Genomic DNA, 95,052 nt, shown 5'->3' with positions numbered 1-95,052 from the left:
CTCTACCAGCTGAGCTACGGAATCCTTTCTGTTTTTGAAAGTGATGCAAAGGTAGAATTTCTTTTGATATATGCCAAATTATAGCATGCAAATTTTGACGAAAAGGCCTTAACTGCTTAATAAATAAACGGATTATTTTTTTTATCGCGCTTTTTTTGCATGGATTATTCGGTCTGCTCCATTGATATCTTTTATGAGTTTGACCTGTTCAAATCCTTTTTTGACCATAAGTTCCTTCATTTCTGGACCGAGATATTGATTGATTTCAAAATATAGATCTCCATCTGGGGTTAAATGTTTCAAAGCAAAGGATGAAATAACATCATAAAAAATCAATGGAGCGCTTTCTTCAATGAATAATGCGAGCTCAGGTTCATAAGCCAATACGTTTTGATTCATGTGCTGCTTTTCTCCCGGGGTTATATAGGGCGGATTGGATACAATGATATTATAATGTTGGTCGGAGAAAATGTATTCCCATTCAAATATATCCGCATTGATAAATTGAACCTGAGTTTTTAAATTCTTAGCATTTTCTTGTGCTGTTTTTATCGCCTCTTTTGAGATGTCTATCGTTGTTACTAGGGCATTATTGAGATGCTTTGATAAGGTGATCGGGATGCAGCCAGAGCCAGTTCCGATATCTATAATTTTTAGGTTTTGAGAAGATTTGTGGTTTTTGATGATCAGATCGACAAGTTCTTCAGTTTCCTGGCGTGGAATGAGGACCGATTCATTGACCTGGAAAACTTCACCATAAAAATCTGCTTTATTGAGTATGTACTGTATAGGTCTGTGCTTTTTTAGATTCTGAAGGATGCTAAGTACTTCAGCCTTATCCGCCTCCTTGACGATATCTGTTTTTCTCAATTGATAATTGGTTCTATTTAACCCAAACTTTTCGGCAACAACCACTAAGAATATTGCTTTTATTTCATCCTCATCATATAACCCCTGAAGCTCATGTTGAAATAATAATTCGAAATCTTGAAGTATTTTCATGTGTCAAAGGTACGATTTTCATAGATTTGTATCCATGGATATGCACAAGCAATATATGCATCGTTGTTTGGAACTGGCCCAAATGGGCGCGGGTTCAGTGAGTCCCAATCCAATGGTTGGGGCTGTCATTGTTTTGGACGGTAAAATTATCGGTGAAGGATATACTTCTCCATATGGTGGACCACACGCTGAGGTCAATGCGGTACAGCAGGTTGTACAAAAGTATGGGGAAGAAGCAAAACGGCTTATCGAGGGAAGTATTTTTTATGTTAGCCTTGAACCTTGCGCGCATTATGGAAAGACACCGCCATGTGCCAATATGATTGCAGAGCTAAAACCCTTAAAAGTCTATATCGCTTGTTTGGACCCTTTCGCCAAGGTGAATGGCAAGGGAGTTGAGATACTGCGCGAAGCAGGTATTGAAGTTGAAATTGGTTTACTGGAAAAAGAGGCTGTATGGCTCAACCGTCGGTTTTTTACACGTATTGGTCAATTCCGCCCCTATGTTATTCTAAAATGGGCGCAGTCGAAGGACGGTTTTATGGGGATGCAAAATAAACAAATTTGGTTAAGCAATGCTGCTAGCCGACAGTTGGTTCACCGCTGGAGATCAGAGGAAGATGCTATTTTGGTCGGTACAAATACCGCAGTTGTAGATAATCCCAGTCTGACCGTAAGAGAATGGCAGGGTAACAACCCATTGCGTATTCTTTTAGATAGAGATCTTGCCATTCCACTAGATGCCAATATTCTAGATGATCAAGCTGATACAATCGTCTTCAATGCTAAAAAGACAGATTGGACAGCAAATGTTAAGTATATTGAGCTTGAAAATTACGGGTTGTATCTGCCGCAGAATATTCTTTATCAACTATATTTAATGGATGTTCAGTCAATCATCATTGAAGGAGGGCGTGCTACGCTGCACATGTTTATCGATGCGGATCTCTGGGATGAGGCGAGGGTGTTTGAAACCGAAACAAAGCTATTTAATGGAATTACGGCTCCACAATTTAGTGGACAATTGCTTGAAAGTAAATTGGTTTCCAATGATCTTTTAAAGATCTATAAGAAACAGTGATTATTAAATTGTATATTTAGGGAATTAAGCCATAGCCGGTTAATTTAATTCTTAAATTACAATTATGTTAGTTACAGAAAACTTAATGCAGTTTATCTGGAAACTTCGGCTATTCCGTGCAAATGGGTTGCATTCTACGGATGGTGAACCCTTGGCCGTTGTTCATGTGGGGCAATACAATACAGATTCAGGCCCCGATTTCCTCATGTCACATATTAGGTGTAAAGATAATGATTGGTTTGGTCATGTCGAGATGCATATCCAATCTTCGGATTGGGATCGACATTGTCATCAAGAAGATACCGTTTATAATAACGTTATCTTACATGTGGTTTGGAGAAACGATAAAGTTATTTACCGAAATGACGGTACATCAATACCGACATTGGTGCTTTCGGAATATGTCGAACAGCATCTGTTGGAACGGTATTCAACGATGATGAACGCAAAAAGTTCGATACCTTGTGAGTTTCAGCTTGGTTCAATTGATCTTTTTAAAAAATCCATGTGGCTGAGTACTTTAGCTGTTGAACGCCTAGAAATGAAGGTTCAACAAGTTTTGTTGATTTTAGATCAATTTAATACGGATTGGGAAAAAACGTTATGGGTATGGATTTGCAGATGTATAGGATTAAAAGTTAATGCCGATACATTTCAGGAGCTTGGGGAGAAATTACCTTGGAACATTTTACAAAAATATCGTTCAAACCTATTTAAAATAGAAGCTCTTTTCTTTGGGGTTAGTGGGTTGTTAATTCAGGAGTCAGGAAGCGAGTATATGAAGCAGTTAGCCGGTGAATTTGAGTATCAAAAGCATATACACGGTATAGAGGTTGTTTATGGGGTTTGGAAGAGGATGAGAATGAGACCATATAATTTTCCCGAACGGCGAATTGCTCAATTAGCTGTCTTGTTTAGCAAGAACGAGTTGGGCGTTGCCAAGATTTTGGCTGTCGATGATTTGGAAAGAGCTCGAAAATTATTTAAGATAGCGTCTCTAAGTGATTATTTTGACGGACATTTTTCCTTTGGTACAAAAACGAAGATAAAAGAAACACTTCGGTTGAGTAATGAAACTATTGACACGCTTGTTATTAATGTGATTATTGTTTTTCTTTTTTCATACGGTAAATATTTCAGTATTCAGACCTATATTGATAGGGCCCTAACTCTTTTGGAGCAGCTTCCCTCAGAAAAAAATATGGTTGTGAGACAGTTTGCCCAATATGATTGGCAAGTTCAAAGCGCATTGCAAAGTCAGGGGATTTTACAATTAAAGAGATTTTACTGTGATCGGAAACGCTGCCTTCATTGCAGAATCGGATGCGAAATTTTAAAAAGAAATTAATTTTTTAAGATCTCTGCGATCTCTTTATGGCCTTTTTCAAAGGCCAGGTCCATTGGAGCTAATCCTGAAATATTGATGATTCTGGTGTCGGCTCCATTTTCGAGTAAGGCAACAATAAAATCGATATTACCATATTGGGCAGCGAAATGAAGTGGGGTTTCGCCAGTCGCTTGAATGGCATTGACATTAGCATTGGCCTCGATTAGCAACTTACCGATCTCTTCATTGTTGTTTGCAGCGGCAATATGTAGCGCAGTGGTGAGTTGTTCATTTTTGGTTACGACATTCGGATTGACTTTTTTGGACAGTAAAAGACGTACAATATCTGTTTTGTTGAAATATGTTGCTAAAGTTAATGGCGTAAAGCCCTGTGACGACCATTCATTGACAACAGATGGTGCTTGCGAAATAATGGCCTCCAAGTATGAAGTTAACCCAGCCGCGCAAGCCTCATGGATAGTCATGGATTTGGTGTGTTGTAAAAGTATCCGTATGATCTGGGGTTTGTTGTAATAGCAAGCCAATAGTAGGGGAGAAATTCCATGATTCGTTGTTTCTTGTAAAAGTTCGGGATTCCCAATCAATAATAAGTCGATATCATGGCTTTTGCCTTCTTCAATATATTGTTCTAAAACGGAAAGGTTCATGTCTTAACAAATTGTCTAACGTTGTTACTAAAATAGACTTTATTGATGAGAATAAGCGTTTGATTTGCGAAAATATTTGTATTTAATTTTCCTTTGGATTGAACTGAAATTTGGAAGAAGTTTTTTTTGCGGGGTGAATTGGATCTTAAAATCTGGAAAAAAGGAATTTTTAGGGTATTTTATATACACAAATGTGTAGTAATGCGCATAATGTTTTTGTAAATTAAAAAGTAGATGTACTTTTGTTAAGCCCCTCCCAAGGGCATGTTTTTCATAGGTAGATGTAGGGTCGGGTGTTTCTCACTACGACCCTTTTTTTATAGCTTTGTTTTTATTATTTTAAAAGAGATGTCTAAGAGAAAAATTGTTGTTGCCATTACTGGAGCTAGCGGCTCAATCTATGCTAAAGTTTTACTTAAAAAACTATTGGTATTAAAAACACAGATCGCAGAGGTTGGGATTGTGATGTCGAATAATGCGAAGGATGTATGGCGTGCGGAGTTGGGCGATGAGAGTTATCAGGATGTGCCGTTCAAGTTTTATGACAAGGGTGATTTCTTTGCTCCTTTTGCATCAGGATCGGCTCGCTATGATACGATGATTGTCTGTCCGTGTTCAATGGGGACATTATCAAGGATAGCCCACGGTGTGTCTTCTGATTTGACAACCCGAGCGGCCGATGTCGTGTTAAAAGAGCGACGAAGATTGATTTTGGTTACCCGTGAGACACCACTAAGTATTATACATATCCAGAACATGAAATTGGTGACAGAGGCCGGAGGTATCATTTGTCCGGCATCACCTTCATTCTATAGCTTACCAAAGACTTTGGACGAAGTCGCAGAAACCGTGGTTGATCGGATTTTGAGTCTTGCTGGGTTTGAATTTAAACATTATCAGTGGGGAGAAAATGCCTAGTTATTCCTCGTTGAAATCTATTTTTAATGTTCTATAATAAATTTGTATTTTGTAACTTTGTTTCTCGAAATGAAGCAATCACGAGCATCACGCGAAAAAGTTATTTATAGCTATATGATTTATAGTGATAAAGCCACTGTCTGTCCATTCTTACTGCGCACGCTACCCGCTTCGATAAATAAGTTGTATCCTTTTAATTTCAATCACATTCATATATGAAAAGCTTATTGATTACTTCTGTTAAAGTAATTTTACCTGGTAACGAATTTCATCAGCAGCAAGTTGATGTATTTATCGAAAAGGGAAAGATTGCACAGATTGGAAAATCTGTCAAAGTAGCTGATAAAAACATAGAAACCTTAGATGGTGCCGGAAAAGTTTTAGCGCCAGGTTTTTTTGACCTACATGCCAATTTTGGAGAACCTGGATTAGAAACCAAAGAAGACATCGTTAGTGGAAGCGCAGCAGCAGCTGCTGGTGGATTTACTGGAGTAGCCGTAATGCCTAATACCGAACCGGCGATTCAAAGCCGTTCCGAGGTTGCACTTATTGTCAATACAGCGAAAGGAAATATTGTTGATGTACATCCAATTGGAGCGATCAGTAAAAAGAGAGAAGGGAAAGAACTGGCCGAGCTATTTGATATGAAGCAAACGGGTGCTGTCGCTTTTAGTGATGGAAACAGGAGTGTACAGCAGGCGGGATTAATGAGCAGAGCGTTGTTATACGCTAAGGGATTCGATGGATTGATTTTTTCACATGCTGAAGATGAGTCTATGGCAGGTGGAAACAAAATGAATGAAGGTGCGATGAGTACTTATTTGGGAATGAAAGGTATTCCTAACCTGGCCGAATCGTTAATGGTTTCTCGTGATCTGTATTTAGCGGAATATACTGGAGCTCCAATTCATTTTGCATCCATCAGCACTCCAGAAGCTGTCGATCTGATAAAAAAAGCGAAAGCAAAAGGTCTTCCAGTAACATGTGATGTTGCTGCACATCAATTGGTGCTTACTGACGATGATATTGTCGGTTTTGATAGTAATTATAAGGTAAGCCCCCCATTACGCACAAAGGCAGATCTGAAGGTATTACTTAAAGGCGTTAAGGACGGTACTATCGATGCTGTCGTTTCGCAACACACACCGCATGAAATAGAATTTAAGAATGTTGAATTCCATATTGCAAAAAATGGAATTATTGGACTGCAGACCGTATTACCACTCTTGGTTCGTGCTGGATTAAATGAAGAACAAATTGTCAATAGTCTTTCAGTTAGACCCCGGCAGATTCTAGGACTTAAAGTTCCTCTTATTGAGGAGGGAGCAATAGCCAATCTTGTCGTATTTGACCCTGTGAAGACTTGGAACTTCGATGAAACAACAAATAGATCTAAATCTAAAAATTCTCCATTATTTGGACAGACTTTAAAGGGTGCTGTCGAATTGATCATCAATAATAATCAAATCATAAAAAACGATTAAAACCATGGAAGCAAATATTAAAGCAGCCGTTGAGGCAGGTATATTAAATTATGGCAAGGTTGATGGGATCTCGACTGCCCCGGAATTTCTTGAAAAGATTATTGCCGTATTCAATACGGAAGCAAGTTATTTAGAGAAATTAGAACTGTTGGATCAATCTTTTAATGATTATCCACTTTTTGATGAGTTGCGTGAGGTTTATGTAGACCTTTTACTCATGAACTTTTTCTCCAATGATGTTTTAAAGCTTGAAGATGACTATTTGGATTCCGAGGAATGGGAGGCTATAGAAGATGAAACTATAGATAGGGGAACAGAATTGTTGAATATTTTTCTTTATTTAGGAGAATGCAAGGACGATGAGATTGAACCTGAATTGGATGATTTCTTAAAGGAATTTTTATTAGTTGATGAAGATGAATTTCAGGATGAGCATGAAATTTATGAAGATATCATTGCCAATCAAATTGTAGTAGATAGCCCGTATGCTGAAATTGCAAAAGTAGGAAAAGGATTAAATTCGAGAAGTGAAGTCTACGAACTTTTTTATCCTATCATGAGCTTCTTTAGTGAGTTGAAACCATCTGAAAAACAATTTGAAGAGTATGCAGAAGCGTCTTCCAATAAGGCATTTGATATTGCACTTTACCAAATAATTAGTACTTACTATAACAAATAATTTTTATGGCAGATTCAATCAACCAAAGTAATGTAGGATTTGATGCGGTAATTGACAAAAAGAAAAGTATTATTTACGGTGTTATCCTGGGAATAATTTCTTTCATTCTCGGATTAGTCGTCTTGTTTGTTGTCAAAGACTTAAATTCCTTTTGGGGGGTAATGTCGATGTCATTTATTGTTAATACTGGTCTTTTTGTTATTATTTCTGCGCTTTTCGCTTTCTCTCTTAGGAAAGCAAATGGCGGATACTGGAATTTTTCTATAGCATTAAAATCCATATTTATGATGCTTGCTATTTCCACTATTATTTCAACAATTGGGACACAGGCGTATGTTAATTTCATTAATCCAACTTTACAAGAAAAGGTGGTGACACATACAATTAATGTTACAATTGAGTATATGGAAAAGAACAATGTGCCGGATGAGGTTATCGATTCAAAAATCGCGGAACTTGAAAAGCAAGTTGATGCTATTGGAAAGATAACGCTAGGGCAGGTGCTCAAAGGGTTGGCTATCACGCTGATGTTTCAATTTGTTTTTGCATTACTATTATCAGCCTTGACAAAACGAGAAAAATTGGTGATCAAACAAGAGACCAATTAGTGTTTAATAAAATAAAATTGACCCTATAAGGTATTACTGAAAAAGTAATACCTTTGTTGGTATTATAATACTACATTTTTAGCATGATTAACATTCACATGGATATTTCTGTTGTTGTTCCTTTATTTAATGAAGAAGAATCCTTACCCGAATTGACAGCTTGGATCGACCGCGTTATGGCGGCCAATCATTTTTCCTATGAAATTATTTTAGTTGATGATGGGAGTAAAGATAATTCTTGGAAAGTTATCGAAGAGTTGAAGTTAAAGAACACGAATATTTCTGCGATAAAGTTCCGACGCAATTACGGAAAATCTGCGGCTTTAAATGTAGGCTTTGCTGCTGCACAGGGCGATGTGGTTATTACAATGGATGCAGATCTACAGGATAGTCCAGATGAGATTCCTGAACTGTATGATCGGATCGTGAATAAGGGAGCGGATTTAGTATCGGGTTGGAAGGAAAAACGCTATGACCCATTGACCAAAACAATCCCAACCAAATTATTCAATGGGGTGACAAGATCGATGTCTGGAATTTATAACCTGCATGATTTTAATTGTGGTCTTAAAGCTTATAAAAAAGATGTTGTCAAAAACATCGAAGTTTATGGCGAGATGCATCGTTATATCCCTGTTATTGCGAAATGGGCAGGATTTACCAATATACAGGAACAGGTAGTACAGCATTACCCACGTAAATATGGTACCACCAAATTTGGCCCGGGTCGTTTTGTGAAAGGTTTCTTGGATTTATTATCCATATTTTTTGTCGGGAAATTTTCGAAAAGACCGATGCACTTTTTTGGTGTTATGGGCGTGATTAGTTTTCTTGCAGGCCTATTTATCTCCATTTATTTAATTTGCCACAAATTGATGAGTATCGCCAGCGGCACACCATTTAGAGATATAACAGATCAACCTTTATTTTTCTTTGCGCTGACAGCGATTATTTTGGGAACTCAATTATTTCTGACTGGTTTTTTGGCTGAGTTAGTGTCTAGAAGCAGCTCCGATCGGAATGATTATCAAATTGAGAAAGTCATTTAATCAATTATGCGAATTGTGATTTTAGGGTCCGCTTATCCGTTAAGGGGCGGTGGGATAGCATCTTTTAATGAACGATTGGCATTTCACTTTCAGGAAGCAGGGCATGAAGTGGACATCTATTCTTTCAGCTTACAGTATCCTAATTTCCTTTTTCCCGGAAAGTCTCAATATTCGGATGAGCCAGCACCAACTGGCCTTCATATTAAGACCACGGTCAATTCTATTAATCCATTTAATTGGATTAAGGTAGGTAAAGAACTAAAAAAGGCAAATTATGATTTGCTTATTGTACGATTTTGGATGCCGTTTTTTGGACCTTGTTTGGGAACAATTCAACGACAAGTTCGAAAAAATAAACATACTAAGATTGTATGCATCGCTGATAATATCATTCCTCATGAACAACGGATAGGGGATAGCTTATTGATTCGTTATTTTTTAAAGTCTGTTGATGCTTGTCTCACCATGAGTAAAAGTGTGCTGGCAGATCTGAAAATGTTAAGCCCGAAAATGCCAGCGGTATATACGCCGCATCCACTCTATGATAACTATGGTGTACATCAGAGTAAAAAGGAAGCACGTCGATTACTTAAGATTGCCGAGGGGGATAAAGTCGTATTGTTTTTTGGTTTTATTCGTCAATACAAGGGTCTGGATATCCTCCTGGAGGCATTGGCTGATCCCAGAATACGTACCCTTGGGGTGAAATTGCTGCTCGCAGGCGAATTTTATGGTGACCCTGCTCCTTATTTGAACCTTATAAAAAAGTATAAACTGGAAGAGTTTATTTTTATGCATACTGATTTTATTTCTAATCAGGAGGTCGGAAGGTATTTTTCAGCGGCAGATTGTGTGGTCTTGCCCTATCGGAGTGCTACACAGAGTGGAATTACGCAGGTTGCTTATCATTTTGATTTACCGATGATTGTCAGTAACGTTGGGGGATTGCCTGAATTAGTTCAGCATGAGTATGTTGGTTATGTCGTGGAACCTGATGCCCGTCAAATCGCCGACGGTATTTTTTCATTTTACCACTACAATAAAGAAGAGCAATTTAGAACAAATATTATTGACGAGAAAAAGAAATATAGCTGGGATACTTTTGGCAATGAACTCCTTAAGTTGGTCGATTGATTGACATTCGTGATTTTATTTGTATATAAAATCAAATTTATCTAAGTTTGGGAGACTGAGGTAGAAATTTAAAAGGAGGAGAGATTTTGTTACCGTTTACACAAAGCAGTTTAACGAAAATAGAGGAGTTTTTCAAAGAGCAGGGGTATAAAGTGAGGTACGAGAAAGGTTCCTTTCGTACCGGTGCCTGTATGTTGCAGACGACAAAAGTGGTCGTAGTCAATAAGTTTTCGAATCTTGAAATAAAAATCCAGTCACTGTGGAATATATTACTGGATATTGATATTGATTCGGAGGTTATTTCTGAAAAATTTCTTCCACTATATGAAGATGTGTTGAAATCAAAAATTGTAGCTTGAGAATAACATTTTTAGGAACCGGAACATCACAAGGGGTGCCAGTAATAGCATGCCAATGTCAGGTCTGTCAATCTGAAGACAAACGTGATAAGAGATTACGTTCTTCTATTCTTATTGAATACAATCAGCATACATTGGTTGTCGATACCGGTCCTGATTTTAGATACCAGATGCTGCGCGAGAAAGTTATGCATTTGGACGCCGTATTAATGACGCACTCACATAAAGATCATATTGCGGGACTGGACGATGTTAGAGCGTTTAATTATCAGCAGCATAGTTCTATTTCAATTTATGCCACCGAAGCACTTCATGAAGCACTAAAGCGTGAATTTTATTATGCATTTACGGAAATTAAATACCCAGGAGCGCCTAGACTGGATTTGGAAGAGATAAAGGCTGGTGTGCCATTGTCTTTATTCGGAAAGGAAATTATGCCTATCGAGGTCCTGCATTATAAAATGCCTGTGTTGGGCTTTAGAATTGGAGATTTCGCCTATATTACTGATGCGAAGTTCATTTCTCACGAATCAAGAAAATTATTGGAAGGAGTAAAGATTCTTGTCGTAAATGCTTTACAGAAGGAATCTCATATTTCACATTTAACTTTGGAAGAGGCGATTGAATTTGCCGATGATATTCATGCCGACAAAACCTATTTTACACATATTGGGCATCGAATGGGATTGCATGAAGTTGTTTCAGGAGAATTGCCCGAAAATATGTTTCTAGCCTATGACAGATTACAGTTGGATATAACCTAATCTATTTAATATAAAACTATAGTCCTTTTTTCGTTGTTATACCTATAAAAAATAAATTAGGTATTAAATTATAAGGAAATGGGAAATTTACTGTACATCATCGCCGTTATTTTAGTTATCATTTGGGCGATAAGCTTTTTTGGAGGTTATGCGGCTGGAAATAATATCATCCACATTCTTTTGGTGATTGCAATTATCGTTGTATTACTACGTGTTATTCGTGGCAATGCTTAACCATTTAAATTAGTTTTAAATAAAGTTGGGCAATTTGTAAGTCTTGGGGATAGGTGATTTTTATATTCTTAGAATCACCTTCAACAATATAAATACTTTTGCCCGTTTTTTCGACCACTGAAGCATCATCTGTAAAAAGTGGATCTTCATCTTGTTGGTAGGATTTTAACAACAATGCTCCGAGGAAGACTTGTGGAGTTTGTATCAGCCAAATCTGATTTCTATCTGTGGCGGTATTTGTGGATATATTTCCTAAACGCACCGATTCAACACTCTTTTGTGCCAATACAATTGCTTGGTGTTCGTAAGCTCCCTGAAAAGCCTTTCTAATTAAATCGTCCGAAATAATCGGACGAGCTCCATCGTGTACGGCGATGTAATCTTTAGGACCAATGTCGAAGTTTTGTTTAATGTAGTCTATACCGTTCTTTACGCTTTCGAAACGAGTTTTTCCGCCAAATGCAATATGTATTGGTCTGTCAAACTGATACTTTACACATAACTGGTTCCAATAGCTTTCCATTGCTTCACTGATTACCAAGATAACTTCTGAAATGGTGTTGGATTGATAGAAGCGATCAATAGTATGCATCACGATCGGCAGCCCATCCAAGTTAAGAAACTGCTTTGGAAGATCGCTTTTCATCCTGTTTCCGATTCCTGCAGCAACGATTATGGCAAAATTCATGGTATTATTGAAGGGTTTTTATTTAAAAAAAACGTGGATAGTTATGAAGCCATCCACGTTTTCTGTTTTTGTTATATCAAATCATTAGATAATTAACATGGCATCACCATAGCTATAGAATCTGTATTTTTCTTTTACTGCAACTTCGTATGCATTCATGACGTTTTCGTAACCAGCGAAAGCAGCAATCATCACCAAAAGTGTAGATTCTGGCGTGTGGAAGTTTGTAATCATCGAGTTTGCAATACTGAAATCGTAAGGAGGGTAGATGAACTTACTGGTCCAGTCAGAAGCCGCTTTTAAGTGATGGTCTGCAGAAACAGAAGATTCTATTGCACGCATAGAAGTCGTTCCTACAGCACACACACGACGTTTGTTATCGATAGCTTTATTAACAACGCGCGCAGCCTCATCAGTGATGATAAACTGTTCGGAATCCATCTTATGTTTGGTTAAATCTTCGACTTCAACGGTACGGAAAGTTCCAAGCCCAACGTGAAGAGTAACTTCTGCAAAATCAACGCCTTTTAGTTCCAAGCGTTTCATTAACTCTCTGGAGAAGTGAAGTCCCGCTGTAGGTGCAGCGACAGCCCCTTCGTTTTTTGCATAGATTGTTTGATAACGGAATTTATCTTCCGGTGTAGCTTTACGCTTGATATATTTAGGAAGCGGAGTTTCACCTAAGATTTCGATATTACGGCGGAACTCTTCATCGGTACCGTCAAATAAAAATCTAATTGTACGACCACGAGAAGTTGTATTGTCAACCACTTCGGCAACCAATAAATCATCATCACCGAAATATAATTTGTTGCCTACACGGATTTTACGCGCAGGGTCTACCAATACATCCCAAAGACGAAGTTCATTGTTCAATTCACGCAACAAGAAAACTTCAATCGTCGCTCCAGTTTTTTCTTTATTACCGTAAAGGCGCGCTGGAAAAACTTTAGTATTGTTTAAGATCATGACATCCTTGTCATCGAAATAATCCAATACATCTTTGAAAATTTTGTGTTCAATTTTACCAGTATCTCTATGTAGGACCATCAAGCGTGATTCGTCACGATTTTCAGAAGGTTCAGAAGCAAGTAATGATTCTGGTAAGTTGAATTTAAATTGAGATAACTTCATCTTTAATAATAGTATATATTAATATCTGCCTTTCAGTGCATTACAGTGCACCAAATACCAGGCTGCCAAAAGCATACAAAGTTATAACTTTTTCGGGTATGGAAGAGCCATATTTCTAATTAATGTATATATTTTTGGGGATTTTGACATTAAATCAAAACTATATTGTATTTTAGAATACAATTATGCTATTTTTTAGATTGATATTGGAGAGTTGTCAGTTTGCTTTTTCGGCATTGAAAGACAATCGTACTCGCACCTTACTTTCGCTGCTGGGTGTGACCATCGGTATTTTTACGATTATTGGTGTATTTTCTGCAGTAGATACCCTACGGAATAATATAGAGGAATCAGTCAAGAAGATTGGCAGCAAAACACTGTATATCGAAAAATGGCCCTGGGATGGCGGCCCAAATTTCCCTTGGTGGAAATACTTGAATAGACCCGAACCCACATACAATAATTACCTGGATTTAAAAAGCCGGATGACGACAGCTGAGTATATGGCGTATATGATCAATATCGGCAATACGACTATTAAATATAAAAATAATTCGGCCCAAGGCTCATCGGTTAATGCTGCGACTTACGAAAATCTTTACATTCAAAATTTGAATATTATAGATGGTCGTTACTTTGCTGAAAGTGAGTCGAGGGGTGGAGCTCTTGTAACTGTGTTGGGCGCAAATATTGCAGAGGGGCTTTTTCCTAATGAGGAACCAGTTGGCAAATATATCAATATGTTAGGCCGAAAAATTCAGGTTATTGGTGTATTAAAGAAAGAAGGAAATGGTGTATTGATTAATACCTCTCCGGATGATACAGCCTTTATTCCGTTTGAGCTGGCTAGAAATTTGGTCAACTATGATAATTTCTCACCGAGTATAGCGATGGTTATTAAATCGAACTACACGCTTGGCGAGGCTGAGAGCGAAGCGAAAACACTTATGCGGTCGATTCGTCGTATATCACCACAACGGGAGGAGAATTTTTCTATTAACCAGACAACAATGATCACAGGTGCATTGGATCAGCTTTTTGGTATCATTAATCTGGCGGGTTTTTCAATTGGTATTTTTTCAATTTTAGTCGGCGGTTTTGGCATTGCCAATATTATGTTTGTAAGTGTCAAAGAACGTACACATATCATCGGAATTCAGAAAGCGCTAGGAGCTAAAAATTTCTTTATTCTTTCACAATTTTTAGTAGAGTCTATTGTACTTTGTTTGTTGGGTGGAGGGATTGGTCTCGTTGTCGTCTATTTTTTGGCTTTTGTGGTACAAGCTGCGACTGGCGTTGCTATTGTGGTCAGTTTGAAAATGGTAATGCTTACTGTTTCACTTTCTACTTTTATTGGGTTAATATCGGGCATTGTTCCAGCTTTAATGGCTTCTCGATTGGATCCGGTAGAAGCGATTCGGAGTAAATAAAAAGGTATGTTTAAAAGGGCTCAATTTTCGATATTACATGGATTTTGGCTTTTAATCTTTGCTTACAGCTGCCTGTTGATGGCTGAAATTACTTTTCGCTATCGCGGCTTCTCTCTCGATGCTAATTTCTTGATGATTAAGCAGACCGAAATAGAATCACTTTGGTGGTATCGCTACGTGTTTTATATCCATGTTTGCACGGCTATCTTTGCCTTGCCTGCCGGCTTTACGCAGTTTAATACTTATCTATTGAATAAATATCCGCGAGTCCATCGAAGTATCGGGTATTTATATGTATTCGCCATTTTGGTTTTTGCCGCTCCTTCAGGTTTGCTTATTGGATCCGTGGCGAATGGCGGGTTAACCGCTATTATTGCCTTTGAATTATTGGGGCTTGGATGGTGCTATTTTACATGGCGGGCAGTTCGTTTGGCGAGTCAGCGAAAATTTGATAAACACCGTGATTTTATGATCCGTAGTTTTGCATTAACCTGCTCGGCATTGACCCTACGTTTTTGGAAGGTTGCTTTAGTATACTTCTTTCAGCCCAATCCCATGGATGTTTATCAAATTATTGCATGGCTGGGATGGATACCTAATTTGTTGCTGGCGGAATTTATTATTTATCAAAAAAATCATAAATTATGAAGAAAAACCTTTGTTTACTGTTATTGCTTGGAGCAGTCCTTGGTTGTAAGGATGGGAAAAGTAAAAAGAATGAAACTGCCGAAATAAAAGATACTGTTGCCGTCGAGCGTGAGGCCCATCAGGAACTTTACGGTAATTGGGTTGGCGACTTTGTTGTTGATGAAAGTACACTTGGAGAAGATGAGGGTTTGCCAACAACGGATTACGCTCCCAAGATAAATCTGACGATAAAGAAAATTACCGATAAAGGAGGTGTTTATGGACAGAATGTTGTAAAGGGGAATCTGCGCTCTTTTGTGGGGAAGTTGGAAGAAAACGGTGCTGATATTCGCTTATTATTGGATGAACCTGGAGACAGAAAATCCGACGGGCGTTTTGAAATTAAGCTTAATCATGACACGCTAATTGGTAACTGGTCTGCGTATGACCAGGGTGTAAAGATCAAAAAGCGAAACTTTAAATTGTTGAAAAAACAATTTGCCTATAATCCAAATCTGATGCTTAAAAATCAGGATGGAGAGGAGGGGACGTTGGTTGACTGGATTAATGAAAAAAGAAAAGAGGAAACTGACGTGGATGGTGACTCAACGTATACATACATTATACAATATTATAGATCTGCATCTCCCGCAGTCTTTACTGTAAATGCGTCTAAGCAAAAGTTGACAGAGAAAGATCTGAAAAACCTCAAGAAATTAGATTTGGAAATTATTCGGAATACCATTTTTGCCCGACATGGCTATGCGTTTACTAAACCCAGCATTCGCCAATTTTTTGAGCCTGTAGATTGGTATGTACCTATTTCAAAAGATGTGAGTGCAGACTTAAGTCAACTGGAAAAAGATAATATAGCCTTGCTGACTAGGTTTGAAAAATATGCAACAGATAATTATGACACCTTTGGAAGATAATCCAGTTGGCATTACGAGACAATATTTATGCGATCAATCACACAAAAAAGGCTTTACAATGTAAAGCCTTTTTTGTGTGATTGATCGTGATGTTTTATCCATTCTTCCGAATGGAAATCGCATTTTTATGCGCCTGTAGTCCTTCAAGTTCAGCGAGTATTTCAACCACTGATCCGATTTGTTGAAGCCCGGTTTCGTTTATATGTTGAAAGGTAACTTTTTTAACAAAAGAATCTACCGATACGCCTGAATAGGAGCGTGCATAACCTGATGTCGGTAGTGTGTGATTTGTACCTGAGGCATAATCTCCTGCGCTTTCAGGTGTTAAGTGCCCTAAAAAAACAGAACCAGCATTGCTGATATAGCGTGTTAAGGATTCCCATTGGTCCGTCTCCAAAATAAGGTGTTCTGGTGCATAATCGTTTGAAAACTGTATGGCCTCCTGAAGCGTCTCAACAGTTACTGCATAGGAATTTTCAATCGCTTTTGAAGCGAGTTCCTTGCGTGGCAAAACCGCTAACTGGGCTACAAGGGCTGTGTTGACTGCATCAACTAGCGCATTGGATGTTGCAACCAGGACTGCTTGACTGTCGGCTCCATGTTCAGCCTGTGCCAAAAGATCTGCTGCCACAAATGCTGGGCTTGCCGATTCATCCGCGACGACCAGCACTTCGGATGGTCCTGCAGGCATATCAATACTGACATTTGCTAGCCCCTGTATGATGGATTTTGCTTTTGTGACAAATTGATTGCCCGGGCCAAAGATCTTATCCACTTTTGGTATGGTCTCCGTTCCAAAACCCATCGCTGCAACAGCCTGAGCACCTCCAACTAAGTATATTCTGTTTATCTTAAGTAATTTTAAACAAAAAGCGACAAAGCCATTGATTTTTCCATTGGATTGAGGTGGAGAACAAACGACGATCTCTTTGCATCCAGCTATCCTTGCCGGGACACCAAGCATTAAAAGCGTGCTTGGTAAAACTGCTGACCCGCCAGGGATGTAAAGTCCAACTTTTTCAATCGGACGGACTTCTCGCCAGCATTTTACACCGGGCATTGTTTCAACCGTACGCTCTCTTTTTAGCTGTGTACTATGGAATTTATGGATATTTTGAAAAGCGATTTCAAGTGCTCTCTGTTGATCACGGCCTATGGTAGACGCCAAAGCGTCGATATCTTCCTCGTCTAAATATAATCTGTCAAGTTCAACTTTATCAAATTTGGCGGCATATTCGCGCAGAACCACATCACCTTGTTGACGTACTTGTTGAATAATCTCCTGAACAACATCCTGAATTGCATTGTTGGGGTCCATATTTCGGGCAACTAATTGTTGTATTTCCTCTTTCCCTAGGGTCTTGTAATCATATTTTTTTAACATAGTCGTACCTCGCGTGTCAAGTTTAAAGGATGATTTTTTCAATTGGCATTACAACGATACCTTGGGCACCTTCAGCTTTTAACTTATTGATCTTATCCCAAAAGTCATCTTCCGTGATAACAGTGTGTACAGCAACCCAACCTTCTTCTGCCAGTGGAACAACCGTAGGACTCTTAACACCGTGTAATAAAGAAGTAATAGCCGGCAAATTTTTCTTTTCGACATTCAATACCACATATTTAGTTTCTTTTGCTAAAAGAACAGATTCGATACGTTGCACTAATTCCGCCAAAACTTCATTGCCTTCCAATCCCTTTCTTCCGACCAATATGGCTTCTGAATTTTTAACATCAGCAAAAGGCTTCAAACCATTACTTTTTAGTGTTCCACCGGTCGATACGATATCACAGATCGCATCACTAAGACCCAAACCGGGAGAAATTTCAACTGAGCCAGATATCAAACGGATATCTGCATTGATCTTATACTCGTCTAGAAAATTCTTTAGGATATTTGGATAAGAGGTTGCGATTGCTTTGCCGTTAAGGTCTTTAACGTCTTGGATGGTGCTATCTTTGGGAATAGCCAGTTTCAACGTACATTTTCCAAAACCAAGCCTCTTGATGTATTCTACTTTGGATTCGGTCTCATCAATGATGTTTTCACCGACGATGCCCAGGTCGGCTATACCTTGTTCCACATATCCCGGAATATCATCATCTCTCAGAAATAATATTTCGAGTGGGAAATTCCCAACCGTGGTGATTAAAGAACTTTTGTAGTTCTCGAAGTCTAAACCACAATTTTTCAGTAATTGAACAGATTTTTCGTTTAACCTACCCGATTTTTGGATAGCAATTTTAAGATTTTTCAACGCTTTATAAATGTTAGCAGTAAATTATTAATAATAAGAAATCAAACAAGAGGGAAGGTATTCTACGTAAGAACACATTAAATTAACATATCGCCACAATGGCGATGATGAAAATGAAAATGATGTACGCAAGTATAGACCATGTTTGTATTAATAACTGCAAGCAAATGTATAGTAAATTAATGGGAAATGCAAGACTATCATTTTAAAATTCTTATCCTAATGGACTTGTTGTTGAAATGAATTCAATTTTCTTGAAAAAATTGTAAAAACTAGGTCATTGATTGGGGAATACACTATAATTTAGACAAAAGACAATGCTGATTTCCTATCCTATAGTAAGCTGTTTGAATTACTCCAATAGTGAGCTGTGAAATTTTGTCCAATCGAAATGTTTCTTGATAGGGTGACAACTCTCATAAATTTCCTTATTTTTAAGGATTGGGGAGTGACTTATTAAGTTAATAGCGGATAAAAGTGACAATAGTGGGGGGAGAAGTTGTTGTTTAATAAATTGGAGTAGTGTGTTTAGTGGTACCTAATTCAAGGGAATGGTAAATTAGATCAATTATTTGTTAGATGAAAAGATTAGCTTTTATTTTTATTTGTTGGGTTAACTGTCTTTATGGCCCTGTTCTAGGACAAGAAAGTCCAGCGTCTACGTTAGATATCCGGATATTGGAGTCCATAGCTGAGACTCGGACAGCGCCACAAACACAAACATTTAAAGTGCTTTCTGATATCAATAACTATGTTCAGATAGCCGTTCCTGTTGGTTTACTGGTGGCAGGTGCGGTCAACGATGATAAGGCAATGCGTCAGAATGCCCTGTATGTCGCCAGTAGTACGGCTGTAACAGCGCTAGTGAATGTTGGTTTAAAACATATCTTTAAGCGAAGTAGGCCATTTAAAAAATATCCTAATTTCATATCGGTTCGTACAGCCGGTGGGTATTCCTTTCCCTCTGGTCATACGTCATCTGCTTTTGCTACGGCTTCTGCTTTGTCTCGAGCCTACTCGAAGTGGTACGTCGTTGCGCCATCCCTTTTATGGGCGAGTAGCGTGGGATATTCAAGGATGTATTTGGGCGTACATTTTCCCTCCGATGTATTAGCAGGAGCTGTACTAGGAACGGGAGCGGCCTTTGCTTTGGATGGATTAAAGAAATAATATAGCAATAGAAAAAAAATGATACAAGAGGTTATTAAAATATTGGTTGTTGGATGTGGAAATATGGGCGCATCTCATGCGAAGGCATATCACGATTTAGATGGCTTTCAAATTGTGGGGCTAGTAGCTCGTGGGGAGAGCAAAAGTAAACTGAATGAACAATTGGGCGGCAACTATAAATTGTTTGAATCTTATGAGGATGCACTTCAGGAAACGAAACCGGATGCCGTTTGTATAGCGACCTATCCGGATACACACAAAGCGTATGCTATAAAAGCCTTTCAGGCTGGTGCTCATGTTTTTATTGAAAAGCCTTTAGCTGAAGATGTGATTTCCGCGCAGGAGGTCGTCGATGCAGCGGTGAAATATGATAAAAAATTGGTTGTTGGATATATTTTGAGATATCATCCCTCATGGGTCAAATTTATTGAAATAGCTAAAACGATGGGAAAACCACTTGTTATGCGTATGAATCTGAATCAACAGAGCCATGGGTATATGTGGGATGTGCATAAAAATCTAATGGCTAGTTTAAGTCCCATTGTTGACTGTGGAGTTCATTATATTGATGTCATGTGTCAAATGGTGGGTGCGAAACCATTGTATGTATCTGCAATCGGCGCGCGGTTAACCGATGAGATTCCTGCTTGGAACTACAACTACGGACAATTGCAGCTGCATTTTGAAGATGGATCCGTAGGATGGTATGAAGCCGGATGGGGACCAATGGTTAGTCAGAATGCTTTTTTTGTAAAGGATGTTTTTGGACCTAAAGGTGCAGTTTCCATTGTCGCAAATAAAGCAAGCAATGAAGGTAAATCGGATTCGGTAGCATCCCATACACAAACAGAAAGCCTTCGTGTACATTACGCCGATTTAGATGCGGCAAATGAATTTACGAAGGTTGATGAGTGGGTCAACTTATCTGATGAGCCCGATCATCAGGAATTATGTAACCGGGAGCAGTTATTCTTTCAGCAGGCGATTGTAGATAATTTGGATCTTTCTGATTCGATGGAAGATGCTGTTAATAGTCTACGGATTGCTTTGGCATGTGACGAAGCGGTGAAAACAAAACAGATGATAAAATTGTAGTTCATTTTGCTTAGCGATCACGTTTTTACATTTTATGGAAATATGAAGAGAAAAAAGTAAATAAATAAAAAAATAGCGTAAAAGATAGGCTTTTTGGTCTGTCTTTTGTTATTTAGCTACATATTTATCATTCTTATGAATAATTTACTCAACGTTGCACTATTATTTGGATTATCAATTTCGACAACCTATGCACAAGATAAGCAATGGCAGATGGAGTTGGTGTTTAAAGGTGAAGTTTCCCCTGAAAAATTTGAAAATGAAGTTCCGGAATTTGCAAAAGAGTTTTATGAGCCATTTTTGAAAGGAAAAATGGCTTATCGGAATGTGGAGATTTTGGCTGATGCCGATTATTCTTCCACTGTCGTGAATCAAAAAGCACATGCTATTTTAAATCGAAAATTAGCAAAAACATATTCGTATTCGGTTGGAGATGATGTTGTTACTGCCGAAGCATACAGTCCATCCTATAAGATTGTCAGTACGAAGTTAGGGGAGTCGGAAGGGCCTTATGTGCAGCTGCAAGATATGGGCGAGATCGAATCGATAGCGGGAATTACCTGTAAGAAAGCAAAGTTATTTATAAAAAACCATGCCGATTCCGCGGTAGCAACGGTATGGTATTCGGAAGCAGTGCCCACTTATTATCTGACAGCATTTTCATTTATCAATGATTTGCCTGGAGGTGTGCTCAAATTGTCTTTGGGTGAAAACAATGACCTTGGTTTTGAAACAACAAAAGTCACCAATGTATCTTCTGCGGCAGATTTCGAGCTTCCCAAAAATGCAAAGGTGATTGATATCTCGGGGGGAGGTAATACGAGTGAGGGGGAAGATGTGAGTTTATTTGAAGATACTTTCCCATTGGATAAGTCACTTAAATGGACCATGGTCAAGGATAAAGATACCAATGATGAATATTATGGTATAAAAAACATGGCGGGAGAAGATGTGCTGCCTTGCTCTCTTTTCTCTTTAGCGTATTTTAATGAGCAGACTGCTATTGTTTCAGATAAGGATAATTATTTTTGGTTGTTGGATAAGAAGGGGGGGAAGGTAAATAAGGAAGGGTTTGACTGGCTTACGCCAGCAAATCAAAAACTTGCTATTTTTCAGAAGGATGGTAATTTTGGATTGGTTACACAGGAAGGGAAAGTTCTGCTTGACAAGAAGGAAAATATCAGTAAATTTTTAGACAATTATTTGATGTTCTCTGAAAATGGTAAAGTTGGATTGTTGGATGAAAATGGAAAGATTTTATTAAAGGCGAACTTATTATTTTTAGATGCTGATAATGCTGGAAATGTGCTGGTCCGGGAGAAGGAGGGTGAAGAAACGAAAACGTTAGACCTGGAAGCTTTTTTAAAGACCTATGTGAAGTGATTTAAATGACATGCATTAATATAGATTGATAAAAAAAGGCTTTCGATACTGTCGAAAGCCTTTTTTGTGTCTATTTAATCGTGCATTTCACTATTAAGGAATGTTTAAAAACTTATGTGTTTGTAGTGAAATATCCCATTTAGGGTTTTCTTTTACGTAATCAATAATAGAAGGCGTCATTTCTTTAGATTTCGACCATTCAGGTTGAAGGTATAATCTGCAGTTTGGCCCTACAAGTTGTGCATATTCTTCTCCCCAAGCGAAATCGCTTTTATTGAAAACGATAACTTTAAGTTCACCAGCAGCTTCTAAAACATCTTTGCGTGGTGCTTTGAATTTTTTTGGAGATAAACATATCCAGTCCCATTCACCACTCAGAGGATATGCACCAGAGGTTTCAATAAACGTTTTAATCCCTGCCTCATGAAGCCCTTTTGTTAGGTAATCCAAATTATAAATAAGCGGTTCGCCACCCGTAATGACAACAGTTTTTGCCGGATATTTCTTTGCATTTTCGATAATCGAATCTGCGGCTGTAAGGGGGTGGATAGATGCATCCCAGCTTTCCTTTACATCGCACCAATGGCAGCCAACATCGCAACCACCCAATCGTATGAAATAAGCAGCAGTCCCGGTATGGTAGCCTTCTCCCTGAATCGTGTAAAATTCTTCCATTAGGGGTAATAGTGTTCCGTCTTCTGGTACTTGATTTGACATAGTTAAAATTTCAGTCTGCAAAGGTAGCAAATATTAATGAGATGCTCAATTTGTCCTGTTGCTTTTAAGTAGCTGCCCTGTCATTTTTTTATATATAGTAGCTGGTATAATCTGCTTTTATCCCTTTGTTTTTAGGTTCATGTTTAAACAAAGCACATAGTTTACTGCTACCATGCTATCAGCCTATACTATGTTTTCTATTAAAAGTGAAACAACACTCTTTTTGTAGGGGTATAACAGGGGGTTAATAGGGATTTACGCCTGCTAACCCCCTGTTATACCCCTGTTAACCCCCTGCAATTACCCTGTTAATATATAACCTGATTTTCATTAATTGTTGGGATGTACCTCGGTACCATAGAGCGATATTGTTGGTCAATAAGATCAGATTATCAATCCGTTTTAAACTGCAACGATGAGGATGTAAAGTGTGTAAAGCCAATGAAGTCGGCGTATTTGAACAGTGGAGAGGTGGGGAGCCTGTAAATGCCCTGAATAATGCGTTGAATAGCGCAAAAAACCTGTTATTTTATCAGAATTTTTACTAAATTTGTGTCACAATTTATTTATTGAAAACGTAAGTGTAATAACATAATTGTACATGTTGTTTTATGTTTTCTATTTTTTAACAATTTAAAGATCATAGTTGTAAATGATTAAAATTACACTACCGGATGGTTCCGTAAGAGAGTATCAAAAAGGAATCACTGCTGCAGAGATTGCGTTATCCATCTCAGAGGGGCTTGCAAGAAACGTTCTTGCTGCCGAAGTAAATGGCGAAGTGTGGGATTCTGCCCGTGCTATTGAAAATGATGCTACTGTTAAGTTATTAACCTGGAATGATACCAAAGGTAAATCCACTTTTTGGCATTCTTCAGCCCACTTACTGGCTGAGGCTTTGGAGGCATTGTATCCAGGGATTAAATTTGGTATTGGTCCCGCGATTGAAACCGGATTTTACTACGATGTTGATTTTGGTGATCGTGAATTCTCGTCTGATGACTTTAAAGCCATCGAAGACAAGATGCTGGAGCTGGCTAAACGGAAAGAAACATTTGAACGTAAAGCTGTTTCGAAATCGGATGCATTGGCTTACTTTACTGAAAAAGGAGATGAGTATAAGCTAGATTTAATCAAAGACTTGGAAGATGGAAAGATTACTTTCTACACGCAAGGGGAATTTACAGATTTATGTCGTGGCCCTCATATTCCAAATACTGGGTTTATTAAAGCGATTAAATTGACTAATGTTGCCGGTGCTTACTGGAGGGGTGATGAGTCTCGCAAACAGTTGACACGTATTTATGGTGTTACGTTCCCTAAGGCATCGGAGCTTACAGAGTATTTGAAATTTATAGAAGAGGCGAAAAAACGCGATCACCGTAAACTTGGGAAAGAGTTGGAACTTTTTGCTTTTTCTGAAAAAGTTGGTGCAGGTTTGCCACTTTGGTTGCCTAAAGGAGCTGCATTACGTCAAAAGCTGATAGACTTTTTGCAGAAAGCACAGTTAAACTCTGGGTATGAGCCTGTTGTTACGCCGCATATCGGGCATAAGCAGTTATATGTGACTTCTGGACACTATGAGAAATATGGCGCGGATTCATTTCAACCAATAAAGACTCCGATCGAAGGAGAAGAGTTTTTGTTAAAACCAATGAACTGTCCGCATCATTGTGAAATTTATAAAGTAAAACCACGCTCGTATAAGGACTTACCGGTTCGCTTTGCTGAGTTTGGTACTGTATATCGTTACGAGCAATCTGGTGAGCTTCACGGTTTGACAAGGGTTCGTGGGTTTACGCAAGATGATGCACATTTGTTTTGCCGTCCTGATCAGGTTAAAGATGAATTCAAAAAGGTAATAGACTTGGTTCTTTATGTATTTGGAGCGTTAGGCTTTAATGATTATACAGCACAAGTGTCATTACGTGATCCTGAAAACCGTACAAAATATATTGGTACTGACGAAAATTGGGCTTTGGCTGAGTCTGCGATTATTGAGGCTGCTGAAGAGAAAGGTTTACCGACAGTCGTGGAATATGGAGAGGCGGCTTTCTATGGTCCTAAGTTAGACTTTATGGTGAAGGATGCTTTAGGACGGAAGTGGCAATTGGGTACAATACAGGTCGATTATAATTTACCTGAGCGTTTTGAATTGGAATATACTGGAAGTGATAATATGAAACATCGTCCAGTAATGATTCACCGTGCACCTTTTGGATCTTTGGAGCGTTTTGTAGCTGTACTGATCGAACATTGTGCGGGACAATTCCCGTTATGGCTTGCACCTGAGCAATTTATCGTCTTGCCAGTGTCAGAAAAATACGAAGAATATGCGCAAAATGTTTTGAATTCGCTAAATAATTCCGATATTCGCGGACTGATAGACTTACGTGACGAGAAAGTGGGCAGAAAAATCAGAGACGCCGAAGTGAAAAAGCTTCCTTATATGTTGATTGTAGGGGAAAAAGAGGTGGAAAATGGCACAGTTTCTGTACGTAAACATGGCTCAGTGGAATTGGGAACAATGACTGCTGAGGCATTTAGAGATATATTAATTAAGGAAATAACCGTTTAATTTTTAAACATTTGGCATTAAAAAGACCCGGTGGTCCAAGACCACCAATGAGAAAGAAAGAACCAGATCACCGCATTAATGAGTTAATCAAGGTACCGGAGGTGCGCTTGGTAGGAGATAATGTGGAACAAGGAGTTTACCCTACGCGCAAAGCGTTAGAGTTGGCTGATGAGTTGGAACTTGATTTAGTGGAGATTTCGCCAAATGCTGTACCGCCGGTTTGTAAGATTATCGACTACAGTAAGTTTGTTTACGAACAGAAGAAGAAACAAAAGGAAATCAAAGCTAATGCAAAACAGACTGTTATTAAAGAAATCCGTTTCGGACCTAACTCTGGTGAGCATGATTTTGAGTTCAAATTGAAACATGCTATTAAGTTTCTAGAAAGTGGAGAGAAAGTTCGTGCTTATGTACACTTCAAAGGTCGTGCTATTGTACACAAGGATCAAGGTGAGATCTTGTTGTTACGCTTTGCTCAGGCTTTAGAGGATTACGGTAAGGTAGAGCTTTTACCGAAATTAGAAGGTAAACGCATGTTTTTAACAGTAGCTCCAAAGGCTCCTAAAAAATAATAAGAATTCTAACAGATTGATATAAAATTTATAAGTATTATGCCAAAAGTTAAAACCAATTCCAGCGCAAAGAAACGTTTCAAATTGACTGGAACAGGTAAAATTGCAAGAAAAAACGCTTTCAAAAGCCACATCTTGACAAAAAAGAGCACAAAACGTAAACGTAACTTAACACAAACAAGTTATGTATCTGATGGCGATATGGGCAACGTAAAACGTATGCTTGCTATCGGTAAATAAGTTTTATTCGATTTTATTAATAATAATTTTTTAACCGGGTACAAGGTTGTAAGTTCATTGAAATACATGACACCTTCTACCAAACTAATTTTAAAAATATGCCACGTTCGGTTAACGCAGTAGCTTCTAGAAGAAGACGCAAAAAAATCCTAGGCCTTGCAAAAGGTTACTTTGGATCACGTAGCAAAGTTTATACTATTGCTAAAAATACAGTAGAAAAAGGTTTACAATACGCTTACCGCGATCGTAAAACCAAAAAACGCGAGTTTAGAGCTTTATGGATTCAACGTATCAACGCTGGAGCTCGTCAACACGGAATTTCTTATTCCCAATTGATCGGTAAATTAAACGCTAAGAATATTGGTTTGAACCGTAAGGTTTTAGCTGACTTAGCTTTAAATAACCCAGAAGCTTTCAAAGCAGTTGTAGACGCAGTAAAATAGAGTTTTTAATCCGCTGTCAATTTGTTAGAGATATTAAAGGAGCCTGTTAGGCTCCTTTTTTTGTTGTAACGGATGCTGTATCTTTTTAGGGACGTTATGTTCCAAGTAAAACCAATACATGCTGTATTTCATTTTATTTCTTATTCCACAATTATACTTTTGAGGCATTGACGTAGTATATTACAGCTCATATCCCTTTTAAATCTGAAATTAGGTTTGATTTTTGTTGAACTGTAGAAAATAGAGCATTATGAAACTAAGAACAATTACATTTGGATTTTCGCTTCTTTTGATCGGAAGCTTGGTTATAGCGGCCAAAGAGCCATTTTCCAAGGCTCTAACGAACGATGTGGTTAATCAACAGGGAAAAGTTATCTCGATTGAAGGGGTAAACAATAACCGTACAATAGAGGCCAAAGGAGGAGAGATCGTACAAATAGAAGGAGCTGACAATAAAGTTGTGATTCGTGGCAATGTGAGCAAATTGATTATTGAGGGGAAGGGGAATACAGTAACAGGCAATGACATCGCAACGGTAACGATAGAGGGAGCAGACAATATGGTCAATATTGGTTCAGTAGAGACCGTTCAGATTGAGGGAGTCAAAAACCATGTCCATTATAAGTCTACGAAGAACAAATCTGGTCAGGTAAAAGTGTCTACTGAAGGCGCGGATAATATGGTGATGAAGATGAAATAATGTAAATCATATTTTCATAAAAAATGGTTTCGTATATTATTTACGAAACCATTTTTACGCGAGGTGGCAACTATGGTTTATCTGGATGATCCTCGGGATGACTGCTATTGGCTCTATCACCCTGGGATTGAAATTCCGCCTCAGCTTCGTTTTCTCTTTGTTTTGTAATTGAATAAGGCTTTAGAAAATCTTGATCAAAAGGATGAACTGTCGCAGCCTTCTGAATAATCTCATCGTTCTGATACGTCCGAATACAGGTGCCTTTTACACGTTCCGATTTATAGACGTAAGTTCCCCAAATACAGAAGAAAAAAATTGATTTTATAGTATCTTTATAATGTGTGAACAAGTCTTCTGTTTTATCAAAATAACTTTTGAACATAAGATGGGATACAATTCCATCAATAGTACAGAATACGGCCATAAATAGTGCAACCATAAAGAAGGTCTGAGCGAAAATATCGCGTTTCTTGACCAGCAAGATGCAGCTATAAATCAAACCCGCTAGTACCAATATATTACCGATTATTTCTAATAATAGTAAAGTTCTGTATAAAAAGGGGGAAACACCTTCCAGCTGATCTGCCGCCTGCCAAGTATTTAAATTAAAGAAGGACTGCTGGAAGAAAAATATACCGGATAGGGTCACTATATTTATAAATAGTACAATAAGCAGCACGATCATCCATCCGCCGATCTGATCGTGATAGATCTCGTCATAGGGTTTGATGATAAAAGCTCTGGTTTTATTATACTTTTTAACAATATACCAGATGATGGCTGGCACCAGAAGAACGAATAGGATTAATGAAAACCAATTAATTTCATTGACTGAAGAAGGGGTTCCTAAGCGAGGTACCCCATCTGTTACATATCCGTCATTGTCAAGATAAAAGCCATTATAAAAGATATCATCACGATCTGCAAAATCTGTATAATACTGTTTCAGGTCTTTTTGTTCGACAAAGGGTTCGTGGAAACTTAACGTGTATGCGAGCTTAATACTATCTTGATTTACTTCCAGTGTTTTACCGAAGACATACGCAGTCCTGTCAAAATAACTATTGTCCCTGTAATTACCAAATTCCTTTTTGCCTTTGTTGACAATATACATTTCGTAGGTTAGATCTGTTGGAAAAGAAAGGCTTAGGGGAGCAATACGATCCTCCATAATCTCTGGAAGCTTTTCATTGATATTTGTTCCCAACAAAGGAATATATTTTTTTGTAGATCCGCTTTCCTTCTTTCCAATGTTCTTTATTTTATACTTTTCGATGACCTCCACAATATTGTTCTCCATATCATCTTTGTATTGTATATGACCAGTTTTATTGATCTTGGGGTAGATCTTTGTATAATACTCTAAGTATTGCTTCTGTATGTCATTTTTGGCGTTACTTTGAAAATAACTGCGCATATCGTCCGCCTCATTTCCAACATAAGTTGTGTGGACATCCAGGGTAGCCTCAAATTTGCCTTCCAGTGTCAAGGTTTCCTTGACTTTAATATTGCCGGTAACATGCTGCGGTACGTCTGTAAGCTTTCCACTACCCATGGTGGAGAGTACTTTCCCATAAGCTGGGAAATACCTGTTTTTGATATCTCCACCCTGCTGAGTTATGGTGGGGTCAATATATTGGGAACGTCCACCAATATTAACTTCAATAACCATATGGTTGAAAGCATAGGGCGAGGGGAGCTCTTCCTGCAGGCCTCTATTCTTATAGGTATTGGCTAATACGAGTCCTACATCAATATTCTTGTTTTTGAGCATTGTAGCCAGCAGCATTGATTTATCCTTGCAATCGCCGTAGCGCTGGGAAAATACTTTTTCTGGAACATTTGCCCGGTGCGAATATTCTCCCATCTCAATACCCATATAACGTATCTCATTTTGTACAAAGTCGCAGGCTTTTTTCAGGTATGTATAGGGCTGTCCATTGGACTCTTTCCAAAGTTGGTTGACGAAGGTTTGCAGTGTACTTGTCGTTGCTATTTGCGGGATGGGATTAATTTTACGGTTCCATTGATCAACTTCCTGCCAGGTATTAAATTCCGTGCATTGGATATATTTTAAAGGGTTGTACCATGACGGGCTATAATCTTCGTATTGAACCGTTTTGTCCGCCGTCAGCTCCCAGAAGAAATTTGTTGTATTTCCTGTTGACTGTTGCTGCACCTCAGGAGCGCCATTGAAACTCTTAAACTGAAGTTTGCGACCATTGGGTACAATATAGTTGAGATGGACCAGACCTGTAGGTTCATATCCCTGTAAGTAGTAGCTGTCGAAAAATTTCTGTTCAAATACTGGGTTTACACCTATTATTGAATAAGCAAATACAATCTTGTCGTCTTTACGTAAATCCTCCAAAACATAATGGGCCATTTGACTTCCGTTGTAGATAGATCTCGAAAGCTCTGTTTCGGAGGCAAGGAGCTTAAATTTTGCTTGCGGTAGTAGATTAATATCCTTGCCGTTGCGAATAACCTTTAGCTCATGTAGTTGAAGTTTTTGAAAATGCGGGTCAAAGGTTACCTGAATTTGCCCCAGATTTTCGATTCCAGTCTGATCAAATAGAACTTTTATGTCCTTATAATATTTTGTTTGGGTAGCCAAGTTTATTTGATGTTCGATTAGCTCATAGTAATATCCATCACTAATATCATCCAAGTTTGGCTTTATGGCCTTTTTTGTAGTGGGCCGGAGCCAAGTTGGCGATGCCGTCTTTTGGATAGTTGTTTGGCTAAAAGACCAGGAAAATGCAGCTAGTACGAGTACAAAGGCAAATAGAAGATGGCTAAATCTTTTCATTAATTCATAATTTAGCCTAAGATAAGTAAAAATTGGAAGCAACGGTAGGCGAATTTAAGGAGTATTGGAAATTCGGCTTTAGTTGAGTCTAGGTTATCTAGCAACTAAAAGGGTTGTCCGTATATACGAACAACCCTTTTAGTTGCTAATCCGGTAATTTTATAATTTACTTTCTCTTTTTTTCTTTTTCTTAACGACTTTAGGCATTTGAGCTTGCTTTGCTTCATATTGTCTCTCAATATATTGTATAATTTCTGAGGCAATATCTTTTTTTGTCGCTTTCTCGATGCCTTCCAAACCAGGAGATGAGTTTACTTCCAGTACTAAAGGGCCTCTGTCAGAAGGAATCATATCTACACCACAAACCGTAAGTCCTAGCTGTGCCGCAGCCGCAATTGCTGTTTCTCTTTCAGCTTTACTTAACCGGATAATCTGAGCGGTGCCACCCCGATGGATATTTGATCTAAACTCACCCTCTTTCGCCGTGCGTTTCATCGCTCCAACAACTTTGCCGTCAACCACGAATGCACGAATATCAGAGCCTTTAGACTCTTTGATGAACTCTTGGATCAGGATGTTATTGCCCAGGCCGTAGAACGCTTCTATAACAGAAGAGGCCGCTTTTTTGGTTTCGGCAAGTACAACACCGATACCTTGGGTTCCCTCGAGTAGTTTAATGACTAAAGGAGCTCCACCTACCATACTGATGAGATCGTCCACATCGGAGGCTGTGCGTGCAAATCCTGTAATCGGGAGTCCGATACCTGCCCCGGATAAAATCTGTAGGCATCTCAATTTGTCTCGGGAACGCGTAATGGCTTGACTGGGATTCGCGGAAATGACATCCATCACCTCAAATTGTCTAACGATAGCAGATCCATAGAATGTTACCGATGCTCCTATCCGGGGAATAATGGCATCAATATCACTGAGATCCTGTCCTTTATAATGAATACTGGGTTTACCTTGTTGAATGCCTACATAACATTTGCTGTGATCGATGACAACACATTCGTGTCCTCTTTGTTGTGCGGCTTCTACGAGACGACGAGTTGAGTATAAACTCTTTACTGTCGATAATACGGCAATTTTCACGATTTGTATATTGAATATATTTTGTGCTAAGATAACAAAATAGCTTGGCTAATTGTTTTATTTTACCAGGGTCTTCGTCGACAGATTTTCTTTGGAAACATCGACCAAAAATCTTTTGTTTAAGAAATTTTTACCCAACAGCATAGGATAGGTCATTTGTGATCTATTTCTAAAGGAGATCTTAATGCTAAATACCTGGTTATATAATGTTGCTGTTGTGCGGATATAGTAACGCTTTTCTTCTTGGCCAAAAGAACTTTTCACTAGTTTTGTCCTATAGAGTTTTAACTTCAGTGTTTTTGTTTCTTTTGTCCCAAAATTTGTTATAAGTTCACAGATAATCCAATCCTGACCATCTTCCTTAACGATCTCGTACGAATTGCAATGTAGTACCGATGAAGCAGCACCGGTATCGACTTTTGCTTCTATACCATATATTCCCAATTCAGGTAAATCAAGGGTCTCTTTCCAGCCCACAAGAAGTTTCTCTTTCATTTATACCAAATTGAAAAAATAGCCCTGTCGCCTGTATAAGCAGGGGACAGGGATGAAAATCTTTTATTCGTAGATAAATTCTCCGTAAGGAGAGGTTATAGTAACTTTTTTAGCAGTAGATTCTTCCACGCGACCTATGATTTGAGCCGGAATGCCAAACGACTCTGAAATAGCAATGATATCCGATGCAATTGATTCCGGTACATATAATTCCATACGATGTCCCATATTAAATACTTTGTACATTTCTTTCCAGTCTGTATTGGATTCTTTCTGTATTAATTCAAAAAGAGGTGGGATCGGGAAAAGATTATCTTTGATGACATGCACATTATCAACGAAGTGTAAAACCTTTGTTTGCGCTCCACCTGAGCAATGCACCATTCCGTCGATTTGTGAACGATACTTGTCCAGTATTTGTTTGATAACAGGCGCATAAGTACGCGTCGCCGAAAGAACAAGCTTACCCGCAGTTATTTTTTCTCCTGTTTCAACTTCGATTTCATTGGTGAGGTCCTGGCTTCCAGCGAAAACTAGTTCGTAAGGAACAGCTGGATCATACGCTTCAGGATATTTTTCAGCTACTTTTTTGTTAAATACATCATGACGTGCAGAAGTTAGTCCATTGGAACCCATTCCGCCATTGTACGTCTGTTCATAGGTTGCTTTTCCATTCGATGCCAATCCAACAATTACATTGCCACCTTTGATGCGATGATTTGAAATGACGTCTTCACGTTTCATACGACAGGTCACCGTACTATCAACAATGATGGTGCGAACAAGGTCGCCAACGTCGGCCGTTTCACCTCCTGTAGAATAGATGCCAATTCCCAAATCCCGAAGTTCAGATAGAATCTCTTCTGTGCCATTGATGATTTCTGCGATCACCTCTCCAGGAATAAGATTTTTATTTCTGCCAATCGTTGAGGATAAAAGAATGTTATCGATGGCTCCCACGCAAAGCAAGTCGTCAATATTCATGATAATTGCATCTTGTGCAATACCTTTCCAAACTGAAATATCACCGGTTTCCTTCCAGTATACGTAAGCCAATGAAGATTTGGTACCAGCACCATCCGCATGCATAATATTACACCAGTCTGGATCTCCACCCAAAATATCTGGAATTATTTTGCAAAATGCTTTGGGAAATAAACCCTTATCTATATTTTTTATCGCATTGTGCACATCCTCTTTCCCTGCGGATACGCCTCGTTGATTGTATTTTAAATCTGACATCTTAGGGCAAAAATAAGCAATAGGACTGAATTAACGAACCTAATTCGTGTAATTTAATCACTTATTATTATGCGCCAATGTTGAATTAGATTTTCGAGATTACTTTTCGCGTTTGCTGGACTTGTGCTGGGTAAGCATCTGTACTTAATGTCTTCTCTTTTATTGAAATGCTTTAAATACAAGCTGTACGCTTTTTGTCCGTTGAAAATAATTTGTGTGATTGCAGGATAGGTTTGCAGCAACTCGTCAATTGGATTCGGAACTTCATTTTGTATGGCTAAATCCATGCTGCCGGGGCGAGAGGCTTCTGCACAAACATCCCAAAGACCGATGTTGTTTTCGAGTAAAAATTCCACATTCTCCTTATAGCCTGTTTTTTCTGGTACATTGAATAAATATTTGATTACTTTCCAGAATCGATTTTGTGGGTGTGCATAATATTCATTTTCTGCTAAAGACTTATCTCCAGGCAAAGAGCCAAGGATGAGGGTTTCTGTCGCAGAGTTTACTAAAGGAAGAAAGGACTTTTTGCGCATGATCAAAAATAATCATTTTAAATTTTCATTTGAAATATGAAAAATATTATAGTATATTTATGATATTAAAATGATATCAAATATATATTAACGAATTATGGAAAAACTAATTAAACCAATGTCAGGCTATTTAGCTTTATTAATAGCTGTTGTCTCGTTTGTGGCAGCTATATTTTCATTTGCAAGCGTAGAAGAAAGTTCGCTGTATGTTGTATTGGGGGTTGTATTGATGATTGCTACTTTTTTCATTTTAAAGGGATTGATGATTATTAATCCAAACCATTCCCGTGTGTTGAATTTCTTCGGAAAATATGTAGGTACCGTTAAGGAAAATGGTTTGTTTTTTGTCAATCCGTTGTATTCGACGATTAAAATAAGTCTTCGTTCGGATAATCTGCAAGGACAGACGCTGAAAGTAAATGACAAGATGGGAAACCCAATTGAGATTGGGGCAGTGATCGTGTGGCAAGTGGGTGACACGTATAAAGCTGCTTATGATGTCAGTAATTATACATCTTATGTACGCACGCAGAGTGAAGCAGCAGTAAGACATTTGGCTGGAAGCTTTCCGTATGATAACTTGGAAGATGAAGGTGCTGAAATAACCTTACGGGAGGGAGGAGATACCGTAAACCATATTCTTGAGCAGGAGTTGTCGGATCGTTTGGCGCCAGCTGGCGTTATTATTAAGGAAGCAAGAATCAGCCATTTGGCCTACGCGTCAGAAATCGCTGGTGCGATGCTTCAAAGACAACAGGCGGCAGCAATTGTGGCCGCAAGGGCAAAGATCGTAGATGGTGCAGTTGGGATGGTGGAAATGGCCTTGCATAAATTGTCTGAGAAAGATATTGTAGAGTTGGATAACGAGAAAAAAGCAGCAATGGTCAGCAATTTAATGGTTGTACTCTGTGGAGAGAAAGCAGCGACACCAATTGTAAATACAGGTACTTTGTACCAATAAACGAAATGAAATGGCGGATAAGAAAAACTTTATGCTACGCTTAGACGACCAAATGTACAAAGCATTGGAAAAATGGGCTGCAGATGAGTTTAGAAGTGTTAATGGGCAGATAGAATATCTTTTACATAAGGCACTGCAAGAAAATAAAAGATTGGGTGCAGAAAAAAAGCCTGCTGATAAGAAATAGCCTATAGTAAGGAACGAAAACTGTACCTTTGGCCTCACAATTAATAAAGCCAAAGGTACTTTTTATTTAATGTTTTAACGATAGAAGATGAAGATTAATCCAGCGTACAAGTTATTGGTCGTAAGTACAAGCACGATCCATGGGAGTGAGTTTTTAGCTTATATTAAGCACGATTTTGTCGAATTTATTCAGTCAGACGAATTGCTGTTTGTCCCTTTTGCGAGACCTTCAGGAATTTCCTTTGATGCTTATACCGCTAAGGTACAAGATGCCCTGAAAGATGAGGGCGTGACGGTTAGGGGGCTACATGAGTTTGACAATATGAAGAAGGCTATTCAGGATGCTAAAGCTATTTTTATTGGTGGAGGAAATACATTTTTACTCTTAAAAACGCTGTATGATCTGGATTTGGTTCCGCAACTGCGCGTACAAGTAGCAAAGGGGATTCCATATGTGGGCACATCCGCGGGGTCCAATTTGACCGGATTAACAATTGGAACCACGAATGATATGCCTATTGTTTATCCGCCTAGTTTTAACGCACTTGGTTTCTTACCTTTTAATATCAATCCACATTATTTGGATCCAGATCCAAATTCTACACATAAAGGAGAGACGAGGGAAACGCGAATTCAGGAATTTCATCAATTGAACAGCCAACCTGTTATAGGCTTGCGTGAAGGTAGCTGGCTACACGTAAATGACGGGACCATTGTACTGCAAGGTGGTTTAAAAGCACGGTTGTTTAAGGCGGGGCTTGAACCTGTAGAGCTAGCACCTGGATTAATTAATTTTTAAGCTATTGTAAAGTTAATGGGCAAGGAACGTCAAATGGACCGTTCAGCGCAGTGGTAGACGATTTTATGAAAAGCTGGCCCTAATTCCCATTGGAAAAAATAGTTTTTCAGATTGTTGAAAATAATACAAAATAAGCTACTTTTGCGCTAAATCCATTAAAATTTTCTTCCAATGGAACAAAATTCAGCATTACACCCGGCCGATATCGCGGAAGAAATATCGCGTTTAAGTAAAGGGGAGCAACATCAAGAGTTTATGGACTATCCTTTGGAGGATAGATTGGAGATCTTTTCTTTTTTTGAAATGGATGTTCAATATACGTTGATCAAATCCATGACGGAGCATGAGCTGTCCGAATTGCTGAATAATTTGAAGCCGGATACCCGGAATGAATTATTGTCGGAATTGCCGGATGATCTGATTAAATATCTGATCAATCTATTGAATGAGCGCGAGAAGCAAATGGCTTTGGAGCTGATCGGATATAAAGAGGATAGTATAGCCCGACTTATGACACCAATGTATGTGCAAGTTCGTCCTTATTATACTGTTGATGATGTCTTTCGGCATATTAAAGTTTTTGGAAGGAAAGCTGAAACGCTCAATTTTATTTATGTAGTTGATGAGAAAAACGTATTGATCGATGACTTGAAAATTGGTCAATTACTACTATCGGATTCTTCTACTAAGATTTCCGACTTAATTGACTACAATTTTGCCGCGATTAAAGCCTCTACACCCATGGAAGAGGCCTTCGAGATTTTTCAAAAATATGACCGCAGTGCTTTGCCTATCGTTACAGAAGCAGGGGTGTTGGTTGGAATTGTGACATTTGATGATGTGTTGGACCGAATTGAAGATCGCGATACAGAAGATATCCAGCGATTTGGAGGGATGGAAGAATTGGATCTGGCTTATACCAAAACCCCCTTGTTGCAATTGATTCAAAAAAGAGCTGGCTGGTTAATCATTTTGTTTTTTAGCGAAATGCTTACAGCCTCAGCAATGGGCTTTTTTGAGGGGGAATTGGAAAAAGCGGTTGTGCTTGCTTTGTTTGTTCCTTTAATTATATCCAGTGGAGGTAATTCGGGGTCGCAGGCGGCATCTTTAATTATTCGTGCCATGGCGCTCGGAGAGTTAAAGCTTAAAGATTGGTGGTATGTGATGAAGCGCGAAGTTTCTTCCGGTTTAATTTTAGGTGGGATATTAGGTTCGATCGGATTTCTACGGATATTGGCCTGGCATTTTCTTGGTCTATATGACTATGGTCCTTATTGGATTTCAATTGGCTTTACGGTTGCGGTTTCCTTATTGTTTATTGTTTTATGGGGAACTTTGTCGGGATCGTTTATTCCATTTATCCTACGTCGGTTCGGTTTGGATCCAGCGACAGCATCAGCGCCGTTTGTTGCAACGTTGGTGGATGTCTCCGGATTGATTATCTATTTTACTGTTGCAGCATTCTTTCTGCACGGAAAACTACTGTAGTTCAGATGTCATCTATCCATTCTTGTAATCTGCACTCTTCTTTTTAGCATGTTTTTTTGTCCGATCTTGTGTTTATTTGAAGTAGTCCATAATGGAACACAAGGAGATAGACAAAGAAGCTGAAAGCGTATTGCTTGTTTATAAATTGAGTCTGCGGTATAATTTTTCCTTTAAACCGCCTTTTTGTGCAATATAAATTCCTTTTTTTCCGGAAAATAAAAAAGCGACTATACACGCTATCGCTATAAATAAGATAGGTTGAATCCCAAATAATTCATAACCCATTACAATACAGGCGAGCGGGGTGTTTGTAGCGCCTGAAAATACGGCTACAAAGCCCATGGCAGCCAGCAGGCTGATGGGAAGCGGAATAACGGTGCTTAATGCACTCCCCAAGGTTGCCCCAATAAAAAATAGCGGGGTGACTTCTCCGCCTTTAAATCCGGCAGAAAGGGTAAAAGTCGTTAAAAGCAATTTAATGATAAAGTCATAATAATTCGACTGATCGACAAATGCATTCTGAATCATTGGTATGCCAAGTCCAATATAGCTGTTGCTGTGAAATAACGTAATGATAAGTACCAAAATAATACCGCCAATCGCCGGTCTAAGCAGAGGATATTTAATTCGTTTGAATTGAAGGCTAAAGAAATCGCTGGCAAATGTAAAAAGCCATGCTGTAACGCCAAATAGAATGCCTGCGGCAAGGCTAAATCCAATATTGGTTAAGGACAGCATTGGAATAACATCATGAAGTGGATAATGGGTGTGTGGAATATTCCATAATTGACAGCTGAAGTTTGCAAAAAAGGCGGTAAATAAACAGGGCAGGATACCGAAATATCTTTTTTTGCCAATCAATAGTACTTCCAGGCCGAATATCGTTCCGGCGAGCGGGGTGCCAAACACAGCGGCGAATCCTGCAGTGATGCCGATCGAAATTAAGATGCGACGTTCAGTTTTATCGAAGTCAAACCAGCGATTAAGCTGATCGGAAACTGCTCCACCGATCTGTACAGCAGTTCCTTCACGGCCTGCCGAACCCCCAAACAGATGTGTAAGTAAAGTTCCGAATAAGACAAGCGGCGCCATGATAAGCGGAATGCGGCGTTGGGGACGAAGGTATTCTTCAATCAGCAGGTTATTTCCTTTGCTTGATGGATCGCCCCAATACTTATAGGACAACGCTATGGCAAATCCCGCTAGGGGAAGTCCATAAATTATCCAAGGATGAGCCTCCCGGTACTGCGTTACCCAATTGAGGGAAAAGAGAAAAAACGCACAAATAGATCCGACAATGAAACCTATCGCACTACAGGAGATAAGCCATTTAAGAAAAAAATGAAGATTGCTTTGATTTGAATGTGTTATAGCCATAAGTCTACACTTTATATAAAATTGTTGTTTTATACTAAAATAGTAGACGTCATCAGCTTATCAGGGCGGTTCAGGGCAGACATCATTGCCATATTTATTTCAAATCTACAAAAAACGAACGATAACAGCAACCCAGCCTGCGATCATAAGCAATCCGCCGAGCGGGGTAATTGGGCCAAGAAACTTTAGATTCTTTTTCCAGTATTCAGCAAACGATAGAAAATATATACTTACAGAGAATAAAATAGTTCCTAGTGTGATCAGATAAAATGCCACTCGTTCAGACTGAAGCTCAAACCGAAAATTGAATCCTAGAATCAATAGGGTTAGTGCAGCATACATTTGATATCGCACGCCGACCTCAAAGGATTCCAGTTTTTCAGCGGATAGGATTTTTTTGAACGCATGGGCTCCAAATGCACCTAGGATAATAGCGAAGCCGCCAAATAGAGCGGCCGTGATGATGACAACGTTTTGCATGCCTGAATTTACTAAATTGTGGGTTTAATCATATCAATATGAAGGATTCCGTAATCAGGGTAGGGCTCGGAGATTTGTTTAAACCCTAATTTTTCATAAAAGGATTTTAAATGAAATTGTGCGCCTGTTTGTATCTCGCCTTCACCAAATTCTTTATAGAGAGATTCGATGGAATGAATCATTAATTGTTGACTCAAACCGGTTCCGCGAGCTTGCTCAGCGACAATGACCCGACCGATGGAAGCCTGCGGATAGGAGAGACCAGGCGGAACTAATCTCGTGTATGCAATGATATCATCATTGTGTTCCGCCCAAAGATGGAGACAAGCAAAGTCCTTATCGTCCAATTCAGGATATAAGCATTCTTGTTCCAAAACAAAAACTTCCATTCGAAGCTTTAAGATACGATACAGTTCTTTATTGTTGAGTTCATCAAACTTCTTGAGGTTCCACTGAAAATCCATCATTAAAATAAAAAAAAGAGTCAAATTAAATCGATATATCAGGGAAGACATACCCGATTTAATTTGACTCGAGTGATTTGAAAACTTTTATGCGAGAAGACTTTTAACGACTTCAGAGATTGTTTTGCCATCAGCTTGTCCTGCAAGCTTTTGATTTGTTGCACCCATTACTTTACCCATATCTTTAATGGAAGAAGCTCCTGTTTCTACGATAATTGCTTTGACAATGGTTTCAACTTCTTCTTTGCTTAACTGTTTGGGTAGGTAAGCCTCGATTACTTTTTCTTCCTCAACTTCAATTTCATACAGATCTTCACGGTTTTGAGTCTTATAAATTTCAGCAGATTCGCGACGTTGTTTGACAAGTTTTTGTAAAACTTTAATCTCCGCCTCCTGGCTAAGATCTTCTGCATGACCTTTTTCTGTTTTCGCTAAGAGGATAGCTGCTTTAATCGCACGTAAACCACGTAATTTTGCCGTGTCTTTTGCGATCATTGCTGCCTTAATGTCTTGATTTATTTGTATTTCTAATGACATGATATTTGAATTATTTTCGATTGACAAGTGTGCCTGTGGCCTGCGCTGTAGGCATGATTAAGAGATCGTTGATATTAACATGTGCTGGTCTGGTAATGACGAAAAGGATCGTTTCCGCAATATCTTTCCCTGTTAGAGGTTGTACACCATTGTAAACATTTTTAGCTCTTTCTCGATCTCCATGAAAACGAACTTCCGAAAACTCTGTCTCTACCATTCCGGGATCGATGGAGGTTACCTTAATGCCTTGCGTTAGCAAATCAATACGCATCGCTTTAGTCAATGCGTCGACAGCATGTTTGGTGGCACAGTACACATTTCCATTCGGATACACCTCTTTCCCTGCAATAGATCCTAAATTAACAATATGAGCGCCGTTGTCGGTATCCATAAGGGGTATCACAGCTTTACTTACATACAATAAGCCTTTGATATTGGTATCAATCATTCTGTCCCAATCGCCGATATCACCATCTTGAATAGGATCTAATCCCTGGCTCAACCCAGCATTGTTGATGAGAATATTTATTTTTTTCCATTCGGGGGGCAAACCTCCAATTTGGTTTGCAACTTGCTTAGCATCTCGGACATCGAGCTCAAATATATGGATCTGAATAGTCGGGTAGGCCGCAAGTAGTGTATCTCTTAATGTTTCTAAACGGTTTAACCTGCGCGCGCAAAGTAAAAGATTATACCCCTCTTTCGCTAAAACTTCGGCACAAGCCTGACCGATGCCGGAACTTGCTCCTGTAATAAAAACTGTTTTAGTCATATATTGTAACTAGTTGGTATTTAAAATTTAATCAGATTTTCCCTAAAAAAAAGCGCCTCGGTCACCCTATTTTGTAGCAATATAGATGGTACAGATGCCAAACGTCTGTGGTCTAACAATAGTTTCATTAAAACCAGCTTTTTTGTTTATGGCCACGAACTTTTGGCCGTCCGGAAATTGAGCAACGGATTCCGGTAAATATTCATATGCACTGGAATCTTTTGAAAAGAATTTTCCAATGGTTGGTGTGATAAACTTGAAATAAAAATTATACAATTGTTTAATGGGGAACTTTTTCGGATTAGAAAATTCTAAAATAACAGCTTTCCCACCAGGCTTTAATACGCGGTATATATCCGATAAGCCCTTTTCCAGATTTTCAAAATTGCGGACACCAAATGCTACAGTAACTGCGTCGAAGGTGTTATCTTCGAATTGAAGCCGCTCAGAATCTCCTAACTGAACTTCAAATTGATTCGCTAATCCCTTGCTTGCAATCTTTTTCTTGGCGACTTCAAGCATGCCTTGGGAGATATCGACACCAATAATCTTTTTTGGATTCAAGATTTTAATTGATTCCAGTGCAAAATCACCAGTTCCTGTCGCTACATCCAACATCAGTTGCGGTTTTATGGACTTTAAGGAATTGATGGCTTTTTTACGCCATATAATGTCAATACCCAAAGACATGAAATGGTTCAAAAAATCATAGGAATGCGAGATATTGTCAAACATATCTGCTACCTGTTTCTTCTTCCCATCGTTGGTGTCTTTGTAGGGCTTTAGTGTTGAGGAATCGTGCGTCATTTTACAAAGATACAATATATGAATATTTTTCGGTGCTAAAAAAGGGATTTGTTTTCATATCAAAGTCAGTTTATTTTGATGGTAGTGGAGGATATTGATTTGTTTTTGACCATTTTGCTTATTCACAATAGTTTAAGTTATTAACATTTTTTAAAGTATTGATTTTGAGTGGTAAATTTTTATTTTCAACATCTTTTCAACAGTAGGTGTTGAAAACTAATCCTGTAAATCTGTGTCCATCAAAGCTTTTTGGGGGTTCGGATCTGATCGTCGAATTTCCCTGTTTGTAAATCCTCATGGTGGTGAATTTTATTTTTTATACATTTGTTATCCTATCTAAAATTTATAAGGATAGCAAAGCTATATTTCTGATATAATATCATGATGAACGACAGTAATTTTGAAGCGAATAACACGGATAATAACAAACGGGGTAATTATGGCGAACGTCGTACCAAATTAAATAATTTGGTGAGCGGTTTGGGTAAACTTCCGCCGCAGGCAGTGGACCTTGAAGAAGCTGTCCTGGGTGCTTTGATGCTGGAGAAAAATGCACTGAGTGAAATTATTGATATTCTAAAACCAGAATCGTTTTACAAAGAATCGCATCAAAAGATCTTTGAAGCAATTTTTGGCCTTTTTCAAAAGACTTCTCCAATTGATATATTGACAGTTACCTCGGAACTTCGACGGATGGGGGCTCTTGAAATGGTCGGCGGTGCCTACTATATTACGCAATTGACAGACCGCGTGGTTTCTGCAGCTAATATTGAGTATCATGCCCGTATTATTTCTCAAAAATATATTCAGCGTGAGCTTATTAAGGTTTCTACCGAAATTATCAATAGTTCATATGATGAAACATCAGATATCTTCGATCTTTTGGATCATGCCGAAAAAAGCTTGTTTGATATCGCGCAAAATAACTTGCGAAGAGATTCAAGAAAGATGGATGATATTATGCGTGAGGCGATTTCTAATCTTGAAATGCTCCGGGATCGCACAGATGGTCTAACAGGTGTGCCTTCGGGTTTAACAGCCTTGGATCGTATGACTTCAGGTTGGCAGCCTTCTGATCTTGTTATTATTGCAGCACGTCCAGCGATGGGAAAAACTGCATTTGTACTTTCTGTCGCGCGTAATGCCGCTGTGGAACACGGTAAAGCAGTCGCCGTATTCTCGCTGGAGATGTCATCTGTTCAGCTCGTCAATCGTCTAATCGCTGGTGAAACCGAAATTGAGCAAGAGAAATTGAAAAAAGGAAATCTTGCTGATCATGAATGGCAACAATTACATTCGAGAATTGGTCGATTAACTGATGCGCCTATTATTATTGATGATACGCCGGCGTTGAACGTGTTCGAATTTAGAGCAAAATGTAGGCGTCTAAAAGCACAATACGATATCCAAATGGTGATCGTCGATTACTTGCAGTTAATGCACGGTAAAGCAGACGGTAAAGGCGGGGGTAACCGGGAACAAGAGATTGGTAGTATTTCGCGCGCGTTGAAGTCTGTAGCTAAGGAATTAAATATCCCCGTGCTTGCATTGTCGCAATTGAGCCGTGCAGTAGAGTCAAGACCGGGCAATAGTAAGCGTCCTATGTTGTCCGATTTACGGGAGTCTGGTTCTATTGAACAGGATGCTGATATGGTTCTTTTCTTATATCGACCTGAATATTATGGTTTGACAGAAGATGAAGAGGGACGTCCTACTGCCGGTGTCGGTGAAGTTATTATTGCAAAACACCGTAATGGTGAGACCGGAATTGTTCCACTTCGCTTTGTGGGTAAATTTGTGAAGTTTGTGGATTTAGAAGATGAGTTTTCGGGTATGGGTGGTGGAGATGGATTCGGTGATGCGCCGGCTACATTTTCTGCTTCGGCCTTGAATCCGTCGCCAAACTTTGCAGATGATTTTAGTGCTGGAGGTTTTAGTGGAGGTATTACTATGCCCTCCCGAATGAACGATATGCCTGATGATGCGCCATTTTAGTGGTTAATTTTACATAAGTATTCCTAAATAACAGAAAAAAACCGAATGATTTAAATTCGGTTTTTTCGTTTACCGCGTCCGGCTTGTTTTCGCTAGTAAAACAAGGTTATTATCCATTTTCAACGTGATGTATTAAGGGTGTACGCAAAAATAAATGTTTTAAAACTAAATGAACAAATGGGGTTAATGTTTTTTTGTCGTTTTGATTGTTTTTATTTTAAATAAAATCGGAACTTTGTGCGCCTTTGGGTTTATTAGAATGGTAGCTTTTAGACTTAGTATAACAGGTCTTAGACAAAAGTTGGTGAACAGTTTTTCGACAATGACAGGAAGCTAATGGATATTCATTATTTTGGATCGAGCAAGTTAGCTTTTATTTGGCTATTGATGGCAAAAACAAATAATATATTTCGATGAAAATAACATTACTTTGTATAGGTAAGACGGATGACAAATACCTAATTGAAGGTATTGAAAAGTACATTAAGCGATTAAAGTTTTATGTGAACTTCAGTATTGTCGTTATTCCCGATATCAAGAATGTCAAGAATCTTTCTGCTGAACAGCAAAAAGATAAAGAGGCTTTGCTGATTTTGAAACAGCTACAACCACAAGATCTAGTAGTTCTGCTAGACGAACATGGAAAAGAATTTCGCTCCTTGGAGTTTTCAGCTTATTTGGAAAAAATGATGGTACAAAGTGTTCAGCATTTGGTATTTATTATAGGAGGCCCCTATGGGTTTGACCAAAAGATTTACGATCGGGCAAAATCAAAAATCGCTTTATCGAAGATGACGTTTTCGCACCAAATGATTCGTTTGTTTTTTACAGAGCAGCTTTATCGTGCTTTTTCCATCATGAAGGGGGAGCCTTATCATCACGAATAATATGGAAAAAAGTCCGTAACTTCATCATGAATAAAAACAAGCTTATGAATTTGCCCAACAAACGAGATTATCACTATAAAAGTGACGAAGGAGAGAAAAATAGCCAATTGAATAAATACATTATGATTGCTTGTATTATTGTCGTGATCTTATTGGCCTATTTTTTCGCATAGCTTAATGTCCTTCCATACGGATTTAGTAAAAGAAATAAATCTCTTACTTAATATCCGTATGGAGGATATCAGCAGATGATTTTAATAAATTTCAATTGAATTGTTTAAGCAAGAACGCTTAATTTTTGGGAGAAGATTGGCAGGTTTTGCGCGTTCTTTTTGGGGCGGTGTTGTTTACGAATCCCCAGTTGGTCATATAGAATGACAAGGGATTAATTTCTAATAATTTTTTCATTTTTTCTTTTTTTACCATATAATAATTTATTGATTCGCTAATAGATGATCAATAATCGAGCCAAACTATGGTATTTGTCATGTTCGAAAAGAAATATAGAAAATAAGATCAATAAAAGTAGTTGAAAGTGTGTTTTTGAGGGCCAAGTCAAAATAAAACGCAGCCCATTTGAGAGGGGCTGCGTCGAATCAAGGAATTTATTTTTTATCAATTTTATATAATTTTCCGATATCTGTGATAGCGTACAGCGCGCCATCTTTTCCCTGCGTGATATCTCTAAATCGTTGTCCTTCACTACCTAATAGACGCTCTTCTCCAACCACCTTGTTATCCTTCAGTATAATTCTGGCAATGTGCATGCTGCTCAAACCGCAAATAAAGAGATTATTCTTCCATTCTGGAATATTCTGTCCGGTATAGAATGTAATTCCACTAGGAGAGAGGACCGGATCCCAATAATAGACAGGTTGTTCCAGACCGTCTTTTTGTTGTATACCCGCACCAACTTTATCGCCTTTATACTCTATACCATACGTAATCGTTGGCCATCCATAATTCTTGCCAGCTTCAATTCTGTTCAGCTCGTCGCCGCCCCGCGGACCAAATTCGGTTTCCCAAAGATCGCCAGTTTCCGGGTGTAAGGCGAGGCCCTGAGGATTGCGATGTCCATAACTGTAAATTTCCGGACGGACATTTGACTTGCCTATAAATGGATTTCCTGGAGCAGGCTGTCCATCAGTAGTGATCCGTAAGATCTTGCCTAATGCAGCATTTAGATCTTGCGCTAATGGTCTTGTAACCAAATCAGATCTTTCACCCGTACTTAAAATAATGTTTCCTTCTTTATCAAAGATAATACGGCCACCATAATGCAGATTCCCTTTATGAGCCGGAGTAGCTTGATAGATCACCTTAGCACCTTCTATCGATTTCTCGTCTGCAGACAGTTTTCCTTTTGCAACAGCCGTTAACGTCCCAGCAGCGGTATTATCAGAGAAAACCCAATAAATCATACGGTTTGATTCGAATTTTGGATCAAGTCGTAATCCCAAAAGTCCACCTTGCCCACTGCTATTGACTTGAGGTAAACCTTTTATTGGGTCACTTAATTTACCGTCCGCCGTTGCAATGCGAAAATTCCCCTCTTTTTCTGAGATTAATAATCGGCCATCAGGCAGCGCGGTTATGCCCCACGGAGATTTTAATCCCTCAGCAATTACTTTACCTTCGAACGGCGTGCTTATTTTTGTACCCCGAATTCTCGTTTGTCCAGCAAATGCTGGTTTATAACTTGTGTTTGCCTTCTGTGTTTCTACCGGTGGGTAACTTGTTGTATCAGTTGCAGCATTTGAACTGCTATCCGAACTCGAATTTGAATTCGCATGGTTGGAATTACATGCGGTTAATCCTAGAGATACTGTTAAGAGGCTTATTGTCAGTTTGGTTTTCATTATCTGTGACTTGTTTTTTGGTCTGATTATCTGCTTGAAGATATTAAAAATTAATGAAATATTATTTTACAGAATGTAATAATATAAATATATAACTCTATTAATAAGAAAGGGAGGATGCTAGCCAGCCAATAGATTTTAAATATTAAAAGAGTTATTTTTCCGCCAGGCAGTGTTTTACGATTCGGTGGAGTTCAGTTTCCTTGTTTACATAATAATCACTTATATCTAGAATCGTGTTTGTGTTTAAATTGTAGATACACACCGGTACATAGTTAGGCTGGGCAGATGTCTCGAAAGTTTTAAAATAATCTGCACTTTCCTGAATACTTGAAAATTCTTTGGATTCACAATGTTGTGTATCCTGATTGTAAGCAATGGTTATAAAGTTCTTTTTCATTGTACTAGCCTTTTTATCAACATAACGAAGACCAGGGAGTAAAAGTTTTAAAAATCATTGCCTTTTATTTGTTAAACACTGATGTGGCTTGCGGCTATTGGCTTTCCAAAAAATATTTTTGCTTTACTTTCAAAGTCTCTTGGATCATCTGTCGTATAGAAGGCCAATTGTCCATTTTGGGAACAAATAGTTTCAATCTCCTGATGACGATGGAGATAGTCCCTTAAGCTATTTGCAACAATTGGACCCTGAGAAATGATATTGATATTGCTTGGTGTATATTTTTTGATTACGGGCAGCAATAAGGGATAGTGGGTGCAGGCAAGCACAATAGCGTCGATCTGATCGGACTGTTGTAAAAGTTCCCGTATATTTTTTTCTACAAAGTAATGAGCGCCTTCTGTATTGATTTCGTTATTTTCTACTAAAGGGACCCAAAAAGGACAGTCATGTTGAAAAACTTCTATTTCTGGATTAAATTTATGTATTTCTATTTTATAGGATTCAGATTTTACCGTTCCCGTAGTAGCTAAAATCCCGATCTTATTAGTTTTCGTAAAATTGTGTACAATTTCGGTAGTGGGTCTGATGACGCCGAGGACTCTCTTTCCCGGCGGTAGATCATGTTGTTGTATGGTTCTTAATGCTTTTGCTGAAGCTGTATTACATGCCAGAATAACAAGGTTACAGCCTAGATCAAAAAGTTTAAAAACACATTGTTTGGTATAGTTATAAACGGTTTCAAAAGAACGTGTACCATAAGGGACCCGAGCATTGTCCCCTAAATAGATATAATCGTACTGAGGTAAAAGATGTTGAATTTCCTTAAATACGGAGAGTCCTCCGTAACCGGAATCAAAAATGCCAATCGGACCTGGTTTTAATAAATTATCCATAACACAGTGTTATAAGTTCTTCCACTTATAACATTGTGTTACAAGTTTCAGCTTTATTGAAGCAAAGATGGTTTCTCTTTGTATATTTTCCAAATTAATTCGCCAAATAATGTATTTGTCCAAGCAAACCAATGTCTTGTGAATTTTTTAGGATCGTTTTTATGAAAAGACTCATGCATAAATCCAGTTCCGCCATGCGTATTGACCAGCGTTTTGATGCAATTGCGAATCTCATCATCATTTGTCGAAGTTTGTGCTCGCATAATAATGGACATCGGCCAGATCATATCTCTTCCTATGTGAGGTCCGCCAATGCCTTCCGCTGCTGTTCCCTTAAAAAAGAATGGATTTTTATCAGACAAAACAAAGTTACGTGTACGTTGATAAACTTCGTTATTTAGATCGACAGCCCCTAAATAAGGTAGAGCCAATAAACTCGGAATATTTGCATCATCCATCATAAGATGGCTCGAAAAACCGTCTACTTCAAAGGCATATATCCGGCCTATTGTCGGATGGTCGATGATACCATATGTATTGACTGCTGTTTCGACCTCATTCGCAAGAGCTTCCATTTTGACAGCTAGTTCATGTTCATTTTTAACCTTTTTCAAAATTTCGGCAGATTGTCTAAGGCTAACGATCGCAAATAAATTGGATGGAATAAGAAAGGAGAAAATGGTAGAATCGTCTGACGGTCGAAAACTGGAGCAGATCAAACCAACTGGATTTACAGGATATCCGTAGCCATCTACTTGTAATGTATCGGAGCCTCTGGAGGTTGTACGTTCAAATTTGTACGGGCCTAGACTATCTTTACGCTGTTGCTCAACAAAAGTCTGATATATTTTATGTTGCGCTTCTAACCATTCTTCATTAAACGGGCTATTGTCATTCGTTTCTTTCCAATAATGATAAGCTAATCGAATTGGATAACACAATGAATCGATTTCCCATTTTCGTTCATGGATTCCAGGTTTCATATTTGTGTGATCACTGAACCATTCGCCTTTTTTGGTCGGATCGTTATAAAATGCATTGGCATAGGGATCAATGTTGATGCATTTACTCTGCTTTTGGATTAAGCCAACAATAAGATCCTGTAGTTTTTTGTCCTTTTTCATAAAAGGAAGGTATGGCCATACCTGTGCACTGCTGTCACGCAACCACATGGCATCAATATCCCCTGTAATTACATAGGTATAATTTCTTCCGTTTTGAACATAGGGAAATACGGTAGTATCTAAGGTATTAGGAAAGCAGTTGTTAAATAACCAAGCCAGTTCCTTATTTTTAACATTTTTCTGAAATTCTACAATTGCATCTTCGATGACCTTGCTCGAGAAAAGTCTTTTCTCTTTACTTGTTCGTACAGTGGGAAAAGAATGTTCTTGAGCAAATGAAAATTTGCTTGTAAGTGCACCCGCGGTTAACAGGCTTGCGTTTTGGATAAATGTTCTACGTTTCATGCTTGCTAGGACTGATTTTTATGTTATAAGGTTATTTACTAAAATGCAAGATATAAATATTTTTGAATAAAAGGAATAGCAAATACGATTTAGCATTATAAAATTGACTGAACATAGGAATAAAGTCATTTTTATTCGGTTAATTTGCGTTTAGGAATGCATTTTGCTAGAAAAAATAATCTTTGAAATAATTTTATGAGGCTTAATATAACAAAAAATAATAATTTACTCCGAATTGTGCTGGCAAGCATGGGGGTAGGTATTTCCTTCGGCGGTTTTGCCCAGATCAAGAGTCAGCCTTATTCGTATCATTTTTATCAAAAAATGAACGATGCGGTTTATTCTACTGAGACGAGAATGCACACTGCTGCTAAACCATTCGTCATCAAAGACTCTTTATTGTTAGCCAAGTTTGATTCAATCCAATCCAATAAGCCTGTTTCTTCGTCCAATTGGTTTATGCGTAAGATTTTTAATGAACATCTGGTGCAGGTTGAGAAAGATGATTATACATTCTATGCTGATTTTTTACCGGATCTTTATATTGGAAAGGATATGTTAGGCGACAAGCGTCGGACATGGATGAATAGCAGAGGATTTCAGGTGGGATTGAACGTGGGTAATAAATTTACATTCAATACTTCCGCATTTGAAAGTCAGGCGGTATTTCCCAAATATTTGGATGACTATATCGTAGCCAATAAAGTTGTGCCGGGGCAGGCGAACTCAAAATTTAAGTCCAACAATAAAATGGATTGGATGTATGCGACAGCAAGTATGACCTATGACGCGCATAAGTATATTCAGGCAACTTTGGCTTACGACAAAAACTTCATTGGGGATGGATATAGATCCATGCTTCTCTCTGATTTTTCATCGAATTATGCGCATCTGAAATTAACAGGGACGATAGGGAATGTTCAATATACTTCGATTTGGGCCTATATGAATGATCCGACGCATCCTAGACAGGATTTAACAGGTACATATCCGATGGAGGGTGAACCGAACAAGCGTTTGGGCGATGGTAAAAAATGGGGGGCTTTCCAATATCTGGACTGGAATGTGACCAATAAATTATCAATTGGCTTTTTCCAATCTGTTGTTTGGGCTGCGCAAGACGATGCAGGTAAAAGAGGTTTTGATTTCAGTTATATTAGTCCTATTATCTTTATCCGACCTGTTGAAAATAATAATCGTACTTCGCCAGACAAAATGTTTTTGGGGTTAACTTCCAAATATAAACTACCCTATAATTTGACGGCATATGGTCAGTTCTTATTGGGGGAGTTTACCGCCAAAGAGTTTTTTGCTGGGAATGGATATGCGCATAACAAATGGGGAGCACAACTTGGTGTTAGGGGATATGATATGTTTGGTGTGAAAAACCTGAACTTTTTAGCCGAGTATAATACAGCCAGACCATATACTTACGCACACTTTAAGTCGTATTCAAACTATAGTAACAATGCCGAGCCATTGGCTCATCCGAAAGGGGCAAACTTTAGAGAGCTTGTTGGCCTTGTGAATTATGCATGGGATAGATGGGACTTTTCGTTACAGGGTATGTTTACCCAAAATGGACTTGATCTGCCTGATGGAAGTAATATGGGCGGTAACATCTTCCAATCCTATAATACAATACCAAATCTATATGGAAATCATATTGCCCAAGGAATAAAGAATAATATCTATTATGCGGATGCTAAGGCTGCCTATGTGCTTAATCCCAAGTATAACCTCCGTTTAGAACTTGGTTATACCCAACGTTACGCAAAAGCACAATATGAAACACCTGTAGTCAATAAATCCGGCGTAGTGTCATTTGGACTTCGTTCAAGTTTCCGGGCAATTTATAACGATTTATAGAAATTTTTATAAACCGATCTATAATTAAAATAAACTATATTGTTTTGGCGATAAATGCTGTAAAACCAATATAGTTTATTTTTAAATATAGTTTTAGCACAAATTGACAATTAGGGAAGACAACTTGGATACAATTAGAATAAATATCCGATCGTGGACGATCCCTTCTTATGATGTGTTAGGGCTTAAAAACGATTTGCTTAAACAGAAAATGGCATGGGTTCGCTTAGTTAGCCAATGGACCAGCACAAAACTAATGTTATTCCAATGAAAAAAATCCTCGTACTGAATGGCCCAAATTTAAATTTGTTGGGTGTAAGGGAGAAATCAATTTATGGTAGCCAGGATTTCCTGAGCTATTTTGAAGAACTAAAACAACAATTTGAAACAGTGGAATTAGCCTATTTTCAAAGCAATTCTGAAGGAGGATTAATCGATAAGATACACGAAGTCGGTTTTGAATTTGATGGAATTGTGTTGAATGCCGGAGCGTATACTCACACTTCAGTTGCGATTGGGGATGCAATCGCAGCAATCACAACACCTGTTATTGAAGTTCACATAAGCAATGTCCATCAAAGAGAGGAATTTCGTCATCATTCGTTCCTCGCAAAGAATTGTAGAGGGGTGATATGTGGTTTTGGTCTGGATAGCTACAGATTGGGTATAGAGGCGTTTATTAAATAATATCTTCTTTTGCAAGGAAGAGAAAAAATAGCTATAAAACAAAAAAGCGGGAATTCCCGCTTTTTTGTTTTATAGCTAACAGACTTGTTCTAACCAATAAGACTTCTGATTTCGACTTCGTCTGCTTTGATCTGAGCTTTCATTTCTTCAAGTGAGTCAAATCGTTCATCGTGTCGGATAAAATGAAGGAACTTTACGCGGAGTGTCTTGCCATAAATATCCTGATCGAAATCGAATAGGCTGATTTCAATAGCCCGATTCATGCCATCGACAGTGGGCCTGGTTCCTATATAGCCCATGCCTTTCGCAATGGATACTGGACTTTCCTCTTTATACTCTCCCGTAGTGATGTTTTGGATATGATTATAGATGTATACCTCAACAGCATAAATACCATAGGCTGGTATTAGTTTATGAGGTTCGTGAACCTGAAGGTTGGCTGTTGGAAATCCGATGGTACGACCAATTTGGTCGCCTCTAATCACCGTTCCCGTTAATTCAAAAGGATAACCTAAATAGAGATTAGCCGTTCTTATATCGCCTTTTATAAGCGCTTCACGTACGCGCGTGGAGGACACTGCAATATCATTGATGTCTTGCTCCGGAATTTCGTCAACGCTGTAGTCAAATATAGATGCAAACTGCTCCAAATCGCCCATCGAACCCTTTCGATCTTTGCCAAAATGGTGATCATAGCCTATCACAATCTTTTTTGTGCCCAATTTGCCAACAAGAACATTGCTAATATATTCTTCCGGAGTCTGATTGGAAAAATCACGGGAAAAAGGAATGATAATTAAGTGGTCAATTCCCACTTTGCTTAATTGACTGACCTTTTCTTCAATATCGTTGATCAGGCGTAAACTATCATCGTCTGGATTGATAATCAATCGTGGATGTGGAAAAAAAGTAAGCAAAATTGTCTCACCATTAATTTTATGAGCTGCTTCCTTTAGGTGAGCCAATATTTTTTGATGGCCAATATGAACTCCATCGAAAGTACCGATGGTTACAACTGCATTTTCAACTGGTGAGAAATCATCTAAACTTCTGTAGATTTTCATTTATAGGAGTTTTTGCAAAAATAAGATAAAGAATCAATAAAATGGGACGGTAAAGTTATTTAATGATTTCTTTATGACGTTTTATTTCAGCGATAAGTTGTTCAAGGTTCCAAGCATTTTCTACGCGATAATCTCCACTTTTGGTGCGTCGCAAGGAACTCAGATGTGATCCACTCTGTAAGAATTTTCCAAAATCGTAGGCCAACGATCTGATGTAAGTTCCTTTTGAACAGGATATACGAAAATATACGTTGGGGAGCTCGATTCTTTCAATGATAAAGCTATTGATACGTACCTGGCGGGACTTTATTTCAACCTCCTCGCCACGACGGGCCTTTTCATAGACACGTTCGCCATTAATTTTTATGGCTGAATGGGCGGGGGGAAATTGCTGAATATCGCCTTCAAAGGATTTTGCTGCTTCGAAGATCATGTCCTCCGTGATGTGATCGATTGAAAAGGTTTGGTCAATTTCTGTTTCCAGATCGTAAGAAGGCGTCGTCGCTCCTAAGGTGATCGAACCCGTGTATTCTTTGTCCTCAGCTTGGTAGCTGTCTATTTTTTTTGTTAGTTTTCCAGTGCATACAATGAGTAGCCCCGTTGCCAGTGGATCTAAAGTCCCTGCGTGACCGACTTTTAATTTTAATGGCTTGATTGAGTTTCTAACTTTACCAACCACGTCAAAACTTGTCCATGTTAAAGGTTTATCGATCAACAACATTTCTCCTTCAGCAAAGTTGAACTTTGCTGAGTTTTCACTAACCTCTATATTTTCCATCCAAAGATTTTAGATAATTTGTAAACTATGACCCGAAAGTAGGAGGGCAAGAATAATTACACCAACGATGATTCGGTACCAACCAAATGCTTTAAAACCATATTTGGTTAAAAAGCCGATAAAAGACTTAATGGCGACGATTGCAACAACGAAACCAATTAGATTTCCGATAATAAGCAAATTAAGTTCTTCTCCCGTGAAGGTGTTACCTTCTTTAAAGAACTTTAAAAGCTTTACGGCAGAAGCGCCAAACATCATAGGCAAAGCAAGGAAAAAGGAGAATTCCGCAGCAGCTTTACGTGTTAGTTTCTCGGCCATACCACCAATAATTGTGCTTGCAGATCTTGAGGTACCCGGAATTAATGCAAGACATTGGTATACCCCGATCATAAAAGCTTGTTTGTAGGAAACCTTGTCCGAATCTTCAACAGTTGGTTTGTTGAACCACTTGTCAACAAAAAGTAAAACGAGACCGCCGACGACCAACATCACGGCGACCATTAATGGACTCTCCAGTAATGCATCAATATAATCGTTGAATAACAAGCCCAAAACAGAGGCGGGGATAGCTGCAATGATCAATTTGTAGTAAAATGATAGTGTTTTAAAGAAACGCTTGTAGTATAACACCAATACGGATAATATCGTTCCTAACTGGATGACAATTGTAAATAATTTGACAAAGGCCGATGGTTGAATACCCATTAGGGCAGTAGCAATGATCATATGACCTGTCGAAGACACAGGCAAAAACTCCGTTAATCCTTCAATGATAGCAAGGATGATAGCTTCAATAATAGACATCTGTTTGAGGTAAGATTATGCTTTAATTTGATTTGTTTTTGGGACGATATAGGATTGCCGCGAATCCGATCGCAAATCCAAGAACAACAACAATAGGGGCCAAGGTGATCTTGGTAAAACTATAAATGTCAGTTTCACCAGACATCAATGTAAAGCCAATGACTACAATAGCTAAGCTCGCTATAAACAGTTGGTAATTTACTTTGGAGAATACAAATGAACCTTTATTGACTGATTCAGTAGATTTCTTTATTTGAGCCATTTTTATCTGTATAAATCGTTAGATTGTGCCTTTAAATATTTTGTTACTGCGAAATAGGTGCTAAGTCCCGAAATGAGAATTCCAATCAGGATTACGCCTAAAAAGATCACTGCAAATTCAAACCAGTTGCGTAAAAAAACCAGTTCCGGTATTTGCTGTTGTGCAAATTTCAGCGTTAGAATGAGCAGTAAAATCGCGATCAAAGATCCCAATAAACCATGAATGATGCCATATGTTATAAATGGTTTACGAATAAAGTTTTTAGTCGCCCCAATCAATTGCATACTTTTAATTAAGAAACGCTGCGAATAGATCGCAAGACGTATCGTATTATTGATTAAAGCTACGGCGATAATCAGTAAGATAACCGCAAAAGCAAGAACAATCATTCCGATGATGCGTACGTTTTTGTTGACCATGTCAATTAATGACTCTTGGTATACAACTTCTTTAATTTTATTGTTTTTGGAAATCTTTTCAATAAAAGTTTTAATGCTATCTGTATTGGCATAATTCTCTTTCATGTAAACATCTAAAGAAGGCAATAGTGGGTTATGCCCCAGATATTGTACGAAATCTTCACCAAGATCTTCTTTCAAGTTTTTTGCAGCCAATTCTTTACTGATATATTCGGTGCGAAGTACGTAAGGATCTTTTTCAAGGTCTTTTTGTAGTGAAAGGACATCACCTTCACTTGTGCCATCATTTACGATGACATTTAAGACGATATTTTCCTTAACGTATTTCGAAAGATTTTTAGCGTGCACCAAGAGTAACCCTAACATACCTGTTACCAGCAACACGAGAGCGATACTGATAACCGTAGATACATATACAGATTTTGTTTTTCTTTTTTGTGTGCTTAATTCGTATTCTGACATAATAAGCAAAAATTTATTTGCGAAAGTAACTATTTGAGTGGAAGATTTCGAATTAATCTTGTAATTACTTTGATAAAATCTATTCGAACGCTGTTTTCTTCCTATGTTTAATTAACTTTTCAATACTATAATTTATTGTTCAAACTACAAAACTTTTATCACATTTCAGTATTAAAATCGTAATTTCGCAAGTCATAAAAATTCCTTACGAATAAAAATGGAGTATAATCACAAATCATTAGAGAAAAAGTGGCAAAAATTTTGGGCGGATCATCAAACGTATAAAACGTCCGATACGCATCAAAAGCCAAAATACTATGTATTGGATATGTTTCCTTATCCTTCCGGAGCGGGGCTGCACGTTGGTCACCCGCTGGGATATATTGCTTCGGACATCTTTTCAAGATATAAACGTTTGAAAGGTTTCAATGTATTGCATCCGATGGGATATGATTCTTTTGGACTTCCTGCAGAGCAATATGCCATTCAAACTGGTCAGCATCCTGCTGTTACGACTGAGGTAAATATCAATCGTTATCGTGAGCAAATGGATAACATTGGGTTCTCTTATGACTGGAGTAGAGAAGTACGTACTTCTGATCCGTCATACTACAAATGGACACAGTGGATTTTTATGAGATTGTTTGATTCTTGGTATAATAAAGAGTCAGATAAAGCTGAACCGATCGAAACATTAATCGCTAGGTTTGTTGCAAGTGGCTCTGCTGGCATTTTAGCAGTTTCCGATGAAGATGTCTTGGAATTCAGCGCTGATGAATGGAAATCTTTTGACGAAGAAAAACAACAACGGGAATTGTTGAAATATCGGATTGCTTATTTGCGTGAAAGTACAGTAAACTGGTGTGCCGCTTTAGGTACAGTGTTAGCGAACGACGAGGTAATCAACGGTGTCTCTGAACGTGGCGGTTATCCTGTGGAGCAAAAGAAGATGATGCAGTGGTCTATGCGTATTACGGCCTATGCGGATCGTTTGTTGAAAGGTTTAGATACAATTGATTGGCCAGAGCCTTTGGTTGAAATGCAACGGAACTGGATCGGGAAATCTGTAGGTGCCTCCGTGAAATTTCCCGTGCCACAATTAAATACAAACATAGAGGTATTCACTACACGTGTAGATACCCTATTTGGCGTTTCGTTTATCGTATTGGCTCCAGAGCATGAATTGGTGGCTGCATTGACTACACCTGAGCAGCAAGCTGAAGTGGATGCCTATATCGAGAAAACGGCGAAAAAATCTGAATTGGATCGTATGGCCGATACGAAAACAGTTTCTGGTGCTTTTACAGGTTCTTATGCTCAACATCCTGTTTCAGGACAAGATGTACAAATTTGGATTGCAGATTATGTACTTGCCGGTTATGGTACAGGTGCTGTAATGGCTGTTCCGAGTGGCGATCAACGTGACTATGTGTTTGCTAAACATTTTGCTCTTCCTATTATTCCTATTTCGGATACCCAACATATTGAAGAAGAAGCTGATCCTAATAAAGACGGGAAATATATCAATTCCGATTTTATCAATGGTATGACTTACCAAGAGGCGGTCCCTGCGTTGATTGCCAAATTGGAAGAATTAAAATTAGGTAAAGCAAAAATAAACTTCCGTATGCGTGACGCTATTTTTGGTCGTCAGCGTTATTGGGGAGAACCCGTTCCTGTCTACTTTAAAAATGGATTACCTTATTTAATTAAAGAAGAAGAATTACCGCTCTTATTGCCCGAAGTTGATAAATATTTACCGACAGAATCAGGAGAACCTCCTTTAGGAAGGGCAAAAGATTGGAAATATGAAGATCAATATGAGTATGAATTGAGTACGATGCCAGGATGGGCGGGCTCTTCATGGTATTGGTTTAGATATATGGATCCAAAAAATGAAGGTAATTTTGCGTCTAAAGAAGCAGTGGATTATTGGAAAGCCGTAGATTTATACATCGGTGGCTCTGAGCATGCTACTGGACACTTGTTATATTCGCGTTTTTGGAACAAGTTTTTGAAAGATTTGGGCTATCAAAATGAGGAAGAGCCATTCCGCAAATTGATTAATCAGGGCATGATTCAAGGGCGCTCTAATTTTGTGTATCGTGTGTTGGATGAAGAGGGTAGAGGTACAAATCAATTTGTATCCTATGGGTTGAGAAACGAATATAAAACAATTCCATTACATGTCGATGTAAATATAGTCTATAATGATCAGTTGGATTTGGAAAAATTCAAAGCTTTCAGACCTGACTTTGCCAATGCCGAATTTGTGTTGGAAAATGGTAAGTATATCTGCGGCAGCGAAGTGGAGAAAATGTCAAAATCCAAATTCAATGTGGTCAATCCGGACGATATTATCGAATCCTATGGAGCAGATACATTACGACTATATGAAATGTTTTTGGGGCCTTTGGAGCAAGCTAAGCCTTGGAATACAAATGGGATTGAAGGAGTTTATAAGTTTTTACGTAAAGTATGGCGACTGTTCCACGACGCTGAGGGTAGTTTCACTGTTTCCGATGAAGATCCATCCAAAGCAGAGTTTAAAGCCTTACATAAAATTATCAAAAAGGTGGAAGACGATATTGAGCGTTTTTCATTCAATACTTCAGTTTCAGCCTTTATGATCTGTGTCAATGAATTGACCGAGTTGAAATGCAATAAAAGACAAATATTGGAACAGCTTGTCATTATTCTTCAGCCTTATGCACCACATATTACGGAAGAGTTGTGGGCGCTGTTGGGTAATGAAGCTGGTACACTATCTTACGCTTCATATCCTGTATTTAAACCAGAATATTTAGTTGAATCGGAATTTGCTTATCCGGTGTCTTTCAATGGTAAGATGAAATTTAATCTGTCATTGGCACTTGATTTAGATCAAAAAGCAGTAGAAGATACGATTAAAGCCCATGCTGATGTACAACGGCATTTAGATGGGAAGGCGATCAAAAAGATTATTTTTGTCAAAGGAAAAATAATCAATATCGTCATTTAATCCACTCAATACAGTATAAAAAGCCGTTTTATCGATAGGATAAAACGGCTTTTTTATGCCAATACATCTTGAAAAGCTATTGTTTTATCGAAGATAGCTTTCGCATAGGGACAATTTGGGATAATTTTGGCGTCATTCTTTCGGGCGTAGTCAACAGCCTCCAGTACCAATTTTTTTCCCACACTCATTCCCTGATACTCGTCGTAGACTTCTGTATGATCAATGGAGAACTCATGATCGTTTTGCCAGGTATACTCTAAAATTCCGGCTTCATTATTTTCAACTTCTGCAATAAAATTGCCTCTTTCGTCCCTTTCGATGTTTCTTATTTCCATAGTTTTTTTTAAAAGTAACGTCTAAATGATCTTTTTGTTTTATGGAATTTCTCAATTTTAGGATTGCAATCGAGTTTATCTATTTGCGAAAGGATGCGACAGTATAGGCTCTTATTCACAATTGAAGGTTAAACTCACCGCTAGTCAAACTATCGTTTGCTCTAGGGGCGTTCACAAAAAAAATACGCATAAAACTATTACCTATAGATCGAGCTTAAAATCAATAACGATGAACTCACGCTAAGTTGATATCAGCATGAATACAAACGCTTAATAGACATTTTCTGAAGAATTTTTCTTATCTTTGCAAATATCTCCTTAGTATACCTCGCATTTTTATCTTTTCAATGAAGCTCTAAAGGTCCGTAACCTCTTCGGGAACATTTTATTTTAATCCATATTGAATGAGCAAAAGCCAAATTACATTTAACAAAAAAGAACGAGAAAAAAAGAAGCTACTTAAAAAGCAACAAAAAAATGAGAAAAAAGAATTCAACAAAACAAACAATGACAAGGGAAAGTCATTAGAAGAATTGTTTGCCTATGTTGATGAATACGGAAATATCTCAGACAAACCGCCGGTAAAATTGAAAGAAGGTGAAACTCCGACATATAACGCTTCTCCTCAAGAAGACTATTCTTTTGGAAAGGTTGTTCATTATAATACAGAGTCCAATTACGGTTTTATTAGGGACAACGAAACGCAGCAATCAATATATTTCAATGATCGTCTCGTCGGTCAGAAATTAAACCTCAACCAAAAGGTGAAGTTTAAATTCAAAAGTGCAAAACAAGGTGCGCAAGTAACCGAGGTTTTGATTGAATATTAGCACGAAAGAAAACACTTGGCATGTCAGGTGTTGATCATAAGCCCTTTGTTTGATATCATCGTGGTTGGCGTCAAACAAAGGTTTTTTTATGCTGTAACTCGACTGGCCTTGGTTTTACCTATCGATATGATATCGCTATTAAGATAATCATCTGGTTCTCCTTTCATATATTTTATTAGTTTCAAAGCATTGTGTTTTTCGGACGCCTTGCCTGCATCTGTATTGAGGTAAGAAGCTGTTCCTTGTTTACCGGGGGGATGGAAGATTTCTGCTGATGTAGAGAGGTTGATGAATATAAAAATAGAATAAACCGCCAGCAAAATAGGCTAAAACATCAATAATGTCTCCGGTATTATAGCTTGTGTACTTGGGCATGATCCATTCAAAAAGGATAGACGCAAGCAAAGAGATCGTCCAGATTTGATAGAGAGGATAGCCATGCGCCTTATTATTATTGAATATGAAGCTTCCGATTGTGGATGAAAAATGAATAATAATCGGAACAAATACAAAGTCTGTTAACCAATTATTCAAGAATGGAATTGGGAAATTATTTGCCCTGGTGAATCTGATGAAAACCCAACAACACCAATAAAAAATAAATAAACAATCAAAAAGCTCCTTGCTTAGTGAGCAAAGGAAACGGCGATTAACATTGCAATTGCGCCACATACCATTAAGGTTAGAAACATAAAAAATGCTGTTTGTTTGCCGAATTTTTTCCAAGTGCTATCGCTCGGGCGGGCAGGAATCAAAGTATGTTTGATGTCTATATACTGTTTTTTTAGCCAATTGTTTGCTGGTTTTTCCATCTATGTTGTCTTAACGTTATACTTTATGATACAAATTTAGAACAATTGTTCTAAATTTGTATCATGAATACGAAAGAAAAAATTATTAACGAAGCGATAAGGGTATATAACCGCGAAGGTGTACGTACAGTAACGACGCGTCAAATCGCGCAAGAAATGGGTATAAGCGCTGGTAATCTCCATTATCATTTTAAACATACGGAAGATATTATTTTTCACGTTTTTCAGTTACTTCAAGCCGAATACGATAAAATGATTTTGCTTCCTGCTGATCCGACACTACCTTTTCTGCAACTACTGAACTGTTTCGTGGATGTTTCTTATGCGCTAATTGATAAGTATAGATTTATTTTTGAGAATTTTGTTGAAATCTGTAGCTGGATTCCTGAAATCGCCGAATCTTATCGAGGTTTGGTTGCGCGGCGTGAGGAACAATTGATGTCTTTATTTATGTGTTATGCAGATGCTGGTATGTTCCGTCGAGATATTCCATTGTCGAATTTAAAAAGCTTTGTGCGTCAGCTTTTCATCGTTTCGGATTTTTGGAGTTCAAGCTATGCTGTTTTGGGTAGACCGCAAGGAATAGATCCTTTAGACGATTATAGGCAAACTATTTATACCGCATTTTATCCATACCTTCTTTAAAAGGTCGGATCGAACCTAATGGATTTCATTTTGTGATTCCTTTTTCAAGGTGAAAATTGTAACCTCGGGTCTGGCGTTGAATCTGATAGGAATACTGTGTCCCAGTCCTCGATTGATATATAATATTCTGTTTCCGCTTATTTTTTTTATTCCTTGATCATATTTCTTGTTTCGTACAGGTATGATCGGGGAGCCCCAAAATGGAATTCGTACCTGACCCGCGTGTGTATGTCCTGCCAGAATCCAGCCAGTGTAACCATTCCAGACATTGAGGTCTGCGGCATCTGGATTATGGCATAAGACCAAACTGGCTTGCGATTGGTTATACTCCTTCATAGCTTTGATAGGGTTAAAATTCGTTCCCCAAAGGTCATCTATGCCGAATATTCTTAACCCATGGATTGTTATACTTTCATTTCTCAATACGCTTATGTTATATCCTTTGAGTAGGCTCACGATTGAATCTGCTGCAGCACTGTCCCTAAAATTCGTTCCATAATCATGATTTCCTAGGATCGCCAATGTCTGAAGTTTGCCTTTTGGTGCAACTTGCATGACTTTATCAAGCTCAGCTAAGGGTATTTTATGATTAACGAGCCGTACAAAATCGCCGGTGTAGACAATGATATCCGGTTTTAATGCTGCGATTTCTCGGAAGGTTCTTTTTATAAAATCTTTATCCACATAGTTTCCGATGTGGATGTCAGAAATCTGGACCAATGATTTTCCGTTCAATACCTCGGGTAAATGTTTTATAGATAGATAGATCTGTTCATATTTTACCCAATGCGGCTCGATTTTCCAGCTATAAAAACCGATCAATGTACCCATAATAAGTAAGTATAGGGTGATATGCTTTAATTTTCGCTTGTTTTTCATCGCGCTAAATTAGCTTTCCATGTTGATTTATTGATTTGCATATTGAGGCTTTTCCAGGTTTCATCTCCAATTGTTACTGTTGAAATAATATTTTCGTTGATCCGGAAGCCTACGGTTTCATAGCACCGAATTGCATTGTAGTTCCAGTCATAAACGTTTAGATCAGCTATATCATAGTTTCCTTCGGTGAAAAGTAGTTTTAGCAGTGCATTTACGGTGCTTTTGCCATAGCCTTTATTTCGTTCGGAGTTTTTTGCAATTAAAATGCGGCAGAGTCTTGGGATGTCTCGTTCGAAGTTTAATTCACAGTGACCAATAGTTTCTGTGGTTGTTGTATCTGTTATTTTAAAAGCGCGGCGCTTCGGGTCTTGTATATATTGTTCAAGTTGCTGATCGCTAAGTGGAAACGAAAAATAAGGTCCTGCAAATTGCAATAGTTCCTCTGCTGATCCAATCCAGGATTTAAAAAGGGGGAAATCTGATCTTTCGAATGGAAGGAGTGTTATCATGCTTATTGTCTATGTTGCTGTTTGGATAGAATACACTCAATTTATAAAATTCTAATGCTGAATCCTAAAGAAGTTACCGAATTTTACGAAATTCGTGTGAAAATTTTTAAGAGTATATTATGCCGCAGCTTATTTTAGATACAGTTATAGAGGCTCCTTTGCCTGTTGTTTTTGACCTGGCGCGTAGTATTGATTTGCATATGTATTCGACAAAGAAAACAAGGGAGAAAGCGATTGATGGAGTGACGACGGGTTTGATCGAAGCAGGACAAAGGGTTCGGTGGCACGCAAGACATCTCGGCATTACGCAAACATTGACCGTGCAGATAACGGCGATGGAAAAGCCTCATTTTTTTGAAGATCAAATGACCCAGGGGGTATTTCATTACATGGATCACAAGCACATTTTCAAGCAACTTGAAAATGGAAAAGTAGTCATGCGTGATATATTTAATTTCAAGGCGCCGCTCGGAGTTTTGGGGAGATTTGCAGAATGGCTTTTTTTAACGCGCTATATGCGATGCTTTCTCGAGGAGCGCAATCAAGTGATCAAAGAAGTTGCGGAATCAGGAAAATATGGCTCGTATATTAACAAAAGTAGCTTTGTTGGAAAAAGAATAAAGGATTGATCGGCTCAGCTTAGGCGTCCTTAACAACCGTATGAATGTTCTTCGCTAGAAGGTTATAGATTTGTTCGTATCGTGTGTTTAGTGAGAAGGTCATCGATTCGCTGTTGGCTGGATTAAAATCCGATATTGACTGTGAGGTAGCATTGCGTCTTTGTGCTTTTTTCGACATTATCCGTAAAACCTTTTTATTAATGATTTCTTGCTAAAATAACCAAATCCGGTTTTTTCTTCCAAAGCTCTTCCTGTAAAAACTCAAAAGCTCCTTTTTGATTCATGGTAACCTGATGAATTTTGTTGAATTCATTGTAGAAATAGATACGATAGCTGTTAGGTCCCCGGTAATTTCTGATAATTTTTGTTTCAATACGATGGATTTGATGAATAGCGATCCGTTTATCTCCGATCAACGGAAAGAATAAAATCTCATTTTCACAAAAAAGATAAGGAGCGGCAACGGCAAAAAAGTGCATGAGTCGTCTATTGTACTCCTGGTAGACTGCTATATCATGATCGTTTAGTCGCTGTAGCGCATTGATGAATTTTTGATTTTTAATGTAAGCCATCCAGCACAATATACCGAACGCAAAACCTAAATAAATAAAAAGAACAGATAGGGTAGGGAATGATTTATAGAAAAACGAGAGCTTATCTTCACTGGCTGACCATTTCGAAAAAAAGGCAAATAAGAAAAAACCGTAACAAAAAGCAAACATAACCAAGAAAATTCCAATAATGACATTACGGGCTTTCTTCATCTTTATCCGTTCTGCTTTTAAGAATGATCTCACTAAGGTGTCTTTATTCATGGTCTTTTTGAAAAATTTAAAGATAATAAAAGCGTTTGTTATGTTCTTTCCGAATTTGATTTTAACGGTCTAGGGTAGTTTTTTTATGATGTATAGCTTTATATAATCCATTTTACTTATTTATTTTAAAGGTTTTTATTCTCATTTTTTTTATGAATTTGCCACCCTTCAACTCCTGAAGTTTTTTACTGGGTCCATAAAGTTCTAGCGCAGATAAGATGTTGTTTGAGTCATTTTAAGCCCCACTGTGCTCTTCTTTTTTTGTAGAGGTGAATGTGGTGCTTTGCAGAAGGTTGTTATCTTAAATCGATTAAGAGGGGGGTAGAATTGGATAGCATGACTCAGAATGGTGATATAGAGTGTCCCGTTGATTGCAAGTCAAGTACTCCTCATGGGTACTTCGACAGCTGTGTTTTTAAGGTTTACCCATAGTTAGGCGGGAAAGCTGTTATTATCCGTTTTAAGCGATTTTGTAAAGATTATATACATTTGGATGGTTATAGATAGATATTGTCTTATATCGCATAATAGGCTTGTTAAATCGCATGTTTGCTTGTGTTTAAGAGATGGGGCGCAAGTGGAGCTTGCGCTGGTCAATTGAACCTGCTCTGGCGCCCATTTGTTTCGAGGCCTTTTTTGTCTGCGGTTATCATTGACATATGTCTTGTCGCACATGTTATTTTCAGCCTGCGTAAATCAAGCGCGAAGATACAACGATATTTACCCGTTTAACTTTTGTGTAAACCGGGGCTGTATGGTTCTTCACATTGTGGCTGTACTTGAGTAAGAAAAAGGTGTGGATAAAATTTTATCCACGCCTTTTTTTATTTAAAATAGCCCGTTATGGTGTTGTTTAATGCTATTTTTTTTGTTTATATAAATTACATAATTTATTGTTAATTAGAGTTTAAATTGTTATTATTTTTAATAGTATGATTCTTCCAGTAAAAATACGAAAAGATGGTGTTGTAGTCAGAGAATAATCCTCATTTTTTAAATTTAACCCAAAGGAAAGCTATGCAAAGAGGGCAATTATTGCCCAGTGATCGGTTAGATAGATGCCTGATTGCTGCGCTCAATAGGACTGTTTAATTAGGAAATGAGCATTATTTACAACAGGTTATATCGAGGCGGTCGAGCCTCTGCCAGATCGGTTTTCCTATAAGCGTAGTTTCACCCTAAAAGGTCGAATTTAGGGCGATTTTAGGTCTTCTGTGGAAACGAATGCTAAGATGTCTAAAATTCTTTTTTTTACACTTTTATTTTTTTTATAAACCTATTTTTCAGGTGTTTATTGTGTGTTATATGGATTTAATATTTATATATTGAAAAATGGAATTTATGCGCACTTCTTTACTTTTTGTAAAGGGGCACAGCTGGAAAATAGTAGGAAGAAGCGGAAGATTTGGCCTATTAATCTGAGGAATTTGTCCTGGTTTTATCGGGTTCGATATGGCTTTTCGTTAATAGGATTTTTCCCTTGATAAGATCATCATTGAATTGGCCGACTGTTGTTTTTTGAAGCATTTCTGAAAGGTTATTGCGTATGCTTTTGAACTCATGATGCAAAGGACAGGGATATTGTTCGGAGCAGAATTCAAGCCCCATGCCGCAGCCGACAAACAGACTTTCACCGTCGATCGCTTTAACGACCTCGGATAGTGGTGTGGACATATCTCCGCTGTCGAGGTAAAACCCCCCGCCAGGTCCCTTCATGGATCGAATGATACCTGCTCGGCTTAGATTCTGTAGTATCTTGCCTAGAAAAGCCTCTGGAGAATGGATACTCTCTGCTATTTCTTTTATGCTCACGCGTTTATTTTCTTGGGAGCTTTGTGCAATAAAAAAAACTGCCCTTAGTCCATATTCACATGTTTTAGAAAAAATACCCATAATCTCTTTTTTGCTTTTTGCAAATGTACAAAATCAAAAATAGCCATCCGCAACGATTAAAAATTAGGGATGACTATTTCATGAAATAGGGCAGTGCAATTAATTTAGTTGCAAAGATGCCGGACCAAATTCTTCAAAATGAATGTTCTCAGCGTTGATGCCCTGATGGGTTAAATATTGGAAGTGCTTTTTGATAAATCCTGCAGGGCCACACAGGTAATAGTTTGCCTCCTGTGGAAGATAAGAAGCATCTATTTTAGCGAGATCAACCCAACCCTCAAGAGCGTCAGTGTCCATACCCTGCGCTTCGTCATAGAAAGAAAAGCTAGTCATGTTTTGATGTTGGCTCTCCAATGTTTTTACTCTTTCTTTAAACGCATGTAGATCAGGGTTGCGGCAACCATGGATCCAAGTGATCGGTTTGTCTTCTTTCTTGTCCGCTAGATGCTCTAACATGGCCATCAATGGGGTCTGACCAACGCCGCCACTGATAAATACATGTGGTTTGTCACTTTCGACCAATTGAAAGGAGCCTGTTGGTGCTGTGAGTTCCAGTTGTTTTCCAACCTCAACGTATTGATGTATATAATTACTCACCATACCCTCAGGTTTTCCTTCCGCGGCTTCTCTTTTTACCGAAATCCGGAGGTACTTGCCGTTACTCGCATCGGAAAGACTATATTGTCTGGGTTGATACAGGTGTAATTCGGGAAGAAATATACGTACACTTACATACTGGCCTGCCTCGTGTTTTGGAAGTCTTCCTTGATCTGTTGGCTTGAGATAAATAGACTGGATCTCATCGGTCTCGGCTACCACTTTTATAATGGTGAATGGCTTCCAGCCCGTCCATCCGCCGTCGCTCTGGATCATCTGATTATACATATCCTTTTCGACTCCGACCATCAGATCTGCTAGCTGAAAATAGGCAACTTCCCAGGCTTCAATCAGTTCTTCTGTGGCAGCAGCCCCCAATACTTCCTGAATGGACGCCAATAAATGCTTCCCAACAATCTGATAATGCTCCGGACGAATATTGAGGCTACTGTGTTTTTGTCCGATATGTTTCACTGCCGAAAGAAGGACTGCTGGATTCTCAATATGCTCCGCATAGGCTAATACTGCTGTAGCCAAAGCCGTTTGTTGTCGCGCATTTTGTTGGTTTCCCATATTGAAGACATGTTTAAGCTCCGGATTGTGGTCAAACATACGTTTATAAAAATAACTGGTCAGCGCTACACCATGTTCGTTTAAAACCGGTACAGTACCTTTTATTAACTCTTTTTGTGCTTCAGTAATCATAATAAAATATTTAAATACCTTTTTATCTTTTATTTGATCAGAATAAAAAATGAAAAAATCCACTCGCTGTGAGGAATCTTATAACCTTGATAGGGTTCATTTGCAAATGACTATCGTTTACAAAAATAGAGAATTATAATAAAAGACAAAAATATCTTTTATTATTTTTTACTGCTTGTACGGACAATCATCCGGTCGATTTTAACGACAGTCTTGTTCACAGTGGACTACTCCCAGGTTTTAAGGTTTTTAGGATAAAATGTCCATTCAGGGGTTTTTATAATATCTTGGTCAATATCGTACCAAGGACTAAGCTTGCTGTTGTTCCAATTGTTTAAAATTTGTATTTCTTGGGCTGGCATGTAGCTTTGTGCGAGTAGTACAATTGTTTTTCCAGTGCTGTCCTTGGCCAGATCAACTACAATGATTGCATGGCCAATAGGAGATCCTTTTTGGATAAAAGTATCTCCAATCTTAACTTCTTGAGTCGTTTTTACACGGGGCAGCTCATCATGTAGTGAAGCCGTATTTGCATAGGCAAAAATATATTCCAAATATTTCCAATAGGTTGGGTAGGCGTAATCTCCTTTTGCGTAGTTTGTAAATGTACGGGGTTTACCGTCTGAAAGGAAGTTGAATTTGATATCCTTGTACCGCTTTTGTTGGTATAAGTAATCTGCCCTGAGCCGCATGACAGCATCCGCGCATTGGTGTAAATCGCGCTTTCCGATGTCCAGCTTTACAACACTGTTGTAGATGTTATTTCTAGGTTTAATTTTTCCATTGTAATAATGTACCTCCCTGTCGATGGGGTACAATGGAAGATTTTCAAGGAAATTTCCAAATTCTTCAGTCCGGTAGTTTGCTCTTTTAAAGCCTTCCGGCAATAAAATGCGTGATTTGACCGTCATCCCAGTGGGGTTAATAAACTGGCTTCCGTCCGTTCGCGCTAGATCCGCAGCGACCGAGTCGAGCACTTGGGCTTTTGGTGCAGCCACATTCGGTTGTCCACAGCCAATGAAAACCTGACACGAGAGGAGTGGAATGAGTACATATATGGATCTCATATAAAATTTTCTGAGCTAGTGTATTGCGTTTATCGAATATACTTAAATCTAGATATAATTCGAAACATAAATCATTTGAGAAAATTAAGAAATTTTTAAGCTACTCATCCGCTTTTTGGATCATTTTCTGATGTAGCTTAGCCGAAGTTAAAAAGAATACGATTATGTCAGGAAAACAGATTTTTCAGACGTCAAGCAAAAAGCGCTGGTACGCTTTTTCATGGATGAGCAGCGCATTGGTGATAGGTTTGATCATTGGTGTGATATCTGTGGTTTATACATTGGGAAAGATTCAGATTCCTCCTTTTCCAACAATTAATACCAACACAGCATTGACCGAAAAGTCCACCGCCAGATTAAAAAAATCCAAACAATTCAAGGAGTTTACCATTGTAAAATCCGAATTGGAGAAGATTAAACGTGACCGTGAGCTGAAGCATTTGAAACATATTGGTACCAAAGACAGGATCAATATGGGCTTTTATGTCAGTTCTTGGTCTAATGAAGTTCGTGAACAGTCTTTATCTGATTTACGCCGAAATATAGGTCATTTGGATATGGTCGCCATGGAGTCCTTTTTTACGGTACCTAATCAAGATACCGTGGTCGATAAAGCAGATACTGCTGCGCTTAAGGTGATCCATCAATATAAGCGTAAAGCAATTGCGCAGATTTCCAATTTCAGTGGTAACGATTTTGATGGGCAGACTGTAAAGGCTATTTTGCTTAATCCGGATAAACAACAACGTTTTATAGACGACATCCTTCTTAAAGTGAAGCGTAATGGTTTTGCAGGCATAAATATCGACTTTGAGAATTTACAGTTGGATGACCACCAGCCATTAAACGATTTTATGGCGCATATCTATACCGTATTTCATACGGAGGGCCTGCTTGTCACGCAAGATATCTCGCCTGAAAATGATGATTACGATCCCATTTCCTTACAAAAATACAACGATTATATTATTTTGATGGCTTATGATCAGCATTCCATTGAAAGTAATGCTGGGGCCATTTCACATCAGGCATGGGTTGAAAAGAACCTGGATGAACTTTGCAATAAGATCGATGCAGACAAAGTGATTTTGGCTTTGGCATGTTATGGATATGACTGGCCGAAAGATCGGGTGGGCAAAACGTTGACGTATGATAACGCCGTTATCTTGGCGCATAATTATAATGCTAAGATTACTTTTGATCCCCAATCTTCCAATCTCAACTTCAGCTATACAGATGGTGCGGGGATGCGCCATGATGTCTATTTCACCGATGCCGCAACTTATTTCAATCTCATCCGCAAAGCCGATGACTGGGGCCTTGCAGGCATTGCTCTTTGGCGTTTGGGAAGTGAAGACGCTCGTTTATGGTCGTTTATTTCCAGATCATTGAATCAAGAAAATTTGAAAAAAGAGCCTTTTGACTTTCGGAAAATAAGTCAGATCAATGTGGGAGGGATTCAATATATTGGCGATGGGGAAATTTTGGATTTGGTCAATAGCCCGGCTCCTGGGGAAGTTAAATTTACTTACGATCCATCGACGCTAATGATTCAGGACCAAGTGTATGTAAAAACACCGAGTAATTACGTTATTAAGCGCTTTGGAGAAAGAGACAAGACGGTGGTGCTCACATTCGATGATGGGCCTGATCCGACATATACGCCACAAGTATTGGACATCTTAAAAAAAGAACGTGTTCCGGGAGCTTTCTTTCTTGTGGGTGTGATGGCTGAGAAAAATATGGATCTGGTCCGTCGCGAATACCAGGAGGGACATGAAATCGGTAACCATACTTTTTTTCACCCCGATATGTCCACAATAGGGCCAAATCGTGTTAAGTTCGAGTTGAACGCCACCCGAAAGATCATTGAATGTATAACCGGTCATAGTACAATTCTTTTCAGAGCTCCTTTTAATGCGGATGCCGAACCACAGACGGTGGCCGAAATTCTGCCCGTGGCTCAGAGCCGTAAAGAGAACTATATCAATATTGGCGAATACATCGATCCCAACGATTGGTTACCTGGCCGTACAGCAGATGAAGTCTATAATGAAGTCATCAAACAACGCGATAACGGGAATATTATCCTATTACATGATGCTGGAGGAAATCGAGAAGCGACCATAGCCGCCTTGCCACGTATTATTCATTATTTTAAATCGCATGGATATAAATTTGCAACGATTAGTGATTTAATGGGCAAAAAACGAGATGAATTGATGCCACCTGTTGAAAATGCTTCCGATTCGGGATTTAGTGGATCTTCCAACCGCTTGTTCTTAGGAACATTGTTTTATGGTAACATCTTCTTGAATCTGGTTTTTTCCATTGCCATTGTATTGGCAATTTTTAGAACAGCAATGATTGCTTATTTGGCAATCCGGCAAAAACAAAAAAGTAAAAAAGAGCAATCTCAATTGGTTGTGGATCCTCGGGAGAAGGTAAGTGTGATCATTCCTGCCTATAATGAGGAAATAACCGTATTGGCAACGATAAAAAGCCTGTTGAATTTGGATTATCCCAATTATGAGTTGATTTTTGTTGATGATGGATCGAAAGATAAAACTTTTGAGATGGTCAGTAAGGTGTATGGCGATCATCCTAAAGTCAGGTTATTTACAAAACCAAATGGAGGGAAAGCATCTGCGCTTAACTATGGTATCGAGCAATCCGATGCTCAGTTTGTGCTCTGTATCGATGCCGATACTCAACTGAAGACAGATGCGTTAAAGCAGTTGATGAAATATTTTAACAAATCTCAAGTCGCTGCTGTCGCAGGAAGTGTTAAAGTAGGAAATGTCCATAATATATTGACACATTGGCAATCGATCGAGTATATTACTTCACAGAATATGGATAGGAGAGCTTTCGATTTGCTCAACATGATATCGGTCGTACCAGGGGCAATTGGCGCCTTTCGTAGATCTGTTATTTTGGAAGTGGGTGGATTTACAACGGATACATTAGCGGAAGATTGTGATCTAACCATGCGTATATTAAGAGCGGGTTATACCGTGCGAAATTCATCTGAAGCAATCGCTTATACGGAAGCACCAGATACGGTAAAAATGCTCTTCAAGCAGCGTTTCCGTTGGAGCTTTGGTGTGTTGCAGAGTTTTTGGAAAAATAAACAGACCCTGTTGAATCCCAAATATGGCTATTTTGGTATGGTCGGAATGCCTAATATTCTGATTTTTCAGATTATACTTCCTTTATTTGCGCCCTTGGCCGATATTTTTATGTTATTCTCTCTGGTGAGCGGTCTTTTCTCCCTAAGCGAGGTAAATGGTATCAGCTGGACAGGAATTGCAGGATTATTTTCACTGCATAACGGTTTTGGTCAAGTGATGTTTTATTACTTCCTTTTTGTATTCGTGGATATGTTCTTTGCAGGCATTGCCTTTAAAATGGAAGGCGAGAAGCTTAGCAATTTAATTTATTTGTTTCCGCAGCGTTTTTTCTGGCGTCAACTGATGTACTTCGTTTTATTCAAGTCTGTCAGAAAAGCGATTAAAGGTGAATTAAATACTTGGGGTACCTTGAAACGGACAGGCGGGGTGAAAGAGGTAACAACAAGTGCATAGAAATTGTGACTTACACGAGTTAGGCGGTAGCATCCTTCTTGGTATCCTACTTTAGGATTGCTATCGCCTACCAAAAAGTATACTGAGATTTTTAATTGAGCTTGAGAATAGGTACTTTCAATAAAAATAGCAACGACATGAAGATACTTTCCGCTCAGCAGATAAACGGGATTGATAGTGAAACCTTAAAGGATCAGAAAATTAGTAGTCTTGACCTGATGGAACGAGCTGCAACAGTTGTTTTTGAGGAAATTAAAAAGCTTCATTCACGATTGGAGCAAAGTACCTTTTATATTTTTTGTGGTAAGGGAAACAACGGCGGCGATGGTTTGGTGCTGGCGCGTCTGTTGGATCAACAACAGGCCCAAGTCAAGGTTTATTTAGTGGATGTTAAGGATTACTCCGTAGATAATCTTACCAATCAAAAGCGTTTACCCAATCATATGATTCAAAAAATTGCAGCGGAAGACCAGATTGATATTCCTTCCCATGCAATCGTACTGGATTGCTTGTTTGGATATGGATTAAAGCGAGCACTGACAGCTGACTGGAATGGTATAATTTCCAGTATAAATGGATGTGGTGCAACAATCTATTCGATCGATATGCCTTCTGGGCTGCTGGCTGATGAAAAGACAGCTACAGATGTTCCCATTGTAAAGGCAGATATGGTATATACCTTTCAGTTTCCCAAGATAGCCTTGCTAATACCCGAAAACCAATGGTATGTAAAAGACTTCAAGGTATTGGATATCGGTCTTAACCAACGTGCAATTGAATTGGCAGAAACCAATCTGTTTTATGTCGACGAGTCGTTCGTTAGGTCCTTTTATCGACAACGAAGGAGATTTGATCATAAGGGAACATTTGGTCATACCCTGATTATTGGCGGAAGTAAAGGTAAAATGGGGGCTGTTCAGCTTGCGCTAAAAGCGGCTCTTCGAGCGGGTTGCGGTTTAGCTTCAGCTTATGTACCTAGCTGCGGTAATACCATTTTACAGACTGCCGTGCCCGAAGCGATGGTGATGACTGATCTCCAACAAGATTTCATTAGTCAATTCCCCTTATTAACAGGTTATCAGTCAGTGGGTATCGGAATCGGGATGGGAACAGCATCCCATACAATTGATGCGCTAAAGGTATTTATAACTCAGGTTAATGATACCCCTTTGGTATTAGATGCCGATGCTTTAAATATTCTTGCCCGCGAACCAGATCTTTGGGCCTCTGTTCCAGCGCACAGTATATTAACACCCCATCCCAAAGAACTTAGCCGGATATTGGGTGCTTGGCAAGATGATTTCGAAAAGATTGAGAAAGTGAAAGCTTTTGCGCGTAAACATCAGTTTTACCTGTTAATAAAAGGGGCAAATAGTGCAATGGTTATGCCTGATGGGCTCGTTTACTTCAATAGTACAGGCAACGTGGGCATGGCAACAGGAGGCAGTGGCGATATACTGACAGGGATTATTACCTCCTTGCTTGGACAGGGCTATTCTTCTAAAGAAGCTTTAATTATGGGGGTATATATCCATGGGCGCGCGGCAGATCTTGCAGTTAAGACGATTGGTGCCTATTCCTTATTACCTTCGGATACCATTAATCATCTTTCCGACGCATTTATCTCATTAGAAAAAGGATTATGATAGATTGGTACATTGAACAAGTTTTTGCCGCCCGGACCTGGAAACTTCGAAAAGAGGTTTTCGCTCTGGAAGGTAAGTTGGCCGAGGTGATGTTGGAGGGCGATTTTGAAGCGACGCATTTTGCCGCCTACGACGGAAACGAAGTAGTAGGCGTGCTGAGCCTGATTAGTTCAGGTGATACTTATACAATCCATTTCCTCGCTGTTGCTCCACATGTAAGACTGAAAGGTGTAGGCACAGCATTATTGAAACATGCGCGACTATTTATCGATACGTTCAGTGGTAAAATGCTCCAAGCCGAAGCGCCCTCTGCACAGCAGCATTTTTGGGAAAGTAATGGTTTTGTTCCTATAAAACAAAAGGAGGAGCTCATGATCACGTATTCATTACCGCTAACCAATGATCTCATGCCCGAGAATGAGCCATGAGGTAGGTTATGGTTGCACACCGGTGCTGCTCCTTGTGATCCTTACGGATTTTCAGCATAGGTGATCCGATCCGCTTCGGTAATGTTACGTATAACCCGGCACGGATTACCTGCAGCTACGACGTCCGCTGGAATATCTTTTGTGACGACTGATCCAGAACCAATGACCGAATTCCTTCCGATTCGCACGCCGGGATTGACGACAACCTGTCCACCGATCCATACATTATCTTCGATTACGATAGGCAACGCAAACTCCCAACCTTGATTTCTTGCTTCAAAATGGAGGGGATGGCCGGCTGTGAAGAGGCTTACATTTGGACCAAATAATACATTATCACCTATGGTAACTGGTGCGCCGTCTAATATTGTACAATTATAATTGCTGTAAAAGTTCTCACCAATAGCAATATTGTAACCATAATCGCAACGAAAAGGAGGTTCGAGAAAGAATCGAGTTCCCGTCGATTTAAAAAGTTTTTGAATAATCTGCTTTCTGAATTTCAGGTGTTTAGGCTCCGAATCGTTAAACCGTTTAAGTTCTTCTTTTGCGTATTGTCTTTCCTTAAATAATTGCCCCTCCGAATCGATATAGGGAAGGCCGGCAATCATTTTTTCCTTTGCTGATTTCATTCAATGCCCATTTTTCCGCAACAAACTTAGATAAATTGATTTTTAAATGCAATAGCAATCTACGCCTTGTGAATCTGGGTTATTGAGTTTTCTTTTTTTGCATAATCAATGGCCCTTGTTTTCAACTAAGCATAACCAATGGATACCCTGTTTCCATCAAATGGGCTGCGTTGCAGCGCCAAGTTTTGTAACAGGAGCTTATCTACACAAGGTGGTTTAGCACCTTCTTCCGATTTAATTCATTGCAGTTGTGACAAACAATTTTCCTTCGAAAAGCATTTAGATAATGGACACACGTATGCTACTGCCTTCGTCGTAGCTGTATTCAAAATTATTATTTCAATGAAGATCGCTTATATAAGTACTTACTTGCCCAAAGAATGTGGCATCGCCACTTTTACATCGGATTTGTTGCATGCTGTTGCGCTGCATAACCAGGAATTAACACAGCACGTTTTTGCTGTCGCTGATCGGGACTATGATTATCCCAGTGAAGTTGTCTTTAAAATAGACCAGTATGATCAATTGTCCTATATTGAAGCAGCCAACTATATTAATGAACATGGCTATGACTGTGTGATATTGGAGCACGAATATGGCATCTTCGGTGGTAATAGTGGGATATATATCTTATCGTTGATTAACGCATTGCATATTCCATTGTTAGTTAATTTTCATACCATTCTTGAGAAACCGAATGTCGATGAAAAGGCTATTCTCATTGAAATTGTAAAAAGGGCTTCGATTGTAATCGTCATGAGTAATTATGCGGTTACTTTACTCAAATCCATTTATAGGGTCAATACCACGAAAGTTAGACTGATACACCATGGTGTGCCCGAGTTTACCTTGGAACATGAGCTTGCAAAGCTTAAAAAAGGTCTTTCTGGCAAGAAAGTGTTATTGACATTTGGTTTCCTGGGGCGCAACAAGGGCATCGAAATGGTGATTGAATCCCTACCTGAAGTCGTTAAAGATGAACCAGATCTCTTGTACCTCGTCGTTGGCAAAACACACCCTAATGTGTTGGCGCATTCGGGAGAGGAGTATCGGGAGTATCTAGGCAGTCTCGTGGAAGCTTATCAGTTGCAGGAGCACGTCCAATTTGTTAATTCCTTTGTGAGCCAGGCCGATCTGGTGGAGTATTTATGTGCCTGTGATGTTTACGTTACCCCTTATGTTAATGAGGCGCAGATTACCAGTGGAACGTTGTCTTACGCCATTGGCGCCGGAGCTGCGGTGGTGTCTACGCCTTACTGGCACGCCAAGGAACTGCTGGCTGATGGAAGGGGGGTATTGGTCGAATTTAAAAATTCAGCCAAGATGGCTGAAGCGCTTAAAAACTTGTTTTCAAATTTGGATTATCGTACCACCTTGCGGGACAATGCCAGTGCATTTGGAAAGGAGCTCACCTGGAAAAATATTGGCCTCCGGTATACACGGATTTTAAATAAAATCATACCTACCTACGACGGCCTTAAAGAAAACGCAGGATTTAGTAAAGATGAGATGCCTAAATTCAGCTGGAAGCATATTGATAGGTTGACCAATCAGGTGGGTATCTTACAGCACGCAACTTATTCTTTGCCCAATTATAAAGAAGGTTACTGTCTCGACGATAATGCGAGGGCACTTTTACTTGCTTTATTAGCCCAGGATGATTTTGCTGATAAGAAATTAGACCGCCGTATTTCTACCTACCTGAGTTATATTTATTATCATCAGCGCGAAGACGGTCTTTTTCATAATTTTATGGATTTCCAGCATAATTTCTTGGATGAAGTCGGTTCGGAGGATTCCTTTGGACGAACGATATGGGCCTTGGGGGTGCTTCTTCGTAAAACTAAATTAACCAGTTATTATCAATTGGGACACGAGTTATTTTTTAGAGCTGTGCCGAATTTCGGTCAGTTGCGCTCCAATCGGGCGATAGCGTATACTGTGCTGGGAATTGCCGAATATTTACATCATCAATCCAATGACGAGGTCATGATAGAGCTGATGCGGACGCTTATCGGCAAACTTATGCGGGAATACGAAGCGAGTTCAGATGAACACTGGCAATGGTTTGAATCCGTATTGGCGTATGATAATGCAATATTACCTTATGCGTTTTTGACAGCATATCCTTTTTTAAATGATGAGACAATAAAACAATTGGGGCTAACGACATTAAAGTTTCTCGAAAGCATTACGATCCAAAATGGTGCGCTTTCGTTGGTTGGAAACCAGGAATGGGCCAAGCAGGGCAAGCATGTCAGCAAGTTTGGTCAGCAGCCGCTCGATGTTACAGCCATGGTATTTATGTATCGCGAAGCTTTTCGACTGACGAATAAAAAGGTTTATTTTACCCGAATGATAGCCTCATTCCGCTGGTTCTTGGGCGAGAATGATCTTAGACTCGGACTCTACGATGAGGAAACCAAAGGTTGCTGTGATGGACTGGAGGCTTATGGCATCAATAGAAACCAAGGGGCTGAAAGCACCCTCTGTTTCTATTTGGCCTATATTGTGGTTTCTCGTGCCTTTAATGATAGCGATCAGGATTCAAGATAGCCAGCAATAAGTCTTCAAGCTTGATGGTGGCATAAGTCGACTCATAATCAGACATTGCATACGGTAAAATGAGGTGTTCATTGTGGACCAGAGCACCGCAGGAATAAATGACGTTTGGTACATAGCCTTCCCGTTCTTCATCGTTTGGGGTCATCAATGGGCTATGTAGTCGTCCAATTTCAACATGGGGGTTGTCCAGGTCCAGAAGGGAGGCCCCCAAAACATACTCGCGCATCGGGCCCACGGCATGGGTCAGGATCAGCCAGCCATATTGAGTTTCAATCGGTGAGCCACAATTGCCGATCTGGACAAATTCGTAGGGATATTCAGGTTCTTGAATGCGGATTGCCGTTTCCTGCCATATGTTGATATTGTTGGAGTAAGCAATATAATTGTTTTCACCGTCAATGCGACAGAGCATGGCGTAGCGCCCATTTATTTTTCTTGGAAATAGTGCCGCACCTTTATTGGCAATTTCACCATAGATGGGTTTCACCTTAAAATGATAAAAATCTTTTGTGGTGAGCAGTTTAGGAAGGATACTAAATCCGTCGTAGGCTGTGTAGGTAGCATAATAGATGCTCTCATTCTTCTCAGTTTTGAACTGGACAAAACGGGCGTCTTCTATCCCTCTTTTTTCTGTGTCGGCGAGCGGAAATATCACGCGTTCCGAAATGGAAGTGTCCAATGAAAAAGTCATTTCATAATGCGAGGAAGCGAGCCAGAGCGCCTGTTGTAAAAATGTCACATTTTCAAGATTTTCTTCACTCTCCCGCCGCACTTCATCGATGTACCGCTTAAGTTCCTCATATGTAAATGTCTCCGTTAGCTTCTCTTCCAGTTTGGATTTGACTTCTGTGGGTTCCGCATGTAGCTCATTCATCTTCTTTAAGAAGGACTCCTTGTGATACCGGTGGTTTTTAACTTGCATGGGTTTATCCAATAGATTACCGATATAGTCGATATGGATATTATTGTCGACATCCAAGGTGCCCGAGCGAAAAACGATCGAAGAGACATGACCTTCTCCGGTGGCCCTGAAGCTTAAAATAACCCGTTTTTCACCTTTGAATAATTCGGTCTGATCCGGATGTTCGATAATGGAGGGATTAAATAACGCTGCCGATTCAATGGAATATTCCATGGTAAAGTAAGAGCCGATCAGCAACTTGTCGATATGACTTAGCTTCTCCTTTGAAAATGGAATCTTCTCCAAAAGGTGGCTTACCCTGTCAAAATTCCGTTCAAAGATATGGGCAATGCTGCGATGTCTTTTCGTATAGCTTCGTAAAACCTGTCCAAAGACTTCTTTCCGTTCCGACTCGTTAAGGGATAAAATGCGCCTGATAATTTTTATTGTACGGTCATCGCCAAGGAAAAAAAAACGTGCGAGAACTCTTTTCTTATCCGGTTTAAAGTAAATATCCTTTCGTTCAACTTGTACTGGTTTATGCATAATTTTATGTTCATGTTTACACATTTATTAGAACGATCAGCGATTGTCTTTTGTTTTATTCCCCGGCAATAATCAACGGATATCTGATAAAAATCGAGTAACTTTGGCCAAGGAAAAATTATAGATATGATTGATAATAGTTTAGATCAGTTAGAACCAAAAGCAATTTGGAAAAATTTCGCAGCATTGAATGCGGTCCCCAGAGCTTCAAAAAAAGAAGAGCGCGTGATTGCCTTTATGGTAGACTTTGGTAAATCCTTGGGTTTAGAAACAAGCGTTGATGAGATTGGTAACGTGCTCATTAAAAAATCCGCTACTCCGGGAATGGAGGATCGCAAAACGATTGTTTTGCAGTCGCATTTAGATATGGTGCACCAAAAAAATAACGATACTGTTTTTGACTTCGATAATGAAGGTATAAAGATGTACGTTGATGGCGATTGGGTAAAAGCAGAAGGTACCACTTTAGGGGCAGATAATGGTCTTGGCGTTGCGACAATCATGTCGATTCTGGAATCATCCAGTATTGTACACCCTGCTATTGAAGCTTTGTTTACCATTGATGAAGAAACAGGTATGACAGGAGCTTTAGGTTTAAAAGGCGGTGTACTTTCGGGCGAAATCTTGCTCAATTTGGATACAGAGAATGATACTGAAATTGATATTGGCTGTGCCGGCGGGATTGATGTGACGGCAACGCAGTCCTATAGCGCAGAACCGTGTCCTTTTGATACGTTATCTTTTGAAATTACCGTAAAAGGACTACATGGCGGGCACTCTGGAATGGATATTCATAAAGGTTTTGCCAATGCCAATAAGGTAATGAATCGCCTGCTCTATAGAGGCTATGAACATTTTGGATTGCGTATTGCGTCGTTATTGGGTGGAAGCCTCCGCAACGCCATCCCGAGAGAAAGCGTTGCCAAAGTGGTGGTGGTTAAGGATAAAGCAACTGACTTTGTTCAGCAGCTAACACAATTGGCTCAGGATATTAAATCGGAATTTACAACGACAGAACCAGCTATGGAAATTGTGGTGAAGCAAACTGATGCTGCTTATGCTACAGTCGTTCCCGTAAACGTGCAGGAAAACTTGATCAACAGCGTTTATGCGGCCTTAAATGGTGTATATCGTGTGAGTGCCGATTTTGAAGACTTGGTAGAAACCTCCAATAATATTGCCAAAGTAGAAGTAGGCGGGGAAAAGGTTTCCATCAAATGTCTAACCAGATCTTCTGTTGAAACTTCTAAATTTGATTTAGCCCAATCGTTACAGGCAGCATTTGAACTGGGCGGTTTTAAGGTAGATTTTTCGGGCAATTATCCCGGATGGGCTCCTAATCCGAATTCTGAAATTTTAGAAGTCCTCAAATCCATTTATACGAGACAACATGGCGAAGCTCCGGAAGTCGTGGCGTGCCATGCCGGATTGGAATGCGGTATCTTGGGGACAAACTATCCGGCAATGGATATGATTTCTTTTGGACCAACAATCTTAGGTGCACACTCGCCTGCAGAGCGTGTCTCCATTTCTTCGGTGCAGAAATTTTGGAGTTTTGTGCTTGATATTCTCAAAGAAATCCCCAAAAAATAAGTCGCAACAGCAGACGGTTGCATTATTTCTGAACGACAGGCCATGAAATCAAAGTCATCGGCGAGTAAACAAAAACGGGTATGGCTTGAGCTATACCCGTTTTTGTTTGTATCATTTTTTCATTTTTCTTGCAAAAAATGAAAAATATCCTTACTTTCAGGATGAAAAAATGATTTAATAGACCAAATTTTATACAAGCTCTCAAATTGAGGGAAAACCTAATCGTGATATAATGACCGTAATCCTCATTGTAATCAGCATTTGTTTGCTTATCCTTTGCATAACTTATTTTAAGATCAATGCCTTTCTCGCATTTTTGGTTGTTTCCTTGCTAAGTGGACTTTGTTTGGGAATTCCACCGGCACAGTTGGTAGGCACCGTTGAAAAAGGTGTTGCCGGCGTTATGGGGAGCCTAACGTTGATCATTGTTTTGGGCGCAATGTTGGGGAAAATTGTAGCTGAAAGTGGGGCCGCTGAGATTATTGCTGAGCAAATGGTCCGCTTAATGGGAGAGCGATACCTTCAGTGGGGGCTTATGTTGACGGGTTTTATCGTTGGGATACCGCTATTTTATGGAATCGGATTTGTCTTATTAGTCCCCTTGATATTTTCGATTTCCTACCGGTATAAGTTGCCGGCAGTATATATTGGATTGCCGATGTTGGCAGCCCTGTCTGTAACGCATGGCTTTATTCCGCCGCATCCTTCTCCCGTTGCTCTCGTTGCCCTGTTTCATGCCGATATGGGATTGACACTTATTTATGGTCTTTTGATTGCTATACCTGCTATTATTTTAGGTGGCCCTATTTTTGGAAGATGCCTGAAAAACATACGGGCGAGTCAAGAATCAATTTTTCGGGAGCAAGATCGCTCGGAATCAGCGCAGTATCTGCGCCCGACAGTTGGGGTAAGTTTGGCTGTAGCCCTGCTACCGGTATTGCTCATTGTACTATTTACACTGCTTCCTTATTGCTACCATACAAGTAATATAGCGCTGCAGCAGGGCGTGAAGTTTGTCGGCAACCCCACTGTTGTTATGGTTATCTCGCTCAGTGCAGCAACCTATTTCTTAGGATTGAAATTGGGCCGATCGATGGCCAATGTGATGACAATTTATGAGTCTGCTGTGAAAGATATTGCCATGATTCTGTTGATTATTGCTGGTTCGGGAATCTTTAAACAAGTGATGGAAGACAGTGGAGTCAGTCTCCTTTTGGCCAACACCTTACAGCAGCTCTCCATTTCACCTTTACTGTTGGCTTGGTTAATTACAGCTGTTATCAGAGGTTGTGTCGGCTCGGCCACAGTCGCCGCGTTGACAGCCGCTGGCGTGCTGCTCCCTATTGTTACAGGGGGAGAAGCGGATCCCAATCTCATGGTACTGGCGATAGGGGCCGGAAGTCTGATGTTCTCCCATGTCAATGATGCCGGATTTTGGCTGTTTAAAGAGTACTTTGGCCTTAGCGTAAAGGATACGTTATTCTCCTGGTCGATCATGGAGGCTATTGTTTCCATTGTTGGGCTGCTTGCTGTTTTACTATTGCAATTAATTTTATATTAGCTATTATTTTAAACTTTAAAATCGTTAAAGATGTACAACGCAGATGAACAATTCGAAAAATTAGGTTTGACATTACCGCCAGCGCCGGCACCAAAAGGTGTTTATAAACCATACGTCATTGATGGTAAGTACCTGTATCTTTCCGGTCATGGTCCTGTACAAGATGATGCCACATTGATTATAGGTCGAATTGGAAGTGATATCAGCCCCGAAGAAGGTAAACTTGCCGCGCGTCAGGTCGGTTTGACCATGCTGTCGACCATTAAAACCAACTTGGGTTCCTTGAACAAAATCAAACGTGTAATCAAAGTATTGGGTATGGTCAACTGTACCTCGGATTTTCTTTATCACCCCGGTGTGATTAACGGTTGTAGTGAACTATTTGCTGCAGTTTGGGGAGAAGAGAATGGTATTGGAACACGTAGCGCAGTAGGATTCGGTTCTTTGCCCGATAATATTCCAGTGGAAATCGAAGCATTATTTGAGTTATATTAAACCGAATAGTATGGAAACTTGGTGTCACATACAAAATGTCGATCAAGTCGATTCGCCGGCCTTGCTGGTCTACCCTGATCGCATTGTCAAGAACATAGACCGCGCTTTACACATTGTGCATGGGCGGGCGGACCGATTGCGGCCGCATATCAAAACGAACAAGTGCCGTGAAGTATGCCAGCTGATGATGGATAGGGGGATTACAAAGTTTAAGTGTGCAACCATTGCAGAAGCAGAACTATTGGGGGTTATCGGTGCAAAAGATGTTTTGCTGGCGTACCAGCCCGTAGGGCCAAAGATAGATCGTTTCTTGAATCTGGTGAGCGCCTTTCCCCAAACACATTTTGCCTGTCTTGTGGATCATGTCGATGCAGCAGAGGAGATTTCAGCGCGGAGTCTGTCGAAAGGTTTGCGAAGCGCTGTTTATTTGGATGTTAATATTGGAATGGGACGTACAGGGATAGCTTTAGACGGGATTGAGCGTCTCGTTATGGATATCAATCTCCTGAATGGTATTCAGTTGGTCGGTGTGCATGGCTACGATGGTCATATTCATGATAAGGATTATCAGCTTCGCGAAAAACAATGCCAACATGCATACGGTATACTTGAAACGGCCTACCTGATGGCGCAGACATCCACCTCCAAACCATTGACTAAAGTGATTGGCGGTTCACCTAGTTTCCCTTTTCATGCCGAACGCAGCGATGTAGAATGCAGCCCAGGAACCTTTGTGTTTTGGGATTTTGGCTATGCCGAAAATTATGCAGAACAAGATTTTATGCTTGCCGCGGTACTTCTAACGCGTGTCGTTTCTATTGTTGATCACAAACACCTGTGCTTGGACCTAGGGTATAAATCCGTTGCATGTGAATCGCCGCAGCCTCGCGTCAAGTTTTTCGATCCACGTATAGGTGAAATAAAAATGCAGAGTGAAGAACATCTGGTTGTTGAGGTGACAGATAGTGCGCAGTTCCACTTAGGGGATGCGGTGTATGCTGTACCACGCCATATCTGCCCTACCGTAGCCTGTTATGGCGAACTTCAAGTAGTCCATGAACGGCATGCAGATCAAACGTGGACTGTTTATGCACGAAATAAAAAGATAAATTATTGATATGTACGAATTTGAAATGCCATTTTTGGTCGATGCACATTTGGATTTGAGTATGAATGCCATGGAATGGAATCGGGATCTTCGATTGCCAATTACGGAACTCAACCGCAGGGAAAAGGGGATGGATGACAAGCCCGATCGGGCTAAGGCAACAGTCACTTTTGACGAATTGCGTCGTGGTCATATTGGTTTGGTTGTTGCCACACAAATCGCTCGATTCGTAAAACCCGAAAGCTCTTTACCAGGCTGGTACTCCCCGGAACAGGCTTGGGCGCAGACGCAGGGGCAGCTTGCGTGGTATAAGGCAATGGAAGCCGATGGGCAAATGAAAATGATTTGTACAAAGGCTGATCTGGATCAACATATAGCACTTTGGTCGAATGGCAGCGATCATGTAGATAAGCCAATCGGATATCTGCTGAGTCTGGAAGGTGCCGATTCAATTGTAGATATCAGTTATCTTGAAACAGCTTATAATTATGGTTTGAGAGCTGTCGGACCAGCGCATTACGGACCGGGGCGATATGCCAACGGAACCGACTCATCGGGCAAGCTTAATGAACAGGGCGTCCTATTGTTGCGGGAAATGGAGCGATTGGGGATGATATTGGACGCAACACACCTCAATGATGATGCGTTTTGGGACGCTGTTGGACGTTATAACGGTGCCATTTGGGCAAGCCATAATAATTGTCGCAAGTTTGTCGACCATAATAGGCAGTTCAGTGACGAAATGATCAAGACTCTTGTTGCGAAAAAAGCAGTGATCGGTGTAGCGCTCGATGCTTGGATGATGGTACCGAATTGGGTCCGCGGTGTATCCGACCCTAAAACAAGCAATTGCTCCATGGAAATCATGGCCAACAATATTGATCATATTTGTCAATTGGCAGGAAATGTTGATCATGTCGGCGTAGGGAGCGATTTAGATGGAGCATTTGGCCGAGAGCAGTGTCCTTATGATCTGGAAACTATTGCTGATATCCAAAAAGTATTTGGTATCCTGTCAAAAAGAGGGTATGATAAGACCGATCTTGAAAAGATTGCTAGCAAGAACTGGCTTAATTTTATGCGAAATGCATTGCCCGAATCAAAACAAACACCTCCAACACAACTGAATAGATGAAACCAGTATTACGCGTGCAATTGTCCCTGATGATGTTTTTAGAGTATTTTATCAAAGGGGCCTGGTTTGTCACTTTGGGAACATACTTGATTAAATCGCTCAATGCCTCAGGAATGGAGGTAGCGAATATTTTTGCCACACAATCCCTTGGTGCTGTATTTGCTCCTTTTTTTGTGGGTTTTGTCGCCGACAGATACTTTAATGCCGAGCGGGTGCTTTCAGCTTTGCATCTCATTGGAGCTGGACTACTTTACGGGATGTCTCAAGCACCTGATGCAACACATTTTTATCCCTATGTGTTTGTTTACTTTATGGCATACATGGCTTCGTTATCCTTGTCCAGTGGAATAGCATTCCGGCATATAGAAGATGCGAAGAAGTATTTTCCGGGGATACGTGTTTGGGGAACGATCGGTTGGATCTGTTCGGGACTTGTCATCAGTTATTTGTTCCGTTGGGATGCGCCCGAATCGATACAGGCAGGTGCTCTGCACAACACCTTTATTATGGGGGCGGTCTGCTCGTTGTTACTGGCATTCTTTAGCCTGGCCCTCCCAAAAACTCCGCCGCAGGTGAAACTCAGGGATGAAAAATTTGATTTTGGCAAGGCGATCGGTTTGGATGCACTGAAGCTTTTAAAACAGCGGAGTTTTCTGATTTTTTTTGTGACAGCAATTGTCATCTGTATACCTATTTCGTTCTATTATCAAAATGCCAATCCATTTTTGGTCAACTCCGGAATACCGAATCCCACAGCAAAAATGGCATTGGGGCAATTTTCCGAAGCCATCTGCCTGTTGTTGATTCCATTTTTCTTTAGACGCCTGGGGTATAAAAAGATGATTTTATTGGGGATTGCAGCCTGGGCACTCCGTTATTTGTTTTTTGCATACGGCGACGGACAGGAACGTTCATTCTTATTGCTATTCGGAATATTATTACATGGCATCTGCTATGATTTTATGTTTGTAGTCGGCCAGATTTATACCGATAGAATTGCCGGCGAAAAATACAAAGCTTCTGCACAGGGGCTTATTACCATTGCGATGTATGGTGTAGGGATGTTAATCGGATTTTGGGTTGCCGGTGCAGTTTCAGATTATCTAAAAACAGCTTATGCTGCTCAATTTTGGGAATATCTTTGGTTTATTCCTGCAGGTATTTCTGGTTTTTGTCTTGTGTTATTTGCCGTATTTTTTAAAGAGGAGAAAGCGCTGCCGGATGTGAAAGCTCGTTAAAGATGCCTTTGGTCAATTAAAAACAGGGATTTCAGAAAAAATTAAAACATGGAGCATCTTTGATGGGGAGGTGCTCCATGTTATTTATAGGCCTATTATATCATATTAAACCATTCCTGGTATTTTTCACCGATGAAAGGGAGTGGCTTTTGCTCTCCGGCAAATGCAGACATTAATCCCAATATAAGAGCAATAAGTAGGAGCAATCCAACAATACTAAGGACAATTCCGCCAATACCTGGAACAAAACGTAACAGCCCCAAGGCCATTCCTGTCACGGAGATACCTATACTTTGTCGGATATGGAACTGCGCTAAAGCAGTCTTTTCCTTGTTGTTCATAATGATGGCTGCAACAAGGCCGATGATGGTTAAGTAAGAAATAATAGCAATTGTTTTTCCGTCGTTTGACGTAGCCTTTTGAATAGGGGTTCTCTCCATGATCCTTTAATGTAAAATGTTTGACTTAAATATTTAAGACAAATTTAGGAGAGATATCCCTTGGATCCTTTAGCTGAATTCAGGGATATTTTATTTATCCTTCCACACTTTCCAGTAATTGCTTTTCATGGAGTTCAAAATATTCACCTCTTTTATCCATCAATTCAGCATGTGTACCCTGTTCTACAATTTCTCCTTGATCCATCACCAATATATGATCTGCATTCTTGATCGTCGAGATGCGATGGGCAATAAAAATACAGGTCTTGCCTTTCATGATGCGGCTTAGTGAACGGAGAATGGTTTCTTCCGTTTTTGTATCCACGGCTGAAAGACAGTCATCAAAAATCAATACTTTGGGTTCCTTAATTAAAGCGCGCGCGATGGATACCCGTTGCTTTTGCCCCCCGGAGAGGGTAATCCCACGTTCTCCAACAGCGGTTTCAAATCCATCTTCAAAAGCGATAATATTGTCGTATACAGCGGCATCTTTGGCAGCCTGTTCCACTTGTTCCTGTGTAAAGTGGTCTAAACCAAAGCCTATATTATTGGCAATGGTATCCGAAAATAGGAAAACATCTTGTGGGACAAATCCGACCTGTTGGCGTAAGCTTTTGAAATCAAGGTTTTTAATTTCAAGACCATCATAATGAATACTTCCTTTGTCGATATCATACATCCGAAGGAGTAAGTTGGCCAGCGTAGATTTTCCGGATCCTGTTTTTCCGATAATAGCAAGTGTTTTGCCGATAGGAATTTGGAACGATATATTTTTTATCGCCTGAATGCCGGTTTCCGGATAAGTAAACGAGATCCCATTAACCTTGATTTCGCCCTCCAGTTCCTTGGCAGCTGTGCCGTTAACGATGGGAGATTCGGTTTGAAGGAATTCGTTAATCCGTTTTTGTGACGCGGCAGCACGTTGCACCAATGACGTGACCCAAGCCAAAGACATGGCAGGGAAAGTCAACTGGTTGACATAGATGATAAACTCGGCGATATTTCCGGCAGTCACTGTTCCTTTGGCAACTTCGATTCCACCAATATAAATGGTAATGACTGTACTAAGTCCAATAAGTAATAGAATAAGCGGGAAGAAAACAGCCTGTACTTTGACGAGATCAAGAGCCGTGTTCCGATAAATGGTACTTTCCTTCTCAAATTCCTGCATTTTATTTTGTTCTCTGGTGTAGGTTTTGATGACGCGGATGCCAGCAAAAGTCTCCTGGACAAAGGAAGAAAGTTTCGCCAGTTGTCGCTGTATTTTTAAGCTACGCTTATTAATGATCTTATTGACAAATAAAATAATAACCGATAGCACAGGGATTGGTGCCAATGCATAAGTCGCCAGTCTTCCGTTGACGCTATACATCGCATAGATGACCATGATCGATAAGACTACGGTATTGATCGCATACATGATGGCAGGTCCTAGGTAGTTACGTACCTGATTGACGTCTTCGGTCGCGCGGCTCATGAGATCTCCGGTATTGTTTTTCCGAAAGAAACCAAAGTTTAGATCCTGGTAATGATTATAGATCTCATTTTTGAGGTCGTATTCAATATAACGCGAGGTTAAAATGATCGTCTGACGCATAAAGAATAAAAATATGCCCCGCAGCAGTGAAAGTAGGAGCACGACGAAACCAAAAAACAGGAGGCTGGTGCCAAATACCTGATAGATGAGTTCCTGTCTGTCGAAACCATCAAATAGACGGTATAGATAGATGTTTTCCTGAACCAAATCAAATGCTTCGCGAATTACCTTTGCAGGCAATACCCCAAAATAGTTGGATATGATAACGAAAATAACCCCTGGAATCAGTTTCCAGCGGTATTTATAAAAGTACTTATTTAAGTAGGCGAGATCCTTCATATTACGAATACAAAAGTAGGACTAATTCATCAAAATGCTTTACGATTTAAGCGAATTTACTGTCATTCGGAAATCAAATGTTAAGTCTTGGATAAAAAAAGTTGTTATGCACAACGAATAATTTTCCTACTTTTGCATCAAGTACCTTAAAAAATTAAAACAAATTAGAGTAGTACATTTTATGTCAACATCTCAAAATTCTATTTTTGAATTGATGAGCCAGTCTGGCCATCAAAACTTATTTTTCTGTAATGATGAATTAGTGGGCTTGAAAGCTATCGTTGCGATCCATGATACAACCTTGGGGCCTGCGATAGGAGGAGTTCGTATGTTACCATACGAAAGTACAGAAGAAGCTATTGAGGATGCTTTACGTTTATCCAAGGCCATTACGTACAAATCTGCCATCACTGGATTGAATTTAGGCGGGGGAAGTGCTGTTATTATTGGTAATAGCCGTTTGGACAAATCTGAGGTTTTATTGCGCCGTTTGGGCCAGTTTATTGAAGGATTGAATGGTAATTTCATTGCTTCACTAGACGTAGGTACGACACAACGTGATTTAGAACATATTTATACCGAGACTGACCACGTTGCTGGTCTACCAAAGGCTATTCATGGTAGCGGTGTCGGTGATCCTTCCATTTTTGCTGCACAAGGTGTTTATTTTGGTATAAAAGCCTGTTTAAAGGAATTATACGGATCGGAAAATGTTGCTGGTAAAAAAGTTATTGTACATGGAGTAGGTGGTGTTGGTGAACGTTTGATCGCGATGTTACGTGAAGAGAATGCACGTGTATATGTCAGCGATATTACGGAAGAAAAAATGCTGAAAGTGGCGGCTAAGTACAAAGCTGAGCCAATACCTTACAATGAAGTATTCGATCACGAATTTGATGTATATTCTCCCTGTGCGTTAGGTGGTACGGTAAATCCGGAATCCGCACAGAAAATGCAATGCAAAATTATTGCTGGTTCTGCCAATAATCAATTGAAAGATGAACTTGTTACAAGTTCTATTCTGCATGAAAGAGGTATATTATACGCGCCTGACTATTTGATCAACGCTGGTGCATTAATCGGCTGTTATTCAGAAATTCAAAATTACGGCGTAGATCACACTGAATTTGTGATCAAAAATATTTATAATGCGACTAGAGACGTCTTGAAAAAATCAAAAGAAGAGAATATTTCTACTTTTGAAGCGGCTAATCGCATCGCGGAGAAGCGTATCCAAGATATTAAAAAAATCAAGCGGTAGTCTTCATCCCAAAATCGTTCTTACTTATTATTTTATAAAAAAATCGTTCTTTAAATTACTATGTTAAACAGGAGACACCTGAGGGTAAAAGTAGTGCAAACGCTTTATGCGTACAGTCTTTCAGAAGATAAAGACATCAAAACATTTGAAAAAGCACTATTAAAAAATGTGGATGAAGTCTATGAGATGTATATGTGGACACTGAATCTATTAGATGAAGTATCTGATTATGTTTTAATAGATGCAGAGGGTAGAGCTAATAAGTTTTTACCAACTGAAAAAGACTTGTCTTTAACGACCAAGTTAAGTACTAACACTTTTATTGAGTCATTGAGACAAAATCCACAATATGGAGAAGGTGTCAAAAAGTATAAAATTTCTTGGAGTTTCGATCCGGAGATCGTGCGTACGGTATTTTTGCAATTAAAGGATTCCGAGGCTTATTTGGAGTACTTGCAACAAGAGGATCGTTCGATCGGTACGGAAAAGGATATCATCAAGCATATCTTTAAAAAGATTATCTTGAAATCACCGGTTATTGAGCAGGTTTTTGAGGAGAAATTCATCAACTGGCCTGTCGATAAAGAAGTATTGCAAGCGTTGATTGCGAAGACTTTTAAGAATTTTAGTTCTGAAGATCCACGTAAAAATAAACTGGCAGAGATTACGCAAAACTGGAATGATGATAGCGACTATGTCATTGCATTGCTAGGTAAAACTATTCGCAATACAAATGAATATCAAAAGCTTATCTCGGAGAAAACGAAGAATTGGGAGTCAGACCGTATTGCGCTAATGGATACTTTATTGATGCGTATGGCCATATGTGAGTTGGTTAATTTTCCATCTATTCCTGTGAAAGTGACAATAAATGAGTATATTGAAATTTCTAAGGTATTCAGTACATTGAAAAGTAATACATTTATCAATGGTATCTTGGATAAAATATTAAACGATCTGAATCAACAAGGAAGAATCCAGAAGGCAGGTCGTGGTTTAAGAGATTAAAACCAAACGCATAAATAATTTATACGAATGAAGAACTTTGGCAAATATTCGGTTTTAGCTTTGTCGGCAGTACTTTTATTTTCTTGTGGAAATGCACAAAAAGGAAAAGATGAAGGAAGTAAGACAGCGACTGAAACAGCAGCTGCGGATAGCCTTTCTAAGGCGGCAGCACAATTAGGAAAAGTAGAATTTGAAGAGTCTGCATTTGACTTCGGTCAGGTAAAGGAAGGTGCACAGGTAAAGCATACCTTTGTGCTGAAAAATTCGGGTGATGCACCTGTTATTATCTCGAAAGTGACTGCTTCATGTGGTTGTACACAACCTGAGTTTTCGAAAAGCCCTATTTTGCCAGGTGGAAAATCTGAGATCCATGTAACTTTCAATAGTGAGGGACAAGTTGGTAAACAGCAGAAGATCATTACGATTCAATCGAATGCTTCCAATGGCTTAACAACAGTGCAGCTAAAGGGCGAAGTATTAGCAAAATAACACATTATTAAACGATATAATAGAAGATGAACACAGTATTATTACAAGCAGCGGGTGGCAACATGATGAGTTTTTTACCAATGGTTTTGATTATCGTGGTATTTTATTTCTTCATGATCAGACCGCAGATGAAGAAGCAAAAAGATCACAAAAAATATATTGAAGAACTTGGTGTAAATTCAAAGGTGGTAACTACAGCTGGTATTCACGGACGCATTGTAGAAGTATCAGACACGACTTTCTTAGTTGATGTAGGTTCAGGTGTAAAAATCCGTTTTGACAAATCAGCCATTGCTTTAGATGCTTCTAAAGCTGCTAACAACACGGAGAAGAGTGCTTCTTAAGCTTTTTTGGGAAGGAAATGAAAGCCAGTTTTCCACGAAAACTGGCTTTTTTTATGTACCGGTCAAATCTTTATCTTACCTAAGTGCATACTGTCTGTATTACCTCCGCCATAGCTCTCTACAAAAAAGATATACACTTCATAGGTCACTTGCTTTTTATGTTTCGGTATATCAATATTTTGTCTACCAGCTATTAAGCTATTTTTCGCCTCATTCGTCAAAAATGGATATTCAGCCCCATTATACGTTGCATTATACAGGAATAAGAACGAATCATAAGTTCCCATGTCAAATTTCTTCTCCAGATAGGGGTCGTATTCCCAGGTAACCAGAAACACCTGATTTTCTTGATCGAAATCCATCGTGTAGGAAGTGATGGGATTGGGACTTCCTTTGGCAATCATAAATTTTTGCCAGTCCACCACAAAACCGTTCTCTTCCTGAATAAGCGCATGGTTCAAATTATAAGACATTGCGACATCATAGGCCCGTTTCGGATAACTGTATGCCTTGTAGCCTATATTGATGATCGGGTTTAACATGCTTATATGCGACCTCATAGTTTTGAAGCGTGTTCTACTCAGCAGCTGTTCAGGTGTGGGCTCTCGTTTTTTAACGCGAGGGAGAGAGCGTACATAATTTCCTGTTTTAGTCGACACAAATACAACAGAGCCTGCTTTCCCGGAAACAGTCCCATTAACGCCATTTTTGATGATTGCCATAATGTATTGATTATCTTATAGATAATTAAGATAAGCATTAAAAAGGAAATATGCTAATACCAGGCAATCCCTAAACACAATTTTTAGTCTATGTTTAGACAGTAATCAGTCATTGTTTATTCAGTCTGCACTGAACAATCACTGAACGATCACTGAACAATCACTGAACAATCACTGTAAAAAGGGATAAGTTGGTTACCAACTGATATTCTTTTGTTGCAGCTAAAAAATTAAATGAGACAATAGGGAAGGGACTACACTCTGTAACAAAAAAGTGTGTCGCAAGAAGTATTTATTAGACGCTCTTTTCCTGCTGACACCAAGCTGTCAATCGAGCTTCTAATTTTGTGAAAAAGAATGCTATGGAAAATCTTAAACCGTTTGACGGGCTACATTGTGAAACTACCGCAACAGGTACTTTATTGAAGCATATTGGCATTGAACTTTCTGAACCGATGCTTTTTGGATTAGGGGAGGGACTTAGTTTTATCTATTGGAAAATGAAAACCATGGACTTTCCATTTTTGGGCGGACGAATAAAAACGGATCTCCTGACGCAGCATATCTGCAAAAATCTCGGTCTCGAACTCAATGTTCATGAAACCTCTTCAAAAGTAAAAGCCTGGCAGGCTGTACGACAGCTCTTGGATGAGGGGCAACCTGTGGGATTAAAACTCGATGCCTATTACCTGGAATATTTTACTAAGCCATTTCATTTTGCGGGACATTATGTCGCTATATATGGCTATGACGATGAGCATGCCTATTTGGTGGATACGAGGCAGCAAGGCGGTAGTGTGAAGACGTCGCTTGCGAGTTTAGCTTTAGCGCGGGCAGAGAAAGGGCCTATGTCGTCCAAAAATTTGTATTATACCATAGCAGGTAATATGGAGAACGTTGACCTGAAAGAAGTGCTGATTGCCGCAATGGTCAATAATGCAAAGCAATATCTTGCACCAACTATCAGCAATATTTCATATAAAGGAATGTTGAAGACCAGTGAAGAAGTGATGAATTGGTTCAAGACAAGTCAAGCTATTGAAAGCGAGTTTAAGATGGCTGCAAGTCTAATGGAAAAAGCGGGCACTGGGGGTGCTTTGTTTCGAAATCTGTATCGCGACTTTATCAAGGAAAGTTACGATCTCCTCGGAATAGAACAACTCGCGGTGGTTCATCATGAGTTTGTACAGATTGCATTATTGTGGACATCCCTGTCGGAATTGTTTAATCAGATTGCTGAGACGGCCAGTTTCGATGCTGTCCAACAGGCATCAGCAATTTTCAAAACCCTTGCCACAAAAGAGAAAAATGCAATGGAAATATTGGCGTCTTTGTGATGAAATGCAGATAAGAACGCTAATTTTTGCGCAAATTGATTAAGTTTGTGTCATGGCGAATGCAGTTCGAATAAATAAGACCCAACGGCGTAAGATTAATGTCTTCGTGCGTTGTGTTGGAATTTCGTTGTTAGCTTGGTTATTGTTTTCGATTTCCAATCAATATACTGTGTCCGTTAAGGCAGCAATTGAATATGTCAATCTTCCCGAGAAACGCGCATTTCACCCGCAGCAATCCGATACGGTAAAGGTGAAATTGGAGATGACGGGATGGCAATTCCTATTTTCCAAAGCTGCTTTGGAAACCCCAAAGGTGCAGGTTGACCTAAGCTCTTTAAAAACCAAAGATTGGATTGTTTTTTCCAATCAATTGGGCTTTATCAACCGGCAGTTTCCACATGAACAACGGGTAGTCTCGGTGAGCCCAGATACCTTGTTTTTTGATTTTTCCAAACAGACGCAGCGTAAAGTGCCCGTCAAACCTTTGTCCAATATTGGCTTTAAGCGTGGGTATGGTTTTATTGCTGATACCAAGATTACCCCGGCTTATGTGACGATTACAGGGCCCTATGAGGATGTATCGGCGATTGAGTATTGGGAGACCGATACCGTTCGCGGGAAGGAAGTGGAGACCGATGTTCGAACAGTGGCAAACCTGGCACGTAACCAAAAAGCGAATATCAATGTTTATCCGACTTCGGTCGAGGTTCTGATGCCTGTAGGGGAGTTAACCGAGAAAGTGATTGAATTACCCGTGAAGGTTGAAAATGGCCAGCGCTATAGTTCTGTTAGGCTTAATCCAAGCAAAGTGGTCGTCACCGTACTGATGTCCGTTAAGGATTATAATAACTATACATCGCGAGATTTTGAAGCTGTGGTAGATCTGGCTGACTGGGAGAAAAACGGGGTGCAATATTTGCCTGTTTTGCTGACCAAAGTACCTGACTTTTGTAAGGTAATCAGCGTTGTACCTCAAAACGTGGACTTTTTTGTACGTAAATAACACTATTTTCATGAAGATTGGAATAACAGGCGGAATTGGATCCGGTAAAACATTTATCTGTCAGCTTTTTAAAGCCATGGCTGTACCTGTTTATAATGCAGATGATGAGGCGAAGGAATTGATGAATACCGATTTACGGATCAAAGAACGCTTGATTGCGGAGTTCGGTAAAGAGACCTATAAGGATGGGAAATTAGATCGGGCTTTTTTGGCCGAACAGATATTCAGCGACAAGGCGAAGCTCGAACTTGTAAATGGCATTGTACACCCCATCGTTATCCAGGCGGCCAAAGACTGGGCCGAACAACAAAAATCCCGTTATTCACTCAAGGAGGCTGCTTTGCTTTTTGAAAGTGGCTCTTACAAGGATCTTGATTATACCATCCTGGTTACTGCGCCTTTACACATACGTGTTAAACGTGTTATGGAGCGTGATGGCGTCACTGAAGAACAGGTCATGGAGCGAATAAATAAGCAACTAACTGATGAAGAAAAATTAAAACTGGCAGACTTCGTCATCATTAATGATGGAACCACTCCGCTATTGCCGCAAGTGTGGACTTTACATCAAAAATTTCTAAAATAAAACTATGTCGATCATATTAGCTGACTTCTTGGTCAGAAAACCAGAAGGTTATTATTGCCGTTATGGTGATTTTTTTATTGATGCGAGCAATCCCGTCATGCACAATGTCGTATCTCATGCCCATGGCGATCATGCCAGTTCGGGACACGATTATGTGTATACAACGCAGGCAACTTCATTGTTTATGACTTATCGCTATAAACAAAACCGCAAAGATTCATATCAGGTTAAATTGTTCAATAGTCCGTTTAAAATGGGTGCGGTCGAAATCACATTTTTACCAGCAGGTCACATATTGGGTTCGGCACAAATTCTGATGGAATACAGGGGAGTGCGCTACCTATACACGGGCGATTACAAATTGCAAGCTGATGAGACTTGCGAGCCGATCGAAGTGCAGCAAGCCGATGTCCTTATTACAGAAAGCACATTTGCAAATCCGGATATTATACACCCAGATCCTGCGGAGGAGATAAAAAAACTCGACGGACATGCCAGCAATATCTTATTAGGTACTTATGTGTTGGGCAAGGCGCAGCGCATTACTGATTTGATCAACAGATACTGTCCGGAGCGAAAAGTGCTTGTGCATAGTGGAATATTGCCCTACCATCGCCTTTACGACCAACACGGGCTGAAGAAATTAGACTATGAGCCCTACAACAGA

General features: G+C 39.3%; 94 protein-coding genes and 1 riboswitch (1 of these 95 cut by a window edge). Of the genes, 53 read left to right on the top strand and 41 right to left on the bottom strand.

Going from position 1 to position 95,052, the window contains the following annotated elements:
- Window positions 1-141 precede the first annotated feature (141 nt).
- Window positions 142-1,002, bottom strand: coding sequence for a peptide chain release factor N(5)-glutamine methyltransferase (gene prmC / locus BGP15_RS03295; protein ID WP_070567713.1), 861 nt, complete (start codon window positions 1,000-1,002; stop codon window positions 142-144).
- Window positions 1,003-1,036: 34 nt separating this feature from the next.
- Here prmC and ribD point away from each other — a divergent pair, with 34 nt between their 5' ends.
- Together ribD and BGP15_RS03285 are read left to right on the top strand one after the other, a co-directional pair.
- Complete coding sequence (gene ribD / locus BGP15_RS03290; RefSeq protein WP_115050699.1) at window positions 1,037-2,083, top strand: bifunctional diaminohydroxyphosphoribosylaminopyrimidine deaminase/5-amino-6-(5-phosphoribosylamino)uracil reductase RibD; 1,047 nt, start codon at window positions 1,037-1,039, stop codon at window positions 2,081-2,083.
- Between the two features lie 64 nt (window positions 2,084-2,147).
- Window positions 2,148-3,431 (top strand): DUF2851 family protein, encoded by a 1,284-nt coding sequence (locus BGP15_RS03285; RefSeq protein ID WP_201638989.1) that lies wholly within the window; start codon window positions 2,148-2,150, stop codon window positions 3,429-3,431.
- On the opposite strand, the gene BGP15_RS03280 is transcribed toward BGP15_RS03285, so the two are convergent.
- Window positions 3,428-4,078: an ankyrin repeat domain-containing protein gene (locus BGP15_RS03280; protein WP_286768662.1), complete on the bottom strand. Its 651-nt coding sequence runs from the start codon at window positions 4,076-4,078 to the stop codon at window positions 3,428-3,430. The two genes, BGP15_RS03285 and BGP15_RS03280, sit on opposite strands and share 4 nt — an antisense overlap.
- A 348-nt stretch (window positions 4,079-4,426) precedes the next feature.
- On the opposite strand from BGP15_RS03280, the gene BGP15_RS03275 reads away from it, so the two are divergent.
- The 9 genes from BGP15_RS03275 to BGP15_RS03235 all read left to right on the top strand — a co-directional run bounded on the left by BGP15_RS03275 (window position 4,427) and on the right by BGP15_RS03235 (window position 11,307).
- Window positions 4,427-4,996: a UbiX family flavin prenyltransferase gene (locus BGP15_RS03275; RefSeq protein ID WP_070567704.1), complete on the top strand. Its 570-nt coding sequence runs from the start codon at window positions 4,427-4,429 to the stop codon at window positions 4,994-4,996.
- Window positions 4,997-5,211: 215 nt separating this feature from the next.
- The gene (locus tag BGP15_RS03270; RefSeq protein WP_286768661.1) at window positions 5,212-6,480 is read left to right on the top strand and encodes a dihydroorotase; all 1,269 of its coding nucleotides are present in this window, start codon (window positions 5,212-5,214) and stop codon (window positions 6,478-6,480) included.
- Window positions 6,481-6,484: 4 nt separating this feature from the next.
- The gene (locus tag BGP15_RS03265) at window positions 6,485-7,159 is read left to right on the top strand and encodes a hypothetical protein (RefSeq protein WP_286768660.1); all 675 of its coding nucleotides are present in this window, start codon (window positions 6,485-6,487) and stop codon (window positions 7,157-7,159) included.
- 5 nt (window positions 7,160-7,164) lie between these two features.
- Entirely contained in the window at window positions 7,165-7,767 is a 603-nt protein-coding gene (locus tag BGP15_RS03260) for a DUF4199 domain-containing protein (RefSeq protein ID WP_112376141.1), read from the top strand.
- A 98-nt stretch (window positions 7,768-7,865) separates the two neighbouring features.
- Window positions 7,866-8,816, top strand: coding sequence for a glycosyltransferase family 2 protein (locus BGP15_RS03255; RefSeq protein WP_286768664.1), 951 nt, complete (start codon window positions 7,866-7,868; stop codon window positions 8,814-8,816).
- A gap of 6 nt (window positions 8,817-8,822) precedes the next feature.
- Window positions 8,823-9,950: a glycosyltransferase gene (locus BGP15_RS03250; protein ID WP_286768659.1), complete on the top strand. Its 1,128-nt coding sequence runs from the start codon at window positions 8,823-8,825 to the stop codon at window positions 9,948-9,950.
- Between the two features lie 86 nt (window positions 9,951-10,036).
- Window positions 10,037-10,309 (top strand): hypothetical protein, encoded by a 273-nt coding sequence (locus BGP15_RS03245; RefSeq protein WP_070567695.1) that lies wholly within the window; start codon window positions 10,037-10,039, stop codon window positions 10,307-10,309.
- Window positions 10,306-11,073: an MBL fold metallo-hydrolase gene (locus BGP15_RS03240; protein WP_286768658.1), complete on the top strand. Its 768-nt coding sequence runs from the start codon at window positions 10,306-10,308 to the stop codon at window positions 11,071-11,073. Before BGP15_RS03245 ends, BGP15_RS03240 begins: the two co-directional genes overlap by 4 nt.
- A gap of 78 nt (window positions 11,074-11,151) precedes the next feature.
- Window positions 11,152-11,307, top strand: coding sequence for a lmo0937 family membrane protein (locus tag BGP15_RS03235; protein ID WP_104382583.1), 156 nt, complete (start codon window positions 11,152-11,154; stop codon window positions 11,305-11,307).
- A 4-nt stretch (window positions 11,308-11,311) separates the two neighbouring features.
- Here BGP15_RS03235 and BGP15_RS03230 read toward each other — a convergent pair whose 3' ends face one another.
- On the bottom strand, window positions 11,312-11,995 hold the full coding sequence (locus tag BGP15_RS03230) for a 2-C-methyl-D-erythritol 4-phosphate cytidylyltransferase (protein ID WP_115050707.1): 684 nt from the start codon (window positions 11,993-11,995) through the stop codon (window positions 11,312-11,314).
- 84 nt (window positions 11,996-12,079) lie between these two features.
- Window positions 12,080-13,129, bottom strand: coding sequence for a tRNA preQ1(34) S-adenosylmethionine ribosyltransferase-isomerase QueA (gene queA / locus BGP15_RS03225; protein WP_070567689.1), 1,050 nt, complete (start codon window positions 13,127-13,129; stop codon window positions 12,080-12,082).
- Between the two features lie 185 nt (window positions 13,130-13,314).
- Here queA and BGP15_RS03220 point away from each other — a divergent pair, with 185 nt between their 5' ends.
- The 3 genes from BGP15_RS03220 to BGP15_RS03210 all read left to right on the top strand — a co-directional run bounded on the left by BGP15_RS03220 (window position 13,315) and on the right by BGP15_RS03210 (window position 16,118).
- Window positions 13,315-14,559 (top strand): ABC transporter permease, encoded by a 1,245-nt coding sequence (locus BGP15_RS03220; protein ID WP_175442026.1) that lies wholly within the window; start codon window positions 13,315-13,317, stop codon window positions 14,557-14,559.
- A 78-nt stretch (window positions 14,560-14,637) separates the two neighbouring features.
- Window positions 14,638-15,207: a DUF2306 domain-containing protein gene (locus BGP15_RS03215; RefSeq protein WP_286768657.1), complete on the top strand. Its 570-nt coding sequence runs from the start codon at window positions 14,638-14,640 to the stop codon at window positions 15,205-15,207.
- Window positions 15,204-16,118 carry a YARHG domain-containing protein gene (locus BGP15_RS03210; protein WP_286768656.1) on the top strand — a complete coding sequence of 305 codons (915 nt, stop codon included), beginning with the start codon at window positions 15,204-15,206 and terminating at the stop codon, window positions 16,116-16,118. The genes BGP15_RS03215 and BGP15_RS03210 overlap by 4 nt, the downstream gene beginning before the upstream one ends.
- Window positions 16,119-16,212: 94 nt before the next feature.
- On the opposite strand, the gene hisD is transcribed toward BGP15_RS03210, so the two are convergent.
- Both hisD and hisG read right to left on the bottom strand, forming a co-directional pair.
- Complete coding sequence (gene hisD / locus BGP15_RS03205; protein WP_286768655.1) at window positions 16,213-17,502, bottom strand: histidinol dehydrogenase; 1,290 nt, start codon at window positions 17,500-17,502, stop codon at window positions 16,213-16,215.
- A gap of 22 nt (window positions 17,503-17,524) precedes the next feature.
- Window positions 17,525-18,376, bottom strand: coding sequence for an ATP phosphoribosyltransferase (hisG, locus tag BGP15_RS03200; protein WP_070567679.1), 852 nt, complete (start codon window positions 18,374-18,376; stop codon window positions 17,525-17,527).
- 579 nt (window positions 18,377-18,955) lie between these two features.
- On the opposite strand from hisG, the gene BGP15_RS03195 reads away from it, so the two are divergent.
- The 3 genes from BGP15_RS03195 (at window position 18,956) to BGP15_RS03185 (ending at window position 22,024) form a co-directional block, all read left to right on the top strand.
- On the top strand, window positions 18,956-19,546 hold the full coding sequence (locus tag BGP15_RS03195; RefSeq protein WP_070567677.1) for a phosphatase PAP2 family protein: 591 nt from the start codon (window positions 18,956-18,958) through the stop codon (window positions 19,544-19,546).
- Window positions 19,547-19,564: 18 nt separating this feature from the next.
- Window positions 19,565-20,641 carry a Gfo/Idh/MocA family protein gene (locus tag BGP15_RS03190; protein ID WP_286768654.1) on the top strand — a complete coding sequence of 359 codons (1,077 nt, stop codon included), beginning with the start codon at window positions 19,565-19,567 and terminating at the stop codon, window positions 20,639-20,641.
- A 135-nt stretch (window positions 20,642-20,776) separates the two neighbouring features.
- A complete protein-coding gene (locus tag BGP15_RS03185; RefSeq protein WP_286768653.1) occupies window positions 20,777-22,024 on the top strand; it encodes a hypothetical protein in 1,248 nt (415 codons plus the stop codon).
- 93 nt (window positions 22,025-22,117) lie between these two features.
- Here the strand turns inward: BGP15_RS03185 and BGP15_RS03180 are convergent, their stop codons facing one another.
- Window positions 22,118-22,741: a 7-carboxy-7-deazaguanine synthase QueE gene (locus tag BGP15_RS03180; protein ID WP_046674459.1), complete on the bottom strand. Its 624-nt coding sequence runs from the start codon at window positions 22,739-22,741 to the stop codon at window positions 22,118-22,120.
- A gap of 652 nt (window positions 22,742-23,393) precedes the next feature.
- Here BGP15_RS03180 and thrS point away from each other — a divergent pair.
- The 5 genes from thrS to BGP15_RS03155 all read left to right on the top strand — a co-directional run bounded on the left by thrS (window position 23,394) and on the right by BGP15_RS03155 (window position 27,274).
- Window positions 23,394-25,319, top strand: a complete 1,926-nt coding sequence (gene thrS / locus BGP15_RS03175; protein WP_070565657.1) for a threonine--tRNA ligase — start codon at window positions 23,394-23,396, stop codon at window positions 25,317-25,319.
- Between the two features lie 11 nt (window positions 25,320-25,330).
- On the top strand, window positions 25,331-25,891 hold the full coding sequence (infC, locus tag BGP15_RS03170) for a translation initiation factor IF-3 (protein ID WP_083295912.1): 561 nt from the start codon (window positions 25,331-25,333) through the stop codon (window positions 25,889-25,891).
- A 39-nt stretch (window positions 25,892-25,930) separates the two neighbouring features.
- Window positions 25,931-26,131: a 50S ribosomal protein L35 gene (gene rpmI / locus BGP15_RS03165; protein ID WP_002993964.1), complete on the top strand. Its 201-nt coding sequence runs from the start codon at window positions 25,931-25,933 to the stop codon at window positions 26,129-26,131.
- A gap of 98 nt (window positions 26,132-26,229) precedes the next feature.
- Window positions 26,230-26,574 carry a 50S ribosomal protein L20 gene (gene rplT, locus BGP15_RS03160; protein WP_046674462.1) on the top strand — a complete coding sequence of 115 codons (345 nt, stop codon included), beginning with the start codon at window positions 26,230-26,232 and terminating at the stop codon, window positions 26,572-26,574.
- A 250-nt stretch (window positions 26,575-26,824) separates the two neighbouring features.
- Window positions 26,825-27,274, top strand: a complete 450-nt coding sequence (locus tag BGP15_RS03155) for a DUF3060 domain-containing protein (RefSeq protein WP_115050717.1) — start codon at window positions 26,825-26,827, stop codon at window positions 27,272-27,274.
- A gap of 70 nt (window positions 27,275-27,344) precedes the next feature.
- Here BGP15_RS03155 and BGP15_RS03150 read toward each other — a convergent pair whose 3' ends face one another.
- The 5 genes from BGP15_RS03150 to BGP15_RS03130 all read right to left on the bottom strand — a co-directional run bounded on the left by BGP15_RS03150 (window position 27,345) and on the right by BGP15_RS03130 (window position 33,454).
- Entirely contained in the window at window positions 27,345-30,086 is a 2,742-nt protein-coding gene (locus BGP15_RS03150; RefSeq protein ID WP_286768652.1) for a DUF3857 domain-containing protein, read from the bottom strand.
- A 159-nt stretch (window positions 30,087-30,245) separates the two neighbouring features.
- Complete coding sequence (gene rimK, locus BGP15_RS03145; protein ID WP_070565651.1) at window positions 30,246-31,181, bottom strand: 30S ribosomal protein S6--L-glutamate ligase; 936 nt, start codon at window positions 31,179-31,181, stop codon at window positions 30,246-30,248.
- Between the two features lie 57 nt (window positions 31,182-31,238).
- Entirely contained in the window at window positions 31,239-31,676 is a 438-nt protein-coding gene (locus BGP15_RS03140; RefSeq protein WP_070565649.1) for an ATP-dependent zinc protease family protein, read from the bottom strand.
- Between the two features lie 63 nt (window positions 31,677-31,739).
- Window positions 31,740-32,918 (bottom strand): AIR synthase related protein, encoded by a 1,179-nt coding sequence (locus BGP15_RS03135; RefSeq protein WP_115050721.1) that lies wholly within the window; start codon window positions 32,916-32,918, stop codon window positions 31,740-31,742.
- A 53-nt stretch (window positions 32,919-32,971) separates the two neighbouring features.
- Window positions 32,972-33,454 carry a DNA-deoxyinosine glycosylase gene (locus tag BGP15_RS03130; RefSeq protein WP_286768663.1) on the bottom strand — a complete coding sequence of 161 codons (483 nt, stop codon included), beginning with the start codon at window positions 33,452-33,454 and terminating at the stop codon, window positions 32,972-32,974.
- Window positions 33,455-33,551: 97 nt separating this feature from the next.
- Between BGP15_RS03130 and BGP15_RS03125 the strand changes: the two genes are divergently transcribed.
- The 4 genes from BGP15_RS03125 to mgtE all read left to right on the top strand — a co-directional run bounded on the left by BGP15_RS03125 (window position 33,552) and on the right by mgtE (window position 36,888).
- On the top strand, window positions 33,552-34,415 hold the full coding sequence (locus BGP15_RS03125) for an SPFH domain-containing protein (protein WP_046674469.1): 864 nt from the start codon (window positions 33,552-33,554) through the stop codon (window positions 34,413-34,415).
- Between the two features lie 10 nt (window positions 34,416-34,425).
- On the top strand, window positions 34,426-34,602 hold the full coding sequence (locus BGP15_RS03120) for a type II toxin-antitoxin system antitoxin (protein WP_070565641.1): 177 nt from the start codon (window positions 34,426-34,428) through the stop codon (window positions 34,600-34,602).
- Window positions 34,603-34,689: 87 nt separating this feature from the next.
- A complete protein-coding gene (gene pepE, locus BGP15_RS03115) occupies window positions 34,690-35,400 on the top strand; it encodes a dipeptidase PepE (RefSeq protein WP_070565639.1) in 711 nt (236 codons plus the stop codon).
- 171 nt (window positions 35,401-35,571) lie between these two features.
- On the top strand, window positions 35,572-36,888 hold the full coding sequence (gene mgtE / locus BGP15_RS03110) for a magnesium transporter (RefSeq protein ID WP_070565637.1): 1,317 nt from the start codon (window positions 35,572-35,574) through the stop codon (window positions 36,886-36,888).
- 138 nt (window positions 36,889-37,026) lie between these two features.
- On the opposite strand, the gene BGP15_RS03105 is transcribed toward mgtE, so the two are convergent.
- From BGP15_RS03105 to ubiE, 6 genes are all read right to left on the bottom strand, one after another.
- Window positions 37,027-38,265, bottom strand: coding sequence for a voltage-gated chloride channel family protein (locus BGP15_RS03105; RefSeq protein WP_115050723.1), 1,239 nt, complete (start codon window positions 38,263-38,265; stop codon window positions 37,027-37,029).
- 36 nt (window positions 38,266-38,301) lie between these two features.
- Window positions 38,302-38,364, bottom strand: a riboswitch (Fluoride riboswitch).
- 6 nt (window positions 38,365-38,370) lie between these two features.
- A complete protein-coding gene (locus tag BGP15_RS03100) occupies window positions 38,371-38,745 on the bottom strand; it encodes a DUF423 domain-containing protein (RefSeq protein WP_115050725.1) in 375 nt (124 codons plus the stop codon).
- An 11-nt stretch (window positions 38,746-38,756) separates the two neighbouring features.
- Window positions 38,757-39,260 (bottom strand): GNAT family N-acetyltransferase, encoded by a 504-nt coding sequence (locus BGP15_RS03095; protein WP_286768651.1) that lies wholly within the window; start codon window positions 39,258-39,260, stop codon window positions 38,757-38,759.
- Window positions 39,261-39,296: 36 nt separating this feature from the next.
- On the bottom strand, window positions 39,297-39,746 hold the full coding sequence (locus BGP15_RS03090) for a GatB/YqeY domain-containing protein (RefSeq protein ID WP_070565629.1): 450 nt from the start codon (window positions 39,744-39,746) through the stop codon (window positions 39,297-39,299).
- Between the two features lie 10 nt (window positions 39,747-39,756).
- Window positions 39,757-40,518 carry an SDR family oxidoreductase gene (locus BGP15_RS03085; protein ID WP_070565627.1) on the bottom strand — a complete coding sequence of 254 codons (762 nt, stop codon included), beginning with the start codon at window positions 40,516-40,518 and terminating at the stop codon, window positions 39,757-39,759.
- 66 nt (window positions 40,519-40,584) lie between these two features.
- The gene (gene ubiE / locus BGP15_RS03080; protein ID WP_112376154.1) at window positions 40,585-41,325 is read right to left on the bottom strand and encodes a bifunctional demethylmenaquinone methyltransferase/2-methoxy-6-polyprenyl-1,4-benzoquinol methylase UbiE; all 741 of its coding nucleotides are present in this window, start codon (window positions 41,323-41,325) and stop codon (window positions 40,585-40,587) included.
- A gap of 384 nt (window positions 41,326-41,709) precedes the next feature.
- On the opposite strand from ubiE, the gene dnaB reads away from it, so the two are divergent.
- From dnaB to BGP15_RS03065, 3 genes are all read left to right on the top strand, one after another.
- The gene (gene dnaB, locus BGP15_RS03075; protein ID WP_370445164.1) at window positions 41,710-43,320 is read left to right on the top strand and encodes a replicative DNA helicase; all 1,611 of its coding nucleotides are present in this window, start codon (window positions 41,710-41,712) and stop codon (window positions 43,318-43,320) included.
- A 413-nt stretch (window positions 43,321-43,733) separates the two neighbouring features.
- On the top strand, window positions 43,734-44,207 hold the full coding sequence (gene rlmH, locus BGP15_RS03070; protein WP_070565601.1) for a 23S rRNA (pseudouridine(1915)-N(3))-methyltransferase RlmH: 474 nt from the start codon (window positions 43,734-43,736) through the stop codon (window positions 44,205-44,207).
- A gap of 26 nt (window positions 44,208-44,233) precedes the next feature.
- Complete coding sequence (locus BGP15_RS03065; protein ID WP_286768650.1) at window positions 44,234-44,380, top strand: hypothetical protein; 147 nt, start codon at window positions 44,234-44,236, stop codon at window positions 44,378-44,380.
- 432 nt (window positions 44,381-44,812) lie between these two features.
- Here the strand turns inward: BGP15_RS03065 and BGP15_RS03060 are convergent, their stop codons facing one another.
- The 4 genes from BGP15_RS03060 to BGP15_RS03045 all read right to left on the bottom strand — a co-directional run bounded on the left by BGP15_RS03060 (window position 44,813) and on the right by BGP15_RS03045 (window position 48,831).
- The gene (locus BGP15_RS03060) at window positions 44,813-46,066 is read right to left on the bottom strand and encodes a PQQ-dependent sugar dehydrogenase (RefSeq protein WP_286768649.1); all 1,254 of its coding nucleotides are present in this window, start codon (window positions 46,064-46,066) and stop codon (window positions 44,813-44,815) included.
- A 154-nt stretch (window positions 46,067-46,220) separates the two neighbouring features.
- Window positions 46,221-46,466, bottom strand: coding sequence for a hypothetical protein (locus tag BGP15_RS03055; protein WP_046674482.1), 246 nt, complete (start codon window positions 46,464-46,466; stop codon window positions 46,221-46,223).
- A gap of 71 nt (window positions 46,467-46,537) precedes the next feature.
- Window positions 46,538-47,362, bottom strand: a complete 825-nt coding sequence (murI, locus tag BGP15_RS03050) for a glutamate racemase (protein WP_286768648.1) — start codon at window positions 47,360-47,362, stop codon at window positions 46,538-46,540.
- Window positions 47,363-47,415: 53 nt separating this feature from the next.
- Entirely contained in the window at window positions 47,416-48,831 is a 1,416-nt protein-coding gene (locus BGP15_RS03045; protein ID WP_286767129.1) for a glycoside hydrolase family 125 protein, read from the bottom strand.
- 195 nt (window positions 48,832-49,026) lie between these two features.
- Between BGP15_RS03045 and BGP15_RS03040 the strand changes: the two genes are divergently transcribed.
- Complete coding sequence (locus BGP15_RS03040; RefSeq protein WP_286768647.1) at window positions 49,027-50,700, top strand: gliding motility protein RemB; 1,674 nt, start codon at window positions 49,027-49,029, stop codon at window positions 50,698-50,700.
- Between the two features lie 267 nt (window positions 50,701-50,967).
- On the top strand, window positions 50,968-51,387 hold the full coding sequence (gene aroQ / locus BGP15_RS03035; RefSeq protein WP_070565703.1) for a type II 3-dehydroquinate dehydratase: 420 nt from the start codon (window positions 50,968-50,970) through the stop codon (window positions 51,385-51,387).
- Between the two features lie 89 nt (window positions 51,388-51,476).
- On the opposite strand, the gene BGP15_RS03030 is transcribed toward aroQ, so the two are convergent.
- From BGP15_RS03030 to BGP15_RS03010, 5 genes are read right to left on the bottom strand one after another with little or no spacing between them, the layout of a single operon-like run.
- The gene (locus BGP15_RS03030) at window positions 51,477-52,451 is read right to left on the bottom strand and encodes a bifunctional riboflavin kinase/FAD synthetase (protein WP_070565590.1); all 975 of its coding nucleotides are present in this window, start codon (window positions 52,449-52,451) and stop codon (window positions 51,477-51,479) included.
- Between the two features lie 55 nt (window positions 52,452-52,506).
- Window positions 52,507-53,229 (bottom strand): tRNA pseudouridine(55) synthase TruB, encoded by a 723-nt coding sequence (gene truB / locus BGP15_RS03025; RefSeq protein WP_070565588.1) that lies wholly within the window; start codon window positions 53,227-53,229, stop codon window positions 52,507-52,509.
- 9 nt (window positions 53,230-53,238) lie between these two features.
- On the bottom strand, window positions 53,239-54,033 hold the full coding sequence (locus tag BGP15_RS03020) for an undecaprenyl-diphosphate phosphatase (protein ID WP_070565586.1): 795 nt from the start codon (window positions 54,031-54,033) through the stop codon (window positions 53,239-53,241).
- Window positions 54,034-54,055: 22 nt separating this feature from the next.
- Window positions 54,056-54,295, bottom strand: coding sequence for a DUF3098 domain-containing protein (locus BGP15_RS03015; RefSeq protein ID WP_046674488.1), 240 nt, complete (start codon window positions 54,293-54,295; stop codon window positions 54,056-54,058).
- A 2-nt stretch (window positions 54,296-54,297) separates the two neighbouring features.
- The gene (locus BGP15_RS03010; protein ID WP_046674489.1) at window positions 54,298-55,176 is read right to left on the bottom strand and encodes a cell division protein FtsX; all 879 of its coding nucleotides are present in this window, start codon (window positions 55,174-55,176) and stop codon (window positions 54,298-54,300) included.
- Window positions 55,177-55,393: 217 nt separating this feature from the next.
- Here BGP15_RS03010 and leuS point away from each other — a divergent pair, with 217 nt between their 5' ends.
- Window positions 55,394-58,177, top strand: coding sequence for a leucine--tRNA ligase (gene leuS, locus BGP15_RS03005; RefSeq protein ID WP_286768646.1), 2,784 nt, complete (start codon window positions 55,394-55,396; stop codon window positions 58,175-58,177).
- A 53-nt stretch (window positions 58,178-58,230) separates the two neighbouring features.
- Here leuS and BGP15_RS03000 read toward each other — a convergent pair whose 3' ends face one another.
- Window positions 58,231-58,512: a GNAT family N-acetyltransferase gene (locus BGP15_RS03000; protein ID WP_070565582.1), complete on the bottom strand. Its 282-nt coding sequence runs from the start codon at window positions 58,510-58,512 to the stop codon at window positions 58,231-58,233.
- 404 nt (window positions 58,513-58,916) lie between these two features.
- Between BGP15_RS03000 and BGP15_RS02995 the strand changes: the two genes are divergently transcribed.
- Window positions 58,917-59,342: a cold-shock protein gene (locus BGP15_RS02995; protein ID WP_070565580.1), complete on the top strand. Its 426-nt coding sequence runs from the start codon at window positions 58,917-58,919 to the stop codon at window positions 59,340-59,342.
- A 246-nt stretch (window positions 59,343-59,588) separates the two neighbouring features.
- On the opposite strand, the gene BGP15_RS02990 is transcribed toward BGP15_RS02995, so the two are convergent.
- Together BGP15_RS02990 and BGP15_RS02985 are read right to left on the bottom strand one after the other, a co-directional pair.
- Window positions 59,589-59,876: a hypothetical protein gene (locus tag BGP15_RS02990; protein ID WP_286768645.1), complete on the bottom strand. Its 288-nt coding sequence runs from the start codon at window positions 59,874-59,876 to the stop codon at window positions 59,589-59,591.
- Between the two features lie 92 nt (window positions 59,877-59,968).
- Complete coding sequence (locus BGP15_RS02985; protein ID WP_286768644.1) at window positions 59,969-60,154, bottom strand: hypothetical protein; 186 nt, start codon at window positions 60,152-60,154, stop codon at window positions 59,969-59,971.
- Between the two features lie 63 nt (window positions 60,155-60,217).
- On the opposite strand from BGP15_RS02985, the gene BGP15_RS02980 reads away from it, so the two are divergent.
- Window positions 60,218-60,799 (top strand): TetR/AcrR family transcriptional regulator, encoded by a 582-nt coding sequence (locus tag BGP15_RS02980; protein WP_286768643.1) that lies wholly within the window; start codon window positions 60,218-60,220, stop codon window positions 60,797-60,799.
- A gap of 15 nt (window positions 60,800-60,814) precedes the next feature.
- Here BGP15_RS02980 and BGP15_RS02975 read toward each other — a convergent pair whose 3' ends face one another.
- Both BGP15_RS02975 and BGP15_RS02970 read right to left on the bottom strand, forming a co-directional pair.
- Window positions 60,815-61,678 carry a metallophosphoesterase gene (locus BGP15_RS02975; RefSeq protein WP_286768642.1) on the bottom strand — a complete coding sequence of 288 codons (864 nt, stop codon included), beginning with the start codon at window positions 61,676-61,678 and terminating at the stop codon, window positions 60,815-60,817.
- On the bottom strand, window positions 61,675-62,187 hold the full coding sequence (locus BGP15_RS02970) for a GNAT family N-acetyltransferase (RefSeq protein WP_286768641.1): 513 nt from the start codon (window positions 62,185-62,187) through the stop codon (window positions 61,675-61,677). Before BGP15_RS02970 ends, BGP15_RS02975 begins: the two co-directional genes overlap by 4 nt.
- A gap of 119 nt (window positions 62,188-62,306) precedes the next feature.
- Here BGP15_RS02970 and BGP15_RS02965 point away from each other — a divergent pair, with 119 nt between their 5' ends.
- Window positions 62,307-62,816, top strand: a complete 510-nt coding sequence (locus BGP15_RS02965; protein WP_286768640.1) for an SRPBCC family protein — start codon at window positions 62,307-62,309, stop codon at window positions 62,814-62,816.
- A gap of 188 nt (window positions 62,817-63,004) precedes the next feature.
- Here the strand turns inward: BGP15_RS02965 and BGP15_RS02960 are convergent, their stop codons facing one another.
- The 4 genes from BGP15_RS02960 to BGP15_RS02945 all read right to left on the bottom strand — a co-directional run bounded on the left by BGP15_RS02960 (window position 63,005) and on the right by BGP15_RS02945 (window position 67,884).
- Complete coding sequence (locus tag BGP15_RS02960; protein WP_286768639.1) at window positions 63,005-63,622, bottom strand: hypothetical protein; 618 nt, start codon at window positions 63,620-63,622, stop codon at window positions 63,005-63,007.
- A 1,413-nt stretch (window positions 63,623-65,035) separates the two neighbouring features.
- Window positions 65,036-65,515 (bottom strand): RrF2 family transcriptional regulator, encoded by a 480-nt coding sequence (locus BGP15_RS02955; RefSeq protein WP_070565571.1) that lies wholly within the window; start codon window positions 65,513-65,515, stop codon window positions 65,036-65,038.
- A gap of 99 nt (window positions 65,516-65,614) precedes the next feature.
- Window positions 65,615-66,817, bottom strand: a complete 1,203-nt coding sequence (gene hmpA / locus BGP15_RS02950; RefSeq protein WP_286768638.1) for an NO-inducible flavohemoprotein — start codon at window positions 66,815-66,817, stop codon at window positions 65,615-65,617.
- Window positions 66,818-67,044: 227 nt separating this feature from the next.
- Window positions 67,045-67,884 carry a DUF4846 domain-containing protein gene (locus BGP15_RS02945; protein ID WP_201638996.1) on the bottom strand — a complete coding sequence of 280 codons (840 nt, stop codon included), beginning with the start codon at window positions 67,882-67,884 and terminating at the stop codon, window positions 67,045-67,047.
- A 164-nt stretch (window positions 67,885-68,048) separates the two neighbouring features.
- Between BGP15_RS02945 and BGP15_RS02940 the strand changes: the two genes are divergently transcribed.
- From BGP15_RS02940 to BGP15_RS02930, 3 genes are all read left to right on the top strand, one after another.
- Window positions 68,049-71,471, top strand: coding sequence for a trifunctional glycoside hydrolase family 18/polysaccharide deacetylase/glycosyltransferase family 2 protein (locus BGP15_RS02940; RefSeq protein WP_286768637.1), 3,423 nt, complete (start codon window positions 68,049-68,051; stop codon window positions 71,469-71,471).
- A 137-nt stretch (window positions 71,472-71,608) separates the two neighbouring features.
- Window positions 71,609-73,117: an NAD(P)H-hydrate dehydratase gene (locus tag BGP15_RS02935; RefSeq protein WP_286768636.1), complete on the top strand. Its 1,509-nt coding sequence runs from the start codon at window positions 71,609-71,611 to the stop codon at window positions 73,115-73,117.
- Window positions 73,114-73,545, top strand: coding sequence for a GNAT family N-acetyltransferase (locus tag BGP15_RS02930; protein WP_286768635.1), 432 nt, complete (start codon window positions 73,114-73,116; stop codon window positions 73,543-73,545). The genes BGP15_RS02935 and BGP15_RS02930 overlap by 4 nt, the downstream gene beginning before the upstream one ends.
- Window positions 73,546-73,586: 41 nt before the next feature.
- On the opposite strand, the gene BGP15_RS02925 is transcribed toward BGP15_RS02930, so the two are convergent.
- Window positions 73,587-74,177 carry a sugar O-acetyltransferase gene (locus tag BGP15_RS02925; protein ID WP_201639000.1) on the bottom strand — a complete coding sequence of 197 codons (591 nt, stop codon included), beginning with the start codon at window positions 74,175-74,177 and terminating at the stop codon, window positions 73,587-73,589.
- A 342-nt stretch (window positions 74,178-74,519) separates the two neighbouring features.
- On the opposite strand from BGP15_RS02925, the gene BGP15_RS02920 reads away from it, so the two are divergent.
- Window positions 74,520-76,733, top strand: a complete 2,214-nt coding sequence (locus BGP15_RS02920) for a glycosyltransferase family 4 protein (RefSeq protein WP_286768634.1) — start codon at window positions 74,520-74,522, stop codon at window positions 76,731-76,733.
- On the opposite strand, the gene BGP15_RS02915 is transcribed toward BGP15_RS02920, so the two are convergent.
- Window positions 76,705-78,189, bottom strand: coding sequence for a glycoside hydrolase family 130 protein (locus BGP15_RS02915; RefSeq protein WP_070565560.1), 1,485 nt, complete (start codon window positions 78,187-78,189; stop codon window positions 76,705-76,707). The genes BGP15_RS02920 and BGP15_RS02915 overlap by 29 nt on opposite strands.
- A gap of 126 nt (window positions 78,190-78,315) precedes the next feature.
- Here BGP15_RS02915 and BGP15_RS02910 point away from each other — a divergent pair, with 126 nt between their 5' ends.
- The 6 genes from BGP15_RS02910 (at window position 78,316) to BGP15_RS02885 (ending at window position 85,319) form a co-directional block, all read left to right on the top strand.
- Window positions 78,316-79,782 (top strand): aminoacyl-histidine dipeptidase, encoded by a 1,467-nt coding sequence (locus BGP15_RS02910; protein ID WP_286768633.1) that lies wholly within the window; start codon window positions 78,316-78,318, stop codon window positions 79,780-79,782.
- A gap of 232 nt (window positions 79,783-80,014) precedes the next feature.
- Window positions 80,015-81,343: a GntT/GntP/DsdX family permease gene (locus tag BGP15_RS02905; RefSeq protein ID WP_286768632.1), complete on the top strand. Its 1,329-nt coding sequence runs from the start codon at window positions 80,015-80,017 to the stop codon at window positions 81,341-81,343.
- 30 nt (window positions 81,344-81,373) lie between these two features.
- Window positions 81,374-81,838, top strand: a complete 465-nt coding sequence (locus BGP15_RS02900; protein ID WP_046674510.1) for a RidA family protein — start codon at window positions 81,374-81,376, stop codon at window positions 81,836-81,838.
- Window positions 81,839-81,848: 10 nt separating this feature from the next.
- Window positions 81,849-82,955 (top strand): D-TA family PLP-dependent enzyme, encoded by a 1,107-nt coding sequence (locus BGP15_RS02895; RefSeq protein WP_286768631.1) that lies wholly within the window; start codon window positions 81,849-81,851, stop codon window positions 82,953-82,955.
- A gap of 1 nt (window position 82,956) precedes the next feature.
- Window positions 82,957-84,081 (top strand): dipeptidase, encoded by a 1,125-nt coding sequence (locus BGP15_RS02890; RefSeq protein ID WP_286753795.1) that lies wholly within the window; start codon window positions 82,957-82,959, stop codon window positions 84,079-84,081.
- On the top strand, window positions 84,078-85,319 hold the full coding sequence (locus tag BGP15_RS02885) for an MFS transporter (RefSeq protein ID WP_286768630.1): 1,242 nt from the start codon (window positions 84,078-84,080) through the stop codon (window positions 85,317-85,319). Before BGP15_RS02890 ends, BGP15_RS02885 begins: the two co-directional genes overlap by 4 nt.
- Window positions 85,320-85,414: 95 nt before the next feature.
- Here BGP15_RS02885 and BGP15_RS02880 read toward each other — a convergent pair whose 3' ends face one another.
- Together BGP15_RS02880 and BGP15_RS02875 are read right to left on the bottom strand one after the other, a co-directional pair.
- Window positions 85,415-85,759 (bottom strand): magnetosome magnetite crystal formation protein family, encoded by a 345-nt coding sequence (locus tag BGP15_RS02880; protein ID WP_201639006.1) that lies wholly within the window; start codon window positions 85,757-85,759, stop codon window positions 85,415-85,417.
- A 94-nt stretch (window positions 85,760-85,853) separates the two neighbouring features.
- Entirely contained in the window at window positions 85,854-87,635 is a 1,782-nt protein-coding gene (locus BGP15_RS02875) for an ABC transporter ATP-binding protein (protein ID WP_286768629.1), read from the bottom strand.
- 181 nt (window positions 87,636-87,816) lie between these two features.
- Here BGP15_RS02875 and BGP15_RS02870 point away from each other — a divergent pair, with 181 nt between their 5' ends.
- From BGP15_RS02870 to yajC, 4 genes are read left to right on the top strand one after another with little or no spacing between them, the layout of a single operon-like run.
- On the top strand, window positions 87,817-88,896 hold the full coding sequence (locus tag BGP15_RS02870) for a Glu/Leu/Phe/Val family dehydrogenase (protein ID WP_046674513.1): 1,080 nt from the start codon (window positions 87,817-87,819) through the stop codon (window positions 88,894-88,896).
- A 60-nt stretch (window positions 88,897-88,956) separates the two neighbouring features.
- On the top strand, window positions 88,957-89,904 hold the full coding sequence (nusB, locus tag BGP15_RS02865; protein ID WP_070565546.1) for a transcription antitermination factor NusB: 948 nt from the start codon (window positions 88,957-88,959) through the stop codon (window positions 89,902-89,904).
- A 27-nt stretch (window positions 89,905-89,931) separates the two neighbouring features.
- Window positions 89,932-90,393, top strand: a complete 462-nt coding sequence (locus BGP15_RS02860; protein ID WP_070565544.1) for a DUF1573 domain-containing protein — start codon at window positions 89,932-89,934, stop codon at window positions 90,391-90,393.
- Between the two features lie 26 nt (window positions 90,394-90,419).
- Window positions 90,420-90,737, top strand: a complete 318-nt coding sequence (yajC, locus tag BGP15_RS02855; RefSeq protein WP_070565542.1) for a preprotein translocase subunit YajC — start codon at window positions 90,420-90,422, stop codon at window positions 90,735-90,737.
- A 62-nt stretch (window positions 90,738-90,799) separates the two neighbouring features.
- On the opposite strand, the gene BGP15_RS02850 is transcribed toward yajC, so the two are convergent.
- A complete protein-coding gene (locus BGP15_RS02850; RefSeq protein WP_286768628.1) occupies window positions 90,800-91,459 on the bottom strand; it encodes a DUF6266 family protein in 660 nt (219 codons plus the stop codon).
- Between the two features lie 362 nt (window positions 91,460-91,821).
- Here BGP15_RS02850 and BGP15_RS02845 point away from each other — a divergent pair, with 362 nt between their 5' ends.
- The 4 genes in view from BGP15_RS02845 to BGP15_RS02830 are tightly spaced (at most 52 nt apart) and all read left to right on the top strand, a layout consistent with a single transcriptional unit that may run on beyond the window.
- Window positions 91,822-92,796 (top strand): BtrH N-terminal domain-containing protein, encoded by a 975-nt coding sequence (locus BGP15_RS02845; RefSeq protein WP_286768627.1) that lies wholly within the window; start codon window positions 91,822-91,824, stop codon window positions 92,794-92,796.
- 52 nt (window positions 92,797-92,848) lie between these two features.
- The gene (locus BGP15_RS02840) at window positions 92,849-93,799 is read left to right on the top strand and encodes a hypothetical protein (protein ID WP_046674519.1); all 951 of its coding nucleotides are present in this window, start codon (window positions 92,849-92,851) and stop codon (window positions 93,797-93,799) included.
- Between the two features lie 10 nt (window positions 93,800-93,809).
- On the top strand, window positions 93,810-94,385 hold the full coding sequence (gene coaE / locus BGP15_RS02835; RefSeq protein WP_197084052.1) for a dephospho-CoA kinase: 576 nt from the start codon (window positions 93,810-93,812) through the stop codon (window positions 94,383-94,385).
- 4 nt (window positions 94,386-94,389) lie between these two features.
- Window positions 94,390-95,052: the 5' portion of an exonuclease gene (locus tag BGP15_RS02830; protein WP_084823202.1), read on the top strand. It continues 291 nt past the right edge of the window; only the first 663 of its 954 coding nucleotides appear in the window; the start codon lies at window positions 94,390-94,392; the stop codon falls past the right edge of the window.

This window comes from Sphingobacterium sp. 40-24 (assembly GCF_001899705.1).
In the GTDB taxonomy this organism is placed as follows: Bacteria; Bacteroidota; Bacteroidia; order Sphingobacteriales; family Sphingobacteriaceae; genus Sphingobacterium; species Sphingobacterium multivorum.
Note: the sequence above shows the minus strand (reverse complement) of the source record. Positions and strands in the feature narration are given on the sequence as shown.

Excerpts from the sequence above, each read along its gene's own strand:
- pepE (WP_070565639.1), top strand. The coding sequence starts at position 34,690 with ATGAAGATTAATCCAGCGTACAAGTTATTGGTCGTAAGTACAAGCACG.
- queA (WP_070567689.1), bottom strand. The coding sequence starts at position 13,129 with ATGAAGTTATCTCAATTTAAATTCAACTTACCAGAATCATTACTTGCT.
- BGP15_RS03065 (WP_286768650.1), top strand. The coding sequence starts at position 44,234 with ATGAATAAAAACAAGCTTATGAATTTGCCCAACAAACGAGATTATCAC.
- BGP15_RS02910 (WP_286768633.1), top strand. The coding sequence starts at position 78,316 with ATGATTGATAATAGTTTAGATCAGTTAGAACCAAAAGCAATTTGGAAA.
- BGP15_RS02930 (WP_286768635.1), top strand. The coding sequence starts at position 73,114 with ATGATAGATTGGTACATTGAACAAGTTTTTGCCGCCCGGACCTGGAAA.
- BGP15_RS03215 (WP_286768657.1), top strand. The coding sequence starts at position 14,638 with ATGGCTGAAATTACTTTTCGCTATCGCGGCTTCTCTCTCGATGCTAAT.
- BGP15_RS03125 (WP_046674469.1), top strand. The coding sequence starts at position 33,552 with ATGGAAAAACTAATTAAACCAATGTCAGGCTATTTAGCTTTATTAATA.
- truB (WP_070565588.1), bottom strand. The coding sequence starts at position 53,229 with ATGGAAAATATAGAGGTTAGTGAAAACTCAGCAAAGTTCAACTTTGCT.
- BGP15_RS03275 (WP_070567704.1), top strand. The coding sequence starts at position 4,427 with ATGTCTAAGAGAAAAATTGTTGTTGCCATTACTGGAGCTAGCGGCTCA.
- BGP15_RS03045 (WP_286767129.1), bottom strand. The coding sequence starts at position 48,831 with ATGAAACGTAGAACATTTATCCAAAACGCAAGCCTGTTAACCGCGGGT.
- BGP15_RS03220 (WP_175442026.1), top strand. The coding sequence starts at position 13,315 with ATGCTATTTTTTAGATTGATATTGGAGAGTTGTCAGTTTGCTTTTTCG.
- BGP15_RS03265 (WP_286768660.1), top strand. The coding sequence starts at position 6,485 with ATGGAAGCAAATATTAAAGCAGCCGTTGAGGCAGGTATATTAAATTAT.
- BGP15_RS03185 (WP_286768653.1), top strand. The coding sequence starts at position 20,777 with ATGAATAATTTACTCAACGTTGCACTATTATTTGGATTATCAATTTCG.
- nusB (WP_070565546.1), top strand. The coding sequence starts at position 88,957 with ATGTTAAACAGGAGACACCTGAGGGTAAAAGTAGTGCAAACGCTTTAT.
- BGP15_RS02985 (WP_286768644.1), bottom strand. The coding sequence starts at position 60,154 with ATGGAAAAACCAGCAAACAATTGGCTAAAAAAACAGTATATAGACATC.
- BGP15_RS03230 (WP_115050707.1), bottom strand. The coding sequence starts at position 11,995 with ATGAATTTTGCCATAATCGTTGCTGCAGGAATCGGAAACAGGATGAAA.
- BGP15_RS03140 (WP_070565649.1), bottom strand. The coding sequence starts at position 31,676 with ATGAAAGAGAAACTTCTTGTGGGCTGGAAAGAGACCCTTGATTTACCT.
- BGP15_RS02845 (WP_286768627.1), top strand. The coding sequence starts at position 91,822 with ATGGAAAATCTTAAACCGTTTGACGGGCTACATTGTGAAACTACCGCA.
- BGP15_RS03285 (WP_201638989.1), top strand. The coding sequence starts at position 2,148 with ATGTTAGTTACAGAAAACTTAATGCAGTTTATCTGGAAACTTCGGCTA.
- BGP15_RS02890 (WP_286753795.1), top strand. The coding sequence starts at position 82,957 with ATGTACGAATTTGAAATGCCATTTTTGGTCGATGCACATTTGGATTTG.
- BGP15_RS02960 (WP_286768639.1), bottom strand. The coding sequence starts at position 63,622 with ATGAATAAAGACACCTTAGTGAGATCATTCTTAAAAGCAGAACGGATA.
- coaE (WP_197084052.1), top strand. The coding sequence starts at position 93,810 with ATGAAGATTGGAATAACAGGCGGAATTGGATCCGGTAAAACATTTATC.
- BGP15_RS03135 (WP_115050721.1), bottom strand. The coding sequence starts at position 32,918 with ATGTCAGATTTAAAATACAATCAACGAGGCGTATCCGCAGGGAAAGAG.
- mgtE (WP_070565637.1), top strand. The coding sequence starts at position 35,572 with ATGGAACAAAATTCAGCATTACACCCGGCCGATATCGCGGAAGAAATA.
- hmpA (WP_286768638.1), bottom strand. The coding sequence starts at position 66,817 with ATGATTACTGAAGCACAAAAAGAGTTAATAAAAGGTACTGTACCGGTT.
- BGP15_RS02935 (WP_286768636.1), top strand. The coding sequence starts at position 71,609 with ATGAAGATACTTTCCGCTCAGCAGATAAACGGGATTGATAGTGAAACC.
- BGP15_RS02850 (WP_286768628.1), bottom strand. The coding sequence starts at position 91,459 with ATGGCAATCATCAAAAATGGCGTTAATGGGACTGTTTCCGGGAAAGCA.
- BGP15_RS03250 (WP_286768659.1), top strand. The coding sequence starts at position 8,823 with ATGCGAATTGTGATTTTAGGGTCCGCTTATCCGTTAAGGGGCGGTGGG.
- BGP15_RS02920 (WP_286768634.1), top strand. The coding sequence starts at position 74,520 with ATGAAGATCGCTTATATAAGTACTTACTTGCCCAAAGAATGTGGCATC.
- ribD (WP_115050699.1), top strand. The coding sequence starts at position 1,037 with ATGGATATGCACAAGCAATATATGCATCGTTGTTTGGAACTGGCCCAA.
- BGP15_RS03155 (WP_115050717.1), top strand. The coding sequence starts at position 26,825 with ATGAAACTAAGAACAATTACATTTGGATTTTCGCTTCTTTTGATCGGA.
- murI (WP_286768648.1), bottom strand. The coding sequence starts at position 47,362 with ATGGATAATTTATTAAAACCAGGTCCGATTGGCATTTTTGATTCCGGT.
- leuS (WP_286768646.1), top strand. The coding sequence starts at position 55,394 with ATGGAGTATAATCACAAATCATTAGAGAAAAAGTGGCAAAAATTTTGG.
- BGP15_RS03095 (WP_286768651.1), bottom strand. The coding sequence starts at position 39,260 with ATGTCTTCCCTGATATATCGATTTAATTTGACTCTTTTTTTTATTTTA.
- BGP15_RS02965 (WP_286768640.1), top strand. The coding sequence starts at position 62,307 with ATGCCGCAGCTTATTTTAGATACAGTTATAGAGGCTCCTTTGCCTGTT.
- BGP15_RS03180 (WP_046674459.1), bottom strand. The coding sequence starts at position 22,741 with ATGTCAAATCAAGTACCAGAAGACGGAACACTATTACCCCTAATGGAA.
- BGP15_RS02880 (WP_201639006.1), bottom strand. The coding sequence starts at position 85,759 with ATGGAGAGAACCCCTATTCAAAAGGCTACGTCAAACGACGGAAAAACA.
- rpmI (WP_002993964.1), top strand. The coding sequence starts at position 25,931 with ATGCCAAAAGTTAAAACCAATTCCAGCGCAAAGAAACGTTTCAAATTG.
- dnaB (WP_370445164.1), top strand. The coding sequence starts at position 41,710 with ATGAACGACAGTAATTTTGAAGCGAATAACACGGATAATAACAAACGG.
- rlmH (WP_070565601.1), top strand. The coding sequence starts at position 43,734 with ATGAAAATAACATTACTTTGTATAGGTAAGACGGATGACAAATACCTA.
- BGP15_RS03280 (WP_286768662.1), bottom strand. The coding sequence starts at position 4,078 with ATGAACCTTTCCGTTTTAGAACAATATATTGAAGAAGGCAAAAGCCAT.
- yajC (WP_070565542.1), top strand. The coding sequence starts at position 90,420 with ATGAACACAGTATTATTACAAGCAGCGGGTGGCAACATGATGAGTTTT.
- BGP15_RS02840 (WP_046674519.1), top strand. The coding sequence starts at position 92,849 with ATGGCGAATGCAGTTCGAATAAATAAGACCCAACGGCGTAAGATTAAT.
- BGP15_RS02970 (WP_286768641.1), bottom strand. The coding sequence starts at position 62,187 with ATGATAACACTCCTTCCATTCGAAAGATCAGATTTCCCCCTTTTTAAA.
- rplT (WP_046674462.1), top strand. The coding sequence starts at position 26,230 with ATGCCACGTTCGGTTAACGCAGTAGCTTCTAGAAGAAGACGCAAAAAA.
- BGP15_RS02915 (WP_070565560.1), bottom strand. The coding sequence starts at position 78,189 with ATGCATAAACCAGTACAAGTTGAACGAAAGGATATTTACTTTAAACCG.
- thrS (WP_070565657.1), top strand. The coding sequence starts at position 23,394 with ATGATTAAAATTACACTACCGGATGGTTCCGTAAGAGAGTATCAAAAA.
- BGP15_RS03100 (WP_115050725.1), bottom strand. The coding sequence starts at position 38,745 with ATGCAAAACGTTGTCATCATCACGGCCGCTCTATTTGGCGGCTTCGCT.
- BGP15_RS02940 (WP_286768637.1), top strand. The coding sequence starts at position 68,049 with ATGTCAGGAAAACAGATTTTTCAGACGTCAAGCAAAAAGCGCTGGTAC.
- BGP15_RS02980 (WP_286768643.1), top strand. The coding sequence starts at position 60,218 with ATGAATACGAAAGAAAAAATTATTAACGAAGCGATAAGGGTATATAAC.
- BGP15_RS03015 (WP_046674488.1), bottom strand. The coding sequence starts at position 54,295 with ATGGCTCAAATAAAGAAATCTACTGAATCAGTCAATAAAGGTTCATTT.
- BGP15_RS03120 (WP_070565641.1), top strand. The coding sequence starts at position 34,426 with ATGGCGGATAAGAAAAACTTTATGCTACGCTTAGACGACCAAATGTAC.
- BGP15_RS03105 (WP_115050723.1), bottom strand. The coding sequence starts at position 38,265 with ATGGCTATAACACATTCAAATCAAAGCAATCTTCATTTTTTTCTTAAA.
- BGP15_RS03085 (WP_070565627.1), bottom strand. The coding sequence starts at position 40,518 with ATGACTAAAACAGTTTTTATTACAGGAGCAAGTTCCGGCATCGGTCAG.
- BGP15_RS03190 (WP_286768654.1), top strand. The coding sequence starts at position 19,565 with ATGATACAAGAGGTTATTAAAATATTGGTTGTTGGATGTGGAAATATG.
- BGP15_RS03195 (WP_070567677.1), top strand. The coding sequence starts at position 18,956 with ATGAAAAGATTAGCTTTTATTTTTATTTGTTGGGTTAACTGTCTTTAT.
- ubiE (WP_112376154.1), bottom strand. The coding sequence starts at position 41,325 with ATGACGCACGATTCCTCAACACTAAAGCCCTACAAAGACACCAACGAT.
- BGP15_RS02905 (WP_286768632.1), top strand. The coding sequence starts at position 80,015 with ATGACCGTAATCCTCATTGTAATCAGCATTTGTTTGCTTATCCTTTGC.
- BGP15_RS02860 (WP_070565544.1), top strand. The coding sequence starts at position 89,932 with ATGAAGAACTTTGGCAAATATTCGGTTTTAGCTTTGTCGGCAGTACTT.
- BGP15_RS02870 (WP_046674513.1), top strand. The coding sequence starts at position 87,817 with ATGTCAACATCTCAAAATTCTATTTTTGAATTGATGAGCCAGTCTGGC.
- BGP15_RS02975 (WP_286768642.1), bottom strand. The coding sequence starts at position 61,678 with ATGAAAAACAAGCGAAAATTAAAGCATATCACCCTATACTTACTTATT.
- aroQ (WP_070565703.1), top strand. The coding sequence starts at position 50,968 with ATGAAAAAAATCCTCGTACTGAATGGCCCAAATTTAAATTTGTTGGGT.
- BGP15_RS03150 (WP_286768652.1), bottom strand. The coding sequence starts at position 30,086 with ATGAAAAGATTTAGCCATCTTCTATTTGCCTTTGTACTCGTACTAGCT.
- BGP15_RS03130 (WP_286768663.1), bottom strand. The coding sequence starts at position 33,454 with ATGCGCAAAAAGTCCTTTCTTCCTTTAGTAAACTCTGCGACAGAAACC.
- BGP15_RS02900 (WP_046674510.1), top strand. The coding sequence starts at position 81,374 with ATGTACAACGCAGATGAACAATTCGAAAAATTAGGTTTGACATTACCG.
- BGP15_RS02885 (WP_286768630.1), top strand. The coding sequence starts at position 84,078 with ATGAAACCAGTATTACGCGTGCAATTGTCCCTGATGATGTTTTTAGAG.
- BGP15_RS03060 (WP_286768649.1), bottom strand. The coding sequence starts at position 46,066 with ATGAAAACCAAACTGACAATAAGCCTCTTAACAGTATCTCTAGGATTA.
- BGP15_RS03010 (WP_046674489.1), bottom strand. The coding sequence starts at position 55,176 with ATGTCAGAATACGAATTAAGCACACAAAAAAGAAAAACAAAATCTGTA.
- BGP15_RS02895 (WP_286768631.1), top strand. The coding sequence starts at position 81,849 with ATGGAAACTTGGTGTCACATACAAAATGTCGATCAAGTCGATTCGCCG.
- BGP15_RS03020 (WP_070565586.1), bottom strand. The coding sequence starts at position 54,033 with ATGTCTATTATTGAAGCTATCATCCTTGCTATCATTGAAGGATTAACG.
- BGP15_RS03270 (WP_286768661.1), top strand. The coding sequence starts at position 5,212 with ATGAAAAGCTTATTGATTACTTCTGTTAAAGTAATTTTACCTGGTAAC.
- BGP15_RS03055 (WP_046674482.1), bottom strand. The coding sequence starts at position 46,466 with ATGAAAAAGAACTTTATAACCATTGCTTACAATCAGGATACACAACAT.
- BGP15_RS03210 (WP_286768656.1), top strand. The coding sequence starts at position 15,204 with ATGAAGAAAAACCTTTGTTTACTGTTATTGCTTGGAGCAGTCCTTGGT.
- BGP15_RS02955 (WP_070565571.1), bottom strand. The coding sequence starts at position 65,515 with ATGGGTATTTTTTCTAAAACATGTGAATATGGACTAAGGGCAGTTTTT.
- hisD (WP_286768655.1), bottom strand. The coding sequence starts at position 17,502 with ATGTTAAAAAAATATGATTACAAGACCCTAGGGAAAGAGGAAATACAA.
- BGP15_RS03235 (WP_104382583.1), top strand. The coding sequence starts at position 11,152 with ATGGGAAATTTACTGTACATCATCGCCGTTATTTTAGTTATCATTTGG.
- BGP15_RS02925 (WP_201639000.1), bottom strand. The coding sequence starts at position 74,177 with ATGAAATCAGCAAAGGAAAAAATGATTGCCGGCCTTCCCTATATCGAT.
- BGP15_RS02995 (WP_070565580.1), top strand. The coding sequence starts at position 58,917 with ATGAGCAAAAGCCAAATTACATTTAACAAAAAAGAACGAGAAAAAAAG.
- BGP15_RS02945 (WP_201638996.1), bottom strand. The coding sequence starts at position 67,884 with ATGAGATCCATATATGTACTCATTCCACTCCTCTCGTGTCAGGTTTTC.
- BGP15_RS03090 (WP_070565629.1), bottom strand. The coding sequence starts at position 39,746 with ATGTCATTAGAAATACAAATAAATCAAGACATTAAGGCAGCAATGATC.
- BGP15_RS03260 (WP_112376141.1), top strand. The coding sequence starts at position 7,165 with ATGGCAGATTCAATCAACCAAAGTAATGTAGGATTTGATGCGGTAATT.
- BGP15_RS03255 (WP_286768664.1), top strand. The coding sequence starts at position 7,866 with ATGGATATTTCTGTTGTTGTTCCTTTATTTAATGAAGAAGAATCCTTA.
- BGP15_RS03000 (WP_070565582.1), bottom strand. The coding sequence starts at position 58,512 with ATGGAAATAAGAAACATCGAAAGGGACGAAAGAGGCAATTTTATTGCA.
- BGP15_RS02875 (WP_286768629.1), bottom strand. The coding sequence starts at position 87,635 with ATGAAGGATCTCGCCTACTTAAATAAGTACTTTTATAAATACCGCTGG.
- BGP15_RS03040 (WP_286768647.1), top strand. The coding sequence starts at position 49,027 with ATGAGGCTTAATATAACAAAAAATAATAATTTACTCCGAATTGTGCTG.
- prmC (WP_070567713.1), bottom strand. The coding sequence starts at position 1,002 with ATGAAAATACTTCAAGATTTCGAATTATTATTTCAACATGAGCTTCAG.
- BGP15_RS03030 (WP_070565590.1), bottom strand. The coding sequence starts at position 52,451 with ATGAAAATCTACAGAAGTTTAGATGATTTCTCACCAGTTGAAAATGCA.